Annotated in this window: 116 protein-coding genes and 4 tRNA genes (2 of these 120 cut by a window edge); 90 read left to right on the forward strand and 30 right to left on the reverse strand. The window is 61.6% G+C overall.

The window, feature by feature from the left end; all coding sequences use genetic code 11:
* The 5 genes from ACIOVF_RS03975 to ispD form a co-directional block, all read left to right on the forward strand.
* On the forward strand, positions 1 to 1500 hold the 3' portion of the coding sequence (locus ACIOVF_RS03975) for a CTP synthase (RefSeq protein ID WP_401287716.1). Its footprint begins 84 nt before the window's first position; the window shows 1500 of its 1584 coding nt (coding positions 85-1584); the start codon falls outside the window, past its left edge; the stop codon is at positions 1498 to 1500.
* Between the two features lie 3 nt (positions 1501 to 1503).
* Positions 1504 to 2349, forward strand: a complete 846-nt coding sequence (gene kdsA, locus ACIOVF_RS03980) for a 3-deoxy-8-phosphooctulonate synthase (RefSeq protein ID WP_045193613.1) — start codon at positions 1504 to 1506, stop codon at positions 2347 to 2349.
* Between the two features lie 153 nt (positions 2350 to 2502).
* Positions 2503 to 3792 (forward strand): phosphopyruvate hydratase, encoded by a 1290-nt coding sequence (gene eno, locus ACIOVF_RS03985; RefSeq protein WP_045193612.1) that lies wholly within the window; start codon positions 2503 to 2505, stop codon positions 3790 to 3792.
* A gap of 161 nt (positions 3793 to 3953) precedes the next feature.
* Positions 3954 to 4232 carry a cell division protein FtsB gene (gene ftsB / locus ACIOVF_RS03990; protein ID WP_038996723.1) on the forward strand — a complete coding sequence of 93 codons (279 nt, stop codon included), beginning with the start codon at positions 3954 to 3956 and terminating at the stop codon, positions 4230 to 4232.
* Complete coding sequence (ispD, locus tag ACIOVF_RS03995) at positions 4229 to 4936, forward strand: 2-C-methyl-D-erythritol 4-phosphate cytidylyltransferase (protein ID WP_045193610.1); 708 nt, start codon at positions 4229 to 4231, stop codon at positions 4934 to 4936. The genes ftsB and ispD overlap by 4 nt, the downstream gene beginning before the upstream one ends.
* 60 nt (positions 4937 to 4996) lie before the next feature.
* Here the strand turns inward: ispD and ACIOVF_RS04000 are convergent, their stop codons facing one another.
* Entirely contained in the window at positions 4997 to 5893 is an 897-nt protein-coding gene (locus ACIOVF_RS04000; RefSeq protein WP_045193609.1) for a LysR substrate-binding domain-containing protein, read from the reverse strand.
* Between the two features lie 106 nt (positions 5894 to 5999).
* Here ACIOVF_RS04000 and ACIOVF_RS04005 point away from each other — a divergent pair, with 106 nt between their 5' ends.
* From ACIOVF_RS04005 to rpoS, 8 genes are all read left to right on the forward strand, one after another.
* On the forward strand, positions 6000 to 7112 hold the full coding sequence (locus ACIOVF_RS04005) for an S-(hydroxymethyl)glutathione dehydrogenase/class III alcohol dehydrogenase (RefSeq protein WP_401287722.1): 1113 nt from the start codon (positions 6000 to 6002) through the stop codon (positions 7110 to 7112).
* A gap of 8 nt (positions 7113 to 7120) precedes the next feature.
* Entirely contained in the window at positions 7121 to 7975 is an 855-nt protein-coding gene (gene fghA / locus ACIOVF_RS04010; protein WP_401287725.1) for an S-formylglutathione hydrolase, read from the forward strand.
* 71 nt (positions 7976 to 8046) lie between these two features.
* Positions 8047 to 8520, forward strand: a complete 474-nt coding sequence (gene ispF, locus ACIOVF_RS04015) for a 2-C-methyl-D-erythritol 2,4-cyclodiphosphate synthase (protein ID WP_045193605.1) — start codon at positions 8047 to 8049, stop codon at positions 8518 to 8520.
* Complete coding sequence (gene truD / locus ACIOVF_RS04020; RefSeq protein ID WP_401287728.1) at positions 8520 to 9578, forward strand: tRNA pseudouridine(13) synthase TruD; 1059 nt, start codon at positions 8520 to 8522, stop codon at positions 9576 to 9578. Before ispF ends, truD begins: the two co-directional genes overlap by 1 nt.
* Positions 9566 to 10315, forward strand: a complete 750-nt coding sequence (surE, locus tag ACIOVF_RS04025) for a 5'/3'-nucleotidase SurE (RefSeq protein WP_093386651.1) — start codon at positions 9566 to 9568, stop codon at positions 10313 to 10315. Before truD ends, surE begins: the two co-directional genes overlap by 13 nt.
* Positions 10315 to 10992 carry a protein-L-isoaspartate(D-aspartate) O-methyltransferase gene (locus ACIOVF_RS04030; RefSeq protein WP_045193603.1) on the forward strand — a complete coding sequence of 226 codons (678 nt, stop codon included), beginning with the start codon at positions 10315 to 10317 and terminating at the stop codon, positions 10990 to 10992. The genes surE and ACIOVF_RS04030 overlap by 1 nt, the downstream gene beginning before the upstream one ends.
* A gap of 179 nt (positions 10993 to 11171) precedes the next feature.
* Positions 11172 to 12071 (forward strand): peptidoglycan DD-metalloendopeptidase family protein, encoded by a 900-nt coding sequence (locus ACIOVF_RS04035; protein ID WP_045193602.1) that lies wholly within the window; start codon positions 11172 to 11174, stop codon positions 12069 to 12071.
* 106 nt (positions 12072 to 12177) lie between these two features.
* Positions 12178 to 13185 (forward strand): RNA polymerase sigma factor RpoS, encoded by a 1008-nt coding sequence (gene rpoS, locus ACIOVF_RS04040; RefSeq protein WP_045193601.1) that lies wholly within the window; start codon positions 12178 to 12180, stop codon positions 13183 to 13185.
* Between the two features lie 533 nt (positions 13186 to 13718).
* Here rpoS and fdxA read toward each other — a convergent pair.
* Positions 13719 to 14042, reverse strand: coding sequence for a ferredoxin FdxA (gene fdxA, locus ACIOVF_RS04045; RefSeq protein ID WP_010224804.1), 324 nt, complete (start codon positions 14040 to 14042; stop codon positions 13719 to 13721).
* Between the two features lie 140 nt (positions 14043 to 14182).
* A complete protein-coding gene (mutS, locus tag ACIOVF_RS04050; protein ID WP_195885959.1) occupies positions 14183 to 16750 on the reverse strand; it encodes a DNA mismatch repair protein MutS in 2568 nt (855 codons plus the stop codon).
* 269 nt (positions 16751 to 17019) lie between these two features.
* On the opposite strand from mutS, the gene ACIOVF_RS04055 reads away from it, so the two are divergent.
* From ACIOVF_RS04055 to recX, 32 genes are all read left to right on the forward strand, one after another.
* The gene (locus ACIOVF_RS04055) at positions 17020 to 18444 is read left to right on the forward strand and encodes a hypothetical protein (protein WP_401287735.1); all 1425 of its coding nucleotides are present in this window, start codon (positions 17020 to 17022) and stop codon (positions 18442 to 18444) included.
* A 93-nt stretch (positions 18445 to 18537) separates the two neighbouring features.
* Complete coding sequence (locus ACIOVF_RS04060; protein ID WP_401287738.1) at positions 18538 to 19281, forward strand: helix-turn-helix transcriptional regulator; 744 nt, start codon at positions 18538 to 18540, stop codon at positions 19279 to 19281.
* Positions 19282 to 19749: 468 nt separating this feature from the next.
* On the forward strand, positions 19750 to 20097 hold the full coding sequence (locus tag ACIOVF_RS04065; protein WP_045193597.1) for a phage holin family protein: 348 nt from the start codon (positions 19750 to 19752) through the stop codon (positions 20095 to 20097).
* A 61-nt stretch (positions 20098 to 20158) separates the two neighbouring features.
* Positions 20159 to 20743, forward strand: coding sequence for a 2OG-Fe(II) oxygenase (locus ACIOVF_RS04070; protein WP_177329127.1), 585 nt, complete (start codon positions 20159 to 20161; stop codon positions 20741 to 20743).
* 7 nt (positions 20744 to 20750) lie between these two features.
* Entirely contained in the window at positions 20751 to 21575 is an 825-nt protein-coding gene (locus tag ACIOVF_RS04075) for a hypothetical protein (protein ID WP_156160152.1), read from the forward strand.
* Between the two features lie 73 nt (positions 21576 to 21648).
* Positions 21649 to 22197 (forward strand): hypothetical protein, encoded by a 549-nt coding sequence (locus ACIOVF_RS04080; RefSeq protein WP_156160151.1) that lies wholly within the window; start codon positions 21649 to 21651, stop codon positions 22195 to 22197.
* Positions 22198 to 22317: 120 nt separating this feature from the next.
* Positions 22318 to 22836, forward strand: a complete 519-nt coding sequence (locus tag ACIOVF_RS04085; protein WP_401287742.1) for a hypothetical protein — start codon at positions 22318 to 22320, stop codon at positions 22834 to 22836.
* Positions 22833 to 23393, forward strand: a complete 561-nt coding sequence (locus ACIOVF_RS04090) for a phage baseplate assembly protein V (RefSeq protein WP_045193594.1) — start codon at positions 22833 to 22835, stop codon at positions 23391 to 23393. Before ACIOVF_RS04085 ends, ACIOVF_RS04090 begins: the two co-directional genes overlap by 4 nt.
* A 47-nt stretch (positions 23394 to 23440) precedes the next feature.
* The gene (locus tag ACIOVF_RS04095; RefSeq protein WP_045193593.1) at positions 23441 to 23767 is read left to right on the forward strand and encodes a GPW/gp25 family protein; all 327 of its coding nucleotides are present in this window, start codon (positions 23441 to 23443) and stop codon (positions 23765 to 23767) included.
* Positions 23764 to 24744 (forward strand): baseplate J/gp47 family protein, encoded by a 981-nt coding sequence (locus ACIOVF_RS04100; protein ID WP_401287745.1) that lies wholly within the window; start codon positions 23764 to 23766, stop codon positions 24742 to 24744. Before ACIOVF_RS04095 ends, ACIOVF_RS04100 begins: the two co-directional genes overlap by 4 nt.
* On the forward strand, positions 24741 to 25373 hold the full coding sequence (locus ACIOVF_RS04105; protein WP_093386602.1) for a phage tail protein I: 633 nt from the start codon (positions 24741 to 24743) through the stop codon (positions 25371 to 25373). The genes ACIOVF_RS04100 and ACIOVF_RS04105 overlap by 4 nt, the downstream gene beginning before the upstream one ends.
* Positions 25370 to 26056 (forward strand): phage tail protein, encoded by a 687-nt coding sequence (locus ACIOVF_RS04110; RefSeq protein ID WP_045193590.1) that lies wholly within the window; start codon positions 25370 to 25372, stop codon positions 26054 to 26056. Before ACIOVF_RS04105 ends, ACIOVF_RS04110 begins: the two co-directional genes overlap by 4 nt.
* Before the next feature lie 5 nt (positions 26057 to 26061).
* On the forward strand, positions 26062 to 26796 hold the full coding sequence (locus ACIOVF_RS04115) for a hypothetical protein (protein WP_045193589.1): 735 nt from the start codon (positions 26062 to 26064) through the stop codon (positions 26794 to 26796).
* 7 nt (positions 26797 to 26803) lie between these two features.
* Positions 26804 to 27265 (forward strand): hypothetical protein, encoded by a 462-nt coding sequence (locus tag ACIOVF_RS04120; protein WP_045193588.1) that lies wholly within the window; start codon positions 26804 to 26806, stop codon positions 27263 to 27265.
* A 73-nt stretch (positions 27266 to 27338) separates the two neighbouring features.
* The gene (locus ACIOVF_RS04125) at positions 27339 to 28220 is read left to right on the forward strand and encodes a baseplate J/gp47 family protein (RefSeq protein ID WP_045193587.1); all 882 of its coding nucleotides are present in this window, start codon (positions 27339 to 27341) and stop codon (positions 28218 to 28220) included.
* 1 nt (position 28221) lies between these two features.
* On the forward strand, positions 28222 to 28827 hold the full coding sequence (locus ACIOVF_RS04130) for a phage tail protein I (protein WP_045193586.1): 606 nt from the start codon (positions 28222 to 28224) through the stop codon (positions 28825 to 28827).
* Positions 28824 to 30767 (forward strand): phage tail protein, encoded by a 1944-nt coding sequence (locus ACIOVF_RS04135; RefSeq protein WP_052676453.1) that lies wholly within the window; start codon positions 28824 to 28826, stop codon positions 30765 to 30767. The genes ACIOVF_RS04130 and ACIOVF_RS04135 overlap by 4 nt, the downstream gene beginning before the upstream one ends.
* 19 nt (positions 30768 to 30786) lie before the next feature.
* Positions 30787 to 31236 carry a phage tail assembly chaperone gene (locus ACIOVF_RS04140; protein ID WP_045193585.1) on the forward strand — a complete coding sequence of 150 codons (450 nt, stop codon included), beginning with the start codon at positions 30787 to 30789 and terminating at the stop codon, positions 31234 to 31236.
* 90 nt (positions 31237 to 31326) lie between these two features.
* Positions 31327 to 32493, forward strand: a complete 1167-nt coding sequence (locus ACIOVF_RS04145) for a phage tail sheath subtilisin-like domain-containing protein (RefSeq protein WP_401287753.1) — start codon at positions 31327 to 31329, stop codon at positions 32491 to 32493.
* A gap of 12 nt (positions 32494 to 32505) precedes the next feature.
* Positions 32506 to 33015, forward strand: a complete 510-nt coding sequence (locus ACIOVF_RS04150) for a phage major tail tube protein (RefSeq protein WP_401287756.1) — start codon at positions 32506 to 32508, stop codon at positions 33013 to 33015.
* Between the two features lie 9 nt (positions 33016 to 33024).
* Positions 33025 to 33327 carry a phage tail assembly protein gene (locus ACIOVF_RS04155; RefSeq protein WP_045193580.1) on the forward strand — a complete coding sequence of 101 codons (303 nt, stop codon included), beginning with the start codon at positions 33025 to 33027 and terminating at the stop codon, positions 33325 to 33327.
* Positions 33328 to 33467: 140 nt separating this feature from the next.
* Complete coding sequence (locus tag ACIOVF_RS04160) at positions 33468 to 36038, forward strand: phage tail tape measure protein (RefSeq protein WP_401287760.1); 2571 nt, start codon at positions 33468 to 33470, stop codon at positions 36036 to 36038.
* A gap of 9 nt (positions 36039 to 36047) precedes the next feature.
* The gene (locus ACIOVF_RS04165; protein ID WP_045193576.1) at positions 36048 to 36893 is read left to right on the forward strand and encodes a phage tail protein; all 846 of its coding nucleotides are present in this window, start codon (positions 36048 to 36050) and stop codon (positions 36891 to 36893) included.
* Positions 36868 to 37074: a tail protein X gene (locus ACIOVF_RS04170; RefSeq protein ID WP_093386571.1), complete on the forward strand. Its 207-nt coding sequence runs from the start codon at positions 36868 to 36870 to the stop codon at positions 37072 to 37074. Before ACIOVF_RS04165 ends, ACIOVF_RS04170 begins: the two co-directional genes overlap by 26 nt.
* 68 nt (positions 37075 to 37142) lie before the next feature.
* On the forward strand, positions 37143 to 38195 hold the full coding sequence (locus ACIOVF_RS04175; protein WP_045193574.1) for a phage late control D family protein: 1053 nt from the start codon (positions 37143 to 37145) through the stop codon (positions 38193 to 38195).
* A gap of 23 nt (positions 38196 to 38218) precedes the next feature.
* Positions 38219 to 38764 (forward strand): glycoside hydrolase family 19 protein, encoded by a 546-nt coding sequence (locus tag ACIOVF_RS04180; RefSeq protein ID WP_045193573.1) that lies wholly within the window; start codon positions 38219 to 38221, stop codon positions 38762 to 38764.
* The gene (locus ACIOVF_RS04185) at positions 38761 to 39261 is read left to right on the forward strand and encodes a lysis system i-spanin subunit Rz (RefSeq protein WP_045193572.1); all 501 of its coding nucleotides are present in this window, start codon (positions 38761 to 38763) and stop codon (positions 39259 to 39261) included. Before ACIOVF_RS04180 ends, ACIOVF_RS04185 begins: the two co-directional genes overlap by 4 nt.
* A 43-nt stretch (positions 39262 to 39304) precedes the next feature.
* Positions 39305 to 40606: a colicin-like pore-forming protein gene (locus ACIOVF_RS04190; RefSeq protein ID WP_045193571.1), complete on the forward strand. Its 1302-nt coding sequence runs from the start codon at positions 39305 to 39307 to the stop codon at positions 40604 to 40606.
* A 33-nt stretch (positions 40607 to 40639) separates the two neighbouring features.
* Positions 40640 to 41206, forward strand: a complete 567-nt coding sequence (locus ACIOVF_RS04195) for a hypothetical protein (protein WP_401287766.1) — start codon at positions 40640 to 40642, stop codon at positions 41204 to 41206.
* A gap of 14 nt (positions 41207 to 41220) precedes the next feature.
* Positions 41221 to 41703, forward strand: coding sequence for a CinA family protein (locus ACIOVF_RS04200; RefSeq protein WP_045193569.1), 483 nt, complete (start codon positions 41221 to 41223; stop codon positions 41701 to 41703).
* 103 nt (positions 41704 to 41806) lie between these two features.
* On the forward strand, positions 41807 to 42874 hold the full coding sequence (gene recA / locus ACIOVF_RS04205) for a recombinase RecA (RefSeq protein ID WP_093386547.1): 1068 nt from the start codon (positions 41807 to 41809) through the stop codon (positions 42872 to 42874).
* Between the two features lie 8 nt (positions 42875 to 42882).
* A complete protein-coding gene (recX, locus tag ACIOVF_RS04210) occupies positions 42883 to 43350 on the forward strand; it encodes a recombination regulator RecX (RefSeq protein ID WP_045193567.1) in 468 nt (155 codons plus the stop codon).
* Between the two features lie 4 nt (positions 43351 to 43354).
* On the opposite strand, the gene ACIOVF_RS04215 is transcribed toward recX, so the two are convergent.
* The gene (locus tag ACIOVF_RS04215) at positions 43355 to 44473 is read right to left on the reverse strand and encodes an LOG family protein (RefSeq protein WP_401287771.1); all 1119 of its coding nucleotides are present in this window, start codon (positions 44471 to 44473) and stop codon (positions 43355 to 43357) included.
* A 394-nt stretch (positions 44474 to 44867) separates the two neighbouring features.
* On the opposite strand from ACIOVF_RS04215, the gene ACIOVF_RS04220 reads away from it, so the two are divergent.
* On the forward strand, positions 44868 to 45068 hold the full coding sequence (locus tag ACIOVF_RS04220; protein ID WP_045193565.1) for a hypothetical protein: 201 nt from the start codon (positions 44868 to 44870) through the stop codon (positions 45066 to 45068).
* Positions 45069 to 45073: 5 nt separating this feature from the next.
* Here ACIOVF_RS04220 and ACIOVF_RS04225 read toward each other — a convergent pair whose 3' ends face one another.
* A complete protein-coding gene (locus tag ACIOVF_RS04225; RefSeq protein ID WP_045193564.1) occupies positions 45074 to 45490 on the reverse strand; it encodes a quorum-sensing-regulated virulence factor family protein in 417 nt (138 codons plus the stop codon).
* A gap of 235 nt (positions 45491 to 45725) precedes the next feature.
* On the opposite strand from ACIOVF_RS04225, the gene ACIOVF_RS04230 reads away from it, so the two are divergent.
* The 3 genes from ACIOVF_RS04230 to ACIOVF_RS04240 all read left to right on the forward strand — a co-directional run bounded on the left by ACIOVF_RS04230 (position 45726) and on the right by ACIOVF_RS04240 (position 47789).
* The gene (locus ACIOVF_RS04230) at positions 45726 to 46436 is read left to right on the forward strand and encodes a tRNA-uridine aminocarboxypropyltransferase (protein WP_195885849.1); all 711 of its coding nucleotides are present in this window, start codon (positions 45726 to 45728) and stop codon (positions 46434 to 46436) included.
* A gap of 261 nt (positions 46437 to 46697) precedes the next feature.
* Positions 46698 to 47348: a response regulator transcription factor ErdR gene (erdR, locus tag ACIOVF_RS04235; RefSeq protein ID WP_093386534.1), complete on the forward strand. Its 651-nt coding sequence runs from the start codon at positions 46698 to 46700 to the stop codon at positions 47346 to 47348.
* Positions 47349 to 47423: 75 nt separating this feature from the next.
* On the forward strand, positions 47424 to 47789 hold the full coding sequence (locus ACIOVF_RS04240; protein ID WP_038996675.1) for a diacylglycerol kinase: 366 nt from the start codon (positions 47424 to 47426) through the stop codon (positions 47787 to 47789).
* Here the strand turns inward: ACIOVF_RS04240 and ACIOVF_RS04245 are convergent.
* A complete protein-coding gene (locus ACIOVF_RS04245) occupies positions 47786 to 48712 on the reverse strand; it encodes a LysR family transcriptional regulator (protein WP_045193561.1) in 927 nt (308 codons plus the stop codon). The two genes, ACIOVF_RS04240 and ACIOVF_RS04245, sit on opposite strands and share 4 nt — an antisense overlap.
* Positions 48713 to 48831: 119 nt before the next feature.
* Here ACIOVF_RS04245 and fpr point away from each other — a divergent pair, with 119 nt between their 5' ends.
* Positions 48832 to 49611 (forward strand): ferredoxin-NADP reductase, encoded by a 780-nt coding sequence (gene fpr / locus ACIOVF_RS04250; RefSeq protein ID WP_003222277.1) that lies wholly within the window; start codon positions 48832 to 48834, stop codon positions 49609 to 49611.
* A gap of 222 nt (positions 49612 to 49833) precedes the next feature.
* Here the strand turns inward: fpr and tsaA are convergent, their stop codons facing one another.
* The 5 genes from tsaA to rimO all read right to left on the reverse strand — a co-directional run bounded on the left by tsaA (position 49834) and on the right by rimO (position 53788).
* Entirely contained in the window at positions 49834 to 50529 is a 696-nt protein-coding gene (tsaA, locus tag ACIOVF_RS04255) for a tRNA (N6-threonylcarbamoyladenosine(37)-N6)-methyltransferase TrmO (protein WP_401287779.1), read from the reverse strand.
* Between the two features lie 7 nt (positions 50530 to 50536).
* A complete protein-coding gene (locus ACIOVF_RS04260; RefSeq protein WP_045193558.1) occupies positions 50537 to 50998 on the reverse strand; it encodes a DUF1456 family protein in 462 nt (153 codons plus the stop codon).
* A gap of 49 nt (positions 50999 to 51047) precedes the next feature.
* Positions 51048 to 51758, reverse strand: coding sequence for an rRNA pseudouridine synthase (locus tag ACIOVF_RS04265; RefSeq protein WP_258716481.1), 711 nt, complete (start codon positions 51756 to 51758; stop codon positions 51048 to 51050).
* A gap of 130 nt (positions 51759 to 51888) precedes the next feature.
* Positions 51889 to 52359, reverse strand: coding sequence for a GNAT family N-acetyltransferase (locus tag ACIOVF_RS04270; RefSeq protein ID WP_093386521.1), 471 nt, complete (start codon positions 52357 to 52359; stop codon positions 51889 to 51891).
* Between the two features lie 91 nt (positions 52360 to 52450).
* Positions 52451 to 53788 carry a 30S ribosomal protein S12 methylthiotransferase RimO gene (rimO, locus tag ACIOVF_RS04275; RefSeq protein WP_045193555.1) on the reverse strand — a complete coding sequence of 446 codons (1338 nt, stop codon included), beginning with the start codon at positions 53786 to 53788 and terminating at the stop codon, positions 52451 to 52453.
* Positions 53789 to 53989: 201 nt separating this feature from the next.
* On the opposite strand from rimO, the gene ACIOVF_RS04280 reads away from it, so the two are divergent.
* On the forward strand, positions 53990 to 55888 hold the full coding sequence (locus ACIOVF_RS04280) for a potassium transporter Kup (RefSeq protein ID WP_045193554.1): 1899 nt from the start codon (positions 53990 to 53992) through the stop codon (positions 55886 to 55888).
* 120 nt (positions 55889 to 56008) lie between these two features.
* Here ACIOVF_RS04280 and ACIOVF_RS04285 read toward each other — a convergent pair whose 3' ends face one another.
* From ACIOVF_RS04285 to ACIOVF_RS04300, 4 genes are all read right to left on the reverse strand, one after another.
* A complete protein-coding gene (locus ACIOVF_RS04285; RefSeq protein WP_401287785.1) occupies positions 56009 to 57304 on the reverse strand; it encodes a virulence factor family protein in 1296 nt (431 codons plus the stop codon).
* A complete protein-coding gene (gene mprF, locus ACIOVF_RS04290; RefSeq protein ID WP_195885856.1) occupies positions 57304 to 59946 on the reverse strand; it encodes a bifunctional lysylphosphatidylglycerol flippase/synthetase MprF in 2643 nt (880 codons plus the stop codon). Before mprF ends, ACIOVF_RS04285 begins: the two co-directional genes overlap by 1 nt.
* Positions 59947 to 60170: 224 nt before the next feature.
* Positions 60171 to 60247 (reverse strand) — tRNA-Met (locus ACIOVF_RS04295).
* Between the two features lie 131 nt (positions 60248 to 60378).
* Positions 60379 to 60455: transfer RNA gene (locus tag ACIOVF_RS04300), tRNA-Met, on the reverse strand.
* Between the two features lie 218 nt (positions 60456 to 60673).
* Here ACIOVF_RS04300 and dinB point away from each other — a divergent pair.
* Positions 60674 to 61738 (forward strand): DNA polymerase IV, encoded by a 1065-nt coding sequence (gene dinB / locus ACIOVF_RS04305; protein ID WP_093386508.1) that lies wholly within the window; start codon positions 60674 to 60676, stop codon positions 61736 to 61738.
* A gap of 45 nt (positions 61739 to 61783) precedes the next feature.
* On the opposite strand, the gene ACIOVF_RS04310 is transcribed toward dinB, so the two are convergent.
* The 3 genes from ACIOVF_RS04310 to ACIOVF_RS04320 form a co-directional block, all read right to left on the reverse strand.
* Positions 61784 to 62737 (reverse strand): lipoprotein, encoded by a 954-nt coding sequence (locus ACIOVF_RS04310; protein ID WP_045193550.1) that lies wholly within the window; start codon positions 62735 to 62737, stop codon positions 61784 to 61786.
* An 18-nt stretch (positions 62738 to 62755) separates the two neighbouring features.
* Entirely contained in the window at positions 62756 to 64471 is a 1716-nt protein-coding gene (locus ACIOVF_RS04315) for a proline--tRNA ligase (protein ID WP_401287791.1), read from the reverse strand.
* A 170-nt stretch (positions 64472 to 64641) separates the two neighbouring features.
* Positions 64642 to 65946, reverse strand: coding sequence for an OprD family porin (locus ACIOVF_RS04320; protein WP_045193547.1), 1305 nt, complete (start codon positions 65944 to 65946; stop codon positions 64642 to 64644).
* Between the two features lie 295 nt (positions 65947 to 66241).
* Here ACIOVF_RS04320 and ACIOVF_RS04325 point away from each other — a divergent pair, with 295 nt between their 5' ends.
* The 3 genes from ACIOVF_RS04325 (at position 66242) to ACIOVF_RS04335 (ending at position 67390) form a co-directional block, all read left to right on the forward strand.
* Complete coding sequence (locus tag ACIOVF_RS04325) at positions 66242 to 66499, forward strand: hypothetical protein (RefSeq protein WP_213602202.1); 258 nt, start codon at positions 66242 to 66244, stop codon at positions 66497 to 66499.
* A 255-nt stretch (positions 66500 to 66754) separates the two neighbouring features.
* Complete coding sequence (locus ACIOVF_RS04330; RefSeq protein WP_045193546.1) at positions 66755 to 67180, forward strand: HIT domain-containing protein; 426 nt, start codon at positions 66755 to 66757, stop codon at positions 67178 to 67180.
* Positions 67181 to 67183: 3 nt separating this feature from the next.
* A complete protein-coding gene (locus tag ACIOVF_RS04335) occupies positions 67184 to 67390 on the forward strand; it encodes a SlyX family protein (protein WP_038996659.1) in 207 nt (68 codons plus the stop codon).
* Positions 67391 to 67453: 63 nt separating this feature from the next.
* Here the strand turns inward: ACIOVF_RS04335 and ACIOVF_RS04340 are convergent, their stop codons facing one another.
* The gene (locus tag ACIOVF_RS04340) at positions 67454 to 68041 is read right to left on the reverse strand and encodes a cold-shock protein (RefSeq protein WP_045193545.1); all 588 of its coding nucleotides are present in this window, start codon (positions 68039 to 68041) and stop codon (positions 67454 to 67456) included.
* Between the two features lie 297 nt (positions 68042 to 68338).
* Between ACIOVF_RS04340 and ACIOVF_RS04345 the strand changes: the two genes are divergently transcribed.
* The 18 genes from ACIOVF_RS04345 (at position 68339) to ACIOVF_RS04430 (ending at position 82039) form a co-directional block, all read left to right on the forward strand.
* Positions 68339 to 68812: a Dps family protein gene (locus ACIOVF_RS04345; protein WP_045193544.1), complete on the forward strand. Its 474-nt coding sequence runs from the start codon at positions 68339 to 68341 to the stop codon at positions 68810 to 68812.
* A gap of 242 nt (positions 68813 to 69054) precedes the next feature.
* Positions 69055 to 69384 (forward strand): ribbon-helix-helix domain-containing protein, encoded by a 330-nt coding sequence (locus tag ACIOVF_RS04350; RefSeq protein WP_045193543.1) that lies wholly within the window; start codon positions 69055 to 69057, stop codon positions 69382 to 69384.
* A 93-nt stretch (positions 69385 to 69477) separates the two neighbouring features.
* Positions 69478 to 69699, forward strand: coding sequence for an FmdB family zinc ribbon protein (locus ACIOVF_RS04355; protein WP_045193542.1), 222 nt, complete (start codon positions 69478 to 69480; stop codon positions 69697 to 69699).
* Positions 69700 to 69792: 93 nt separating this feature from the next.
* Positions 69793 to 71568 (forward strand): aspartate--tRNA ligase, encoded by a 1776-nt coding sequence (gene aspS, locus ACIOVF_RS04360; RefSeq protein WP_123565940.1) that lies wholly within the window; start codon positions 69793 to 69795, stop codon positions 71566 to 71568.
* 121 nt (positions 71569 to 71689) lie between these two features.
* Positions 71690 to 72436 carry a YebC/PmpR family DNA-binding transcriptional regulator gene (locus ACIOVF_RS04365; protein ID WP_045193541.1) on the forward strand — a complete coding sequence of 249 codons (747 nt, stop codon included), beginning with the start codon at positions 71690 to 71692 and terminating at the stop codon, positions 72434 to 72436.
* A gap of 170 nt (positions 72437 to 72606) precedes the next feature.
* Entirely contained in the window at positions 72607 to 73131 is a 525-nt protein-coding gene (gene ruvC, locus ACIOVF_RS04370) for a crossover junction endodeoxyribonuclease RuvC (protein WP_045193540.1), read from the forward strand.
* Between the two features lie 108 nt (positions 73132 to 73239).
* On the forward strand, positions 73240 to 73848 hold the full coding sequence (gene ruvA, locus ACIOVF_RS04375; RefSeq protein ID WP_010223195.1) for a Holliday junction branch migration protein RuvA: 609 nt from the start codon (positions 73240 to 73242) through the stop codon (positions 73846 to 73848).
* Positions 73849 to 74904 carry a Holliday junction branch migration DNA helicase RuvB gene (gene ruvB / locus ACIOVF_RS04380; RefSeq protein WP_045193539.1) on the forward strand — a complete coding sequence of 352 codons (1056 nt, stop codon included), beginning with the start codon at positions 73849 to 73851 and terminating at the stop codon, positions 74902 to 74904. It begins immediately after the preceding gene.
* A 125-nt stretch (positions 74905 to 75029) separates the two neighbouring features.
* The gene (ybgC, locus tag ACIOVF_RS04385) at positions 75030 to 75485 is read left to right on the forward strand and encodes a tol-pal system-associated acyl-CoA thioesterase (protein ID WP_045193538.1); all 456 of its coding nucleotides are present in this window, start codon (positions 75030 to 75032) and stop codon (positions 75483 to 75485) included.
* Positions 75486 to 75487: 2 nt separating this feature from the next.
* A complete protein-coding gene (gene tolQ, locus ACIOVF_RS04390) occupies positions 75488 to 76183 on the forward strand; it encodes a protein TolQ (RefSeq protein ID WP_010223192.1) in 696 nt (231 codons plus the stop codon).
* Between the two features lie 14 nt (positions 76184 to 76197).
* Complete coding sequence (gene tolR / locus ACIOVF_RS04395) at positions 76198 to 76650, forward strand: protein TolR (protein WP_401287804.1); 453 nt, start codon at positions 76198 to 76200, stop codon at positions 76648 to 76650.
* On the forward strand, positions 76650 to 77726 hold the full coding sequence (tolA, locus tag ACIOVF_RS04400; RefSeq protein ID WP_045193536.1) for a cell envelope integrity protein TolA: 1077 nt from the start codon (positions 76650 to 76652) through the stop codon (positions 77724 to 77726). Before tolR ends, tolA begins: the two co-directional genes overlap by 1 nt.
* Positions 77723 to 79024: a Tol-Pal system beta propeller repeat protein TolB gene (gene tolB, locus ACIOVF_RS04405; RefSeq protein ID WP_045193535.1), complete on the forward strand. Its 1302-nt coding sequence runs from the start codon at positions 77723 to 77725 to the stop codon at positions 79022 to 79024. Before tolA ends, tolB begins: the two co-directional genes overlap by 4 nt.
* A 52-nt stretch (positions 79025 to 79076) precedes the next feature.
* A complete protein-coding gene (gene pal, locus ACIOVF_RS04410) occupies positions 79077 to 79574 on the forward strand; it encodes a peptidoglycan-associated lipoprotein Pal (RefSeq protein ID WP_010223188.1) in 498 nt (165 codons plus the stop codon).
* Positions 79575 to 79580: 6 nt separating this feature from the next.
* Complete coding sequence (gene ybgF, locus ACIOVF_RS04415; RefSeq protein ID WP_045193533.1) at positions 79581 to 80408, forward strand: tol-pal system protein YbgF; 828 nt, start codon at positions 79581 to 79583, stop codon at positions 80406 to 80408.
* 158 nt (positions 80409 to 80566) lie between these two features.
* A complete protein-coding gene (queE, locus tag ACIOVF_RS04420) occupies positions 80567 to 81214 on the forward strand; it encodes a 7-carboxy-7-deazaguanine synthase QueE (RefSeq protein WP_093386470.1) in 648 nt (215 codons plus the stop codon).
* A gap of 13 nt (positions 81215 to 81227) precedes the next feature.
* The gene (queC, locus tag ACIOVF_RS04425) at positions 81228 to 81902 is read left to right on the forward strand and encodes a 7-cyano-7-deazaguanine synthase QueC (protein WP_045193531.1); all 675 of its coding nucleotides are present in this window, start codon (positions 81228 to 81230) and stop codon (positions 81900 to 81902) included.
* A gap of 61 nt (positions 81903 to 81963) precedes the next feature.
* A tRNA-Lys gene (locus tag ACIOVF_RS04430) sits at positions 81964 to 82039 on the forward strand.
* A gap of 60 nt (positions 82040 to 82099) precedes the next feature.
* Here ACIOVF_RS04430 and ACIOVF_RS04435 read toward each other — a convergent pair.
* A complete protein-coding gene (locus ACIOVF_RS04435) occupies positions 82100 to 84313 on the reverse strand; it encodes a TonB-dependent siderophore receptor (RefSeq protein ID WP_045193530.1) in 2214 nt (737 codons plus the stop codon).
* A gap of 227 nt (positions 84314 to 84540) precedes the next feature.
* Here ACIOVF_RS04435 and ACIOVF_RS04440 point away from each other — a divergent pair, with 227 nt between their 5' ends.
* Positions 84541 to 85425 (forward strand): glycosyltransferase family 2 protein, encoded by an 885-nt coding sequence (locus ACIOVF_RS04440; RefSeq protein WP_045193529.1) that lies wholly within the window; start codon positions 84541 to 84543, stop codon positions 85423 to 85425.
* Positions 85426 to 85442: 17 nt separating this feature from the next.
* Positions 85443 to 86063 (forward strand): CatB-related O-acetyltransferase, encoded by a 621-nt coding sequence (locus tag ACIOVF_RS04445; protein WP_401287812.1) that lies wholly within the window; start codon positions 85443 to 85445, stop codon positions 86061 to 86063.
* A gap of 3 nt (positions 86064 to 86066) precedes the next feature.
* Here the strand turns inward: ACIOVF_RS04445 and ACIOVF_RS04450 are convergent, their stop codons facing one another.
* Positions 86067 to 87320 carry an SMI1/KNR4 family protein gene (locus tag ACIOVF_RS04450; protein WP_045193527.1) on the reverse strand — a complete coding sequence of 418 codons (1254 nt, stop codon included), beginning with the start codon at positions 87318 to 87320 and terminating at the stop codon, positions 86067 to 86069.
* 148 nt (positions 87321 to 87468) lie between these two features.
* Between ACIOVF_RS04450 and ACIOVF_RS04455 the strand changes: the two genes are divergently transcribed.
* On the forward strand, positions 87469 to 87927 hold the full coding sequence (locus tag ACIOVF_RS04455; protein WP_401287815.1) for a carboxypeptidase regulatory-like domain-containing protein: 459 nt from the start codon (positions 87469 to 87471) through the stop codon (positions 87925 to 87927).
* On the opposite strand, the gene ACIOVF_RS04460 is transcribed toward ACIOVF_RS04455, so the two are convergent.
* Entirely contained in the window at positions 87869 to 88819 is a 951-nt protein-coding gene (locus tag ACIOVF_RS04460) for a DMT family transporter (RefSeq protein WP_401287818.1), read from the reverse strand. The genes ACIOVF_RS04455 and ACIOVF_RS04460 overlap by 59 nt on opposite strands.
* 91 nt (positions 88820 to 88910) lie before the next feature.
* Here ACIOVF_RS04460 and ACIOVF_RS04465 point away from each other — a divergent pair, with 91 nt between their 5' ends.
* On the forward strand, positions 88911 to 89792 hold the full coding sequence (locus tag ACIOVF_RS04465; RefSeq protein ID WP_401287821.1) for a LysR family transcriptional regulator: 882 nt from the start codon (positions 88911 to 88913) through the stop codon (positions 89790 to 89792).
* A gap of 48 nt (positions 89793 to 89840) precedes the next feature.
* A complete protein-coding gene (locus ACIOVF_RS04470) occupies positions 89841 to 90521 on the forward strand; it encodes a peptidoglycan DD-metalloendopeptidase family protein (RefSeq protein ID WP_401287824.1) in 681 nt (226 codons plus the stop codon).
* A 6-nt stretch (positions 90522 to 90527) separates the two neighbouring features.
* Here the strand turns inward: ACIOVF_RS04470 and ACIOVF_RS04475 are convergent, their stop codons facing one another.
* Positions 90528 to 91175 carry a TetR/AcrR family transcriptional regulator gene (locus tag ACIOVF_RS04475; protein ID WP_401287827.1) on the reverse strand — a complete coding sequence of 216 codons (648 nt, stop codon included), beginning with the start codon at positions 91173 to 91175 and terminating at the stop codon, positions 90528 to 90530.
* 101 nt (positions 91176 to 91276) lie between these two features.
* Here ACIOVF_RS04475 and ACIOVF_RS04480 point away from each other — a divergent pair, with 101 nt between their 5' ends.
* Positions 91277 to 91702 carry a hypothetical protein gene (locus ACIOVF_RS04480; protein WP_401287830.1) on the forward strand — a complete coding sequence of 142 codons (426 nt, stop codon included), beginning with the start codon at positions 91277 to 91279 and terminating at the stop codon, positions 91700 to 91702.
* Positions 91703 to 91756: 54 nt separating this feature from the next.
* On the opposite strand, the gene ACIOVF_RS04485 is transcribed toward ACIOVF_RS04480, so the two are convergent.
* The 3 genes from ACIOVF_RS04485 to ACIOVF_RS04495 are packed head-to-tail and all read right to left on the reverse strand — an operon-like array spanning position 91757 to position 95549.
* Complete coding sequence (locus ACIOVF_RS04485) at positions 91757 to 93055, reverse strand: NAD(P)/FAD-dependent oxidoreductase (RefSeq protein ID WP_401287833.1); 1299 nt, start codon at positions 93053 to 93055, stop codon at positions 91757 to 91759.
* The gene (locus ACIOVF_RS04490) at positions 93052 to 94140 is read right to left on the reverse strand and encodes a polyamine ABC transporter substrate-binding protein (RefSeq protein WP_195885867.1); all 1089 of its coding nucleotides are present in this window, start codon (positions 94138 to 94140) and stop codon (positions 93052 to 93054) included. Before ACIOVF_RS04490 ends, ACIOVF_RS04485 begins: the two co-directional genes overlap by 4 nt.
* A gap of 50 nt (positions 94141 to 94190) precedes the next feature.
* Complete coding sequence (locus tag ACIOVF_RS04495; RefSeq protein WP_045193707.1) at positions 94191 to 95549, reverse strand: glutamine synthetase family protein; 1359 nt, start codon at positions 95547 to 95549, stop codon at positions 94191 to 94193.
* Positions 95550 to 95723: 174 nt separating this feature from the next.
* Between ACIOVF_RS04495 and ACIOVF_RS04500 the strand changes: the two genes are divergently transcribed.
* The 4 genes from ACIOVF_RS04500 (at position 95724) to nadA (ending at position 100397) form a co-directional block, all read left to right on the forward strand.
* Positions 95724 to 96638, forward strand: a complete 915-nt coding sequence (locus tag ACIOVF_RS04500; RefSeq protein WP_045193518.1) for a helix-turn-helix domain-containing protein — start codon at positions 95724 to 95726, stop codon at positions 96636 to 96638.
* A gap of 53 nt (positions 96639 to 96691) precedes the next feature.
* Positions 96692 to 97561, forward strand: coding sequence for an oxaloacetate decarboxylase (locus ACIOVF_RS04505; RefSeq protein WP_045193517.1), 870 nt, complete (start codon positions 96692 to 96694; stop codon positions 97559 to 97561).
* Positions 97562 to 97615: 54 nt separating this feature from the next.
* Positions 97616 to 99112 carry a YdgA family protein gene (locus tag ACIOVF_RS04510; protein WP_176794291.1) on the forward strand — a complete coding sequence of 499 codons (1497 nt, stop codon included), beginning with the start codon at positions 97616 to 97618 and terminating at the stop codon, positions 99110 to 99112.
* 226 nt (positions 99113 to 99338) lie between these two features.
* Positions 99339 to 100397 (forward strand): quinolinate synthase NadA, encoded by a 1059-nt coding sequence (gene nadA / locus ACIOVF_RS04515; protein WP_258609928.1) that lies wholly within the window; start codon positions 99339 to 99341, stop codon positions 100395 to 100397.
* A 69-nt stretch (positions 100398 to 100466) separates the two neighbouring features.
* Here the strand turns inward: nadA and ACIOVF_RS04520 are convergent, their stop codons facing one another.
* Complete coding sequence (locus ACIOVF_RS04520; protein WP_045193514.1) at positions 100467 to 101900, reverse strand: M48 family metalloprotease; 1434 nt, start codon at positions 101898 to 101900, stop codon at positions 100467 to 100469.
* A gap of 124 nt (positions 101901 to 102024) precedes the next feature.
* Here ACIOVF_RS04520 and ACIOVF_RS04525 point away from each other — a divergent pair, with 124 nt between their 5' ends.
* Positions 102025 to 102264 (forward strand): sulfurtransferase TusA family protein, encoded by a 240-nt coding sequence (locus ACIOVF_RS04525; protein ID WP_045193512.1) that lies wholly within the window; start codon positions 102025 to 102027, stop codon positions 102262 to 102264.
* 24 nt (positions 102265 to 102288) lie between these two features.
* Entirely contained in the window at positions 102289 to 103359 is a 1071-nt protein-coding gene (locus ACIOVF_RS04530; RefSeq protein WP_401287841.1) for an AI-2E family transporter, read from the forward strand.
* 102 nt (positions 103360 to 103461) lie between these two features.
* On the opposite strand, the gene ACIOVF_RS04535 is transcribed toward ACIOVF_RS04530, so the two are convergent.
* Positions 103462 to 103935, reverse strand: coding sequence for a peroxiredoxin (locus ACIOVF_RS04535; protein WP_045193510.1), 474 nt, complete (start codon positions 103933 to 103935; stop codon positions 103462 to 103464).
* An 11-nt stretch (positions 103936 to 103946) separates the two neighbouring features.
* Positions 103947 to 104507: a glycine cleavage system protein R gene (locus ACIOVF_RS04540; protein WP_038996628.1), complete on the reverse strand. Its 561-nt coding sequence runs from the start codon at positions 104505 to 104507 to the stop codon at positions 103947 to 103949.
* Between the two features lie 260 nt (positions 104508 to 104767).
* Here ACIOVF_RS04540 and dapA point away from each other — a divergent pair, with 260 nt between their 5' ends.
* The 5 genes from dapA (at position 104768) to ACIOVF_RS04565 (ending at position 108456) form a co-directional block, all read left to right on the forward strand.
* Positions 104768 to 105646, forward strand: coding sequence for a 4-hydroxy-tetrahydrodipicolinate synthase (gene dapA / locus ACIOVF_RS04545; protein WP_093386329.1), 879 nt, complete (start codon positions 104768 to 104770; stop codon positions 105644 to 105646).
* Between the two features lie 17 nt (positions 105647 to 105663).
* Positions 105664 to 106776 carry an outer membrane protein assembly factor BamC gene (gene bamC / locus ACIOVF_RS04550; RefSeq protein WP_093386324.1) on the forward strand — a complete coding sequence of 371 codons (1113 nt, stop codon included), beginning with the start codon at positions 105664 to 105666 and terminating at the stop codon, positions 106774 to 106776.
* Entirely contained in the window at positions 106777 to 107535 is a 759-nt protein-coding gene (locus tag ACIOVF_RS04555) for an MBL fold metallo-hydrolase (RefSeq protein WP_401287847.1), read from the forward strand.
* Between the two features lie 27 nt (positions 107536 to 107562).
* Positions 107563 to 108273, forward strand: coding sequence for a phosphoribosylaminoimidazolesuccinocarboxamide synthase (gene purC / locus ACIOVF_RS04560; RefSeq protein WP_045193505.1), 711 nt, complete (start codon positions 107563 to 107565; stop codon positions 108271 to 108273).
* Positions 108274 to 108366: 93 nt separating this feature from the next.
* Positions 108367 to 108456: transfer RNA gene (locus ACIOVF_RS04565), tRNA-Ser, on the forward strand.
* A gap of 125 nt (positions 108457 to 108581) precedes the next feature.
* Here the strand turns inward: ACIOVF_RS04565 and ACIOVF_RS04570 are convergent.
* Positions 108582 to 110279 carry the 3' portion of a fimbria/pilus outer membrane usher protein gene (locus ACIOVF_RS04570; RefSeq protein ID WP_401287851.1) on the reverse strand. 867 nt of this gene lie beyond the right edge of the window, so 1698 of the gene's 2565 nt are visible here — the last part of the coding sequence; the start codon falls outside the window, past its right edge — the gene reads right to left on this strand; it ends in the stop codon at positions 108582 to 108584.

Raw genomic sequence — 110279 nt, forward strand, 5'->3', positions numbered from 1 at the left:
ATCAACGTCGACCCGGGCACCATGAGCCCGATCCAGCACGGTGAAGTGTTCGTCACCCATGACGGCGCCGAGACCGACCTGGACCTGGGCCACTACGAGCGGTTCATCCGCACGACCATGACCCAGAACAACAACTTCACCACCGGCCGTATCTACGAGCACGTGCTGCGCAAAGAGCGCCGTGGTGATTACCTGGGCGCGACCATCCAGGTCATTCCGCACATCACCGACGAGATCAAGCGCCGCATCATCAAGGGTGCCGGCGACGCCGACGTGGCCCTGGTGGAAATCGGCGGTACCGTGGGTGACATCGAGTCGCAACCGTTCCTCGAGGCTATCCGTCAGCTGCGCGTCGAAGTGGGCTCCAAGCGCGCCATGCTGATGCACCTGACCCTGGTGCCGTACATCGCCACCGCTGGCGAGACCAAGACCAAGCCAACCCAGCACTCGGTCAAGGAGCTGCGCTCCATCGGCCTGCAGCCAGACGTGCTGATCTGCCGCTCCGACCATCCGGTGGATGTCTCCTCGCGCCGCAAGATCGCCCTGTTCACCAACGTCGAAGAGCGTGCGGTGATTTCCCTGGAAGACGTCGACACCATCTACAAGATCCCGGCCGTACTGCACGCCCAGGGCCTGGATGACTTCGTCGTCGAGCGTTTCGGCCTGCAATGCAACGGTGCCGACCTGTCCGAGTGGGAAAAGGTCGTCGACGCCAAGCTCAATCCCGAGCACGAAGTCACCATCGCCATGGTCGGCAAGTACATGGAACTGCTGGACGCCTACAAGTCGCTGATCGAAGCGATGAGCCATGCCGGCATCCAGAACCGCACCAAGGTCAACCTGCGCTACATCGACTCCGAAGACATAGAGAACCAGGGCACCAGCCTGCTCGAAGGCGCCGATGCGATCCTGGTTCCAGGCGGTTTCGGCCTGCGTGGCGTCGAAGGCAAGATCACTGCCGTGCAATATGCTCGCGAGAACAAGGTCCCGTACCTGGGTATCTGCCTGGGCATGCAGGTGGCGGTCATCGAATTCGCCCGTAACGTCATGGGCTGGAAAGACGCCAACTCCACCGAGTTCGATCGCAACAGCGGTCACCCGGTCGTCGGCCTGATCACCGAGTGGGAAGATGCCACCGGCGCAGTCGAAACCCGTACCGAAGCCTCGGACCTGGGCGGCACCATGCGTCTGGGCGCCCAGGAATGCCAGCTGGCAAGCGGCTCCAAGGTTCACGACTGCTACGCCAAGGACGTGATCGTCGAGCGTCATCGTCATCGCTACGAAGTGAACAACAACCTGCTGCCACAACTGGTCGAAGCCGGCCTGAAAGTCTCCGGTCGTTCCGGTGACGGCGCGCTGGTCGAAGTGGTCGAGTCCCAGGATCATCCATGGTTCGTCGCTTGCCAGTTCCACCCGGAGTTCACCTCGACCCCGCGTGACGGCCATCCGCTGTTCAGCGGCTTCGTCAAGGCGGCACTGGCTCAAAAGAACAAGGCCTGATTCATGACCCAGAAGATCATTCGCGTCGGTAACATCGAGATCGCCAACGACAAGCCGTTCGTCCTGTTCGGCGGCATGAACGTGCTGGAATCCCGTGACCTGGCCATGAAGGTCTGTGAAGAGTACGTGCGGGTTACCGAGAAACTCGGTATCCCTTACGTGTTCAAGGCCAGCTTCGACAAGGCCAACCGTTCGTCGATCAACTCCTACCGTGGCCCTGGCCTGGAAGAGGGGATGAAGATCTTCGAAGAGATCAAGAAGACCTTCAACGTGCCGGTCATCACCGACGTGCACGAGCCAGAACAGGCTGCTGCGGTGGCCAAGGTCTGCGACATCATCCAGTTGCCGGCCTTCCTCTCGCGCCAGACCGACCTGGTGGTGGCCATGGCCAAGACCGGCGCGGTGATCAACATCAAGAAAGCCCAGTTCCTCGCACCCCAGGAAATGAAACACATCCTGACCAAGTGCGAAGAGGCCGGTAACGATCAGTTGATCCTCTGCGAGCGTGGTTCAAGCTTCGGTTACAACAACCTGGTGGTGGACATGCTCGGCTTCGGCATCATGAAGCAGTTCGAGTACCCGGTGTTCTTCGACGTCACCCACTCCCTGCAGATGCCGGGTGGTCGCGCCGATTCCGCCGGTGGTCGCCGCGCCCAGGTCACCGACCTGGCCAAGGCAGGCCTGAGCCAGGGCCTGGCTGGCCTGTTCCTCGAGGCGCATCCGGATCCGGACAACGCCAAGTGTGACGGTCCTTGCGCTCTGCGCCTGGACAAACTGGAGCCTTTCCTGGCCCAGCTCAAGCAACTTGATGACCTGGTGAAGAGTTTTCCGACGGTAGAAACCGCGTAATCCTCGATTCTCCGGTAAAGTACCCCCCGTTCAACCTCTGACCCTCGGGTCAGGGGTCTGCTTTCGCCGGGCCTGCCTGTTTCAAATTGCCCGGCGAGCGGCAAGATTTTTCTCAGCTGCGTTGTTTTCGTCAATTCTGGAGTGCTTACAACAATGGCAAAAATCGTCGACATCAAAGGTCGTGAAGTTCTCGATTCGCGTGGTAACCCTACCGTAGAAGCGGACGTGCTGCTCGACAACGGCATCATCGGCAGCGCCTGCGCGCCGTCCGGTGCTTCCACTGGCTCGCGCGAAGCGCTGGAGCTGCGTGATGGCGACAAGAGCCGTTACATGGGCAAGGGCGTACTCAAGGCAGTTGCCAACATCAACGGCCCGATCCGCGACCTGCTGCTGGGCAAGGACCCGGTTGACCAGAAAGCCCTCGACCGCGCCATGATCGAACTGGACGGTACCGAGAACAAGGCCAAGCTGGGCGCCAACGCCATCCTCGCCGTGTCCCTGGCTGCCGCCAAGGCCGCTGCCCAGGACCAGGACCTGCCGCTGTACGCGCACATCGCCAACCTCAACGGCACCCCAGGTCAGTACTCGATGCCGGTTCCGATGATGAACATCATCAACGGCGGCGAGCACGCCGACAACAACGTCGACATCCAGGAGTTCATGGTTCAGCCGGTTGGCGCCAAGACCTTCTCCGACGCGCTGCGCATGGGCACCGAGATTTTCCATCACCTCAAGGCTGTGCTGAAGGCCCGTGGCCTGAACACCGCTGTCGGTGACGAAGGTGGTTTCGCGCCTAACCTGGCATCCAACGAAGACGCGCTGTCGGCCATCGCCGAAGCCATCGCCAACGCCGGTTACAAGCTGGGCACCGACGTGACCCTGGCCCTGGACTGCGCGGCCAGCGAGTTCTACGAAGATGGCAAGTACAACCTGTCCGGCGAAGGCAAGTCGTTCGACGCCGAAGGTTTTGCCGACTACCTCAAAGGCTTGACCGAGCGCTTCCCGATCATCTCGATCGAAGACGGCCTGGACGAGTCCGACTGGGCTGGCTGGAAGATCCTCACCGACAAGATCGGCGCCAAGGTGCAACTGGTCGGTGACGACCTGTTCGTGACCAACACCAAGATCTTGAAAGAAGGCATCGACAAGAGCATCGCCAACTCGATCCTGATCAAGTTCAACCAGATCGGCTCGCTGACCGAAACCCTGGAAGCCATCCAGATGGCCAAGGCTGCCGGTTACACCGCGGTAATCTCGCACCGTTCGGGCGAAACCGAAGACTCGACCATTGCCGACCTGGCCGTGGGTACCGCTGCCGGCCAGATCAAGACCGGTTCGCTGTGCCGTTCCGACCGCGTCTCCAAGTACAACCAACTGCTGCGTATCGAAGAGCAACTGGGCAGCAAGGCTGTGTACCGTGGCCGTGCCGAGTTTCGCGGCTAAGCAAGAGATGGTAAAAAGACCGCAGCAAAGCGGCGCCGAACGGTCATACTGATCGTTCAGAAGCCCTTGCTGCAGGTGTCTGAACACAAAGCCTGGCTTCGGCCAGGCTTCGTGCCATCAGCGACCTGCAGATGTGGCGGTCTTTTCCACTGGATACCCTGATGCGCAGTCCTTATTGGTTGTTCCTCGTCTTGCTCCTGCTGCTCGGTGGCCTGCAGTATCGTCTGTGGGTGGGCAATGGCAGCCTGGCCCAGGTCACCGAACTCAAGCAACAGATCGCTGACCAGCACGCTGAAAACGAGCGTTTGCTGGAGCGTAACCGTGTGCTTGATGCCGAGGTACTGGAGTTGAAGAAAGGTATGGAAACCGTCGAAGAACGGGCTCGCCACGAACTGGGTATGGTCAAGGAGGGCGAAACCCTCTACCAGCTCGCCCAATGAACCCGACCTTGCCGGCCTTCTGGGCCGTGATTCCCGCCGCGGGTGTTGGTGCCCGCATGGCTGCCGACCGTCCCAAGCAGTACCTGCAGTTGGGCGGGCAGACCATTCTCGAGCATAGCCTCGACTGTTTTCTTGACCATCCCTGTGTCAAAGGGGTGGTGGTCAGCGTTGCCGCTGACGATCCCTACTGGCCCGGTTTACGCTGCGCCAGCGATCCCCGTATCCAGCGTGCCGAAGGCGGCCAGGAACGTGCCGATTCGGTGCTCAATGCCTTGTTGCTGCTGCACGCCCAGGGCGCGGCGGACAGCGACTGGGTGCTGGTGCACGACGCCGCGCGGCCGAACCTGGCCCGCAGCGACCTCGACCGCTTGCTCGCAGAGCTTGCCGATGACCCGGTGGGTGGACTGCTGGCGGTGCCGGCACGCGATACCCTCAAGCGCGCCGATGCCAACGGCCGGGTCAGCAGCACAATCGACCGCAGTACCGTGTGGCAGGCCTACACGCCACAGATGTTCCGCCTCGGTGCCTTGCACCGGGCCCTGGCCGACAGCCTGGTGGCCGACGTGGCGATTACCGACGAGTCATCGGCCATCGAATGGGCCGGGCAGGCGCCGCGCCTGATCGAAGGGCGCAGCGACAACATCAAGGTCACCCGCCCCGAAGACCTCGAGTGGCTGCGCCAGCGCTGGGCCAAGCGCGGTTGAGCACTCTTCGCGGGGCAAGCCCGCTCCTGCAGTAGGAGCGGGCTTGCCCCGCGATGCTTTTCAGGCACCTCGATACTCAGGCAACCCCGCCAACCCCTCACGCAAATAGTCCACCAGCTTGCGCACTTTCGGCGACAGATGCCGCTGCTGCGGATACAGCGCCCACACCGCGGTATTGGGCGGTTGATGCGCTTCCAGCAGTGACACCAGCGCGCCGGTTTTGAGGTGTTCAAGCACGTAGTAGTCCGGCAACTGGCACAAGCCCATCCCTTGCAGCGCCGCGTCCAGCACTGCCTGGCCGCTGTTGCAGCGCCAGTTGCCCTGAACCCGCTGGCCGATCTCCCGCCCGTCCAGTTGCAGCGCCCAGTTGTCGGAGCTGCCGATCAGGCAGTTGTGCCGCGCCAGCTCCGACAGGCTGTGCGGGCGGCCGTAGCGTTCCAGATACGCAGGTGACGCGCACAGGTACATGCGCCGCGGCGCCAGGCGCGTGGCCACCAGCCGCGAGTCCTGCAAACGGCCCAGGCGAATGGCCAGGTCCATGCCCTCATGCACCAGGTCCAGCGGGCGGTTGCTCAGTTCGATGTCCACGCGCAGTTGCGGATAGGCGGCCATGAAGCGCGTCACCAGCGGCACGATGAAGCGCTCACCGTAGGCCACGGCGCAAGTCATACGCAGCAGCCCTTTGGGCTCGCTGGTCAGGTCGCCCATGGCGCGCAGGGCTTCTTCGCGGCCGTCCTGCAGGCGTTGGCAATGCTGCAGGAAGGTCTGCCCGGCTTCGCTCAGGGTCACCCGCCGGGTGCTGCGGTACAGCAAGCGGGTTTGCAGGCGTTCTTCCAGGCGGGCGATCTGCCGGCTGACGTGGGACGACGACACCCCGAGGCGTTCGGCGGCGGCGGTGAACTGCCCGGCTTCGGCGACGGCCACGAATTCGTCGATACCCTCCCACAGATTGCTCATTGATTATCCCTGTACAGCAATAATGTTTTGTCTTTGCCTGGATTATTCATCAAATATCGATGAATTACACTGCAAGCCTGAACTGACCCCTTGCTGGAGAAGATTGATGATCAAGTCCCGTGCCGCCGTTGCCTTCGAGGCCAAGAAACCGCTGGAGATCGTCGAAGTCGACGTGGCCATGCCCAAGGCCGGCGAGGTGCTGCTGCGCGTGGTCGCCAGCGGCGTCTGCCATACCGATGCCTACACCCTGTCGGGCGCCGACCCGGAAGGCATCTTCCCGTCGATCCTCGGCCACGAGGGCGGCGCCATCGTCGAAGCCATCGGTGCGGGCGTGACCTCGGTTGCCGTTGGCGATCATGTGATCCCGCTGTACACCCCCGAGTGCGGCCAGTGCAAATTCTGCCGCTCCGGCAAGACCAACCTGTGCCAGGCCATCCGCGCCACCCAGGGCAAGGGCCTGATGCCCGACGGCAGCACGCGCTTCTCCTACAAGGGCCAGCAGTTGTTCCACTACATGGGCACCTCGACTTTTTCCGAGTACACCGTGCTGCCGGAAATCTCCGTGGCCAAGATCCAGAAAGAAGCCCCGCTGGAGAAGGTCTGCCTGCTCGGTTGCGGCGTAACCACCGGTATCGGCGCGGTGCTCAACACCGCCAAGGTCAAGCCGGGCGATACCGTGGCCATCTTCGGCCTGGGCGGCATTGGCCTGTCGGCGATCATCGGTGCGGTGAAGGCCAAGGCTTCGCGGATCATTGCCGTGGACATCAACCCGAGCAAGTTCGAGATCGCCAAACAGCTGGGTGCCACCGACTGCGTCAACCCGAAAGACTACGACCGTCCGATCCAGGAAGTGATCGTCGACCTCACCGATGGTGGTGTCGACTTCTCGTTCGAGTGCGTGGGTAACGTGCAACTGATGCGTGCGGCGCTGGAATGCTGTCACAAGGGCTGGGGCGAGTCGGTGATCATCGGCGTTGCCGGTGCCGGCCAGGAAATTTCCACCCGTCCGTTCCAGCTGGTGACTGGCCGGGTCTGGCGCGGTTCGGCCTTCGGTGGCGTGCGTGGCCGCAGCGAGCTGCCAAGCTACGTGGAAATGTCGGAAAAAGGCGAAATCCCGTTGGATACCTTCATCACCCACACCATGGGCCTGGAAGACATCAACAAGGCATTCGACCTGATGCACGAAGGCAAGAGCATTCGCAGCGTCATCCACTTCTGAGGTCTGCCATGAGCCTGGAAAACATCTCTTGCCAGAAGAGCTTCGGCGGCTGGCATAAACGCTACCGCCATCGCTCCCAGGTGCTCGGCTGCGACATGGTGTTTGCCGTGTACCTGCCGCCGCAGGCCGAGCAGGGCGGCAAGCTGCCGGTCCTGTACTGGCTGAGCGGCCTGACTTGCACCGACGAGAATTTCATGCAAAAGGCCGGTGCGCACAAGCTGGCTGCCGAGCTTGGCTTGATCATCGTCGCCCCTGACACCAGCCCGCGCGGGCTGCAGGTGCCGGCTGATCCTGATGGCGCCTGGGACTTCGGCCTTGGGGCCGGGTTCTACCTCAACGCCACCGAGCAGCCGTGGGCCCAGCACTACCGCATGCACGACTATGTGGTGGAGGAATTGCCGGCATTGGTCGAGGCGCATTTCCCGGCCTCAAGTCAGCGCGGTATCAGCGGTCATTCCATGGGCGGCCATGGTGCGCTGGTGTGCGCTTTGCGCAACCCGGGGCGTTACCGTTCGGTGTCGGCGTTCGCGCCGATCAGCAACCCGATGGATTGCCCGTGGGGGCAGAAGGCCTTCAGTCGCTACCTGGGTGAGGACCGGGCGCGCTGGCGCGAGTGGGATGCCAGCGTGTTGCTCGCCGAGGCTGGCGAGCGCTTGCCGCTGCTGGTCGACCAGGGCGATCGCGATGATTTTCTCGATAACCAGCTCAAGCCGCAGGTGCTCGAGCAGGCGGCCAGGGTGGCGGGCCATCCGCTGACCTTGCGCCTGCAACCGGGCTATGACCACAGCTACTACTTCATTGCCAGCTTCATTGATGACCACTTGCGGCATCATGCCGCAGCGCTGATAGGCCCGGGTAACTGATCCTACAAATCAAGCCCAAGCGCCGGCAAAGCAGGTAGAATCACGCCCTGACTCAATCAGGGCGTTTTTTTATGCGTATTGGCCACGGCTACGATGTGCACCGCTTCGCGGAAGGCGATTTCATCACCTTGGGTGGGGTGCGCATTGCGCACAAGTTCGGGCTGCTGGCCCATTCTGATGGCGACGTTGTGCTGCACGCCCTGAGCGATGCCCTGCTTGGCGCTGCGGCGCTGGGCGATATCGGCAAGCATTTCCCCGACACCGATCCGCAGTTCAAGGGCGCCGACAGTCGCGTGCTGCTGCGCCATGTGGTGCAGATCGTTCAGGCCAAGGGCTGGAAGGTCGGTAACATCGACGCCACCATCGTTGCCCAGGCACCGAAGATGGCCCCGCATATCGACACCATGCGCCAGTTGATCGCCCAGGACCTGCAGGTCGAGCTGGATCAGGTCAACGTCAAGGCCACCACCACCGAAAAGCTTGGTTTTACCGGGCGTGAGGAAGGCATCGCGGTTCACGCCGTTGCCCTGTTGCTGCCGGCATGATGAGCGAACTCGAACTGCTCGGCCCGCGTGCTGCGGGCCAAGCGCTGGGCAGCGCAATTCTCAAGGCCAGCGCCGAAGACTTCCAGGTCGATGAAGTACTCGACATTCCCCTCAGCGGCAGCGGTGAACACCTGTGGCTGTGGGTCGAAAAACGTGACCTCAACACCGAAGAGGCTGCCCGTCGCCTGGCCCGCGCCGCCGGCGTGCCGCTGCGCAGCATCAGCTACGCCGGCCTCAAGGACCGCCAGGCGCTGACCCGCCAGTGGTTCAGCCTGCACCTGCCGGGCAAGGCCGACCCGGACCTGAGCGCCGCCGAAAACCACACCCTGAGCATCCTCAAGCAGACCCGCCACTCACGCAAGCTGCAGCGCGGCGCGCATTCGGCCAACGGCTTCACCTTGCGCCTCACCGGCCTCAAGGCTGAGCGTGCGGCGCTGGATGCACGGCTTGAGCAAATCCGTAGCCAGGGCGTGCCTAACTACTTTGGCTCCCAGCGCTTTGGTCACGACGGCGGCAATGTCCACGACGCCCGTGAGTGGGCGAACCGCCAGGCCTTGCCTGAGCAGCGCAACGTTCGTTCGCGGCTGCTCTCCAGCGCCCGCAGCTACCTGTTCAACCAGGTGCTGGCCGCACGTGTCGCCGACGGCAGCTGGCAGCAGGCACAGGTCGGTGACCTGCTGGCGTTTACCGACAGCCGCAGCTTCTTTCCGGCAGGCGAGGCGGAATGCTCCGATCCGCGCCTGGCAATTCTCGACCTGCACCCCACCGGCCCGCTATGGGGCGAGGGGCAGTCCGGCGCCAGCGGCGCGGCTGGTGAACTCGAGCAACGTATCGGTGAACAGCATGGCGCCTTGTGCCAATGGCTGGCGCGGGCGGGCATGAGTCACGAACGACGCATTCTGCGACTGCCCATTAGCGGGCTGACGTGGCATTATCCCGAGCCTGATATCCTGCAACTGGAATTCGTCCTTCCGGCCGGATGCTTCGCCACCGTGGTGGTGCGCGAGCTTGTTGATCTGGTGCCGGCAGGGCAGACGGACAGCCCATGCGTATTCTGATTTCGAACGACGACGGGGTTACCGCACCCGGTCTCGCCGCGCTGCATGCTGCGCTGGCGGATTATGCCGAATGTGTGGTGATCGCCCCGGACCAGGACAAAAGCGGCGCCAGCAGCTCGCTGACGCTCGACCGGCCGCTGTGCCCGCAAACCCTGGCCAATGGTTTTATCAGCCTCAACGGCACGCCGACCGATTGCGTCCACCTGGGCCTCAACGGCCTGCTGCCGACCCCTCCGGACATGGTGGTGTCGGGGATCAACCTGGGCGCCAACCTTGGCGATGACGTGCTGTATTCGGGCACCGTGGCTGCTGCGCTTGAGGGCCGTTTTCTCGGCGGTACCTCGTTTGCCTTCTCGTTGCTCTCGCGCCTGCCCGACAACCTGCCGACAGCTGCCTACTTCGCCCGCAAGCTGGTCGAGGCTCATGCCAGCCTCGAGCTGCCACCTCGTACGGTGCTCAACGTCAATATCCCCAACCTGCCGCTGGAACACATCCGCGGCATTCAGTTGACCCGCCTGGGCCATCGCGCCCGCGCTGCGGCACCGACCAAGGTGGTCAATCCGCGGGGCAAGGAAGGCTACTGGATCGCCGTGGCCGGTGATGCCGAAGATGGCGGCCCGGGGACCGATTTCCACGCGGTGATGCAGGGCTACGTCTCGATCACTCCGCTGCAGCTCGACCGGACCTTCAACGATGCCTTCGAGCGCCTCGACGGCTGGCTGGAGGGCTTACTCTGATGCGCGAACAGGATGATCTGATGCGCCATGGTATCGGTTTTACCTCTGAGCGAACCCGCGAACGGCTGATCAAGCGCCTGATCGAGGAAGGGGTCTCGAACCCCAAGGTGATCGAGGTACTGCGCCGCACGCCTCGGCACCTGTTCGTCGATGAAGCCCTGGCCCACCGTGCCTACGAAGACACGGCGTTGCCAATCGGCAACAACCAGACCATCTCCCAGCCGTTCATGGTCGCGCACATGAGCGAGCTGCTGCTCGAAGCCGGTCCCCTGGACAAGGTGCTGGAGATCGGCACCGGTTCCGGCTACCAGACCGCAATTCTTGCGCAACTGGTCGAGCGGGTGTTTTCCGTCGAGCGTATCAAGGTCCTGCAGGACCGCGCCAAGGAGCGCCTGATCGAGCTGAACCTGCGCAACGTGGTGTTCCGTTGGGGCGATGGTTGCGAAGGCTGGCCGGCACTTGCGCCTTACAACGGCATCATCGTCACCGCGGTCGCGCCCGAGGTGCCCCAGGCCCTGCTCGACCAGCTCGCCCCGGGCGGGCGCATGGTCATACCGGTGGGGCCGGCCGGTGAAACCCAGCAGTTGATGCTGATCGTGCGCGAAGAACACGGCTTCTCGCGACGGGTGCTGGGCGCCGTGCGTTTTGTGCCGTTGCTCACCGGGCCACTGGCCTGACCGGGCTTTTTTTTCGCCCGGGCGAATTTCGGCGGCATTGCCCTGTCTATCTGGCGGGCTACCATAGTCTGTTACAGATCACGTTTAGCAATGGCCAGACGTCCGCATGGCGGCGCGCTCGGGTATAATTGCAACAATATTGCATTTTTTACATCGGTCACCATTAGAGGGAGCGGCGGGTGGGTCACACAAACATTCGGCAGCGCAAGGATCCATCGAGCTTCAAGCTTCTGCTGATTGCACTGGCCGTGGGTACGCTGGTGACGGGGTGCTCGAGCACGTCTTCCAACAGCGTCCGGGTGGTCGATCGCAACAACGCCGCGCCCAAACGCCCTGTGGTCACCACCGGTCAATACCTGGTGCGCCCCGGCGACACGCTGTTCTCCATCGCCTTTCGCTATGGCTGGGACTACAAGGCCCTGGCCGCGCGCAACGGTATCGCTGCGCCGTATACCATTCGTCCGGGCCAGGCGATCCGTTTCGATGGTCGCTCCAGTGGCCCGGCGCCAGTCGTCGGCACCACCGTGGTCACCAGCTCGCCATCTTCTTCAAGCAAGACCACCATCATCAAGCGTCCGCTGGACAGCTCCGGCAAACCAATAACGCCGCCGCCCACCACCGCGCCTGCAAGCACGCCAAACACCGTGCCGGTTGCCCCGGTGGCGACTACCACAGCACCCGTGCAAGTGCCCCCCGCAGGGCGCTCCACGGCCGGCTGGGCCTGGCCGGCCAACGGCGTGCTGATTGGAAAATTTGCTTCAAACGGTAGTTTGAATAAAGGCATTGATATCGCCGGTGATTTGGGACAGCCTGTTTTTGCTGCATCTGATGGTTCAGTTGTCTACGCCGGGAGTGGCTTGCGGGGCTACGGCGAGTTGGTAATCATCAAGCACAACGATACCTACGTCAGTGCCTACGGCCACAACCGCAGGCTTTTGGTTCGGGAGGGACAGCAGGTCAAGGTGGGGCAGACAATTGCCGAAATGGGGTCCACGGGCACAGACCGGGTGAAGCTTCATTTTGAAATTCGCCGCCAGGGCAAACCTGTCGATCCGCTGCAATTCCTGCCACGTCGTTGATTGCTAGGCCCGGCCTGTTCCTCGCGTAGAGGGGACAGGCTCCAGCGCTGCCAGGGATAAAGGCGCCGCTCGAGTCTGAGTTCGAACTCAGCAAAGGACTATAACAATGGCTCTCAGTAAAGAAGTGCCGGAGTTTGACATCGACGATGAGGTTCTCCTGATGGAGACCGGCATTGTTTTGGAAACGGATGTGATGTCAGACGAACCTGCTGTACCTACGGTTCGGACCAAGGCTAAACAGAGCGCTACGCTCAAACAGCACAAGTACATCGACTACACTCGGGCACTTGATGCGACCCAGCTTTACCTCAATGAAATCGGCTTCTCGCCATTGCTCTCTCCGGAAGAAGAAGTGCACTTTGCGCGCCTGTCGCAACGTGGTGATCCGGCCGGGCGCAAGCGCATGATCGAAAGCAACCTGCGCCTGGTGGTTAAAATCGCCCGGCGTTATGTCAACCGGGGGCTTTCGCTGCTCGACCTGATTGAAGAAGGCAACCTCGGCCTGATTCGGGCAGTCGAGAAGTTCGACCCGGAACGCGGCTTCCGTTTCTCTACCTACGCCACCTGGTGGATTCGGCAGACCATCGAACGGGCGATCATGAACCAGACCCGTACCATCCGCTTGCCCATTCACGTGGTCAAGGAACTCAACGTCTACCTGCGCGCCGCCCGCGAACTGACCCAGAAGCTCGATCACGAACCGTCCCCGGAAGAGATCGCCACGCTGCTGGAAAAACCGGTCGGCGAGGTCAAGCGCATGCTTGGGCTCAACGAGCGGGTATCGTCGGTGGACGTGTCCCTGGGGCCGGATTCGGATAAAACCCTGCTCGATACCCTGACCGACGACCGTCCTACTGATCCGTGCGAACTGCTTCAGGATGACGATCTGTCCCAGAGCATCGACCAGTGGCTCAGCGAGCTGACCGACAAGCAGCGCGAGGTAGTGATTCGCCGCTTCGGCCTGCGCGGTCATGAAAGCAGTACGCTGGAAGATGTCGGCCTGGAAATCGGCCTGACCCGGGAACGGGTGCGGCAGATCCAGGTAGAGGGCCTCAAGCGCCTGCGTGAGATCCTTGAAAAGAATGGCCTGTCCAGCGAGTCGCTGTTTCAGTAACGCCAGCGAAATCGTTGTGAAGAACGCCCCGACATGTCGGGGCGTTTTTGCATCTGCAGAACAGCGGTTTACCCGTGAACGGCTTCCCGATGGCGGTCTGGAAACATTCGGGTTTGGGCGCGATCCGACGGCGATGTTGGTACTGTTCTAGTTCATGTAAGCCATCGCTTACTCGTTGTGTAAGCCTTGGCTGTACGCTGTAGTAAATCGTTGTCGTTTTCAGTGTGCGCTTTTGTTTAAGTTATTGATATATAAAGATTTATTTGTTTGTGACAGTACGGTTACCGCAGCTTTTTGAGAGCTTTGTGCTGTTGTGGTAAATCTTGGAAGCGCTAATATTTGTCCTGTGTCTACGGACTGACACAGGCTCTCAAGGATGAAAGCCAAGGACATCGCAGGATGCGATTCATCAGGATGATGAAAGGGAACAAAGGGACTACGGAAAAAATGTGGGCGGGTCAAACCGCCCCTTTTTTTTGCCCGCAACAAACATTAAAAAAGGCCCTCGAAGGGCCTTTTTTGTTGATCCGCGCTTAGCGCTCGAGATCGGCGATCTTGCCTGGCTTGCCATCCCACTCGGCGGCATCTGGCAACGAATCTTTCTTTTCGGTGATGTTCGGCCAGATTTCCGCCAGCTCGGCATTGAGCTCGATGAAGTTCTCCATGCCGGCAGGCACTTCGTCTTCCGAGAAAATGGCGACGGCGGGGCATTCAGGCTCGCACAGTGCACAGTCGATGCACTCGTCCGGGTGAATGACCAGGAAGTTCGGGCCTTCGTAGAAGCAGTCCACCGGACAGACTTCTACGCAGTCGGTGTACTTGCACTTGATGCAGTTGTCGGTGACGACGAAGGTCATTTCTAATTCTCTCCTCAGGCGACGGCAGCGGTGCCCCTCCAGACAGGGCCGCTCGGTTTGGTTGTTCGGCTGCAGGCCAGGCTAGTAACCTGCAGCGCCGCCAAACCGCGCGGGATTCTATCAGCTTGTGCGGGCGCGCGTTATAACAGAGTCTTCAGTGTATAGAGCATTTCGATAGCTTGACGCGGCGTCATATTGTCCAGGTCCAGCTTTCCGAGCTTCTCGATGGCCGGATGCGGCAGGCTGGCAAACAGGTCGCTCTGGTGCGGTACCGCAGGTGCACCTTGCTGCAAGACAGGTGTTTCGTGGGGCAGGCTGGCGGTTTCCAGCCGGCCCAGGTGTTCGCGAGCACGCTGAATCACCGGCGACGGCACGCCGGCCAGCTGCGCCACTGCCAGGCCGTAGCTCTGGCTGGCGGGGCCGGGCAGCACGTGGTGCAGGAACACAATGCGTTCGTTGTGCTCGGTAGCGTTCAGGTGCACGTTGGCCACCAGCGGCTCGCTCTCCGGCAGCACCGTCAGCTCGAAGTAGTGGGTGGCGAACAGCGTGTAGGCGCGCAGCTGCGCCAGGCGCTCGGCGGCGGCCCAGGCCAGCGACAGGCCGTCGAAGGTACTGGTGCCGCGGCCGACTTCGTCCATCAGCACCAGGCTGCGCTCGGTGGCGTTGTGCAAGATGTTGGCGGTTTCGCTCATCTCGACCATGAAGGTCGAACGGCCACCGGCCAGGTCGTCGCTGGAGCCGATACGGGTGAAGATGCGATCCACCAGTGAAAGCTCGCAGGCCGCAGCCGGGACGAAGCTACCAATGTGCGCCATCAGCACGATCAATGCGGTCTGGCGCATGTAGGTGGATTTACCGCCCATGTTCGGACCGGTGATCACCAGCATCCGGGTGTTGTCATCCAGGGCCAGGTCGTTGGCCACGAACGGCGTGGTCAGCACTTGCTCGACCACCGGGTGGCGACCCTGGGTGATGCGCATGCACGGCTCGTCGACGAACTGCGGGCAGTTCAGGTCCAGGTTCAGCGCGCGCTCGGCCAGGTTGCTCAGCACATCCAGCTCGGCCAGGGCCGCAGCGGTGTCCTGCAACGGCGCCAAGTGGCCGATCAGGTTCTCCAGCAGGGCATCGTAGAGCATCTTCTCGCGCGCCAGGGCGCGGCTCTTGGCCGACAGCGCCTTGTCTTCGAAGGTTTTCAGCTCCGGGGTGATGAAGCGCTCAGCGCCCTTGAGGGTCTGGCGGCGGATGTAGTCAGCCGGTGCCTGCTCGGCCTGCTTGCTTGGCAGCTCGATGAAGTAGCCATGCACACGGTTGTAGCCGACCTTGAGGTTGGCCAGGCCCGTGCGGGCTTTCTCGCGGGCTTCCAGATCAATAAGGAACTGCCCGGCGTTCTCGCTCATCGCCAGCAGCTCGTCCAGCTCGCTGTCGTAGCCGGTCTTGAGCACGCCACCGTCGCGGATCACCGCTGGCGGGTTGTCGATGATGGCTTTTGCCAGCAGGTCGGCAAGCTCCGGGTAGGTCCCGGCAATGGCAGCCAGGCGCGCCAGGTGCGGCGCCTCAAGCTCGGCCATGGCGTTCTGCAGTTCCGGCAGGGCACCGAGGGCATCGCGCAGGCGTGCGAGGTCGCGTGGACGGGCGTTGCGCAGGCCGATACGGGCGAGGATACGCTCGATGTCGCCGATTTCCTTCAACTGCGGTTGCAGCTTCTCGAAGCGGTAACCGTCGAGCAGGCAGCGAATCGAGCCCTGACGTGCCTGCAGTACTTTCAGGTCGCGCAGCGGGCGGTTCAGCCAGCGGGTCAGCAGGCGGCTGCCCATCGCGGTCTGGCAGCGGTCGATCACCGATTGCAGGGTGTTGTCGCGGCCACCAGCCAGGTTCACATCCAGCTCAAGATTGCGCCGGCTGGCGCCGTCGAGCACCACGGTGTCGTCCAGGCGTTCATGCTTGAGGCTGCGCAGGTGCGGCAGGGCGGTGCGCTGGGTTTCCTTGGCGTAGCCGAGCAGGCAGCCGGCGGCGCCGATGGCCAGGGTCAGCTTCTCGCAGCCAAAGCCCTTGAGGTCCTGGGTCGCGAACTGCTGGCAAAGGCTTTTGCGTGCCGAATCGCGGTCAAAATCCCACGGCGCACGGCGACGTGCGCCACGGCGTTTTTCCGCCGGCAGGCCCTGGGGCCAGTCGTCGGGGATCAATAGTTCGACCGGGTTGATGCGCTCGAGCTCGGCCAGCAGGTTTTCCCAGCCCTTGATCTCGAGCACGCTGAAATTGCCGCTGGTGATGTCCAGCACAGCCAGGCCGAACAGGCGCTCGTCGCCCAGCACGGCGGCGATCAGGTTGTCGCGGCGCTCATCGAGCAGCGCTTCGTCACTGACCGTGCCCGGGGTAATGATGCGCACCACCTGGCGCTCGACCGGGCCCTTGCTGGTGGCCGGATCGCCGATCTGTTCGCAGATCACCACCGACTCGCCCAGCTTGACCAGCTTGGCCAGGTAGCCCTCGGCCGCATGGAAGGGGATACCGCACATGGGGATCGACTGGCCCGCCGACTGCCCGCGGGCGGTCAGGGTGATGTCCAGGAGTTTGGCAGCCTTCTTCGCGTCTTCGTAGAAGATCTCGTAAAAGTCGCCCATGCGGTAGAACATCAGCTGGTCCGGGTGCTGGTTTTTCAGCTTCCAGTACTGCTGCATCATCGGGGTGTGTGCGGACAAATCAGAAATTGCTTTATTCATCAATTAGTTAGGGCTTTTTTAAGCTGGCGCTGGGGCAAAATTCGGGCATAGCTTCCAGTGCAATGCTTGGGGTGATCTCGATGACGGGTAGGGTACCACAGTCCTAGTGACCTCTAGGGGGGCGGCTCTGTTGTGAAGCCTGAAGGAGGGGCAGTCAGTGCAGCATCTGCTCGTTGCGCTACCAATCGGCCTTGCGCTGACGTTACGCTCTGAAGTTGATGGTATATTCCAGACCTTTTTCCAGGGGAGGGAATGTTTTGAAGCGTCGTCAGTTGTTGAGATTTTCGGCTTTTGGAGCTGCTGCCGCAGCAATTTCTGGACCTCTGATGACGTCAGCCGCAATCGCATCAGCCAAAGACCAGCACATGGTCTCGGTGGCGGAGTTTGGTATAGTTCCAGATGGGAAAACAAACTGGGAGAATACAAAAAACTGGTTACCCATGCTCCTCGCCTCTGTCGAGACAGGTGTCTACTGGCCTCCGGGGTACTATGCCACAGGTATAAACTTCAACCGTTCATTGAGCGGAGCAAGAATGCACTTCCAGCCTGGGGCTGTTCTGGGAGGCGTTGTTCACATGATAAGTGGACCTCAGCCTAGATCTTTTGAAATTACCAAGATACAACGCTCCGCTGGCGTAGTGACGGTAAATGTCAAGTCGGCACATAGCTTTCAGGTTGGCGATTCTATTCAGGTTCGGAACGTGTCGGGTGAGCGATCTGAGTTCAATGGCGATAGGTATCGAGTAACAGCGGCTGATGGTGTCGCTTTGCAGTATATCGAGTCTAAGCCAGATGATGTTGGAGCATTGCTGAGAGCCTCTGCAATCAATGAAACTCCACTGATGAATGTTCGTATTACCGGTGTATTAACGACCACCGATCGGCTGGGCACTATCAATTGCAAAAATTGCTATATCGAAAGTTGCTGGATCTTGAATGATCCAGAGCGACACAGTGCTGTCCCAGGGGGGGGGAGCCGGGGCGCGCATATCTACGCAGGTACAGACGGCTTGAGGATTGATCGGCTTGTAATCGACTATGCCGGCGGACCCAATACTGCAGCGGCTTTTGCGATCGATGGTCATGGGTGGAATCCATCAAACTGCACGTTTGGATTTGTGCATATAAAGAATAGCGCTTTTCATGGGGCTTATATCACCGGTTTTGGCCACAGGATAGACAATTTGGTCATCGATGCTTTTGCGGCAGAAAACACGGTATGCCCGACGCTTCAAGACTCCAATGGGATTGAGCAGTCAAACGAAATCAAGGGGCTCTGGGTAAACAGGTGCTGGGACACCCACATCAGGCGCTTATCCATGAATCAGAAAAATGACGGAAAAACTCAGGCTCAGTGGCTGCATGCTTTAATCGAGGATACCGGAAACACGCTGTACGGGGTATCTGCTGGAGAAGTTGAGATCACCGAGTGGGTCGCTGATTCGGTCGGCAGTGGCGGAGTCCGGTTTGGTGATGCTGAGAAGTTTAAGTCGCTGTGGTGCAACTTTAAATCGAAGGTCATGCGGGTCAATACATCAAGTGCTTTCTCGGGAGGCGCGCCTGTCTTGGTAAATGCCACCTTGCAAGTGTCTCGTGTGGATGTTGAACAATTTGTTCTTAATGGTCGCGTTGTGCCGTCGACCAGTGGTGGGTTCACGACGGGGCCCCGGAAAACGTCGTAGCGCAACCGTCCGCGTAAGAAGCTTTCGTGGCTCAGGACGTTTATGCCCTCTCATGCATCAAGGCAATTGCATTCTTTGTTTAGCCCCGGCATTATGCATTTTATGCAAAAACGCAACGTAGCATCCGTCCTCAGAGCACTGCTCGATCGTCACGGTATCTCCCCCACGGAGCTGCACCGTCGTACCGGCGTGCCGCAATCCACCCTGTCGCGCATTCTCAGCGAGAAGATCGTCGATCCCTCTGACAAGCACGTGTCGAAGATCGCCGAGTATTTCGGTGTCAGCACCGACCAGTTGCGCGGTCGCCTCGAGCTCGGTGACAGCCGCGAAGCCGCGCCCGCGCGTAGCCACGCTGAGTTGAACGACATCAGCCTGTGGGATGACGACACCCCCGTCGAGGACGACGAGGTGTCCATTCCGTTTCTTCGCGAGGTCGAGTTGGCAGCAGGATCAGGAAGATTCGTCATCGAAGAAAGCGAGAAGGCCAGCCTGCGCTTTGGCAAGCGCAGCCTGCGCCACAACGGTGTGCAGTTTGACCAGGCCAAGTGCGTGACGGTACGCGGCAACAGCATGTTGCCGGTACTGCGTGACGGCGCCACGGTGGGCGTCAACGCCGGTAAAAGCGGCATCGGTGACATCGTCGACGGCGACCTGTATGCCATCAATCACAACGGCCAGCTGCGGGTCAAGCAGCTCTACCGCCTGCCTACCGGTATTCGCCTGCGCAGCTTCAACCGCGACGAACACCCGGATGAAGACTACAGCTTCCAGCAGATGCAGGAAGAGCAGATCAGCATCCTTGGGCATGTGTTCTGGTGGGGCATGTACGCCCGCTGAGTAGTCCGCGTCCTCAGAAAACCCGCTTCGGCGGGTTTTTTTTCGCCTGCAGAAAAGTGGTCCAGCCCAGGTAGGGGAAGGCCTACATGCGCAGGTGCATTTTCTCATGCATAAATATTTCCACAAATGCATTGACTGCATATGCATCAATGCATAATCTTTGTCTCAAGCCGGTCGACACCGGTAGTGACAAAGGCAGCGATGAACAGGCCTGAACTGTTCAGAGGGTTGGCAACTGGCCCGGGTGTGCAGCGTAAAGCACCACAAGCAGTTATCCGGCGGGCAGGTGGCCGCGGCCGGAGGAACAATTTGAAGCGGAGTCGCCCAGCGCACCAGTCGTGGCGGGCGGTTCGACAACGCATTACTGAAAAGCCTGGGGAGGCCGGGCTTTTTGGAATGCCGAGCGATCGGTTCTACAACAAACGCCGCCGGCAAGCTGCCGAGCGGAACTACCAAGGAGACAGGACAGTGACAAGCGAGCAACAGACGTTACTGGAAATGCCGATCTGGCTGGTGATCGTCCTGGCCTTGCTGGGCGGCCTTTCCGGAGAGATGTGGCGCGCGGACAAGGCCGGCGCCCGGGGCTGGGCGCTTTTTCGGCGCCTTTTATTGCGCTCGGGGGCCTGCATGGTCTGCGGTGTGTCCACCGTAATGCTGCTGTACGCCAGCGGCATGTCGATCTGGAGCGCCAGCGCTTTTGGTTGCCTTACCGCCATGGCCGGCGCCGATGTCGCCATCGGGCTTTATGAACGCTGGGCGGCGAAGCGCTTGGGGGTTGAACCTGCAAGTGGTGCAAAGGGGGAGAGTGAACACTGAGTTCAACACCCGGACAAGGTGCCGCTCGAAGGCGTTACAGAAGGAAGAAGAGGTGAGGAGTATGGATACTTGTTTTGGTGAGAAGGATGTTCAGGTCGTTGATGACTTTGTCACAGTTGATGAGCAGTGCAAGGTCGTCCAGCAATTGAAGGGGGCAATCTGGCGCTACGGCTGGCCAGTCAATACGGCCACTCATTCCAGGCCGTGTTGGCATACCTTCATTGCAGGGGCTGGTCGACAAAAGTTTCTATGCGCGGAGGACGAGTTGAAGTCCTCTGATGCCTGGTCATTTCTCTTTCCGTTTTGGGCCCGGGTCAAGCAGCAATACATGCAGGATGCAACGCTGATCGGGGTGTATGCCAACGGTCAGACCTTTGCTCAGGAGTCACCGATCCACCGGGATAATCAGCCCGGAGAAGAAGGGCAGACGGTTCTGATGTTTTGCAACGAGTTTTGGCCAACTTCATGGGGCGGTGAACTGGTCTTTTACGACCACCCGAAGAACGACATCATCAAGGCTGTCTTACCCAAACCCGGAAGAATCGTTGTGTTCAACGGCAGCGTACCGCACAACGCCCGGTCGCCTGCACTCAGCTGCGACCAGTTGCGGATGACGCTTGCCTTCAAAACCATTATCAAAGGATGAGATAATCGTGTCAGGTAAAATGGATATTTTCATTGGCGTGGTTGATAAACCAGCAGCCACAGGGGGCGCTGCAACTTCACTGGTCGACCAGTTCAATTCGAACAAAAACGGTTTCCAGCTGATTAATCAAAATGCTCAAACGGCCGCAACGGTGACCGGTGTCATCTCGGTGACTGCGATGACAAACGGCTTTGTACCGTTTCTGAACGTCACCACCAATACCTTTGCGGCGACGACGACTTTTCTGAAGGTCACTGCTGACTTTAAAGAAGGTAAGCCTATCCAGCCTGGTGACGTTTTAAGCTTGGTAGGTAATGTCGTGGGGATTGCCGCGAGTATCACCATCATGGCGACAGCCGTCGGCACCGCCGGTCTGTTGTTAACCGGCATCGCTGTGACGGTGAATGTACTTGGCATGATTAACTCGGATGCGGTGAAAAACCTCTATAAGGCTACCGTTCAACCGCTTTGGAACCGCTACTTCAAAGATAACCCAGCGGCCAGTTATCCGGATTATTGGGTTGCGCCGGACTTGAAGTTGGCAACCCTGGCCGAGATCCAGAGTGTCTATGCAAATAAAATTGCCGCCAATCACTGGGATCCGCGAACGAACCAGGTCGGGCTTGGCAGTACCCTTGTCGAGCCGCAGGGGCCAGGCGCATCAGGGCCGGGGAATATCGGTGGCTGGGGCGGCAGTGGCGGCGGCCCACCGCTGATCAACCCCTCTGCGGTTTACCCCTTCGGGCGGGTCGTTATTCCCAACATCTTTGTCGTCGACCCCAACCAGGATGGCTACGGCTGCTGCCGAGGCAATCAGGACGCCTACTACTGATACTGTTCTATGTTAGGGTGACGGATGCCCATGGATGTTGGGCATCCTTTTTTGCAGCAAAAGCGAATGGTGTATGTCTGACTCTTGGCTGTCGTTGTTTCGTGGAAAAACAGTCTACGAGCAAATCAGGGTTCTGCTAGGGATGGCAGGCGTTTTTTTGTTGATGGGGCTTACCTTCCTGCTTTTTGTTCAATCATTTGACGAGCTCGGGGATGAAGCACCGACTCTGTTCAAAGGGCAGATTGTCAGTGCCCCCACCGAGATGCGCCAAGACAGTTCGATCGTGTACTTTCAGGTTCGGCTGACTGAAGCGAACCCGCGCCCCTCGTCCAAACAGATAGTCTATGTCTCGAAAGAACTCTACGAAGCCGCGGGTCTGGCGCCTGGGGTGATGGTTGATGTTCTTGCGAGTGGTGGGGAGGACGAACTGAAGATTCGCAAAGTTCTGAATAGTGACGGGCGCGTTGTCTTCGATGGGCGCTTTGATCGTCGGATCACTTCAATCAAGAACCACGAGCTGATTCGTTATTTTTCCTACTTTATGATGATGACGCTTATCTGCTGCAGCTTCGCCGGTGGGCTCTGGTTTCGCCAGACACGTTTGTTACGGGCTAGCCGATAACTAACGGCTGCTCATGGGTGCCTTTACAACAGCTTCGATGAACCCGCCTTATGGCGGGTTTATTTTTGCCTGTTTTTAGCCGCGAATAGCCTTTGCGAGCTCCACGACACAGGACTGATCATGAGCGAACTGAACCGTTTGCATGAGGCGATCAGCGCGACTATCAAGGCCGCCTTGCCTCAGTTTGAAACCGTCGACGCCTATGGGCAGGCGGACCAGCACACAGCGCTGCCAGCGTTGTTTCATTCCATTTCCAGCCTTAAACCGGCAAAAGATCCAGGCGACGGTCGTTCGTGCGTTATCGCTACCGTTGAAGCGCGCATCGTGATTGACTCCGCTCGCCAACACGCGGCATTGGAAGCTGTCACTTTGGCTACCCAGCTGATCGTACTGTTGCGCAAACAATTCTGGGAGCTGGAGTTTGTTGAAGCGGCGATGAGTGTGCTGGCCGAGCCTGTTCAATCGGCTCCGGGGGCAACCCCTGTCGTTGGCTGGTTGGTGCAATGGCAGCAGATCCTACACTTGGGAACCGTGCAATGGCCATGGCCTGATCAACCGGGCCCGCTGGCGTTTGCCTTCAGCCCCGACACCGGGCCGGGCTTCGAGGGCGGCTACCAGTCGCCGGAGGACCTGCAATGAGCTATGCCAGCGCCATGCATGACCGCATGCTCGCCGGCCTGGTGATTCCTTGCCGGGTGGTCGCCGTTGACCTTGCCGCTGCCCGGGTTCGGGTGTCCGACGGCGCTGGCTGGACCAGCGCCTGGTTGCGCTGGCACAGCCAGGCCGCCGGCAAGGCCCGCCACTGGCGTGCGCCAAGCCTTAACGAGCAAGGGGTGCTGATCAGCCCGAGCGGTGAGCCGGCGCAAGGTACTTTTGTGCCTGGCCTGTATGGCAACGCCGGGGCACCAGCGGACAACCGCGAGCATGTCGAGGTCTGGCGTTTCGAAGATGGTGGCTCACTGGTCTATGACTGGCAGGCCCGCAGCTACAGCATCGAACTGCCCAGCGGTACCGTCAGCATCAAGGTCGGCGGCAGCTCGGCTGTGGTCACCGACCAGGCCATCACCGCCAATGCCGCGAGCATCACCCTGACCGGCGAGGTGCAGATCAACGGACCCCTGCGGGTAACCGGCGACATCCTCGGCGGTGGCAAGATCATCGACACCGGCGGCAACACCGCCAATCACAAACACTAAAAAACCAGCCCGCCCACTGCGGGCTTTTTTACGCCTGGAGAACATCAATGATCGGCATGGATCGCCGGAGCGGCCAACCGTTGTCCGGCATTGCACATTTACGCCAGTCCATCGAAGACATCCTCACCACGCCACTGGGCAGCCGGCGCATGCGCCCGGAGTACGGCAGCAAGCTACGCCGCTTCGTCGATTTGCCGGTCAACGAAGGCTGGAAGAGCGCGGTGCAGGCGGAGGTGGCACGCGCACTGGGCCGTTGGGAGCCGCGTCTGAAGCTTGAACGGGTCAGGGTCACGGCGGTGGTGGGCGGGCAGGTCACGCTGCAGTTGACCGGGGTCTACCTGGCGCAACCGACCAGCCTGGAGGTGGTCGCATGATCGACCTTTCCTTGCTGCCGGCACCGGATGTACTGGAAACCCTAGAATTCGAAACGCTGTATCAGCAGGTGCTGGAGGATTTTCGCCTGCAGATGGGCGATCAATGGAGTGCGCTGCTGGAGTCCGATCCGGTGGTCAAGCTGCTGGAAGTGGCGGCTTATCACAAGCTGCTCGGCCGGGCCCGGATCAATGATGCGGCCAAGGCCAGCCTGCTGGCCTATGCCAAGGGCGCGGACCTGGACCATCGCGCGGCCGACTATGGCGTGCAGCGCCTGGTGATTACCCCTGCCGATCCCGATGCCGTGCCCCCCGTGGTGGCGGTGCTGGAGGGCGATAGCGAGTTGCGCTACCGCACCCGCTTGTCGCTTGAGGCTTTGTCGGTAGCCGGTAGTCGCGGCGCCTATGAATTTCACGGGCTTAGCGCCTCGGCCAATGTCGCCAGCGTGTCGGTGGATTCGCCAACCTTCACGGGGCTGTCGATCAGTGCCGCGTTGCAAGCGCAACTGCCGGCCGGCGCCATTGTCCTGGTGTGTGACTACAACGCCGGGCTGGACAAGCCCTTGCCGGGCGATGTTTCGCTGGCTGTGCTGCCTCGCATTGACAGCCCGGTGCCGGGTAACGAACTGGTTGGCGCCGTGGAGGCTGCGCTTTCAGCTGAGGACGTGCGCCCGCTAACCGACCGGCCGCGCGTGCAGCTTGGCCAGCCGACCGAGTTCAGCGTGGTCGCGGCTCTGGAGCTGGAAGCCGGGCCGGATCCGATGGTGGTCCAAGCCCAGGTTCGGGCCGCGCTGGAAGGCACCATCGCCCAGGCCCGGCAACTGCAAGGGCTGTTGCCGATTTCAGCCATCTACGCCGCACTGCATACCGCAGGCGTTCGGCGGGTGCGAATTACCCAGCCGACTGCGGATGTCATCAGCGACAAACGTCACTATCCAAGTTGTCGCAGCATCACCTTGAGCACCGAGGTGGTCGCATGAGCCTGCTGCCACAGAACTCCACAGCGCTTGAGCAAGCCTTATCGGTAGCCTGCGACCTGAACATCGATGCGCAGATCATCCACGGTGTGGCCGACTCGGCCCGCTGCCCGCCGAACTTTCTACCCTGGCTTGCCTGGGCGCTGAAGGTCGACGGTTGGGAGGCGGCAGAATCCGAAACGCAGCAACGTGAGCTGATTCACGAGGCGATTCCGGTGCACAAGACCAAGGGCACGGTGGGCGCGGTGCGTCGGGTGCTCAAGGCGGTGCGGGTCAATTCGCAATTCAGGGAGTGGCAGCAGATTCCCGGCGCCGCGCCTTACACCTTCGAGCTGACCGCCTGGGCCAACGACAACCGCCCGGGCGAGGGCTCGATTCTTTCGCCACAGCTCTACGCCCGGCTGCGTGCCCTGGTCGATGCGGCGAAAAACGAGCGCAGCCATTACCAGTTTCGCCTGGGCGCCGGCTTTGACGGCGGCCTGCGCCTGGCCAACGCCGCCAACCTCTATGCCCTGGTTCGGCGATCAGCCGAGGCCACGGGCGTTCCGATCAATGCGCAACAGGGCCTGCAGGTCGCCAACGCGGCGCGGGCCCGCATCGTCGTGCGCGGCACGATGGAGGCAGTGCTATGAGTACACCCTTGCAACCTGTCATTACCAAGGCCGGCCTGGCCGCGATCTGGCGGGCCGACAACAGCGGCCTGGCGGCCGAAATCAGCCATGTGGTGCTGGGCACGTCGGGCTACACACCGAATGCCGAGCAAAAAAGCCTGAAAGCGCAAACCGCCAAGTATCCAATTTCCGGTGGCGAGCGCCTGGGCAATAGCCAGCTGCACCTCACCGCGGTGGCGGATGGAGATCGCGCTTTCTGGGTGCGTGAAGTCGGCTTTCTGCTCAGCGACGGCACCTTGCTGGCGGTGTGGTCACACCCGACTGAAGCCCTGGCCTACAAGCCTGCAGGAACTGACCTGCTGCTCGCCTACGACCTGTCACTGGCGGCCTTGCCGGCCAACAGCGTGACCATCGTCAGCGGTGCGACCGGGCTCAACCTGACCTTGGCGGCGCCGCTGGCGGCCCAGGCCTCGGCGTTGATTGCTGAGCAACTGCGCGGCTTGCAACAGCAGGACCGGCTGGATGATCAGGCCACGCGCCAGCGGATCGCAGGTGAGCAGATTGCCAACCTGATTGAACGTATGAAAGCGGCGGAGCAACGCCAGAGCACAGACCGCGATGGCCTGTTGAGCGCCACAGTGAGCAATGCAGCGGCGGTCATCGCACTGCAAAAACTCGTTATTGAAAACATGCACGGAGCATAAGACCGATGAGTCTTGAGACTGATGTTGCCAATCTGGTGACGAAAACCACTGATTTGATCAGTTACTTTAATGGCAAGAAGGCGGGGATTGATGCGGCGGTGGCGGCGGCTGTTGCGGCGGTGCCGGCTATTGCAAGAACGTTCTATGTTGACGGCACAGCAGGCGATGACCTGGCCTTGGGTACTCAAGCTGCACCGATGAAGACTATCTCAGCAGCTCTTTCAGCAACGCCGGAAGGCGGTGGCTGCGTAATCATTCTACTTAAGGATTACGTACTGTCCTCTCCGTTGGTAGTTCGCAATCGTAGGGTCACTATTCGTGGAGATGTTGATAGTGAATTAAGCCGTAAGCTTATTCTAAATGAATACATAACCTCTAATGGCCAACGCTCAATGGGCGGGTTTCAGCAAGTGGGCTCGGTATCGCTTGAGTTGGCCTACCTCACAGTAAGCTTGCCTGCGGGCGAGTCCTCCAGTACTCCGATCAATGCGTACTACTCGCTTACCTATGCTGGGAGCTTGGGGCCGGCGACGCTGGCAATTCGTTTGTTCAACATTGCTTTTGAGCTGCGTGGCACATTCGTGGGGAAAATAGTGGGGCCAAATGCCAGTACGGTAGTGTTTTCGGTAGCCAACACAGTGATCCCTACGGCGCTTGAGGGCTCTATTCTCCCGGGCGTACCAGCGGGTACCCCGCCTGGAAACCTGAGTTACTTGCTTACCAATTTACTCAAACTCTGAGGCTGACATGCAAGATCAAAATCTTAACATCACATTCAATAACAGTAACTATGTGGGATATTCATTTGCGAGTTTGCCTATTGGGGCTGCCCGTCTTGTCGCTGCGCAGCAGATCGATGAAGCTGCTGACAACGCACGTACAGCCGCAGTTGGCAGTTCGTTGCGTGTAATTGAATATCAACTGGCTGAGGTTGAGGCAAAAGTCTTTTCTACTGCGTCTTTTAAAGGTGATGTGCCGCCTGCCGTTCTGGCTTGGAGCGACGCTGCCAATCTGACTCCACAAGCTGCGGCCGAAAGCATCCTCGCCGAAGCCCATGCCTGGAAAACCGCCCTCTACGCCATCCGCGCCGCCCGCCTGAAGGGCAAACAGTCCGCGCTCAAGGCCGGCAGCCATGAAGAAGCCGAAGCCATTGCCGATCAGGCCATTGCTGCCATTCGCGCAAGTGTGGTCGACGTCGGTAACGTCTGACACTTTGCCGCATGCTTTGAGCGCCCCGAACTTCGGGGCGTTTTCGTTTCTGCAGCACGCCGGAGGTGACGGCATGAGTAGTGTGGATCTTTCGGCGCTGCCCGCGCCGCAGGTTCTGGAAGACCTCGATTTCGAGGCGCTGTTCCAGGCTGACCTGGCGACCTTCCGGTTGCACATGGGCGACAACTGGGACGCTACAGTCGAAAGCGACCCGGTGAACAAACTGCTGGAAGTCGGCGCCTATCGCAAGCTGCTCAACCGCGCACGGGTCAACGATGCCGCCAAGGCGCTGATGCTGGCCTATGCGCAGGGCGCCGACCTTGATCAACTGGCGGCCAATGTACAGCTGCAGCGCCTGGTGGTGCAGGCACCCGACGCCAGCAGCGTGCCGCCAACGCCGCAAGTGCTTGAAGAAGACGACGCCCTGCGCGAGCGGGTGCAGCTGGTCTATGAGGGGCTGACCACTGCGGGCCCGCGCAACAGTTACATCCTGCATGCCCGCAACGCTTCCGGGCTGGTGGTCGATGCCACTGCCCAAAGCCCGTTGCCGGCCCAGGTGGTGGTGACGGTGCTGGCGCTCGAAGGCGATGGCAGTGCCCCGGCTGCGCTGTTGGACACCGTGCGGCTCAAGCTCAATGACGATGACGTGCGCCCGGTGGGTGACCGCCTGACGGTTCAGGGCGCACAAATTCTGCGTTACCGCATCGATGCCGTGGTGCACATGAGCGGCAACGGCCCGGAGATCGAAGCAACGCTTGCCGAGTGCAAACGCCGCCTGCAAGCCTGGATCAACCCGCGCCGGCGCCTGGGTGTCGAAGTGGCCCGCTCGGGCGTGGACGCCCAGTTGCACATCAACGGCGTCAGCCGGGTCGACCTGAACGACTGGACCGACATCCGCCCGACCCAGGCGCAAGCGGCCTGGTGCGAAGGGATCACCGTGACGCGGGGGAGCTGACATGGACAGTCTGCTGCCGCTCAACAGCACCGATCTCGAACAGGCCATCGAGGCTGCCGGGTTTGAAACCACCGACGTCCCCCTGCGCACGCTGTACAACCCCGACACCTGCCCGGCGCACCTGCTGCATCAGCTGGCTTGGGCCTGGTCGGTGGACCGCTGGGATGAAACCTGGCCGGAGGCAATCAAGCGCTCGGTGATCCGCTCGGCGTTCTACGTGCATGCCCATAAAGGCACCATTGGTGCGCTGCGCCGGGTAGTGGAGCCGCTGGGTTACCTGATCGAAGTGCAGGAGTGGTGGCAGACGGTACCGCAAGGCGCACCGGGCACTTTTGCGCTGCAGGTCGGGGTATTGGAGAACGGAATCTCCGAAGCAATGTACCTGGAACTGACCCGCCTGATCGATGACGCCAAGCCGGTCAGTCGCCACCTGACGGGGCTGGCAATCACGCTCGCCAGCAGTGGCTATCTGCGCTTGGGAATAAGCCTTTCTGAAGGCGATGAAATCGACATTTATCCGCCGACCTCTCACGACATTGAAGTGCGCGGCAGCTATGGCCTTGTGGGCCGTGAACAGCAAATTGAAACCCTGGACGTGTACTCATGACTGACCAGACAAGCCAGTTCTTCGCCATCCTCACGGCGGTGGGCGAGGCCAAACAGGCCAATGCCAACGCCTTGGGCGTGCCGTGGAGCTTTGCACAAATGGGGGTTGGCGATGCCAACCTGACCGACCCGATCCCGTCGAGGGATCAGAAAAAACTCATCAACGAACGCCGAAGGGCGCCGCTCAACCAGGTCAAGGTTGACCCGGACAACGCCAGTATCATCATCGCCGAGCAAGTGATACCGCCGGATGTGGGTGGCTGGTGGATTCGCGAGATTGGCCTGTATGACGCCGCCGGTGATCTGGTTGCAGTAGCCAACTGTGCGCCCAGTTTCAAGCCCCTGCTCAGTCAGGGAACCGGTAAAACGCAGATTGTGCGGCTCAACATTGTCGTGACCAGTACTGCCAGTGTGCAGTTGAAGATTGATCCGTCTGTTGTTCTTGCGACCCGTGAGTATGTCGACTCATCGATCTTGAGCGTTTTACCGAAGAACAAGGTGGCAGGTACTTTTACCAAGGTTAGAACCAACGATCGCGGCATTGTGGTTGAGGGAAACAACCCGACGACTTTGGCCGGTTACAGCATCGGTGATGCGTTCACGAAGGCCGCTACGAGTGCTGCAATCCAGGTGGCGATTGACGGTGTTGTCAACGGCGCTCCAGGGTTACTGAATCAACTGAACAAGCTTGCTGCAGCCATAGATAACGATCCTAACTTTGCTGGCACAATGGTCAATGGCCTCGCAAGCAAGGCGCCGTTGGCCAGCCCCACATTTTCGGGTGTGGTCAATGTACCTACCGCCGCAGCTTCCGCAAATGGCACACAAGCAGCAAGTACTGCATTTGTAAAAGCTGCTATTGCCGCTTTAGTAGGGGCCTCTCCGGATACGTTGGACACGCTGAAAGAACTTGCTGACGCGCTGGGTAACGATCCGAACTTTGCCGTAACCATGACCAATGCGCTTGCTGCAAAGGCCGCCAAAGCAACCACGCTGGCGGGGTATGGCATCACCGATGCGTATAGCCAGACGCAAGTAAACAACTTGTTGGTCGCCAAAGCACCATTGGTGAGTCCTACGTTTACCGGCACCGTGGTTGTGCCTTCACCTGTCCCCGGGACCAGTAACAGTCAGGCGGCAACCACCAAGTTTGTAACCGACGCTATCAATAGCCTGGTCGCGGCCGCACCGGCTGCCCTTGATACACTTAACGAGCTTGCTCTGGCTCTGGGCAATGATCCGAACTTCGCCTCAACGATAACCAATGCCTTGGCGGGCAAGGCAGCAAAAGCCACGACGCTTACGGGATATGGGATAACGGATGGCGTACGTGTTTCGAGTGATCAGTTTCCGGAGTTCTATTCCAAAACACCTGGGAATGACTGGCGCAACGGGGCTATCCAGATTCGTGAAACAGCACGGGTGGGCACCACTCAAAGTGCAATTACGTACGCACCCGCCATCACATTTCACTGGGGTGACAGGGTGTTTCGCCAGTTGCTGATGTCAGCGGCGGGAGACTTGCATTGGGGGCCCAATGCAAAGATTTACACAACGGAGCACACAGGCGCCGTTGGGCAGTCACTGATGTCCGCGGGCGACGTCCCTTCGGCCCGAAATATTTTGGGCATCGCGAACACTTCCGCTTTCGGCGGCGCATCAGGATTCTGGCGGGATGCTCAGACCGGCATGATCATCCAGTACGGTTCAGTATTCACGCCGGCTGAAGCAAACTATTCCTCAGTTTTCCATATGGCATTTCCTAATTATTGCCTCATGTGCATACCCACAACTGTCAACGGCGCGACCGGTGATGATGATTCATTTGCTCGTGTGATTGGGTGGACCAGGCAAAACGTCACATTCCGATCTGAAGGCGTTCCGAATGCGGGGTTATCGCCCAATGCGCGCAGCATCAGTTACATCGCAATCGGTTATTGATAAAGAGGAACCGTACACCATGAGCGAATATGTTTTCTCCGCGAGTGAGTTGGCGTTTTACCCGGCGCAATTACGTAATTCTTATGAGGCCAGCAATACATGGCCCGCTGACAGTGTTTCGATAACGGCAGAACACCACGCACGTATACTCGAAGAACAATCGCAAGGTCGAGTGATTTACGCGGATCAAGATGGTCGTCCAATGACCAAAGAGCGCCCACCTTTGCCGCCTGAGGTGATTGCCGGCATAGAGAAGAAGTGGCGGGACGCCCAACTCAGGGAGACCGACGATGTAGTTGCCCGTCATCGTGACGAACTGGAATCCGGGAAAACCACACTAAGTTCGGAGCAGTATCAAGAGCTTCAACTCTATCGAGCAGAGCTGCGGGAATGGCCGCAAGCAGAGCTTTTCCCCGAGCTGCGACAGCGCCCAACTGCACCCACCTGGCTCATCACCCAAACCCAATAAAGCCCCGCACCGCCGGGGCTTTTTCTTACCCGCGACAAACCCTCTGAAGGCCCCGCACCGCGGGGCCTTCGCATTTCTGGAGACTTACCCATGAGTGGATTCTTCCACGGCGTTACCGTAACCAACGTCGACACCGGCGCACGTTCCATCGCGCTGCCTTCTTCCTCGATCATCGGCCTGGTCGATACCTTCACCGAAGGCCCGACTGCAGCCGCCAAGGCCAACGACCTGGTACTGATCACCAGCGAGCGTGAAGCCGTCGCCGCCTTCGGCGCCGACTCGGCAATAACCCGCGCCTGCCAGGCGATCTACAGCCGCGCCAAGGCGGTGATCGTCGCCTGCGGCGTGGCCAAGCTCGAAGAAGAGGCTGCGCAGACTTCGGCGATCATCGGCGGCGTGCTGGCTGACGGCAAACGCACCGGCCTGCAAGCACTGCTGGACGGCAAGAGCCGGTTCAACGCCCAGCCCCGCCTGCTGGTGACGCCAAAGCACAGCTCGACCCTGGCGGTCGGTACCGCGCTGGTGGCCCTGGCCGACAAGCTGCGCGGCCTGGCCATTATCGATGGCCCGAACACCACCGATGAAGCAGCCATCGCCTACGCCGAGAACTTCGGCGCCAAGCGTGCCTACCTGGTCGACCCGGGCGTGCAGTACTGGGACACCGGCAAAAGCGCCACCCTCGATGCGCCGGCGTCGGCCTGGGTTGCTGGCCTGTTTGCCTGGACCGACAGCGAGTATGGCTTCTGGGCCTCGCCATCGAACAAGGAGTTCGTTGGCATCACCGGCACCAGCCGCTCGATCGAGTACCTGGATGGCGACGCCACCTGCCGCGCCAACCTGCTCAACAACGCCAACATCACCACCGTGATCCGCGATGACGGCTTCCGCCTGTGGGGCAACCGTACCTTGAGCAGCGACCCGAAGTGGGCCTTTGTCACCCGCGTGCGGACCATGGACATCGTCATGGACGCGATCCTCTATGGCCACAAGTGGGCGGTCGATCGCTCGATCACCGCGACCTACGTCAAGGACGTGACCGAAGGCCTGCAGGCGTTCATGCGTGATCTGAAAGCCCAGGGCGCAATCATCAATTTCGAAGTGTTCGCCGATCCCGAGCTGAACACTGCCAGCCAGCTGGAGCAGGGCAAGGTCTACTGGAACATCCGTTTCACCGATGTGCCGCCCGCCGAGAACCCGAATTTCCGTGTCGAGGTCACCAACCAGTGGTTGACCGAAGTCCTCGACCAAGCCGTTTAAGGAGCAATAACCATGGCAATGATTCCCGAAACCCTGGCAAACCTGAACCTGTTCGTCGATGGCGTCGGCTTTCAAGGCGACGTCCCCAGCCTGACCCTGCCCAAGCTCACCCTGAAGATGGAGGAGCACCGTGCCGGCGGCATGGACATGGCGATCGAAATCGACCAGGGCATGGAAAAACAGGAGGCCGGCTTCGTCACCACCGGCGTGCGCCGTGAGTCGCTGAAGTTCTTCGGCCTGGCCGACGGCTCGGCCTTCAACGGCACTTTCCGTGGTGCCTTCAAGGGCCTCAAGGGCAAGGTCACTCCGGTCATCGTCACCCTGCGCGGCGCCCTGAAGGAAGTCGACATGGGCGACTGGAAGCCGGGCGACAAGGCCGAGATCAAGCACAACGTGGCCGTGACCTACTACAAGCTCGAAGTCGACGGCCGCCTGGTCTACGAAATCGATCCGCTGGGCATGAAGCGCGTCATCAACGGCGTCGACCAGCTCGCCGCCCAACGTTCGGCCCTGGGCCTGTAAGGAGGCGACATGACTCAAACCGCGAAAATGCCGAGCTGGCTGAATGTCAGTGCCGAACGCGTCGTCGTTCAACTGAGCAAAGCCAGTGAGGCCAATGGCATGCAGGTCGACAGCCTGTCACTGCGTGCACCGACCGTGCGCGACATCCGCACCGCCCAGTCGGCGGCCAGTGGCGATGACGAGCAGCGCGAGCTGAACCTCTTTGCCTCGCTGGCCGAGGTCGGGGTCAAGGACCTCGAGGGCCTGTCGCTCAAGGACTATGGCCGCCTGCAGGCGGGCTATTTTCGTCTGGTGCAAGACGACGAGCTTTGATCCCGGGCTGCAGAAAGCGGCGGCAAAACGGCTCGCCAAAGAGCTGAATTTTAGCGCCGGCGAAATCATGACCATGTCGTTCAACGACATGGTCTGGTGGCTCACGGATTGAGCAGATAGCCCATGCAAAGGGGGATCAGATGGCGAGCAAACTGGCGTTTGAGCTGGTAATCGGTGCCGCCGTCAACCCGACGGTAGGTACCGTTTTAAACGCGGTCGAAGACCGTATCAAAGACCTTGAGCAACGCGGCCGCAACGCTTCGCTGCTCAAGGACTCTGTTGGCGAGGCCATAAAGCTGCGTCAGCAATGGAAGCAGGCCCACGACAGCGGTTCGGCGTCAGCTGCAGGATTGCTGCGCAAGCTGGAGCGAAACCTCGACAGCTTGCGCGCCCAGGGCGTACAAGTCGGCAAACTGGGCAAGGAGTACCAGCGGCTGGGGCGCACGGCCAAGAGCGCCGAGTTGCAAGCCAGGGGGCACCAACAATTGGTCGAGGGCAAGGAAAGCCTGAAGTCAAATGTTGACCGCGCCACCACTGTCGTTCGCGCGGTGGCGATACCGACCAAGATCAGCGCGGATTTTCAATCGATCGTGCGCGATATCGCGATCAAGGCCGGGGTGGCTGGCAAACCGCAGGAAGCGCAGTTGGCCCGCACCTTCATCCAGACTTCGCAAACCACCGGCATGGCCCGCAACGACGTTGCCAACCTGGTCAAAAGCCTGGTGGACAATGGCATGCAAGCGGACAAGGCGCAGGCCTATGCACCACTGGCGGCCAAGTTCGCTGTCGGTCAGGGCGTGAGTGGCGCGGATACGGCAGCGATTATCACTGCATTGCAAAACAACGCTCGGATCACCGACCCCAAGATTATGGAGCAGGCGCTGCAGGTCCTTGCGGTGCAAAGCAAGGCCGGCGGCTTTGAAGCCGCCGACATGGCCAAGTCCTTTGCACCTTTGCTGGGGCAAATGGGCACCTTGGGGAGTACCGGTCTGGCTGCCGTCAGCCAGGTGGGGGCGATGTTGCAGGTTCAACGCAGCGCGACCGGTAATTCGGATGACGCTGCAGGAAATCTCAATAGCTGGATGTCAGGCATCTACTCCCAGGACACGGTATCGGCCTACGCCGACGCCGGCATTGATTATCAGGGATCGATGAACACCAGGCTGCAGAAGGGTATGTCGGCGCTGGAGTCGAGCTTTGACCTGGCCCGGCGGTACCTCGAAAGGACCAACCCGGAAAAGGCCAGAAAGATGGCTGCGGCCACTGAACAGATCAGCAAGGAGGCTGATCCGCAGGCTGCCAGGACCCTGCTCAACGCCCTGGAGCAAAGTTTGCGTACCGGCGATTCCTTTGCCGATGCACAAACCAGTGCTGCGTTGATGGCCTTTACCCAGAACCAGGCATTGTACAAGCAGATACGTGATGCCAAGCCCAAGGAAGGCGAAGGGCTTGACCATGATCTGCAAATGCGTCGGCAAACCTCGACGGTGATCTGGAACGAAGCATTCGGCGCACTCGATGATTCGCTGCGCAGCATCGGCGATGCCATCCGGCCGCTCACCGATACGACGGCCAAGGTCATCACTTCCGTTGCCCAGGCCTTCACCACGCTGACAGACAAGTCGCAATCGCTGGTGCTGGGTATCGCCCTTGTCGGTGGTGCCGTGTCGGTGCTGCTCACGGCGTTGAGCGCGGTCAAGATTGGCCGGGGCGCGCTGAACATCGGTCGTGGTGTACTCAACGCAGGTGGGGCAGGAGGCCGTCCGCTCGAGGGTGGCCAAGGCAAGGCATCGGGATTGATGAAGATCGGTCTCAAGGTGCTGGGCGTAGAGACGCCGAACAATGCCCAAGGCGTTTTGATTGTCAACGAGCCGCTGAACGTGTTCGTGGTCAATGCCGGTGACTTTCTCGGTGGTTCAGGAGGGCAGGGAGGCCGTCGCGGTCGCCGTGCGCCGCGTGACCAGAAACGATCTGGGAGGAGGACCGGAAACAGGGTCAGCCTTGCAGGGTATTCGGGGCCACCCGCGCCGATACCCCTCAAGGGTTTCACTTCTCGGGGCGGTACTGCGAGCATGTTCGGGGCGGTGAGCAAGGCCGCTCCCCTGGCCAGGCGCTTGCCGGGCGGGTCTGTTATCGACGCTGGCTTGAGGATTGTTGACACGTATCGCAATGCGCGCACGACCGCAGAGAAGGCCAGGGGTTATGGCAGCGCTGCCGGCGGCTTTGGCGGTGCACTGGCCGGCGCCGCTGCGGGTGCAGCCCTGGGCTCGGTGGTACCTGTACTGGGGACTGCCGTGGGTGGGGCAATTGGCGCAATGCTCGGAGGTATGGGCGGCGAAGACCTCGGTGGCTGGTTGGGCAAGCGCCTGTTCGGCGCCGGCGATAAGCCTGTTCAGGTAGCCGGGAGCGATACCAAAGAGGCATCGGCTGTTGCTGTACCGGGTGAGGTCGTGCGCTCGCTGGCTGAGCCGTCACCTGCAGCACAAACACTGCCCAGCCTCGCCAGTTCTACTGTGCAGATTCCGGCGCCGGCACCGCAGATCAATCAGCAGTTCACCTTCTCGCCGAACATGCCGATCACCGTCCAGGGCGGATTGAGCGATCCCGCGCAGCTCGCCATGAACGTCGAGGCCATTGTCCGGCGGCAGTTTGATGAACTGATCCGTCAATCCACCAGTCGTCAGCTATACGACGTTCCTCATGTTGCTTAAGGAGGTGCCATGACCTACATGGACCAGTTGCAATCCGGGCTCGGCGCCCTGGTGGCAGCGGGCGAAGCAGGGCGGCGCAGCGCGGACGGAATGCTGGCGCCGGTCAAGGAGGCCGCCGCCGAGTTCGTCGGTGCCGCCGCCGAGCTCGAGGCGCTGCCCTTTGTCGGGCCCGCCATTGGTGCCAAGCTGCAGCGCAGCTTGCGCGCGATCAACAAGGCCCAGGCCACTGTCGACCAGGCGCTGGCAAAATACGACCGGGCCGTGGCGGTGGTGGCGCAGGTGCGTGACGGCGTCGCCACGGTGAAGACCCAGATTGGCCGGGTCAGCGCCGCGATCAACCGGGTGGCGGGCAAGATCAGCCCGTCCCTGGCCAATATCCTGCCGACCAGCAGCTTCGCCCCCGAAGCGACGCCGGCGGCAGAGGCAGTCAAGCCGTTCCCGCATTTGCTGATTGTGCAACCACTCAAGCCCGAATCACCCGCTTACTACTTCAACCTCGACACCGCCGCGTTCGATGAACTGCGCAGGCAGACGAGCTTCCGTTGGGCCGGGCAGGAGCGTCTGACGCGCAGCACCGCCCAGCAGGCAGTGGGCCTGGGTGACGAGAAAATCAGCATCAAAGGGGCGATCTTCCCAGGCTTCAAGGGCGGGCTTGGCCAGTTGCAGGCGCTGCGCAGTATCGGCCGGCAATTGCAGCCGCTAACCCTCACCAGCGGTTACGGCGAGGTCCTGGGCACCTGGTGCCTGACCGGCGTCGATGAAGACCAGAGCAATCTGCTGGCTGGCGGCATTCCGCGAAAACAAGGTTTCTCACTGGAGTTTGTGAGCTATGGCGACGACCTGCAGAACCGCTGAAGGCGATGTGCTCGACACCTTGTGCCAGCACTACTACGGCCACCTGAACGGCACAGTCGAGGCCGTGCTGGGCGCCAACCAGGGCCTGGCCGAGCAGCCCCAGCCATTTCGTGCCGGGGTACAGATCCTGCTGCCGGCGTTACCCGCGGCGAGCGACGCTACGGTGCAGCTGTGGGATTGACGCTCGTCGACAACCATTCTCACCAGACCCCGCCGCGTGCGGGGTCATTCATTTCTGGAGCCTGAACCATGCAGCCAGTGTTTCGTCTTGTTGCCGATGGCAAGGACATCACCGAACTGATCAACGACCGCTTGCTGTCCTTGCGGACCTCGGACAAGCCCGGAATGGAATCCGACGAGTTCGAGCTGCGCATCGACGACCGCGATGGTGCGGTGACGTTGCCGGCACGGGGGGCGATGATCGAGGTGCACCTGGGCTATGCCGGCCAGGTATTGACGCGCCTGGGGCGCTACACCGTGGATGAAATCGAGCTGTCCGGCCCCCCAGACAGCATCGTCATCCGCGGCAAGGCCAGCGACATGCGCGGTACCGGCAAAAGCATTCGCAGCGGTAGCTGGGAGGACGTGCCGCTGCAGCAAATCGTGCGTGACATTGCCGCGCGCAATGGCTGGCAGCCGGTTTGCCCGGTGAGCACGCGGCTGCCCAGGGTTGACCAGCTCAACGAGTCGGATTTCAACTTCATCACCCGCCTGGCCAGGCAATACGACTGCACGGCCAAGATCGGCGACGGCAAGTTGCTGGTGCTGTCGCGTCAGGCCGGGCACAGCGCCAGCGGGCAGGCCCTGGGCGTGGTGACCATCAACCGTCGCGATGTCAGTCGCTGGCAGATTCGCCTGGCGGACAAGGGCACGCACAAGGCTGTGCAAACCCGTCACCAGGATCCCAAAAGCGGCGAGCTGAAGACTGTCGAGCTGGCTAACGATGCCTCGCCCGCTGGGCTGCAGCCGGTGCACAGCGACCGTCATGTTTACCCCAACAAGGCTGCTGCCGAGCAGGCTGCCAAGGCACGCCTGGCAGCGTTCAACCGCAGCACTGCCAGTGTGCGCCTGGAAATGGCCGGGCGCACCGACCTGTTTGCCGAGCGCCTGATCCTCACCCAGGGTTTCAAGGACGGGCTGGATGGTGAGTACCTGATCGAGTCGGTCGAACACACCTTCAGCTCCAGTGGCTGGGCGACGTCGGTCGACTGCAACGGCGGCAATAAAGGCAAAGCCAAGGCCAGGGGCAAGCAGGCCAAAAGCCGGCCAGGGCTGCGCACGGTCCAGTTGCAGCCCCTTTGAACCCCAAGGATGAGGAACCCCCTATGACCCTGGAGCAACTTGCTGCCGTGTTCCCCAACGCCCGCCTGAATGCGGGCGTTTTTCTACCTGCACTGAACCTGGCCATGGCCCGCTGGGACATCGACACCCCACGGCGCCAGGCGGCTTTTCTCGCCCAGGTCGGCCATGAGTCCGGCCAGTTGCGCTACGTCAAAGAGCTGGGCAACGACCGTTACCTGGCGCGCTACGACACCGGCACCCTGGCCCTGCGCCTGGGCAATAGTCCCGAGGCCGATGGCGACGGCCAGCTGTACTGCGGCCGTGGCCTGATCCAGGTCACCGGGCGCAACAATTACCGGGCCTGCAGCATGGCCCTGTTTGGCGATGAGCGTTTGCTCAAGCAACCGCAACTGCTCGAACAACCACAATGGGCAGCCGAGTCGGCGGCCTGGTTCTGGCACTCGCGCGGCCTCAACCAGCTGGCTGACCGCGGCGAGTTCAACCGCATCACCCGGCATATCAATGGCGGGCTCAACGGCCTGGAAGATCGCCTGCGGCTCTGGGCGCGGGCCCGAGAGGTGCTGTGTTGAGCCGCCTGCAGCTTGGGGCGTGGCTGCTATTGACGCTGCTGGCCTGTGCGCTGAGCTGGCAAGTCCAGAGTTGGCGCATGGGCCGGCAGTTGGCGGAGCAAGCGGCGCAGCACGAGCGCGAGTGGCAAGCCCAGGCTGAATCCGCTGCCGCGCAACTGGTCGCCGAGCGCCTGCAACGCCAGGGGCTGGCGCAGCGCCTGGCGGTCAGCGAGCAACACCATTATCAGGAGCTACTCGATGCTCAACAGACTCAGGCACGCCTGCGTGATCGCCTGGCTACTGCTGATGTGCGGCTGTCGGTCCTGGTCGAGCGCGATGCCGCCGGTTGCGCCGGCCTGCCTGCCGCCCCCGGCACCGGCAGCGTGGATCATGACCCCGTACGCGCCCGACTTGAGCCGGCGCATGCGCAACGAATTATCGCCATCACCGACGACGGTGACCGCGGACTGATCGCCTTGCGCGCGTGCCAGGCGTACGTGCGCGGGCTGGTGCGCTGAGCGCACATTTATTTAATTACGTTTTAACGAAAAGGACTTTGTAATGGGTGAAAAAAATATTGTTGTCGATCGTGGGATCCCACCCGGCAACAGCGATAGCGGTGCCGGTAGTGGTGGGATGCTCGGCGGCTTCTGGGGCAGTGGCAACATCAGCTCGGTGGTCGGTTCGGTGTCGGTATCGATCGATGGCGTCACCAGAACCGGAGGCCCGGCGTTCAGTGGCGCGATGGTGTTCAACTCCACCGTCGTCGAATCGGTGTTGTCCGGGAATGGCTGGCCCAGTATCGATGCCTACTACGATGTTGGCGTCGGGGTCTGGGGCATTCTTCCCTATCAGATCCTCGAGGTGCGCGACGAGATTCGCGGCAGCTTCGTGGTCAAGGAGAGGAACCTGCCGGCTACGCTCGACGCCGAGCAAAAAGCCGCTGAAGCCGCTGCTGGCAGTGACGCTGCCCTGAGCCAGGCGCAAAAACTCGAACGCTCCATCGGGGTGGTGAAGGCGATGATGGCCAAGCGCGATGAGCTGATCAAGTTCAACCGCCTGCGCCTGTCCACCTCGCCGGGCAGCGAGCTGCTCGAGCGCAACATCGACAGGATGGTCGCCGAGCTGAAAACCCTCGACGACGACCACATTCCGCCGGCCATCGACCAGGTAATGGACGTGCTCAGCGCAGGTCTGAGCCTGCATGTCGACCTCAGTGCCAATGCCATGCTGCAGGAAAAGCTCGACAAGCTGCAGGCGCAAGCGCGCGAGGCGGCGGAGCAGGAGGCTTACAAAAGTGCGTTGGCCTTTGCCAGTGATGTCGGCAAGGAGGTCTCCAGCCGCTTCGGCACACAGATGGGCAAGGCTGCGGAACAACTGAAGGAAGGCATTTCTGGCAAGACGGTGAAAAGTTATGACCAAGCCATGCAGGCGTTTGAAAAGCTCACGCGCAACCCGGGCTTCAAAATGAACCAGAAGGACACCGCTGCCATTGCCCAGGCCCTCAACGCCCTGGATGTGGCAACCTACGCCGACAACTTCCAGCGCCTGGGCAAAGCCTTTGGGGTTACCGGCAAGATGGTCCAGGCGACGACCCTGGCGCAGAAGGCGGCGAGCGGCTTCAGCAGCGGTGAATGGAAGCCGTTTTTGCTCGAGCTTGAAAGCATCGCCGTGGGCACGCTGGTGGGCGCTGGCGCCGGTGCCCTGCTGGGGGCAGGCCTGGCACTGGTGCTGGCACCCGGTTTGGCCGCCGGTGCAGGTATCATTGCCACCGGGGTGATTCTGGCTGCGGTTTCGTCTTACATCGATGCGCAGGCCATGGAGTCGTTCAACCAGCTGGTGCTCGATACCGTAGCACCCTGACGAGCAAAGCAGAGGGCGGGTGAAAGGATGAACGTGGCGAAAGGAAGCGAGCAGCAGGGGGCTTACCTGCATATTCCCTACGTGCTCATTGCTGTCAGCCTGCTGCCGATCGTCCTGCTCGCCTGGCAGGTTCCTGCCCAGGCCCAGGAGGGCGGCTACTTTGAGCTCGAACGCTTTCTCGACGGTTGCCTGCTGGGCCGGGTGGGGGGCTGGTCGTCGCTGTTCCCGCTAACGGCCAAGGCCATCGGCAACTACATTGCCGTGGCTGCGCCGGTTTTCTCCGTGTGGATCACGGTCTGCATCATGAGACGATCGCGGCTGCAGCCCGAGGCCCCGCCCCGGGTTTCAATCGCAAAATATGCCTTGATCGCTTTGGGCTGTGTGCTGCTGGATGCTTTTCTGGTCTACCAGAACTATTTTACCTACACCGATTTCGCCACCCACTCGCGCAAATTTCGCTTTTTCGGGCAGAGCGTGGTGTTGTTTCCGTTTGTCGCGATGTTGTCACTGCTGGCGTTCTACGTGATGACATTTTTCAGTTACAACCTGCTGTTTCGCTTCCCCCGTGAAGTATTGGCGCGGCGCAAGCAACTGCACTGAACAAGGAGCTTGGCATGGACCCGATCACAGCACTGTCCGCCCGCCTGGGCGAGCACTTGCGCCGTTTCAACGCCCAGGTGAGCACTGCCGAGTCTTGCACCGGCGGCGGCATCGCCGAGGCCATAACGCGCATTCCCGGCAGCTCGGCCTGGTTCGAGGCCGGGTACGTGACCTACTCCAACAGCCAGAAGAGCCGCCAGCTGGCGGTGCCCGAGGGGTTGTTCGCGCAAGTTGGGGCGGTCAGCCAGGAAGTGGTCGAGGCCATGGTCCGTGGCGCCCAGGCGGCCAGCGGCGCGCGGTTTGCCGTGGCGGTCAGCGGCGTGGCCGGGCCCGACGGTGGCTCGCCGGCAAAACCGGTGGGTACCGTATGGCTGGCCTGGGCCGATGGCAGCCATGTCAGCAGCGAGCGCCGGCACTTCGATGGCGACCGCGATGCGGTGCGCCGACAAACGGTAATCGCCGCGCTAGAGGGCTTGTTACACCTTGGTGCAGAGTAAATCGCACATCGGGGGTAGGCGGGAACAAAACCCTGTGGAATAATACTGGCTACTTATACAGGTGTTCTGGCCGTCAGGCCCTATCGATTACGTGAGGACTTCAATGGACGACAACAAGAAGCGCGCCTTGGCTGCGGCCCTGGGGCAAATCGAGCGTCAATTCGGTAAAGGCGCGGTCATGCGCATGGGCGACCACGAGCGCCAGGCGATTCCGGCCATTTCCACCGGCTCCCTGGGCCTGGACATTGCCCTGGGCATTGGCGGTCTGCCAAAAGGTCGTATCGTCGAAATCTACGGCCCTGAGTCGTCGGGTAAAACCACCCTGACCCTGTCGGTCATCGCCCAGGCGCAGAAAGCCGGCGCTACCTGTGCCTTCGTCGACGCCGAGCACGCCCTGGACCCGGAATACGCCGGCAAGCTGGGCGTCAACGTCGACGACCTGCTGGTCTCGCAGCCGGATACCGGTGAACAGGCCCTGGAAATCACCGACATGCTGGTGCGCTCCAACGCCGTTGACGTGATCATCGTCGACTCCGTGGCGGCGCTGGTACCCAAGGCCGAGATCGAAGGCGAAATGGGTGACATGCACGTGGGCCTGCAGGCTCGCCTGATGTCCCAGGCGCTGCGTAAAATCACCGGTAACATCAAGAACGCCAACTGCCTGGTGATCTTCATCAACCAGATCCGCATGAAGATCGGCGTGATGTTCGGCAGCCCGGAAACCACCACCGGTGGTAACGCGCTGAAGTTCTACGCTTCGGTCCGTCTCGACATCCGCCGTACCGGCGCGGTGAAGGAAGGCGACGAAGTCGTTGGTAGCGAAACCCGGGTCAAAATCGTCAAGAACAAGGTGGCGCCGCCATTCCGTCAGGCTGAATTCCAGATCCTCTACGGCAAGGGCATCTACCGCAACGGCGAGATCATAGACCTCGGCGTGCTGCACGGCTTCCTGGAAAAATCCGGTGCCTGGTACAGCTACCAGGGCAGCAAGATCGGTCAGGGCAAGGCCAACTCGGCCAAGTTTCTCCAGGAGAACCCGGAAATCGCCGCGACGCTCGAGAAGCAGATCCGCGACAAGCTGCTCAATGCCGGCGCCGTTGAAGCGGCTGGCAAGGCTGCAGCGGTTAACGCCGAGCCTGAAGACGAAACCGAAGCTGAAGCCGGCTACTGATCGCACCCATGTCCGCCGTACTCGATACCCCCGTCGCCGTAAGGCGGACAGCCATGGACCTGCTCGCACGTCGCGAGCACGGTCGAGTCGAGCTGACGCGCAAGTTGCGTCAGCGCGGCGCCCCCGCCGAATTGATTGACCAGGAACTCGACCGTTTGACGGAAGAAGGCCTGCTCAGCGAAGCCCGTTACCTGGAAAGTTTCATTAGCTACCGTTCACGCTCGGGCTACGGCCCTGCGCGTATTCGTGAGGAGCTGGGCCAGCGCGGGCTGCACCGCGGTGACATTGACCAGGCCCTGCGTGAATGCGGGGTGGACTGGTCGGCGCTGTTGCAGGATGTCTGGCAGCGCAAGTTTGCCGGTCAGTTGCCTGTCGATCCGCGCAGCCGCGCCCAGCAAACCCGTTTTCTGGTTTACCGTGGTTTTTCCATGGAATCGGTCGGCCGCCTGTTGAGCGGCCGAGGGCTGGACGACTGACGGCTCAGGTGACTTTCAATGCTTCCCGTGCCCGCTGGGTAGTGTGCATGGGCTCTGGCTTGGCCCAGTTCTCCGACAGATTGATGAAGTCGACCAATTCGCGCAGGCGCCCCTGATCGCGCCCGTTGAAGGCGAAGGCCAGGCGGGTCAAATGACTGAAGCGCGCCTCGTCATGCTGCTCGCCGCCATAGGCGTGCTGATGGAAATTGCCGCTCAGGCGCAAGTCCGCAAATCCCTCCTGCAAGTCAAACAGCGCGGCTTCACTAAGCGGATGCTGCATGCGAATCACAAACTGGTTCTTCAGCCAGCGGCTGGAGTGGTAGTTGCTATAGAACTGGTTGATTTCTTCCACTGCCTCGTCGGCGCTGTACACCAGGCGCAGCAGTTTCATGTCGCTGGGCAGGATGTAGCGGTTCTCTTCCAGTTGGCGAGTAATAAAGTTCAGCGCCTCCTGCCAGAAGCTGCCGCCGGGCGAGTCCAGTAGCACCACTGGCACCAGCGGGCTTTTGCCGGTCTGGATCAGGGTCAGTACTTCCAGTGCTTCATCCAGGGTGCCGAAGCCGCCCGGGCACAGCACCAAGGCGTCGGCTTCCTTGACGAAGAACAGCTTGCGAATGAAGAAGAAGTGGAACGGCAGCAACTTGTCGGTGCCGTCCACCGTGGGGTTGGCGTGTTGCTCGAACGGCAGAGTGATGTTGAAGCCCAGGCTGTGCTCCACCCCGGCGCCTTCATGGGCGGCGGCCATGATCCCGCCACCGGCGCCGGTGATGACCATCAGGTCGGAGCGGGCCAGGGTTGATCCCAGTTCCCGGGCCAGGGCATACATCGGGTGTTCGATCGGCGTGCGGGCCGAGCCGAACACCGTAACCTTGCGTCGGCCTTTGTACTGTTCGAGGGTACGAAAGGCGTGATCGAGTTCGCGCAGGGCCTGCAGGGTAATCTTGGCGTTCCAGCGGTTGCGGTCGTCATGGGCCATACGCAGGACGGTCAGCATCATGTCGCGGTACAGCGGCAGGTTGGGGCTGTTGGGCGCAACCAGGTTCAGTTGTTCTTCGATCTTGCTCAGGTCGATTCCATTGTTGCTGAAGTGACTCGATAGCAGTTCATTCGGTTGGTAAGGCATTCAAGCGTCTCCTTCTGCAGCAAAACCTCTGACCGGGCGGCAATGGGCTGCCCGGCCGCGACACTGCATGTGTCGCTGGCTGCCGTGGCTCGAGTGTGACCCCCGAGCATTGCAGTAGACCTGCAAGGTCTCAGTGCAGTGGTAATGGGTCCATACAACTTATTGTTCTTCATGGCTTCGGGTGCAGCGCAAGGCATCCATGGGCAACCCCCTTTGCTTGCCCAAAAATCACAGGGTGGTTGCTATCAATCTAGACCCTGGCGCGTGTTTATGCCGAATGATCCGCGCAGTATCGCGCCGCAGTGGAACCGCTCGTCAGCTGGGATCCAATCATTGTGAGGGTCTGGTTAACTGAAGCTCAGAGCGAGTCAGCGCGATGCAGGGAGGCTGCAGCATGCAACGGCTTAACCTTGAGCTCGACGAGCAGCTATTCCAGATGCTTCAGAGCGCGGCGCAGGCCAACAACCTGAGCCTTGAACAGGAGTGCCTGCGACGGCTGGGGGGAGGGGAGCGGCACTCGCGGTACATCCAGGCCCTGGTGGCCGAACTGCGCGCCGATGAAAAACAGCGGCGCGACAGGGAGCGGGTTGCCTAAGGCCGTTACTTCTTGAGCTTCAGGCCGCAGCTGGCGGCGTTGAAGGCCTGTTCGCTGACCGGGCGGTTGGTCTTGTACTCGGTGAAGCGATAGGTCAGCACCGCGCCTTTTTCCATCAGCAGGCGATAACCGGTGTTCTTGCACACGCTGTCACCCAGTTGGCTGCGTACCCGGTTGGGGTCGGCCTGCATCTTTTGCGCATGGCTTGGCAGCACGCTCAGGTGGTTGATCAGTTGCTTGCCTTCGACGGTGTAGCCCTGGTCGAGGATGTCTTCGTTGATCGCCCGCGGCGTGCCGACGCTGCTTTGCGTGGCAACTTTTTGCAGCATCCGGCTCAGCTCGTACTCCTGCTTGGACGCGGCATTGGCCGCCAGGGGCAGGGCGAGCAACAGGCTCAGGGACGGGACGATGAAACGCAGCATGAATCTCTCCTGGTTCGGTAACTGGCAATTGGACCAACAACGGCGCACGGTGTTCCGTCACGGCGCAACGGCAAGGCCAGCGGGTAGCGACAGGTGGAAGATTATAAGGAGTCGCTGCTTTAGCTGCACGGCAAATCCAGTCTACCCGTAGGCAGGCTCTGATAAACTGCCCGGGATTTCCGTCTTGCCGAGTCCGTGCAGTGCCATCCCTTTATTGCCCACGTTGTGCCCAGTCATGAGCCATGCCGTATCGCGCCTGCGCGCCGAGCGCCTGGCGCGCAGTGTCAAACCCTTCGTTGCCCGTGGTTCGCGGGCGCCGCGCTGCCCGCAGTGCCGGGTGATCCCCAGTTATTGCCTGTGCGCCTGGCGCCCGCAAGTACCGGCTGATTCGGGCATCTGCCTGCTGATGCATGACACCGAGCCACTCAAGCCGACCAACACCGGCTGGCTGATCGCCGACCTGATCGCCGACACCTCCGCCTTTGGCTGGCAGCGTACGGTGGTCGACGAGACTTTGCTGGCCTTGCTCGAGCAGCCGCACTGGCAGCCGTACATTGTTTTCCCTGGCGAGTTCGTCGAGCCAGGGCGGGTGGTCAACGAGGTGCAGCGGGTACCGGGCAAGCGCCCGCTGTTCATCCTGCTGGACGCCACCTGGACCGAAGCGCGCAAGATGTTTCGCAAAAGCCCGTACTTGAACCGCTTCCCGGTCCTGAGCCTGCAGCCCGAGCAGATTTCGCGCTACCGCCTGCGTCGCTCCAAGCGCGACGATCACTTCTGCACCGCCGAAGTGGCCGCCATGTGCCTGGAGCTGGCCGGTGATCAACGTGCGGCCGAGGCGCTGGATGCCTACCTGGACGTGTTCACCACCCATTACCTGAGTGCCAAGCATCAACTGCCACTGGATGAGCAGGACACCGTGCACCAGCGTTTGCATACCTTCCTATAGTACAAGGGGCAGGCGCGGCACTTTGCGGCATAATGGGCAGATTGGTGGCCAGGGTGGGCGAGCAGGGCGGGTATTGAGCTTGACCACCCGGTCCTGGCTCGGCATCCTTGGCGCCGATTCGAGCACGACGATGGCTTGAAACGCTGTTTTTCCTGGCCTCGATGTGCCGTTTGGGCAGACGGCGTTGCCGTCGCCTCGAGTTGCCCGCCAGGCGCCTATTCTTCCTTTCCTGCGCCTGCACAGAACAGGATCATTAGATCGATGGCCACATACGAAATCCTGATTGCCGATGACCACCCGCTGTTTCGAAGCGCACTGCGCCAGGCCGTTACCCTGGGCCTGGGCCCGGATGTACGCCTGGTCGAGGTGGCAAGCATCGCCGAACTGGAAACCCGCCTGACCGAAAAAGCCGACTGGGACCTGGTGCTGCTGGACCTGAACATGCCGGGCGCCTACGGCTTCTCCGGGCTGGTGTTGCTGCGCGGGCAGTACCCGCAGATTCCGGTGGTGATGGTCTCGGCTCAGGAAGAAGCCGCGGTCGTGGTCAAGTCCCGCGAATTCGGCGCCAGTGGCTTCATTCCCAAATCAAGCCCGCTGGAAGTGATTCAGGACGCAGTGCAGAAGGTTCTCGATGGCGAGGTCTGGTGGCCGCCGCAGGCGTTCGAAAAAGTCGATGTGTCCGCTGAGGCCAAGGCCGCCAGTGAAGGGCTTGCCAGCCTGACGCCGCAACAGTTCCGGGTTTTGACCATGGTCTGCGAAGGGCTGCTGAACAAGCAGATTGCCTACGAACTGAGCGTGTCGGAAGCGACCATCAAGGCCCATGTGACGGCGATTTTCCGTAAGCTGGGCGTGCGGACCCGGACCCAGGCCGCTTTGTTGCTGCAACAACTGGAATCGGTTTCGGCCACTTAAGGCCATTGGCCTTCACGCTTTTTTGACTGTACCTACACTAGGCTGCAGCGTTTTCAGTGGATGAAGTGACCTTCTATGTCGTCGCCTTTCAAGGGCCAGACCGGCCTTAAACGTATTTTCAACGCCGCCGGCTATTCGTTCGATGGCTTGCGTGCTGCGTTCACCGGTGAGGCAGCGTTCCGTCAGCTGGTGCTGCTCAACGTTGTGTTGATTCCGGTGGCCTTCTGGCTGGATGTCAGCCGTGCCGAGCGGGCGATCCTGATCGCTGTGTGCTTGCTGGGGCTGATCGTCGAATTGCTCAATTCGGCGGTGGAGGCGGCGATCGACCGCATTTCCCTCGATCGCCACCCGTTGTCGAAGAACGCCAAGGACATGGGCAGTGCCGCCCAGTTCGTGGCCTTGAGCATGGTTGGCCTGACCTGGGCGGTGATCCTGCTTTAAGCGATGGTCGGCAGAACGATCTCGTCGCTGCGGCTGACGCCTGCGGTAAAGCTGCGGCACAGTTCGAGAAACTCGCGCATGGCGGAGGTCTGGTACTTCTGCTTGTGCCAGATGAAGAAGAACTGCCGGGCCAGGTCCAGTTCGGGGGTTTCCACCGGCACCAGGCTGCCGCGGCGAAATGCGTCGCGCAGGGCCAGGCGCGAGATGCAACCAATGCCCAGGCCCGACTCGACCGCGCGCTTGATCGCCTCGGTATGTTCCAGCTCCAGGCGTATGTTGAGGCTGGAGCGGTGGTGACGCATGGCCTGATCGAAGGTCAGGCGGGTGCCCGAGCCCTGTTCACGCAGGATCCAGGCCTCATGGGTGAGTTCTTCCATGCTCGCCTGGCCGCGTTTGGCCAAGGGGTGCTGCGGCGCGCAGAACACCACCAGCTCGTCCTCGACCCACGGCTGCACTTCCAGGTCCGGGTGGTTGCAGTCGCCTTCAATTAGACCCAGATCAATTTCGTAATGGGCAACCTGTTGCACGATATGCGCAGTGTTCTGTACATGCAGCTTCACCTGGCTCTCCGGGTGGATCTGCATGAAGCTGCCGATCAGCAGGGTGGCCAGGTAGTTGCCGATGGTCAGGGTCGCGCCCACCGCCAGCGAGCCGAAACCGGACTTGCCGTTGAGCAGGTCCTCGATTTCCTTGGCCTGGTCGAGCAGGGCCACCGCCTGGGGCAGCAGTTGATGGCCCAGGGCGTTGAGGCTCAGGCGTTTACCGGCGCGGTCGAACAGCTGGCAGCTGGACTGGCGCTCAAGTTCGGTGATCGATGTACTGGCGGCCGATTGCGATAACGCCAGTATTCCGGCGGCCCGCGAGACGCTTTGGTACTGGGCCACGGCAACGAACACCTGGAGCTGACGAAGGGTAAATCGCATATCTATATAACCGATAAGACATATCTTGATAATTCATTTAACAGATATTGTCGCTGGCACTAAACTATTGCGCAATCGCGCTCTCGCTTAGCGCCGCGTTTTTCTTCAGGAGCCCGTACATGAGCAACATGAACCACGAACGTGTCCTCAGTGTTCACCACTGGAACGACACCCTGTTCAGCTTCAAGTGCACCCGCGATCCGGGCCTGCGCTTCGAGAACGGTCAGTTCGTGATGATCGGCCTGCAACAGCCAAACGGCCGCCCGCTCATGCGCGCCTACTCGATCGCCAGCCCGAACTGGGAAGAGCATCTGGAGTTCTTCAGCATCAAGGTGCCGGACGGCCCGCTGACCTCCCAGTTGCAGCACCTGAAGGAAGGCGATGAAATCATCATCAGCAAGAAGCCTACCGGCACCCTGGTACTCGACGACCTGAACCCGGGCAAGCACCTGTACCTGCTCAGCACCGGCACTGGCCTGGCGCCGTTCATGAGCGTCATCCAGGACCCGGAAACCTACGAGCGCTTCGAAAAAGTCATCCTGGTCCACGGCGTGCGCTACGTCAACGAAGTCGCCTACCGCGAATTCATCACCGAGCACCTGCCGCAGAACGAGTTCTTCGGTGAAGCGCTGCGTGACAAGCTGATCTACTACCCGACCGTGACCCGCGAGCCATTCGAGAACCAGGGCCGCCTGACCGACCTGATGCGCAGCGGCAAGCTGTTCAGCGACATCGGCCTGCCGCCGATCAACCCGCAGGACGACCGCGCGATGATCTGCGGTAGCCCGAGCATGCTCGACGAAACCAGCGAAGTGCTCGACAGCTTCGGCCTGAAGATCTCGGCACGTATGCGTGAGCCGGGTGATTACCTGATCGAGCGTGCATTCGTCGAGAAGTAAGACATTGAATACAAAAAAAGCAGGCTTCGGCCTGCTTTTTTTGTGTCTGAAGTAGCGGCTCTGCATGCCGCGGACTTGTGGGAGCGGGCCTTGCCCCGCGATCGAGCGCGAAGCGGTCGCAATCCAGGCGATACCTGATGTGCTGGCTGTACTGGCCTCATCGCGGGTCAAGCCCGCTCCCACTGGCTCGCCAGCCAGGCCCAATGAAGCGCAGGACGTTACCTACAGGTCCAGCACCACTTCCAGCACCCGGATCTGATCCGGGTGCGGGTAGTGCCAGCGCACCTGCACATCCCAGAACCTGACCCCGTACACGCGCTCGGGCGGCGGCACCTGGTAGGCCGGGCGTGGGTCCTGGGCCAGGCATTGTTCGATCAGTTCCACCAGCGGCTCGGCCAGGCGCAGGGCGTGCTCGCGGGCCTGGGGCAGGGCAGTATCGCTCCAGCTCACGGCAATCGGCGCAGGTGGCGCGTCAGCCATCTGGTTGGTCGCGTCGGCCACGGCATCGGCGTAGGGCACATAAGGCTTGATATCCAATACCGGAGTGCCATCAAGCAGGTCGATGCCCGATAGCCACAAGCGGCCGGCTTCGACCTTCTCCAGCCTGACCACCGACTGACCGATGCCATTGGGCCGGTGGGTGGCACGGGTGGCAAACACCCCCATGGACTTGTTGCCCCCCAGCCGAGGCGGGCGCACCTTCAACCGCGGTTTGTCTTCCAGCGCCTGGTGGAACAGGAACAGCAGCCAGACATGGCTGACCTGCTCAAGGCCGGCAACGGCCTCGCCGTTGTCGTAGGGTGGCAGCAGCTCCAGCACGCCACGGGCGGCCGGCGCCAGTTGCGGCTGACGCGGAATGGCGAACTTTTCCTTGAAGCAGGAGCGCACGTGGCCGATGGGAGCAACGCTGTAGTTCATCGTCGGCTCAGCCACGAACCCGCAGGGTCAGGCCCTTGAGGAAGTTGCGCAGCAACTGGTCGCCGCACGGGCGGTAGTTGTTGTGCCCGACCTTGCGGAACAGGGCGCTGAGCTCTGGCTTGGACACCGGGAAGTCGGCGGCCTTGAGAATCGCGTGCAGGTCGTCCTCTTTAAGCTCGAAGGCCACGCGCAGCTTCTTCATGACGATGTTGTTGGTCACCGGCAGTTCGACCGGCAGCGGCGCACGGCTATCGTCCTTGCCGCGCTTGAAGATCACCAGGCCATCGAGGAAATGGGCGATGACTTCATCGGGGCAGCGCACAAAGCCTTCCTCTTCTTCCTTCTTGAGGTAGGTAGCGATATCGGCGGTGGATACTTCGAAGCCGCTTAGCTTGATGATATCGGTGAGCTTGGCGTCGTTGACGTCCAGCAGGTAGCGCAGGCTGCGCAGTACATCGTTGTGAATCATGGGGACAATCCTGTTCAGGGGCGCCGCCTGGGTGGCGGCGCCGTGTTGCTTAGAATTTTTCGCTGGCTGCCAGGTAGCGCCACTGGCCCAGCGGCAGCTTGCTCATGGCGACGCCACCGAGGCGGATGCGGCGCATGCTCACCGGGGTGACGCCGACGCTGCGGCAGAGCAGGTCGATGAGCCCGGCAGGCGGGTTTTTCAGGACCATGCGCAGGCGCGTCTCGTTCTGCCAGCTGGCCTTGATCTTCGGCAGCTCGTTGCCTTTCCAGGTGAAGCCGCGGTTCAGCCGCTCCAGGCCGTGGGCGATCATTTCGCCAGTGACTTCGACGATGTATTCCTGCTCGAGCTTGCTCAGGTCGGCATCGAGCTTGCGGGTCACGCGCCAGTCCTGGGTGAACACTTGCAGGCCGCTGGCGCCTTCTTGCAGCGGCGCGGCGCAGCTCAGGCGGGCGAAGTGGCCCTTGAGCGGGCGACGGCTGTAGCTGTGCTCCGGCGAGAGGCTGTCGGCGCTGATGCTGGCGCAGGCGGCATCGACGTCGAGCCCGGCGGGCTGGTTGAGCAGCAGGGTGACCGGCTCCAGGGCTTCGGCCTTGGCGCCCTGGCGCAGTTCGACCTTGTGATCGGTGACCTTGAATTGCGGCTCGTCGATCACGGTGCCGTTCACCGTGACCCAGCCGCCCTCGATGTACAGCTCGGCCTCGCGCCGGGAGCAACCGACCAGTTCGATAAGGCGTTTGGAAAGGCGAATGGGTTCAGACATGACGACAGCCGTAGACACAGGGAAAGGTGCCTATTGTAACTGCCTGGACGGGCTTGGGGCCGGTAACATTCGTCGATCCGGCCATTAATCTGCGCTTTCGCGGCATTTCAGAGGGGGATTACACAAGCCTTCAGTCGGTGCGGACAGACTGCGTACGAATTAGCCTCATGTGAAGTAGGGGGTAGGGCTGGCCCATGCCGTCCGTTTCTGAGCGGCCGACCACTTCAAAGCCCTGGCGCAGGTAGAAGCCCAGGGCCTGGGCATTCTGTTCGTTGACGTCCAGTTGCTCGGCGTGCAGCTCGTCGATGGCCACCCGCAGCAGCCTTGCGCCCAGGCCCTGGCCGCGCGCCTCGGGGTCGATGAAGAGCATCTCCACCCGTCCGCCAGCGACCCCGGCAAAGCCGCGGATGCGCTGGCTGGCGTCCTTGCAGCAAATCAGCATTACCGCGTCCAGGTACTGGCTCAGTAGCAGCTCACGCAGCAGGCAGATGTAGCTGTCGGGGAGAAAGTCGTGGGTGGCGCGCACGGACGTTTCCCACACCCGCGCCAGCTCTGGGTAGTCGCGCAGGCTGGGTGTCTGCACGGTCATGTGCCTGCGCATTACGATGGTCTCCTCGTGGCGATTGAGGAAACGATAGTTGCAAAAAAAAGCCCCGCCATCGCTGGCAGGGCATTTTTTTATTAGCGCCGGATCAGATCGGTTCGGCCCACATATCGTACTCGTCGGCGTCGGTCACCCGGCAGCGAACGGTGTCGCCCGGCTTGAAGCCGTGGTTGCCATCGATGAACACGTTGCCGTCGATTTCCGGAGCATCGAAGAAGCTGCGGCCGACCGAGCCTTCGTCTTCGACTTCATCGATCAGCACGTCGATTTCCTTGCCGATGCGCAGTTGCAGGCGGGCGGTGCTGATCGCCTGCTGGTGGGCCATGAAGCGATCCCAGCGCTCCTGCTTGATGTCGTCGGGCACTTCGTCCAGGCCCAGGTCGTTGGCCGGGGCGCCTTCGACCGGCGAATACTGGAAGCAGCCGACGCGATCGAGCTGGGCTTCGGTCAGCCAGTCGAGCAGGTACTGGAAGTCTTCTTCGGTTTCACCCGGGAAGCCGACGATGAAGGTCGAACGGATCACCAGTTGCGGGCACTGCTCGCGCCAGTTCTTGATGCGCGCCAGGGTGCGGTCTTCGAACGCCGGGCGTTTCATCGACTTGAGCACTTTCGGGCTGGCGTGCTGGAACGGGATGTCCAGGTACGGCAGGATCTTGCCGGCCGCCATCAGCGGGATCACGTCGTCGACGTTCGGGTACGGGTACACATAGTGCAGGCGCACCCAGGCGCCGAGGCTGCTCAGCGCTTCGCACAGCTCGAGCATGCGCGTCTTGACCGGGCGGCCGTTCCAGAAGTCGGTCTTGTACTTGACGTCGACGCCGTAGGCGCTGGTGTCCTGGGAGATCACCAGGATTTCCTTGACCCCGGCCTTGACCAGGCGCTCGGCCTCGCTCAGCACTTCGCCGACCGGACGGCTGACCAGCTTGCCGCGCATCGACGGGATGATGCAGAAGCTGCAACTGTGGTTGCAGCCCTCGGAAATCTTCAGGTAGGCGTAGTGGCGCGGGGTCAGCTTGACGCCCTGTGGCGGCACCAGGTCGATCAGCGGGTTATGGTCCTGGCGCGGCGGCACGACTTCGTGCACGGCATTGACCACCTGCTCGTACTGCTGCGGGCCGGTTACCGAGAGCACGCTGGGGTGCACGTCACGGATGCTGCCTTCCTCGACACCCATGCAGCCGGTGACAATGACCTTGCCGTTTTCCTTGATGGCTTCGCCAATCACTTCCAGGGACTCGGCCTTGGCGCTGTCGATGAAGCCGCAGGTGTTGACCACCACTACGTCGGCGTCCTCGTAGGTGGGCACGACTTCATAACCTTCCATGCGCAGCTGGGTCAGGATGCGCTCGGAATCGACCAGGGCCTTGGGGCAACCCAGGGAAACGAAGCCGACCTTGGGCGTGGTGGGCGTAGGAGTGGTGGACATGGCTAACCTCGGTATTGAAGGGCTTGCCTGGCCGGGCCGGCGGGCAAACCTGATGGGCGCTTTGGGCGCCTCTGATCAAAAAGTGCGCAATTCTAGCGAGCGCAAAGTCACTTGACCAGCAGAAATACGACGAACGCTCAGCTATGCTTCGCGGCAGTGTGCCTGTGTCTGGTGCAAGGGGCCTGGTGGCGGGAGTGATGGATGGTTCAGGCAAGTAGTCAGGCCGATTCCGGGCATTCGGTGGCAAAGCCGTTGAGCCTGCTGGTGGCAGCCGTCGGAGTGGTTTACGGCGATATTGGCACCAGCCCGTTGTATACCCTCAAGGAGGTGTTTTCGGGCGGTTACGGCGTACCGGTCAATCATGATGGGGTGCTGGGCATCCTCGGCCTGATTTTCTGGTCGCTGATCTGGGTGGTGACGATCAAGTACGTGGTGTTCATCCTGCGCGCCGACAACCAGGGTGAGGGCGGCATCATGGCTTTGACGGCGTTGGCCCGGCGCGCCTCGGCGCCGTACCCCAAGCTCAAGGCGCTGATGGTCGGCTGCGGCCTGATCGGCGCGGCGCTGTTCTACGGCGACAGCATGATCACCCCGGCGATTTCGGTATTGTCGGCGGTAGAGGGCCTGGAGCTGGCCTTCGACGGCATCGACCACTGGGTGATACCGGTGGCGTTGATCGTGCTGGTGGCGCTGTTCCTGATCCAGAAGCATGGCACGGCGCGCATTGGCATCCTCTTTGGTCCGGTGATGGTCACCTGGTTCGTGGTGCTCGGCGCTCTGGGCGTGCATGGCATCGCCCAGAGCCCGGAGGTGCTCAAGGCTTTCAACCCGGTGTGGGCGGTGCGCTTCTTTATTGTTCACCCGGGCATGGGCGTGGCGATTCTTGGCGCCGTGGTGCTGGCCCTGACCGGCGCTGAAGCACTGTATGCCGACATGGGCCACTTTGGCCGCAAACCCATTGCCCGCGCCTGGTTTGCCCTGGTGCTGCCGGCGCTGGTGCTCAACTATTTCGGCCAGGGCGCGCTGTTGCTGCAAAACCCGGAGGCAGCGCGCAACCCGTTCTATCTGCTGGCGCCGAACTGGGCGTTGATACCGTTGGTCGGTTTGTCCACCCTGGCCACGGTGATTGCCTCCCAGGCGGTGATTTCCGGGGCCTTCTCCCTGACCCGCCAGGCCATTCAGCTTGGCTATGTGCCGCGCATGCAAATCCAGCACACCTCCAGTGACGAACAGGGGCAGATCTATATAGGTGCGGTGAACTGGTCGCTGATGGTCGGGGTGATCCTGCTGGTGCTGGGCTTCGAGTCTTCCGGGGCGCTGGCCTCGGCCTATGGCGTGGCAGTGACTGGCACCATGTTGATGACCACGCTGCTGGTGTCGACGGTGATGTTGCTGCTGTGGAAGTGGCCGCCGCTGCTGGCGGTGCCGATTTTGCTGGGCTTTCTCTTTGTCGATGGCCTGTTCTTTGCCGCCAACGTGCCGAAAATCGTTCAGGGCGGGGCTTTTCCGGTGCTGGCGGGGATTGTCCTGTTTGTCTTGATGACCACCTGGAAGCGCGGCAAGCAGATTCTGGTCGAACGCCTGGACGAAGGCAGCCTGCCGTTGCCGCTGTTCATCAGCAGCATTCGCGTGCAGCCGCCGCATCGGGTCGAAGGCACGGCGGTGTTTCTCACCGCACGGGCGGATGCCGTGCCTCACGCGTTGTTGCATAACATGCTGCACAACCAGGTGCTGCACTCGCAGGTGGTGCTGTTGACCGTGGTCAGCGAGGACACCCCGCGGGTGCCGGCGCAGCAGCGCTTCGAGGTCGAGGCGTATGGCGAGGGTTTCTACCGGGTGCTGTTGCACTTTGGCTTCATGGATGAGCCGGATGTGCCGGCGGCATTGAAGCTCTGTCACCTGGAAGGGCTGGATTTCAGCCCGATGCGCACGACCTATTTCCTCAGCCGCGAAACGGTGATCCCGTCGCGGCTGGTGGGCATGTCGCGCTGGCGGGGGCTGCTGTTTGCCTTTTTGCTGAAGAATGCCAACGGCAACCTGAGGTTTTTCAACTTGCCGTTGAACCGGGTGATCGAACTCGGCACTCAGGTAGAGATATAGGGAGCTGCAAGCTACAAGCCTCAAGCTGCAAGCTAGAGCAGTGCGCGCTTGGCTCTAGCTTGCAGCTTGCAGCTTGCAGCTTGCAGCTTGAGGCTTGCAGCTGCGCGCCGGAGGCGCGCTTCAATCCTGCTCGGCGACGCTGGTCTTGCCCTGGCGGTTCTCGATATCGCCGATCAGGCGCTTGGCCAGCGCCGGGTAGTTCTCGTCGAAGTGATGCCCGCCAGGCAGCTTCAGGCGCTCGCCGACTGCAGTATGGTCGGTACAGCCGCTCTCGTCGGCCTCTTCCTCGCCATACACGCAGACCACTTTGGACGCTGGCAGCCTGGCCATTTCCGGCCCGGTCGGTGCCTCTTTGCCAGCATTGCCCAACCAGCCCTCGACTTCGATCTCGAAGCTGCCACTGCGGGCAAAGGCCAGCAGGATCACCGCATCGATGCGCTTCTGGTCTTCGGCCGGCAAGCGGTTGTAGATTGCCGGCAAGACGTCGGCGCCGAACGAGTAGCCGGTCAGTACGAAACGCTTGGTGCCCCATTTCTGCCGGTAATGCTGCATCAGCTCGGAGAGGTCGATGGCGCTTTGTTCCGGGGTCTTGTGCTGCCAGTAGTAGCGCAGGGTGTCGATGCCCACCACCGGATAGCCGAGCTTGGCCATCTCGCCGGCGACGTCGCGGTCCAGGTCGCGCCAACCGCCATCGCCCGAGAGAAACAGGGTGACGGTGTCGGTGGTTTGCCCGGCAGGTACTTCGACCACCGGGATGCTCATGGCGTTGCCGTCCTCACCCACCAGTGCCTGGGTCAGTTGCGCCTTGAGTACCTGCGGCAGGTGGATGTCGTAGTCGCTGATGCTGGTCTCGGCATTGGCCTGGTCGCGCACGAAGGCGGCGCTGGCGTCATCCGGGTTGTCGTTCCAGGCCACGCTCCAGTGGCCGTGGGCGGCGGACTTGGGCAGCGGCGTGGTGCAGCCGGGTTGTTCGAGGTTGAAGTCCACCGAGATGGCCAGGGCCTTGTCATCGCTCTGGCTGGCCAGCCAGCTCCAGGCCTGGGCTGCGCCCGAGCCGATACCGGCTACCAGGGTCGGCGCGCCCTTGAGTTGCTGCATGGCTTGCTGCAGCGCCTGTTGCTGCTTGCTGCAATTGGCTGGCGGCAGGATTACCTGGACCATCTGCGCCTCGCCGCTCTGGCTCAGGTCGAGCAGCTGCTTGTCGCTCAGGGCCTGGTCCTGGGGCACGGCGATGGCCACGCGGGCCTTGGCCCGGGTGCCGGGGTTGACCCGGACCAGGCTGCTGCCATCGGCCAGGCTCAGGTGCTCAAGGGAGGCTTCGGGGGCCGGCCGGGTCCACAGCCAGAAGCCAAGGGCGGCAGCCAGCAAGGCCAGCAGCAGGGGAACCAGCAGGTACAGCCAGTAGCGTCGAATCATCAGCGTTTCACCAATCCAGTCAGGCCGCCCGCGATCAGGGCGGCGGTGTCGGCCAGTGCCACCAGCGGATCGAGTCCGGCCGGCACGGCCATGTAGCGAGGTTCCCAGTCCGGTTGGAACTTGTCCTTGAAGCGGCGCAGGCCCTGGAAGTTATAGAGCTGCTCGCCGCGCTGGAACACCATCGAGCCCAGGCGCTGGGTCAGCGGTGCGCCGCGCCGTGGTTGCAGCCCGGAGAGTGGCACCATGCCCAGGCTGAAGCGCCCATAGCCGTGCTGCTTATAGTGTTGGATCAGGCCGATCATCATGAATTCCATGGTCAGCTTGGGCGCCTGCGGGTGGGCGCGCATCAGGTCGAGGCTGGCCAGCTCCAGGCTGCGGGTTTCCAGGAGGTTGGCAAAGGCCACCGGGCGCCCTTCGAAACGGATCAGGGCAATCCGGAAGTGCTGCAGGTACTCCGGGCTGAAACGGCCGAGGGAGAAGCCTTTCTCGCGCACGTTCTTGCCAGTGAGCCAGGCGTCGGAGATGGTCTTGAGTTCTTCCAGCGGAGCCTGCCCCGGCTCGTGCACTTCCAGGCTCAGGCCGTCGCGGCCGCCGCGGTTCCAGGTGTAGCGCAGGTCTTTCATCTCCTTGCCCTTGGCTTCTAGGTCAAAGCGCTTGAGGTCGACCCGGGCTTCTTCGCCCAGTTTGATTGCGGTCAGGCCGATGTCCATATAGAAGGGCAGGTTCTCGGCCCGAACCTGGTAGAACACCGGGCGGGCATGGTGTACATCGCACAGGTCGCGGAACTGCCAGATCATTTCGGCGCGCTCGTGGGCCGGGCCGATCGGGTCGTACAGCGCCACCAGGCTGCGGCCGCGACGTGCATACATAAGGAAGGCATCGTCGTTGGGGTGGAACAGCAAGGCTTTGTCGCCAGTCAGGGCCAGGCCGCCGTCGGGTTGGTCGGAGGCTTGCAGGATGGCGTTGGCGCGTTGCAGCTCGTCGGCGCTGGGCAGGTGAATAACCGGGCGCGCGGTGCGCAGCAGCCAGGTCAGGGCGACGATCACCAGCAGTACCGCGCTGCCCAGGGCCGAGCGCAAGCCGCGTGGGGCATCGGCGTCGAGGGTGAATTGCCACCACAGCTGATGGCTGTAGGGCACATCCTGATAGGCAAACAGCAGCAGCCACACCGAAGCGCCCAGTACACAGGCGCTGGCCGCCAGGTAAACCGGCGAGAACGGCAGTTCGAGCAAGCGGCTGGGGCGATAGAAGGAACGGCGGAACACCGCCAGCAGGCAGGCGGTGAAGGTCAGGATGCTGGCTTCTTCCCAGTCGAAACCTTTGAGCAGCGAGAGCAGGGCGCCGACCAGCAGCAGGACGGTGGTCAGGATCCAGGCGGCCGACAGGCGCCGGCGCAGGCCCTGGGCCAGCAGCAGGCAGAGGACGCCAATCAGGCTGGCGCCGAAGTGCGACGCGTCGATCAACCGGTGCGGTACGAGGAAGCCCAGATGCTCCAGACGCTCGTCTATTTCCGGGGTGGCGCCGGAAAACAGCAGCACCACGCCGGAGAGAAACACCAGCACCGCCAGCACCGGGGCTGCGAGCCCGGAAGCGGCCCTGATCGCTTGCTGGGCAAACAGCAGGCGCTTGGCTTCGCTGGCCAGCAGCAGGACGCAGGCCAGCAGCAGTGGCAGCACCACATAGATCAGGCGATAAAGCAGCAATGCGGCGGCCAGTGGCGCGGCGCCGAGCTTGTCGGCAAAGGCCGCCAGCAGGATCGCCTCGAACACCCCAACGCCACCGGGCACATGGCTGAGCACCCCGGCCGCCAGCGCCAGCAGGTAGACCAGCAAGAAGGCACCAAACGGCGGCGCCTCGGGCAGCAGCAGGTACAGCACGGTGGCGGCAGCGGCTACGTCCAGGGCAGTAATGAGCAGTTGCAGCAGGGTCAGGCGTGCGCCCGGCAAGCGCAGAGTACGCCGGCCTACTTGTACCAGCAGGTTGTCAGCCTGGGGTTGTTCGGGCAGGCGACGACGATAAAGGCCATAGACCAGTGCGCCGCTCAAGCCCAGTACCGCCAGGGCGATCGCTGCCAGCAACGCAGGCGCCAGGTGCAAGGCTGAAGCTGCAGCCGGCAAGTTGCTCAAGGTCGCCAAGGCGGCGAGCGGCGGCAACGCGCAGCCGAGGGAAAGGCTGGCAAACAGGGTCATGCGCGCCACTTCGGCGGCGCCGATGCCATGGCGCGCATACAGGCGATAGCGTACCGAGCCACCGGACAGCAGCGACAGGCCAATGGCATTGCCGATGGCAAAGGCGCTGAAGCCGCCCATTACCAGGGTGCGAGCCGGTAGCTGGACGCCGGCATAGCGGCTGGCCGACCACTCGTACCCCAGCAGGATGACGAAGCCGGCCACCGTCGCCAGCAGTGCGCCGGCCAATGCTGGCGGCGGCACGCTGAGCAGCGAATCATGCAGGGCATAGATGTCCAGCTCGCTGAGCAGGTGACGGCAGGCGATCAGGGCGACAGCGAACAGCAGCAAGGTCACGCCCAGGCCGATGGGCTGGCGGTACTTGCTCAGGCGTTCGAGCCAGCGCAGGCGTTGCTCGGCATTGGGTAATGCGGCGGTCACAGGGGCTTGTGTTTCAGGCGTCTGGGTGCGCATCAGCCACCTCGTGGCTTGCGCAGGGGAAGCAGGGTGTATCCGGTCAAAGTACCAATCCCTTTGGAAGCGTAATGTCCGATATGATCGGGCCGCTGAGCACCTTGAGGATAGTTAAAGAAGTTTCATATTGCCTGAGCGGCGAAGGGCGTTCAGGGGGCGGGCTGATTAGCTGGAAGGCAGACGCAAAAAAGGCCACTTTTTTCAAAGTGGCCTTTTCTGTTGTTTGGTTGCGGGAGCCGGATTTGAACCGACGACCTTCGGGTTATGAGCCCGACGAGCTACCAGACTGCTCCATCCCGCGTCTGTGGGGCGGATTCTACAGCGTTGAGCTTGGCTGTCAACGCTTAATTGTTGATTTACAATAAAAAATTACCTGGGGCTTTATTCCGGGCAAAGAAAAAGGCCACTCGTGAGAGTGGCCTTTCCTGAATCTGGTTGCGGGAGCCGGATTTGAACCGACGACCTTCGGGTTATGAGCCCGACGAGCTACCAGGCTGCTCCATCCCGCGCCTGTGAGATGAGATTCTACAGTTTTGCCCGGGGCTGTCAATAGCCTGTTTGCAGAAATCCTTTCTCCTTCAATCGCTTAGCGCCGCTGAAAAGGGCTGCAAGGCAGCAAGGGCGGGCCTTGCAGAGGTTCCGGGGGGGAATGAATTAGTTGTGATGCATGGGCCGCTAGCGGGTGAGATACTGCTTACATCACTTTAAACCTGTTCTTACGCTCCCTATGTCTCAACGCAAGATCATCCATATCGACTGCGATTGCTTCTACGCCGCCATCGAAATGCGCGACGACCCGCGTCTGGTCGGGCGGCCGCTGGCGGTGGGCGGTTCGGCGGAGCGGCGCGGGGTGATCGCCACCTGCAACTATGAGGCGCGGGCGTTCGGCGTGCGTTCGGCGATGTCCTCGCACCATGCCCTCAAGCTGTGCCCGGACCTGCTGATCGTCAAGCCGCGCATGGATGCCTATAAAGAAGCCTCGCGGGAAATTCACGGCATCTTTCGCGAATACACTGACCTGATCGAGCCCTTGTCGCTGGACGAGGCTTACCTGGATGTGTCGGACAGTTCCTGGTTTGCGGGCAGCGCTACACGGATTGCCGCCGATATTCGCCGCCGGGTTGCCCAACAGTTGCATATCACTGTGTCGGCTGGCGTGGCGCCGAACAAATTCCTGGCCAAGATCGCCAGCGACTGGCGCAAGCCCAATGGCCTGTTTGTGGTCACTCCGAATGAAGTCGAAGACTTCGTGGCTGCCTTGCCGGTGAGCAAGCTGCATGGCGTAGGCAAGGTCACCGCCGACAAGATGGGCCGCCTGGGCATCATCACCTGCCTGGAGTTGCGCGACTGGAGTCGCCTGGCCCTGGCCCGTGAATTCGGCAGTTTTGGTGAGCGGTTGTGGGGGCTGGCGCGGGGTATCGATGACCGTCCGGTGCAAAATGACAGCCGGCGTCAGTCGGTCAGTGTCGAAAACACCTACGACACCGATCTGCCTGACCTCGCCAGTTGCCTGGAAAAACTCCCGGAGCTGATGGAAACCCTGGCCGGGCGCATGGCCCGCATCGACGACAGTTATCGCCCGGGCAAGCCGTTCGTCAAAGTGAAGTTCCATGATTTCAGCCAGACCACCCTTGAGCAGTCAGGGGCGGGGCGTGACCTGGGCAGCTATCAACACTTGCTCAGCCAGGCCTTTGCCCGTGGCGGCAAGCCGGTGAGGCTGTTGGGGATTGGTGTGCGCTTGCAGGATTTGCGCGGTGCGCATGAACAGCTGGAGCTGTTCTCTCGGGAGTGAGGAGGGCAGCGCCAGCAGGCTGGCGCTCTCCGGGTACAGCGAAGGTCAGTGCGCGCCAGGGTCGGCAACCAGGCGGCCGGCGTCCTTGGTCAGTGACTTGAGGAATTCCTGTTGCAGCTCCGGATCGTTGCGGGTCAGCTCGATCAGGCTTTGCTCCAGTTCACTGGCTTCTTCTTCCAGGCCCAGCTCCGACAGGCGCTTGACCCGATGTACCCACTGGCTGACTTCGTCGTCTTCCAGATCATCGAAAATTAGTTCGTGGGCTTCCACCAGTTTGCCGCGCAGGCCGGCGCTGATCAGCAGGCTGGCATCGCCACGCACGTTGTTGTCTTCATCGACCACCTGCAGGTGCAGGGTGCCGATGTGGGTCAGGTTCTGTTCGCTGAACGGGCTGTCGAGCAGGTTCAGGTGCAGCACGCCATTGCGGTCGGTGGTCAGCTCATGGTCGATCTTGCCGGCCTTGACCGACACCGGCCGCTCGCTCCAGGGTACGCTGGTGTATTCCTGGCGCTTGTCCTTTTGCACTTCGGTGATGCCCGCCAGGTTCTGCTGGGCACGACCGTTGGACTGGGCGTTCATGAACGGGTTGAGGCCGTCGAAGCCATAGCTCAACCAGTCATGGGTCACGCTGTCGGGCAGGTTGCCCAGGGCAAAGACATTGACCACGTTGGCGCCGACACCGGCCACCACCGCCACCGCGCCCAGCGGAATCTCATAGACTTCGCGCCAGGGTTGGTAAGGCGTGTAGCGATCGTAGCGACGGGTAACCTCGAACTCGGTGACTTCGAAGTTCTTCTGTTCGTGGATGCGCACACGCCGTTGCGGCAGCTCGAGTACCTTGGGGTCCCCAACATCGATCTGCAGGCTGTGTTCGAGCAGCTTGCGCTCGATGCGCTCCTCGTGCTCGCTGCGCTGGGACATCTGGTTGGCGCAACCGCTGAGGAGCAGGGCGCCGCACAGTGCGGCGCCCCCCAGGTTGATGGTACTTCGCTTGAACATGATTACTCTTGCGTTGGCTTAGCGACGAATGCGGGCTTGCAGGAACGACAGCACCTCGGCCACTGGCAGCGGCTGTGCGTCACGCTCGGTGCGGTGCTTGTATTCCAGGTTGCCGTCGGCCAGGCCGCGGTCGCTGATGACAATGCGGTGCGGGATGCCGATCAGTTCCATGTCGGCGAACTTGATCCCCGGGCTGGTCTTCTTGTCGCGGTCGTCCAGCAGCACTTCGAAACCGGCAGCGGTCAGCTCGGCATACAGCTTGTCGGTGGCTTCGCGAACCTGTTCGGTCTCGTAGCGCAGCGGCACCAGGGCGATCTGGAAGGGTGCCAGGGTATCGCTCCAGATGATGCCGTTTTCGTCGTAGTTCTGCTCGATGGCCGCAGCCACCACACGCGATACGCCGATACCGTAGCAACCCATGCTCAGGGTTACCGGCTTGCCGTTCTCGCCCAGTACCTGGCACTTGAGTGCCTCGCTGTACTTGGTGCCGAGCTGGAAGATGTGCCCGACTTCGATGCCGCGCTTGATCACCAGGGTGCCCTTGCCATCCGGGCTTGGGTCGCCCTCGACGACGTTGCGCAGGTCGGCCACTTGCGGAACTGGCAGGTCGCGCTCCCAGTTGACGCCGAAGTAGTGTTTGTCGTCGATGTTGGCACCGATGCCGAAGTCGCTCATCAGCGCAACCGAGCGGTCGATGATGCATGGCAGCGGCAGGTTCAGCGGGCCGAGGGAACCGGCGCCGGCGCCAATGGCGTCACGCAGCGCTTCGTCGCTGGCCATGACCAGCGGGCTGGCAACTTCTGCCAGGTTGGCAGCTTTGATTTCATTGAGCTCGTGGTCGCCACGGACGATCAGGGCAATCAGCTTGCCTTCTTCAGCGGCGTGGACGATCAGGGTCTTGACGGTCTTTTCGATCGCCAGGCCATAGTTGTCCACCAGCTGGGTGATGGTCTTGGCGTCCGGGGTGTCGACCAGGCGCAGCTCTTCGGTCGGCGCCGGGCGCACGGTTTCCCGTGGGATGGCTTCGGCCTTCTCGATGTTGGCGGCGTAGTCGGAGCTGTCGCTGAAGATCACATCGTCTTCACCGGACTCGGCCAGCACGTGGAATTCGTGGGAGTAGCTGCCACCGATCGAGCCGGTGTCAGCCTGCACTGGGCGGAAATCCAGGCCCAGGCGGGTAAAGATGTTGCTGTACGCCAGGTGCATGCGATCGTAGGTTTGCTGCAGGGAAGCCGGATCGGCATGGAAGGAGTAGGCGTCCTTCATGATGAACTCGCGACCACGCATCAGGCCGAAGCGCGGACGGATCTCGTCACGGAACTTGGTCTGGATCTGGTACATGTTCAGCGGCAGCTGTTTATAGCTGTTGAGCTCGTTGCGGGCGAGGTCGGTGATGACCTCTTCGTGGGTCGGGCCCACGCAGAACTCGCGACCGTGACGGTCTTTGAGGCGCAGTAGCTCCGGGCCGTACTGTTCCCAGCGGCCGGATTCCTGCCACAGCTCGGCAGGCTGGATGGCCGGCATCAGCACTTCAAGGGCGCCAGCGGCGTTCATTTCCTCGCGGACCACGGCTTCGACCTTGCGCATTACCCGCAGGCCCATCGGCAGCCAGGTATAAAGGCCGGATGCGAGCTTGCGGATCATGCCGGCACGCAGCATCAGCTGGTGGCTGATGACGACCGCGTCGGAAGGGGTTTCTTTTTGAGTAGCGAGCAAATATTGACTGGTGCGCATGGTAGGCCGTTGTCGGTTGCTTAAGACTTTAAATGACCCCGCATTGTACGGGGGCGATTCGGTGGCGTACAGGATGCCGGAGCACGAAGGCGTTGTCAGCCCGAATTCAGACAAGAAAAAGCCCGGCAGTGCCGGGCTCTTTCGTACTGGGGATACTGAAAGCCCGGGGCTTACAGGATGCTCAGCGGGTACTCGACGATCAGGCGCAGTTCGTCGATCGATGGCGAACCGTAGTAAACGCCGTCACCCGAACGGTAGGTGGCTTGACGTACACGCAGGCTCAGGTCTTTGGCCGGACCTTCCTGCAGAACGTACTTGGCCTCGATGTCGCGTTCCCATTCCTTGCCGTTGTCGGTGCCAGTGACGTTGGCGCCGGTACCCTTGACATAACGGGTCATGAAGCTCAGGCCTGGAACGCCGTATTCGGCGAAGTTCAGGTCGTAACGTGCCTGGTAGGATTTCTCGTCTTCGGCGTTGAAGTCGGAACGAGCGATGGAGTTGGCCAGGAAAATGGTGCCGCCGCCGTCGATGCCGTAGGCATAGTCGCCGTCACCGGTAACCTTCTGGTAGGCCAGGGTGAAGGTGTGCGCGCCAATGTTGTAGGCGCCCGACAGGCTGAACGCACGGTTATCAAGTTTGTCACCATCGAAGGCGGTAACGTTGGCCTTGCCGTCGCTCTTGGTGTCATAGATGTTGAAGTCGAACACCAGGCCTTGGTTGTCGTTGATCGGCAGTGCCCAGTTGACGTTGGCGTAGTATTTACGCCAGTAGTCTTCGACCTTGGAGTAGTAGAGGCTGGTGCTCAGGGTGTCGGTGAAGGCATAGGTGCCGCCGAACACGTCAGCCTGGGTCAGGCCAGGGTTCTTGATCCCGGTAGTGCGGTTCTTGCCACCGATGCTGTCGTGGTAGGACTGCGATTGAGCATTCAGGGCGGTGAAGTGACCGGCATTCAGCTCAAGGCCTTTGATTTCCTTGCTGGTCACCAGGAAACCTTCGACGGTTTCAGGCAGCAGGCGGCTGTCGTCGGTTGCCAGAACCGGCAGGGCGGTGAACTGGGTGCCGTACTTCAGCACGGTGTCGGAGATGCGGAACTTGACCGCCGCGCCACCTTCGGAGAACGAGTCCTGCGAACGGCCATCTGCGCCCAGCGGGAACTGGCCGGTGCCGGCGCGACCTTTGCCGCTGTCCAGTTTCAGGCCGAGCATGCCGATGGCGTCGACACCGAAACCTACGGTGCCTTGGGTAAAGCCCGACTGGTAGGTGCCGAGGAAGCCCAGGCCGGTTTCTTCAACGCGGCTTTGGTCGCCGTTAGGCACGTTACGGAAGTCACGGCTAAAGTACAGCATGCGGGTTTTGACATTGAGTTTGCTGTCTTCAACAAAACCCTTGGACTCATCCTGAGAAGAGGCCACTGCCAATTGCGAGGTGCCGGCTGCAACAGCCAGGGCGATTATGCTCCACTTCATCACGCGCATCGTGATTTGCTCCTTTGGTTTTTAGGAAGAGTACTGCCGTCGCTGTTTGGTTTTTTTATACAGCGCGGCTCTTTCTTTTTGTGTCGGCGGAAATGTATATCACGCTGACCGGCGTTGGCGATATGCCTGTCGAGAACCTTTCGGTAACTTTACGGTCATGTCGCTAACAGTTATGTCCTTGTCGCAAACCACGCCCCGGGTTTCGCGGGCCGTACAACTCCAGCGCTGTTTCAAGCGGATTAAGGATAGGTAAAAACAATCTAGCCCCTGCCCCCCGAAACTCCCTGGTTAACCCATGCAGCTGTTGTTATTTGTCGCCGCTCGCTGCATCAGTGCAGAGGGCGTGCCGACCGTGGCGGATGACAATGCAACAAGCGTGCACAAAATCGAACGGCTTCACGAAATTTTCACGCTTTCGCCCTCCGAAGGCCCTCAGGTGCCGGTAAACCGGGGGTCAAAGAACCTTTGGTTCGCGGCTGTCGATCGCAATGGAATAAGGGAAAAAGTTGCCCGTAAAGTCAAAGCGTTACCGTTGAAGGCTAAAGCTGAGTAGTTTGTGGATGTTCACTGGGCGAAACGCCGACGGACGGCTTCATTTTGGTGCGAAAAGTAGCGTTTCCTTGCCCGGGCAGCGTAACACCGACGTACGCATAGGCCTTTTGGGTGAGGGGAGGGGGCTAAATCGGTGCATTGCTTCATTAATAAGGCAGCAGGCAATGCCCCGACGAGCGATCAGGAGTATCCTGCTGGCAGTGGCTCACGGAGGGTTGTGTGAGCAAGGTATTAAGCTGTTGTAGGAGATTTCGTAGTGTTTGTTCTGGATCAACGTCTTCAACAAGACACCTTTTGCCTGGGGGACTTTCCTCTTTGTCGTCTGTTGCTGAGTAGGGATGGCAACTATCCCTGGTTTATCCTGGTGCCGCGTCGGGCCGAAATCAGCGAATTGTTTCAACTTGATGACAGCGATCAGCAGCAACTCTGGAAAGAAACTAACGCCCTGGCCCAGATCCTCAAGGACGTCTTTGCCGCCGACAAAATGAACGTGGCAACCCTCGGCAATGTAGTTAGCCAGCTACATATGCATGTGATTGTTCGTCATCGTTCTGATCCGGCCTGGCCGGCACCTGTGTGGGGCAATAAACCTGCAATTGAATATGCGCCACAACAGGTGGCTGAGATCCGTTTGCGCCTGGCCGAGGTATTGGTTGACGATTTTCAGTTCGCGGAGGCTTGAATCATGACCCTTGAAGCGCGCGTGACCGAGTTGGAAAGCCGGCTGGCCTTTCAGGACGATACCCTGCTGGCCTTGAATGATGTGCTGGTCGAACAGCAGCGCGTCGTTGAGCGCCTGCAGTTGCAGATGGCAGCACTGCTCAAGCGCTATGAAGAGATGGTCGGCCAGTACGAGGCCAGTGAAGAAGAGGCACCGCCGCCGCATTACTGATTCGGGGGCGAAAAAAAACCGCGATGGGCAGTGATGCCGTCGCGGTTTTTTTGTTGCTGCTGATCAGCGCCGTGGGGCGGCGATCACGTCTTCGGCCTGCAGGCCCTTGTCGCGGTTCATCACCGAGAACTCCACGCGCTGGCCTTCGACCAGCACCCGGTGGCCTTCGCCGCGAATGGCGCGGAAGTGGACGAAGATGTCATCGCCCGAATCGCGGGAGATAAAGCCGAAACCCTTGGACGTGTTGAACCACTTCACCGTGCCGGTATCGCGATTGGACATGTCGTACTGGGTGTTCTGGCTACGGGCCACAGCGCTTTTGGCAAAACCGGCAATCAAGTGCAGGATGGTGGCCAGCAGGGCGCAAGCCAGGGCCGGCAGGTTGCCAAGCTCCGGACGGGCCAGCAAGGTCACGGTCTGCAGGATCACGGTAAGCACCAGCAAAGCACTGGCAGCGCGCTGCAGTTGCTGGCGCACGCCCCGGTAGTGCTGTGCGAGCACGGGAGCGATGAGTAGGTTAAGCAGGCCGAAAAGCGCCAGGTAAACCGCCTCCGGTTGCTGCAGGAAGGGTATGGCTTCGGTTCTGAGGCTGGGTATGAAGGACAGCAGCAAAGCTGCAACGCCCGTCAACAGGTGGACGATCTTGAACATGTTGGTTGGCTCACATTGATAAGGCGGATCACAGGAAGAGCTGGCTTCACGGCGCGCACGGGTAAAAAAGCGCAAAAACGTGAGAAGGCCAGCCTATGCGCCCGGGCAATGACAATCGGCGCGGGCGGCACGCTGCCTATTTAACAGCAAAGCCCCGGGCTTCTCAAATCAGCGGCCAACCGTGTGTCGCGCGGCCTGCAGCCTTGTGTCGCAGGCATGAGGCTGCAGGGGTGGAAAACTCTTGGTACAGTGGTTTGTACCCGCTTGATCAGCAAGCACTAAGGAAAGGGGAACTACATGGCAATCGATATCGGTATCAGCGAAGAAGATCGCAAGTCTATCGTCGATGGTTTGTCGCGCCTGTTGTCGGATACCTACGTACTTTATCTGAAGACCCACAACTTTCACTGGAACGTCACCGGGCCTGCGTTTCGTACCTTGCACCTGATGTTCGAAGAGCAGTACAACGAGCTGGCCCTGGCGGTCGACTCGATCGCCGAGCGTATTCGCGCGCTGGGCTTCCCGGCACCCGGTGCGTACTCGATCTACGCGCGGCTTTCTTCTATTAAGGAAGAAGAGGGCGTGCCGCCTGCTGACGAAATGATCAAACAACTGGTCGAAGGCCAGGAGGCGGTAACCCGCACGGCGCGCAGCATTTTCCCGCTGCTCGACAAGGTCAGCGACGAGCCGACGGCCGACCTGCTGACCCAGCGCATGCAGGTGCATGAAAAAACCGCCTGGATGCTGCGCTCGCTACTTGAAGGCAAGTAACCGGCAGATTTAACCCTGTTATTCGAATGCCCGAACTTTTGTGCGAAGTTCGGGCATTTCAGTTAGTACGGAAGCACTTTCCGGTGTTTTAAAGTACCGGCTCCAGTGCCGAGTATTCCTACATTCAGAGTTAGGGTGTCTGCTGGCACCGCCACGTTACACAGCGCTTTATTAAGGGCATGTTCCCGCGTGCATAACGCACGCGGGTTTGTTTCCCGGTTAAACAGTGGCGTGGTACGACTATGTCGGCATGGATGAATCGCACGGGGCGCGTAGCCTGCGTGCCGCACAAGGATGGCGTCGACCCTTTCGAGGCCAATTTCAACATGGGCCTGGCCCAGCCGCTGTCGCGGTCGGTGCGCCTCAACGGCTTTGCCACCTGTCTGCGCCTGGAAGAGATCTACTGGACTATTCTTGAACGCATCGCCAAGGCCAATCAGTGCTCGGTCAATGCCGTGTTGTCGTATATCGACCGTGAGGTACACCTGCGTCACGGCGGGGTAAAAAATTTCAGCGGGCTGATCCGCGTGGTCTGCGTGGTCTATTTGCTCGGCTTGCCAGTGGCACGCTAGTCGGTTGCCGGGCTGCACAGCACTCCTTAACCATATATAATCCCGCGCTTTACTGCCCGAACCAGCCTGCGCTGTGGTTAACGAGACACGCCTATGCCCATGTACGACTATCAATGTGCTTCCTGCAACCACCAGTTGGAAGTCCTCCAGAAGCTCAGCGCCGCGCCGCTGACCGATTGCCCGGCGTGTGAGCAGCCAGCGCTGAAGAAGCTGATTTCGGCCCCGGGCTTCCGCCTGGGTGGTACCGGCTGGTACGAAACCGACTTCAAGACCGGTGCGAAAAAGAACCTGGCAGGCGGCGACAAGGCCGACTGAGTTGATTGCACCGGCAGGGTCTTGCACTATTAGCCCTTTGGGGCTGCAAGGCCTCCACTGAACATACGAATGACGAGAAGCGAAACCACCATCATGATGCGCAGCCATTATTGCGGCCAACTGAACGAGAGCCTGGAAGGTCAGGAAATTACCCTTTGCGGATGGGTCCATCGTCGCCGCGACCACGGCGGGGTGATTTTCCTCGATATCCGTGATCGCGAAGGCATGGCCCAGGTCGTTTTCGACCCGGATCGCGCAGACAGCTTCGCCGCCGCCGACCGCGTGCGCAGCGAATACGTGGTGCAGATTACCGGCAAGGTGCGTCCGCGTCCGGCTGGCGCAGTCAACGCCAACATGGCCTCGGGTGCCATCGAAGTGTTGGGTTATGAGCTGACCGTGCTGAACGAAGCGGAAACCCCGCCGTTCCCGCTCAACGAATACTCCGACGTTGGCGAAGAAACCCGCCTGCGCTATCGCTTCATCGACCTGCGTCGTCCGGAGATGGCCGAGAAGCTGCGTCTGCGTTCGCGCATCACCACCAGCATCCGTCGCTTCCTCGACGAAAACGGCTTCCTCGACGTCGAAACGCCGATCCTTACCCGTGCCACCCCTGAGGGCGCGCGTGACTACCTGGTGCCGAGCCGTACCCACGCCGGCAGCTTCTTCGCCCTGCCGCAATCGCCCCAGCTGTTCAAGCAGCTGCTGATGGTTGCCGGTTTCGACCGCTACTACCAGATCGCCAAGTGCTTCCGTGACGAAGACCTGCGCGCCGACCGTCAGCCGGAATTCACCCAGATCGACATCGAGACCAGCTTCCTCGATGAGTCCGAGATCATGGGCCTGACCGAAAGCATGATCCGCAAGCTGTTCAAGGAAGTCCTGGACCTGGAATTCGGTGAATTCCCGCACATGACCTTCGAAGAAGCCATGCGCCGCTACGGTTCCGACAAGCCTGACCTGCGTAACCCGCTGGAACTGGTCGACGTTGCCGACCAGCTCAAGGACGTCGAATTCAAGGTGTTCAGCGGCCCGGCCAACGATCCGAAGAGCCGTGTTGCCGCCCTGCGCGTGCCAGGTGGCGCGAGCATGCCGCGCAGCCGCATCGACGAGTACACCAAGTTCGTCGGCATCTACGGTGCCAAGGGCCTGGCCTACATCAAGGTCAACGAGCGCGCCAAGGGCGTTGAAGGCCTGCAGTCTCCGATCGTCAAGAACATCCCTGAGGCCAACCTCAACGTGATCCTCGATCGCGTTGGTGCGGTCGATGGCGACATCGTGTTCTTCGGCGCCGACAAGGCCAAGATTGTCAGCGAGGCGCTGGGCGCCCTGCGTATCAAGGTCGGTAACGATTTCAACCTGCTCACCTGCGAGTGGGCCCCGATGTGGGTGGTTGACTTCCCGATGTTCGAAGAGAACGACGACGGCAGCTTCACCGCGCTGCACCACCCGTTCACCGCGCCAAAATGCAGCCCCGAAGAGCTCGAGGCCAACCCGGCCACTGCGCTGTCGCGTGCTTACGACATGGTCCTCAACGGTACCGAGCTGGGTGGCGGTTCGATCCGTATCCACCGCAAAGAGATGCAACAGGCGGTCTTCCGTCTGCTGGGTATCGAAGCGGCTGAACAGGAAGAGAAGTTCGGCTTCCTGCTCGACGCCCTGAAGTTCGGCGCACCGCCGCACGGCGGCCTGGCCTTCGGCCTTGACCGTCTGGTGATGCTGATGACCGGCGCCCAGTCGATTCGCGAAGTCATTGCCTTCCCGAAAACCCAGAGCGCCGCGTGCGTCATGACCCAGGCCCCTGGCTTGGTCGATGCCAAGGCCCTGCGTGAGTTGCATATCCGTCTGCGCGAACAGCCCAAGGCTGAGTAAGCAGGCCCCGGGCGCATCCAGATGGATGCGCCTTTGCGTTAAGGCGCATGAATTTAAAGGTCTCGGCCGGGCGTGAGCGCGGCCGCGGCGTGGCATTGTTACAAAGGATTCGGAGTGCGTTATGGCAGGTCATTCCAAGTGGGCAAACATCAAGCACCGCAAAGAGCGCCAGGATGCCAAGCGAGGCAAGATCTTCACCAAGTGGATTCGTGAGCTGACCGTTGCCGCCAAGCAGGGCGGCGGCGATCCTGCCTCCAACCCGCGCTTGCGCCTGGCCCTGGACAAGGCGCTGGGGGCGAACATGAGCCGCGACATCATCGACCGGGCGGTTGCCCGCGGTGCTGGTACGGCCGAAGCCGACAACGTCGAAGAGCTCAGCTACGAAGGTTACGGCCCGGGCGGCGTGGCGATCATGGTCGAGGCCATGACCGACAACCGCAACCGTACCGCCGCCGCTGTGCGTCATGCCTTCAGCAAATGCGGCGGCAACCTCGGCACCGACGGTTCGGTGGCTTACCTGTTCGAGCGCAAGGGGCAGATCAGCTTCGCCGCCGGCGTCGATGAAGACGCGCTGATGGAAGCGGCGATGGAAGCCGATGCCGACGACGTGGTCAGCAACGAGGACGGTTCGTTCGACGTGTTTACCTCGTTCAACAGCTTCTATGCCGTGCGCAACGCCCTGGAAGAGGCCGGTTTCAAGGCCGCTGACGCGGAAATCGTCATGCAGCCGACCACCAGCGCCGAACTCGACCTGGACGGCGCACAGAAGGTGCTCAAGCTGATCGACATGCTTGAAGACCTGGACGACGTACAGAACGTCTACTCCAATGCCGAAATTCCTGACGAAGTCATGGAACAGCTCGGCTAGTCTCAAGTTGTTCATTTAGGTGGGAGCGAGCTTGCCTCGCGATGCGATTGGGTGGTAGTGCGCAATCGCGGGGCAAGCCCGCTCCTACCGGCCCGAGGCCGGATCTGCCTGCAGTTGCATTGCACCTGCGAGCCGGTCCGGCTTCTGTTTTTACTATGGCGCAAAGACGTATGACTCTGATTCTTGGCATCGACCCCGGCTCGCGCATTACCGGCTATGGCGTGGTGCGCCATAGTGGGCGGGGTTGCGAGTACGTGGCTTCGGGCTGCATCCGTACCGGCGCCGGCGAGCTGCCGGAGCGTCTGCAGATCGTCTTTCGCGGCGTGCGCGAAATCATCCGCCAGCACGGCCCGGTGACCATGGGCATCGAGCGGGTGTTCATGGCGCGCAACGCCGACTCGGCGCTCAAGCTCGGCCAGGCCCGCGGCGCGGCGATCGTCGCGGCTATCGAAGAAGGCCTGGAAATCGCCGAGTACAGCGCCACCCAGGTCAAGCAGGCGGTGGCCGGCACCGGTGGGGCCAATAAGGAGCAGGTGCAGATGATGGTCATGCACCTGCTGAAACTGACGCAAAAGCCGCAGATCGATGCCTCCGACGCCCTGGCCATCGCCTTGTGCCATGCCCATACCCGCTCAAGCCTGGTGCCACACGGCCTGGGCACGGCGCGCAGTCGCAGCGGGCGCTTGCGGCTCTGATAGCATCATCTGCTGAAACAAATTTTGCCTGGGCAATGCCATCGGCCATTGCATTTGCTGTTAGGGTTGACCGGTCGCTTGCCGGTACCCATGAGGAAGGATCGGAACGTGATTGGACGTTTGCGCGGCACCCTGGCTGAAAAACAGCCGCCGCACCTGATTGTCGACGTCAACGGCCTGGGCTATGAGCTCGAAGTGCCGATGACCACCCTGTACCGCCTGCCCAAGGTTGGCGAAGTGGTGACCTTGCACACCCACCTGGTGGTGCGCGAAGACGCCCACCTGCTGTATGGCTTCCATGAAAAGCGCGAGCGCGAGCTGTTTCGCGAGCTGATCCGCCTCAATGGCGTGGGGCCCAAGCTGGCCCTGGCATTGATGTCGGGCCTGGAGGTCGACGAACTGGTACGCTGTGTCCAGGCCCAGGATGCTTCGGCCCTGGTCAAGGTGCCGGGGGTTGGTAAAAAGACCGCCGAACGCCTGCTGGTCGAACTCAAGGACCGCTTCAAGGCCTGGGAAACCTCCCCGGCCATGTTTGCCCTTGTGCCCAATGGTCCACTGCCGATTGCCAGCGTTTCCAGCGCCGAGGCCGACGCCGTCAGCGCGCTGATTTCCCTGGGCTACAAGCCCCAGGAAGCGAGCAAGGCGGTCGCCGCCGTGGATGCCAAGGGCCTGAGCAGCGAAGAGCTGATCCGTCGCAGCCTGAAGGGAATGATCTAAGTGATTGAAGCCGATCGACTGATAGCCGCCACCGGGCGCGACCGTGAAGAGGTCCAGGACCGGGCGATCCGCCCGTTGCGCCTGGCCGAGTACATCGGCCAGCCGGTGGTGCGTGAACAGATGGCGCTGTTCATCCAGGCCGCCCGCGGGCGCAACGAATCCCTCGACCACACGCTGATCTTCGGCCCGCCGGGCCTGGGCAAGACCACCCTGGCCAACATCATTGCCCAGGAGATGGGCGTATCGATCAAGAGCACTTCCGGGCCGATCCTCGAGCGCCCGGGTGACCTGGCCGCGTTGCTGACCAACCTCGAACCTCACGATGTGCTGTTCATCGACGAAATCCATCGCTTGTCGCCCATCGTCGAAGAAGTGCTGTACCCGGCCATGGAAGACTTCCAACTCGACATCATGATCGGCGAGGGGCCGGCGGCGCGTTCGATCAAGCTCGACTTGCCGCCGTTCACCCTGGTCGGCGCCACCACCCGTGCCGGCATGCTGACCAACCCGCTGCGTGACCGCTTCGGCATCGTCCAGCGCCTTGAGTTCTACAACACCGAGGACCTGGCGACCATCGTCAGCCGTTCCGGTGGCATTCTTGGCTTGCCCATTGAAGACGAGGGTGCCTTCGAGATCGCCCGCCGCGCCCGTGGCACGCCACGGATTGCCAACCGCCTGCTGCGGCGGGTGCGCGACTACGCCGAGGTGCGTGGCAAGGGCCACATCACCAAGCCGGTGGCCGACATGGCGCTGAACCTGCTGGACGTCGACGAGCGCGGTTTCGATCATCAGGACCGGCGCTTGCTGCTGACCATGATCGAGAAGTTCGACGGCGGCCCGGTGGGGGTCGACAGCCTGGCCGCGGCCATCAGCGAAGAGCGTCACACCATCGAGGACGTGCTCGAGCCCTACCTGATCCAGCAGGGCTACATCATGCGCACGCCACGGGGCAGGGTGGTGACCCGGCATGCCTACCTGCATTTCGGCCTGAACATTCCCAACCGCCTGGGCGAATCGATCAGCGGCGAGGGTTTTTCCGCCCAGACCGATGAATGACAGATTTATCCAGCGTTTCTGTGGTCCTATCCGCGGGCATGCCTCAGTCGCGCTGGCAATACGACATAATCGATGAAAAACAGTTGCCGGGGCGGATTGGCAAGCTGAGGAGTTAGCACTAGAGTATGCGCGCGCAAAACGAGCTAGAGCCGTTCGCACATCGTTGTCGTGTCTATTACGAAGATACCGATGCCGGCGGCGTGGTGTATTACGTCAATTACCTGAAATTCATGGAACGTGCCCGCACCGAGCGGTTGCGTGACCTGGGCTTTGCCCAGTCGGCACTGGCGCAGGACAACCTGCTGTTCGTGGTCCATTCCAGCGAGGCGCGCTATCACGCGCCAGCGCGGCTGGACGACGAGTTGCGGGTTACCGCGCAAGTGCTTGAATTGAACCGCGCCAGCCTGCGCTTCGTGCAGCAGGTGTGGCGCGAAAAAGATGCAACGCTGCTCTGTGAGGGGCAGTTCCTGGTGGCCTGTGTGCGCGCCGATACTTTCAAACCCCGGGCCATCCCCCAAGCGCTGCGCGCGGCCTTTGCCGAGGCGGGCGATCCGGGTACTCATTCAAATGCAGGAGATTAAGCGTGGAAGCTAACGTCGTCGACCATACCTCCATGTGGAGCCTGGTCAGCAATGCCAGCATCGTGGTGCAGCTGGTCATGCTGATTCTGGTGGCCGCATCGGTAACGTCATGGATCATGATTTTCCAGCGCAGCACCATGCTGCGCGCCGGTCGTCGTGCGCTGGACAGCTTTGAAGAGCGCTTCTGGTCGGGTATCGACCTGTCCAAGCTGTATCGTCAGGCTGGCAGCAACCCGGACCCGGATTCGGGTGTAGAGCAGGTGTTCCGCGCCGGCTTCAAAGAGTTCTCGCGTCTGCGCCAACAGCCAGGCGTCGACCCGGACGCGGTCATGGAAGGCGTTGGCCGGGCCATGCGCGTAGCCATCTCCCGCGAGGAAGAGAAGCTCGAGCAGAGCCTGCCGTTCCTCGCCACCGTCGGTTCCACCAGCCCGTACATCGGCCTGTTCGGTACCGTCTGGGGCATCATGAACTCCTTCCGTGGCCTGGCCTCGGCGCAGCAAGCGACCCTGGCCACCGTGGCCCCGGGTATCGCCGAAGCCCTGATCGCCACCGCGATCGGCCTGTTCGCCGCGATCCCTGCGGTTATTGCCTACAACCGTTTCGCTGCCCGCAGTGAAGTCTTGATCGGCCGTTACTACACGTTCGCCGACGAGTTCCAGGCCATCCTGCACCGTAAAGTGCACACCAGCGAAGAGTGATCAGGTAAAAGCCCATGGCCCGAGTTCGCCACAAACGCAAGCCGGTCGCCGAAATGAACGTGGTGCCATACATCGACGTGATGCTGGTACTGCTGGTGATTTTCATGGTGACCGCACCGATGCTCAACCAGGGCGTGAAGGTCGACCTGCCCAAGGTTTCCAGTGAAGCCTTGCCGCAGGACAACAACACCCAGGTCCTGACCATTTCGATCAAGGCTGACAAGACCTACTACTGGAACCTTGGCAGTGAAGTCGACACCGACAAGCAGATGGACAAGGCCATGACCTTGCCGCAAATGACCGACGCCGTGACCAAGATCATCAGCGCCGGCCGTGAACAGGGCAAGCAGACCCAGGTCTTCATCCGTGGCGACAAGTCCGTCGACTACGGCGCGGTCATGGGTGCCATGGGCGGGTTGCAGAAGGCAGGTGTCGGTAACGTTGGCCTGATTACCGAGGCGCCCTGATGCAACAGCGAGAGCCATCCGCCTCGGAAAGCTATTTCTGGCCCAGTGTCTGGGCCATTGCGCTGCACGTTCTGGTGTTCGGCATGCTGTTCGTCAGCTTTGCCATGACCCCGGAGCTGCCGCCGGCCAAGCCTATTGTCCAGGCAACCCTGTACCAGCTCAAATCCAAGAGCCAGGCCACCACCCAGACCAATCAGAAGATTGCCGGTGAGGCCAAGAAGACTGCTTCGCGTCAAACCGAAGAAGAACAGATGGAACAGAAGAAGGTCGAGCAGCAGGCAGTGAAGGCTGCGGAACAAAAGAAAGAAGAAGCGGCTCAAAAGGCCGAAGAGGCGCGAGCCGAGGCCGAGGCGAAGAAAGCCGAACAGGCCGAGAAGGCCGAGCAAGCGAAGAAAACCGCCGAAGCCAAGAAAGCCGAAGAGGCGAAGAAGGCTGCCGAGAAGCAACAGGCTGACATCGCCAAGAAGAAGGCCGAAGAGGAAGCCAAGAAAAAGGCTGACGAAGAGGCCAAGAAGCAGGCGGCTGAAGAAGCCAAGAAAAAAGCAGCCGAGGACGCCAAGAAGAAGGCGGCCGAGGACGCCAAGAAAAAAGCAACGGCTGAAGAGGCGAAGAAGAAAGCCGCCGAAGACGCCAAGAAGAAAGCCGCAGCTGATGCGGCCAAGAAGAAGGCACAGGATGCAGCCCGCAAGGCGGCGGAAGACAAGAAAGCCCAGGCCCTGGCCGAGCTTCTGTCCGATACCACCGAACGGCAGCAGGCCCTGGCTGACGAGCAGGGTGACCAGGTAGCCGGCGATTTCGACGACCTGATCCGTGCACGTGCGGCCGAGGGCTGGGCACGTCCGCCTTCTGCGCGCAAGAACATGACGGTGGTCCTGCAGATCGGCATGTTGCCGGACGGCACCATTACCTCGGTGAGCGTAGCCCGCTCCAGTGGTGACGGTCCGTTTGACAGCTCGGCTGTGGCAGCGGTCAAGAACATTGGTCGTTTAACCGAAATGCAGGGCTTGAAACCGAGCGAATTCAATCCCTATCGTTCATTCAAGATGACATTCACACCTGAGGATCTAGCCTTGTGATTAACCTTCTTCGAGGACTGCTGGTCGTTCTCTGCTGTGCAGCAGGGTTGGCCGTAGCAGATGAAAAGAACATTCTGGTCACCAGCGGCAGCGATCGCGCCACGCCGATCGCGGTCGTGCCGTTCGGGCTGCAGGGCGGCAGCGTGCTGCCTGAAGACATGGCTGACATCATCGGCAATGACCTGCGCAACTCCGGTTATTACTCGCCGATCCCGCGCCAGAACATGATCAGCCAGCCGAGCCAGGCCAGCGAAGTGATCTTCCGTGACTGGAAAGCCCTGGGCGCCCAGTACGTGATGGTCGGCAGTATCGTCCCGTCCGGCGGCCGCCTGCAGGTGCAGTACGCGCTGTTCAACGTCGCCACCGAGCAGCAAGTGCTGACCGGCAGCGTCTCGGGCAGCGTCGATCAACTGCGCGACATGTCGCACTACATCGCCGACCAGTCGTTCGAAAAGCTCACCGGCATCAAGGGTGCATTCTCTACCCGCATGCTTTACGTGACCGCCGAGCGCTTCTCGACCAACAACACCCGTTACACCCTGCAGCGTTCGGACTACGACGGTGCGCGGGCGGTAACCCTGCTGCAGTCGCGTGAGCCGATCCTGTCGCCGCGCTTTGCACCAGACGGCAAGCGCATTGCCTACGTGTCGTTCGAGCAGAAGCGTCCGCGCATCTTCGTCCAGCATATCGATACCGGTCGCCGTGAGCAGATCACCAACTTCGAAGGCCTCAACGGTGCGCCAGCCTGGTCGCCGGATGGTTCGCGCCTGGCGTTCGTGCTGTCCAAGGACGGCAACCCGGACATCTACGTGATGAACATGGGTTCGCGCCAGCTGTCGCGCGTGACCGCAGGCCCGGGTATCAACACCGAACCGTTCTGGGGTAAAGATGGCTCGACCATCTACTTCACCTCGGACCGCGGTGGTAAACCACAGATCTACAAAACCAATGTTTCCGGTGGTGGTGCAGAGCGGGTAACTTTCGTGGGTAACTACAACGCCAACCCTAAACTGTCGGCGGATGAAAAGACCCTGGTGATGATTCATCGCCAACAAGGTTTCACCAACTTCAAAGTGGCTGCACAGGATTTGCAACGCGGCAGTGTAAAGATTCTCTCGGAAACAAGTCTTGATGAGTCACCCACTGTTGCGCCCAACGGCACCATGCTAATCTACGCCACCCGCCAGCAGGGCCGGGGAGTCTTGATGCTCGTCTCTCTCAACGGACGCGTGAGGCTCCCGCTTCCTACCGCTCAAGGCGAAGTCAGAGAACCGTCCTGGTCCCCTTACCTGAACTGACGCGGCGCTTTACGTTTTACTTAACACACTGGGGTTCATTAGGAGTTTCACGATGGAAATGCTGAAGTTTGGTAAGTTTGCTGCGCTGGCTCTGGCCATGGCCGTAGCTGTAGGTTGCTCCTCGAAAGGCGGCGACGATGCTGGTCAAGGCCAGGTTGATCCTAACGCTGGCTACGGTGCCAACACTGGCGCTGTTGACGGCAGCCTGAGCGAAGAAGCTGCTCTGCGCGCAATCACCACCTTCTACTTCGAATACGACAGCTCGGACCTGAAGCCAGAAGCCATGCGCGCTCTGGACGTTCATGCCAAGGACCTGAAAGGCAACGGCGCTCGCGTCGTTCTGGAAGGTAACACCGACGAGCGTGGTACTCGCGAATACAACATGGCTCTGGGCGAGCGTCGTGCGAAAGCCGTTCAACGCTACCTGGTACTGCAAGGCGTTTCTCCTGCCCAGCTGGAACTGGTTTCCTACGGCGAAGAGCGTCCAGTTGCTACCGGTAACGACGAGCAGTCCTGGGCTCAGAACCGTCGCGTCGAACTGCGTAAGTAATTCGATATGCGAACGTGCCGTCGTGCTGTAACCGTCCTGGCTCTCACCCTGCCTCTCATGGCCTGGGCTGAGGTTCCTGTTGTTGATGACAACGCAGGCTATAGCGGCGCAAGCAGCTATCCGCCTGCGGGTTATGGTACGAACGGCGCCTATGCCGGGGGAGGGGTTACGGCCCCTGCCTCGGCACAGGGCCAGCTGTTCATGCAACTGCAGCAAATGCAGGAGCAGATAGCGCGTCAACAAGGCGTCATTGAAGAGCTGCAAAATGACGTGTCACGCATGAAACAGGAGAGCCTGGAGCGTTACCAGGACCTGGATCGGCGTATCGGAAGCGGTGTTGCACCTGCCGCCACTCCGCCCAATTCCCCAGCCGGTGGCGAAGCCGCCGGTGCTGCTGCAGGCGCTGCCACCGGTGCTGCCACCGGCCAGCAGCCTGCCGCCAGCAGCGAACCTGGCGATCCGGCGAAAGAGAAGCTCTATTACGACGCTGCTTTCGACCTGATCAAAGCCAAGGATTTCGACAAGGCCAGCCAGGCGTTCAACGCCTTCCTGCGCAAGTACCCGAACAGCCAGTATGCCGGCAACGCCCAGTACTGGCTCGGTGAAGTAAACCTGGCCAAAGGTGACCTGCAAGCGGCAGGGCAAGCCTTTGCCAAAGTGAGCCAGCTGTATCCCAAGCACAACAAGGTGCCGGATTCGCTGTACAAGCTCGCCGACGTGGAACGCCGCCTGGGTCACACCGACCGGGTCAAGGGCATTCTCCAGCAGGTGGTTACCCAGTACCCGGGTACCTCGGCTGCACAACTGGCCCAGCGCGATTTGCAAAAGCTCTGAGCCAGCCGTTTTAAAAGAAACCCGCGCTAGTCGCGGGTTTTTTCGTTAGAATCACTGCCCTTTTATGAAACACGCTGCTGCGAACTACGCGATGACGGGTTCTCAACAGTGCCTGACGGAGGCGGACAGCCTGTTTAGCTGTTACGCCCGTGGCGACTATGCAAGACACATTACGCATTACCGAAGTTTTTTACTCTTTGCAGGGTGAAACGCGTACCGCTGGGCTGCCCACGGTATTCGTCCGCCTCACCGGCTGCCCGCTGCGTTGCCAGTATTGCGACAGCGAGTACGCATTCAGTGGCGGCAGCATCCGCACCCTCGACTCGATCCTCGACCAGGTCGCCGGCTTCAAGCCGCGCTATGTCTGCGTCACCGGCGGCGAGCCGCTGGCCCAGCCCAATGCCATCCCTTTGCTCAAGCAACTGTGCGACGCCGGTTACGAGGTTTCGCTGGAGACCAGTGGCGCCCTGGATATTTCCAGGGTCGACACTCGGGTCAGTCGCGTGGTCGACCTGAAAACCCCAGGCTCCGAGGAAGTTCACCGCAACCGTTACGAGAATATCGAGCTGCTGACCCCGAATGACCAGGTCAAGTTCGTTATCTGTTCCCGTGAAGACTACGATTGGGCGGTGTCCAAGCTCATTCAATATGGCCTGGAAAAACGCGCTGGCGACGTACTCTTCTCGCCCAGCCACCACCAGGTGAGCGCCACCGACCTGGCCGACTGGATCGTGGCCGATAATTTGCCGGTTCGTTTCCAGATGCAGCTGCACAAACTGCTGTGGAACGACGAACCGGGACGCTGACAGGAGTGATGCAATGACTGAGAAACGTGCGGTAATTCTGCTTTCCGGCGGCCTCGACTCGGCCACTGTTGTTGCCATGGCCAAGGCCGAGGGCTACAGCTGCTACACCATGAGCTTCGACTACGGCCAGCGCCACCGCGCCGAGCTCAACGCCGCAGCGCGGGTTGCCCGCGACCTGGGCGTGGTCGAACACAAGGTCATCGGCCTGAGCCTGGACGGTATTGGCGGCTCGGCCCTGACCGACAGCAGCATCGATGTACCTGAAGCGCCGAGCGAAGGCATCCCGGTCACTTACGTGCCAGCACGTAATACGGTGTTCCTGTCCCTGGCCCTGGGCTGGGCAGAAGTACTGGAAGCCCGCGACATCTTCATCGGCGTCAATGCCGTGGACTATTCCGGTTACCCGGATTGCCGCCCGGAGTTCGTCGAGGCGTTCGAGCGCATGGCCAACCTGGCTACCAAAGCCGGTGTCGAAGGCAACGGCTTTCGCATACAGGCACCGCTGCAGAACCTCAGCAAGGCGCAGATCGTCCAGGCCGGCATGGCCCGCGGGGTGGATTACAGCCTGACCGTTTCCTGCTATCAGGCCGACGATCAAGGCCGTGCGTGCGGCAAATGTGACAGCTGCCGCCTGCGCGCCGACGGCTTTAAAGCCGCCGGTGTAGAGGACCCGACCAGATATTTTTAAATTATTTTGCGATGGGGTGTTGATTTCCTGTTAGAAATCAGTATTATACGCGCCATCCAACGGGTCGTTAGCTCAGTTGGTAGAGCAGTTGGCTTTTAACCAATTGGTCGTAGGTTCGAATCCTACACGACCCACCATACGCTGTAAGAGAAAGCCCGCGTCCTGCAAAGGTCGCGGGCTTTTTCGTTTCCTACCTATCAGAACGCGTAGGTCGCCGACAGAATCGCCGAACGCGCATCGCCGTACTCTATGGCCGAAGAACGCGCATCGGTGCCGTTCTGCTGGCGCACACGCTCAACGTAATCCTTGTCGAACAGGTTGTTGACGTTCAGCTGCAGGTCGAGGTCTTCGTTGACCCGGTACGCCACCATGGCGTTGTGCAGCCAGTAGGCGTCAAGCTTGGCGCTGGTGCTGGAGGTGACGTTGCGTTCGCTGACATAACGCGCGCCATAGCCCAGGGTCCAGCCGGCCGGCAGCTGGTAAGTGGTCCACAGGTTCAGCGAGCGCGGCGGGGTGTTGCCCAGGGCCTGGCCTTCACGGGCGATACCGGCTGCAGTGTTGGCGGCCTTGAGGGTTTCACTGTCGAGGAAGGTGTAGTTGGCGAACACATCCCACTGCTCGGTGATATGCCCGGTGACCCCGACTTCGACGCCCTGTACACGCTGCTTGCCGGCCAGTTGGGTGGAGCCGTCGGCCATGGTTTCGCGGGCGTTGGTCTTTTCTACCCGAAACAGCGCCGCGTCCAGTTCCAGGCGCTTGTCGAGCAGCTCCCATTTGGTCCCCAGTTCCCAGGTTTCGTTCTTTTCCGGGGCGAGGTTTTCGGTGGCCGCGCTCAGGCCGCCGCCGGTGGAGGCCAGGCTCTCTGCCGAAGGGTTGAAGGAGTTGCCCCAGGCCAGGTAGATACGCCCGTTCTCAGTCGGTTTGTAGACCAGCCCGGCACGGCCACTGAGTTTCTCGTCGGTGGAGTCGAAGTCGGAGGTGCGTACATGCCCGGCGTCGTAGCCTTGGGCCTGACCTTTGAACTTGTCGTAGCGCAGGCCCAGGTTCAGGTCCCATTGCTCATGCAGGGCGATGGTATCGAAGATGTACAGCGCCTGGTTGGTCAGTTCGGTGTCGGTATAGCCGCTGGTGGCCTTGTTGGCCGGCCCCGACCAATGCCCCGGCGGGTTGCTCAAGTCATAGCCATTGGCCGGATACAGGGCGTTGCTCAAGCCGTAGCCGTAGGTCTTCAGGTCCATGGTTTCGCGTGACACTTCCATGCCGGTGACCAGGTCATGGCGCATGCCCAGCAGCTTGAAGTTGCTGATCAGGTTGGTCTGGTTGATCCACATTTCGGTGGTCGCGTCGCGCCCGTAGCCCTGGGGGCCGGCGGGGCGATAGCGGCCAGGCGGCAGGCCGGTGGTGTTGACGTGCGAAGCCGAAACCGTGGTATCGCGGGCAATGTGGCTGTAGCGCGTAAGGTTTTGCAGGCGCAGGTTGTCGTTGAAGTCGTGTTCGAAGTTGGCGGTGAACGAGCTTTGCTCGATCTCTTCCTTGTCGAGGTTCTTCCAGCCGAAGTAGTCTTCGCGGCTGACGCCGGCCAGGCGTTTGCCGTCCAGGGCCGGTACGCCGTAGTCGGGCAGGTTGTCATCGACCTGGTGGAAGGCGCTCAGGGTCAGGCGCGTGGATTCGCTCAGGCCCAGGCGCAGCGATGGGGCGAGCCCCCAGCGTTCACGGTCGATCTGTTCGCGGCCGGCCACATCATTCTGGTGGCCCATGAGGTTGATGCGAAACGCGCTGTCATGCCCTACGCCCTCCAGCGGCTGGTTGCTGTCCAGGGTCATGCGGTAGTAGCTGTCGGTGCCGACACTGCCGCCCAGGCGGGTGAAGGCCTGGTCCTGTGGCTGCTTGCTGATGATGTTGATGCTGCCGCCGGTGGTGCCGGCACCGCCGAACACCGAGTTGGGGCCTTTGATGACTTCGACTTGCTCGACATTGAAGGTGTCGGTGCGGTTGGTCTGGGCGCTGTCGCGCAAGCCGTCGATCTGGATATTGCTGTTGGCCGAGAAGCCGCGGATGTTGATGCTGTCGCCCGAGCCGCCACCGCCTTCGCCGGCGTTGAAGGTGATGCCGGAGACGTTGGACAGTACCTGGCGCAGGCTCAGGGCCTGCTGCTCCTTGATTACCTGGGAGGGCACCACGGTGATGGTCTGCGGGGTGTCGAGCAGGGTGGTGGTGTACTTGCCCGACGCCGAGCGTTCAGTCTTGTAGTCGCTGCTGGCCTTGGCATCGATGTTGATATTGCCCAGCTCCATAGGCGGGCTGGACGCCTTCTCGGCGAGCGAATAGCTTGATGTCGAAGCGACGGCAAGGCCCAGTGCTGAAGCCATGAAGGAATGTGATGAACGACCACGAGCAAGTTCGCAAGACATGTAAAGTTTCACCCCAGTGAAAATTAAATGTAAGTGTTTATGAGAATTATTAGCAGTTACGCTGCTGATGATAATCTCGCCGCTTACCTTTCTTGCAGCTGTAGGTGTTTCGACATGTTTCTGGAGCGAACCATGACAACCAGGCAGAGTTCCAGCATCATGGTGCCACTTCGAACTCAAAGATGACCCGCCTCCGTCGTGAGGCCGGCATAAGGCTTTTACCCGTAATGACCCAAGAACACGCCCAGCAGCCTTCCCAGTCGCCGCCACTGATCTCGGTCGTCGCTCCTTGCTACAACGCCGAGAAGTACCTTGAGGCCGCGCTGCAGAGCATCTTTGCCCAGGATTACCCCAACTTCGAGGTGATCATTGTCGACGATGGCTCGACGGACAACAGCCTGGCCATGCTCCGGGCGCTGCAGGATACCTACGCTTTCACCTTGCTGACCCAGCACAATCAGGGCGTCAGTGCCACGCTGAACAATGGCCTCAAGCATGCCCGGGGCGTGTATGTGTCCACTCCGGACCTGGACGACATCATGCTCCCGCATTCGCTCAGCGTCAGGGCCAGGTACCTGGACGAGCACCCCGAGGTCGGCTGCGTCGGCGCCCTGATCGCCTACATGGACAGCGATGGCGCCGAAACCAAGACCCAGCAGCGCACCGAGGTAAAGACCTTTAGCTTCGACCAGATCGTCCGCGAGGCAGTGGTCATCGGTGCGCCGGGCGCGTTGTACCGCATGCAGGCGATGCGCGCGGCGCAATTCTACGACCCGGCGATCAAGGTCCAGGATTTTCAGATCACCCTCAGGATCGCCAGCAAGGGCTACCAGATTCACGAGTTGCCGGTGTGCGTGACGCGCTATCGCCGCCACCCCAACAACCTGTCGAGAAAGTTCAAGGTCCTGCTGGATGCCGATATGCTGGCGATGGCGCCCTTCAAGGCGCACCCTGGCTATCAGAAGGGCAGGACGGTGCTGATCAACAAGGCATTGAAGTATGCGGTGGTCGCCGACAAGAAATTTGCCTGGCAGCTGTTGCGCTCGATCCCGCTACGCCATTACAACCGCACCACATTCAAACGCCTGAAGCGCCTCGTACTGCACCGTTGATCAGCAAGGACCCCTTTGTGAAGTTATTCGACCTCTTGAAACAGCGGCGTGAGCGCAAACGACTGCGCTCGATGGACAAGCTTGAGCGTGCGGCAGAAAAGATCAGGCTGCGTTACCCACGTTATAGCGTCGGGGTGGGCACCTACGGGATTCCGGAAGTTGTCGAGTTCGGTGACGATACAGTGCTGAAGATCGGTTCCTACACCTCGATCGCAGCGGGCGTACAGATACTGCTCGGCGGTGAGCACCGTACCGACTGGCTGACCACTTACCCGTTCCCGGCCATGGTCGATGCCGTCAAGGACATCAAGGACTATGCGCCGAGCAAGGGCGATGTGGTGATCGGCAGCGACTGCTGGATCTGCACCAACGCGGTGATCCTCTCGGGCGTGACCATCGGCCATGGCGCGATTGTCGCCGCCGGTGCGCTGGTGACCCGCGATGTGCCGCCGTTTGCGGTGGTCGGCGGCAACCCGTGCAAGCAGATCAGGTGGCGGTTTGACGAAGAGGTGCGCAACACCTTGCTCGAAGCGGCCTGGTGGGACTGGCCCATGGATGAAGTCACAGCTGTCTCGCGGATGCTCAGCAGCTCGGACCTTGATAGCTTTCTTGCCTACATCAAGGCCCGTAACGGCTGACAGTCAGTTGAACAGGCGCTGGCGCAGCGCGTCGATGCGTTCGGCTTCGGCCAGGTAGTCGGCGGCACTGAGGTTGCTGTACAACGTGCCGGCCTTGATCCGCTTGGCATCGCGCCGCTGCTGCTCGGCGCGTTCGAGCAACGCCTTTTGCAAGGCACTGGCACTGTCCGGCGAGGCTTCAAGCAGTGGCCGGGCCATGATCTCGGCGCTGTCCAGGTGGTCCTGGGCGATGGCGCTGAGCACCGCACTGGGTTCACTAATCGCCCCCAGGCCCAGCAAGCGCTTGGCCAGCGCCGGCGTTACCTGCGCAGCGCCTACCAGCAGCGTGTCGGCTTGCACCGGCATGCCCTGGTCGAGCAACCAACTGGCAGCTTCCAGGTGTCCATGCTGCAGGCAGCATTCCAGGCTGGCGCCGTGTCCACGCAACGTTTCGCTCAGGTCGCAGCCGGCCCTGCGCAGGGCTGCCAGGCGCTCGATATCGCCATGGCTGGCCGCATCGAGCAGCGCCAGTTGGCGCAGGCGTGGTTGTCCGGCGAGGCTGCCGTCAGCCAGTGCCGGGCGCCAGTCCAGTACTCGTTCGCGTAGCAAGGTCTCAAGCCGCGCCTTGAGCGTCACGCCCGACTCACCGGCTGCTTGCAGTTCATCCAGCGCTTCGAGCAGTTCGCTGGCGCTGCTGTACTCGGCCTGCGGGTCGAACGGGTCTTGTTCATAGGCCAGCAGGTGGAACAGCCCGGCGATGTCGTCGGCGATGCGTGCCAGGCTGTCCTGGTGCAGGCTGCCGGCCCAGGCTGGCGGCAGCCCGCGGCTCCAGGCGATCACCGCGCCATGGTTGGGGCCCGGGGTGACGCACACGTACAAGCGCTCCAGATATTCGAATCCGCCGAACGGCAGGTAGTCGAGCTTGCCGTTCCAGGGGCGGCCGTGTTCCCGGGCGGCTTCTTCGGCTTGCTCCTGTTCGTGCTCGATCCAGCCCCAGAGGTCGCGGTAGCCGTCACTATCCGGGTAGAACAGCTCGCTGAAGGAGAACGGGTGGCGATGGCCGTCGTAAACCACCTCCAGGTCGTAACCGACGCGACCGCCCAGGCAGGTCTGCCACAGCTGCAACAGCCCTGCGGGTAGCGGGCCGCTCAGTTGGGCTTCGATCCGCGCCAGGGTGGCGGCGTCGATTGCAGGTTGAGTATCGAAGATCACGCAGCCTTCGAACAGGGCCAGGTGGTGGTCCTGCAACAGCTGATGTTCGGCGGGGGAGAGTTCCATTCGTGGTCCACCTTCGGATTGGGCCGCAGACTCTAGCACGCGGCGAAACCCTCATTGTATCGCCCGCGCGCCCTGCGCCGAATCGATCTAAGCCGTGGGAACGAGGGGGGTAAAATGGTCTGGACGCTGTCGCGCAGGAGTCATGGCAATGAAATCCTTCAGCACACTCGCGTTATTCACGGCATTGGCCGCTGTACTGCTGGCCTGGCCAGCGCAGCACTTGCAGGCTTCGGAGTACCAGGAGCCTGTCGATGCGTCCGGGGTCAAGCTGCAGCCCCAGGAGCAGAATGGCATTAGTTATGTCACTGGCGGTATCGGTATCGATGAGTCGCGGGCCATTCAGCAAGTCCAGGGCTATAACTTGCATCTGACCTTCTCGACCGGCCCCGAGAACAAGTATGTGCCGGATGTCGACCTGGCGATCCAGGGCGGGCAGGGGCAAACCTTGCTGCAACTGAGCCAGGTCGGGCCGATGGTCTACGTCAAGCTGCCGCCGGGTCATTACAACCTGGTGGCCTCGCGTAATGGCGTGCAGCAACTGGGCGCCGTCAACCTGGTTCCCGGCCAGACCGGCACGGTGAACCTGCACTGGCCGCAGGACAACTGAGCCGTGCCGGCACGCGGTTGACCAGCAGTATGCCGCTGATCAGCAGCGTGCCACCGGCCAGCATGGCACCGCTCAGTTGCTCGCCCAGCAAAAGGGCGCCAGCGACCACGGCGGTCAGCGGGTTGAGGGCAATGAAACTGCCGGCCCGGGTGGCGCCGATCCTGGCGATGGCGTCGTAATACAGCACGTACGCCAGCGCCGAACCCAGTGCCCCCAGGTACCCCAGGCTGAGCAACTCGGGCGCCGACAGTGCGTGCAATGCGCTGATGCTCAGGCTGCCATTGAGCAGGGCGTGCACGCTGAGCATCGCCGCCCCGGCGAACACCGCATAGGTCACCGTGTGCAGCGCGCCGAGCTGTTTCACCAGGCCGCTGCAGCAGACACTGAAGATCACCCAGCTCAGCACGCAGCCGAAGATCAAGCCATCGCCGAGCCAGCTGCCCTGGCCAATCGCTGCGGGCGCCCGGGCCAGCACCACCCAGCCCGCGCCCAGCAGGCACAGGGCGACGCCGAGCAACTGTGTGCGGCCCAGGCGCTGCCTGAAACACAGGTAGGCCATGATCGCCATGACCGCAGGGTTGCTCGCCACGATCAGCGAAGCCCGGGAGGCATCGGTGTACTGCAGGCCATGGAAGAAGAACAGCGTATAGGCATAGATGCCGGCAAACCCCAGGCCGGCGACTTGCACGGCCTGGGTCTTGCTCAGCCGGACAAAACCCTTTTTCGACACCCGCAGGATGATCGCCAGCACCAGGCTGGCCAGGGCAAAGCGCAGGCTGCCGAGCATCAACGGATCGACAGCGCTGGCCACGGCGCGACCGGCAACGAAGGTGCCGCCCCAGATCATCGCGACCAGCGCAAGTTTCAGGTAGGTGCAAAACTGAGACGGCATGGCGGGCCCCGGCTGACGGCGTACAGGTGATGCGCCATACTTGTCCGAATGCCGACTCATAGGGAAATGAGCAATTGCTCATGGGCTTTCGATGACTTTGACCCAGCTGGAAATCTTCGCCGTGGTCGCTGCGCGCAAGGGCTTCACCCTTGCCGCGGCGCAACTGAAAATCTCCCAATCAGGGGTGTCTCACGCCATCCGCGCCCTGGAGCAGGAGCTTGGCGTGGCCCTGTTCGAGCGCCAGCAGGGGCAGATCGAGCTGAGCGATATTGGCAGCCGCCTGCTGCCGCGGGCCCAGGCCATGCTCGGCCTGGCCGAAACCCTGCGCCAGGAAGCCCACGATGCCCGTGGCATGAAGCAGGGTACGCTGCGCATCGGCTCATTCGGTCCGACAGCGTCGGTGCGCTTGCTGCCGGCGATTCTTGCCGCCTACCGTCAGGCGTACCCCGGTATCGAGGTGCATGTCGATGAAGGTCCGGACCGCCAGGTGCTGCACTGGCTGCAGGAGCGGCGCATCGATGTCGGTTTCGTGGTGCTGCCTGAAGAGCAGTTCGACAGCTACCCGCTGCTGGAGGACCAGATGGTTGCGCTGCTGCCCGCCGACCATGCGCTGGCGCAGCTGCCTTCAGTGACGCTCAAGCAACTGTGCCTGGACCCGTTCGTGCTCACCGAGGCCGGTTCAGCCGAGATCGTCTCGCGGCTGTTTCTTGCCGCCAGGCTGCAACCCCGGATTCGCTACCGCACCTCGCAACTGCTCAGCACCCTGGAGATGGTTGCCCGTGGTGACGGCGTGAGCATCGTTGCGCAATCGTCCTTGCCGTTGCCCACGAGCCTGGCTTATGTGCAGCGCCCGCTCGATCCGCCGGTCAAGCGGAGGGTGGGGGTGGCGGTGGTCGATGAGCGCATCATCTCGCCCGCGACCCGGGCCTTCATTGAACTTGCACGGAGTTTGCCGCGTAACGCTGCGGACTGATTTATAGTAGCGCCCTCGTCAACGGCGTCTCCGGGAAAAGGAAGTGGTGTGTTTTTCAGGTTTGTTCTGATCGCCGTAATGCTGGCGATGTCTGCATGCAGTTCGCATTCCCCAAGCCCCGGTAGCTCCGCCAACAAAGTCGTGGCCGGCACCTACAAGGTCAAGCGCGGCGATACCCTGTACTCGATTGCCTCGCGCTATGGCTGGAACTTCAAGGAACTGGCGCGCTACAACGGCATCAGTGCGCCCTATGCGGTGAATGTCGGCCAGACCATCCGCTTCGGCGGCTCGAAAACCACCACGCGCACCACCAGCAGTGCCAGCAAGGCCCGGCCCGTGGCGCCGGCCACCAAGGTCACCCTGCGCGGCTGGGCGTGGCCGCTGCAGGGCACGCTGATCCGCCGCTATTCCTCTGCCGACAAGCTCAACAAGGGCATTCGCATCGCCGCCACCCCGGGCCAGCCGGTGTACGCCAGCCTGGGTGGCAAGGTCGCGTTCGCGACCAACATCCGCGGCTATGGCAACCTGATCATCCTCCAGCATGGCACTGCCCATGCCAGCGTCTACGGCCACAACAGCAAGTTGCTGGTCAAGGAAGGCCAGACCGTCAGCAAGGGCCAGAAGATCGCCGAAGCCGGCGACCTGGATACCGACCGCGTGCAGCTGTACTTCGAAATCCGCCAGAACGGCAAGCCGATCGATCCGCTGAGCGTGTTGCCGGCCAGCTGAGGACGCTCAAGGCGTCGCTTGCAGGTAGTGGGCGATGATCTTCACGCTCAGTTGCAGACGTTGCTCGATGTCCTCGCTGGCCGGGGTATAGGCCGGCATGCTGACCGCCTTGAGAAACAGGTCGGCCTTGAGCATCTCCAGAAACTGGCAAGCAACCAGGTTGAGGGTTTGCCGGTCGGCCTGGATACCGTGCAGTTGCCCCAGGCGCTCGGCCAGCAACTGGTAGCTGCGCTCGGGGCCCAGGGTGTAGAAGTGCTCGCCGATCTGCGGAAAACGCGGCGCTTCGGCCACGATCAAGCGATACAGGCCGATGCTTCTGGGCGCCAGCAGGCCGTGCAGAAAGCGGCGCCCGTAGTGTTCGAGTACGCGTTCAAGCGAGTCGTGTGCAGCGCTGCCGGGGTCTGGGGCAACGAAGATCTCTTCGATCATTCGTTCAATCACTGCGGCAAACAAACCTTCCTTGCCGCCGAAGCTGCTGTACAGCGTCCCGCGTGAGCCGCCGGCCAGGTCGATGATCATGTCCAGGGTGGCGCCTTCAAAACCGTGCTCGATAAACGTCCGGGTGGCCGCCTCGATCAATGCGTGGCGGCGCTGAAGCCCGCGAGCGGTGAGGCGCGGGCTGGCCTTCCTGGGGTTTTCGCAGTCAGTACTCATGGTTGCTTGTCCGTCACTTAACGAGAACAAATCTCGTTTGGGTTGATCTTTGTTCAAAGAAGTGTATCGTACAGTACAGTATTAAATCGAGGTGTACGATGATGCTAAACCAATGGGTTCTGTTCGATGCCGGTGAGTTTCCGCTGGTTCACGTCAAGTCCATGCCTGCCAATCTTGACGAGGTAGAGTGCTGGATTGTCGAGGTCGAAGCGCTGCTGACGCGCAACCGTGAGTTTGTTCTGGTCTATCCGCCCATGCCGCCAGCGGCCGAGGACGACCTGCAGGCGCGCAAGCGTCTGGTGCTGTGGCTCAAGGGCCAGCGCCAGTGGCTGGCGTCGTGGTGCCGGGGCATGGTCCTGACGGCAACCGGGCAGCCGGGCAACCTTGCCGAACTGACCGGCCTGGCACCGGTACTGGCAGCAGTTTATGGCGTGCCGGTGCACGCCGTCCCCGGGGCGGCGCTGGCCCATAACCTGGCCTTGAGCTTGTTGACCACAGGGCGGGCAACGCAGCAGCCGCCCAATTGAGTCGGCCGCAAGCGCACAGGAGGAAAAAAGGTGATTGCCAGGGGTGGGCGCTGACTAGCCCAGCACCTCGCGCAGCCGGTACCAGAACATCCCCAACGCCAGCAACGGCGAGCGCAGGGCCTTGCCGCCGGGGAAGGTCAGGTGCGGCACCGCGCTGAACACATCCAGGCCCTGGCTGTGCCCGGCGTGAATGGCCTCGGCCAGCAGCCGCGCGGTCCAGTGGGTGACGTTCAGGCCATGGCCGCTGTAGCCCTGGGCATAGAACACGTTCGGGTGCTGTTGCAGGCGGCCGACCTGGGGGAAGCGATTGGCGGTGATGCCGATCTTGCCGCCCCACTGAAAGTCGATGCGGGTGCTGGCCAGTTGCGGGAACACCTTGAGCATCTTCGGCTTCATGTAGGCGGCGATATCTGCAGGGTCGCGCCCGGAGTAGTGGCAGGCACCACCGAACAGCAGGCGGCGGTCGGCCGACAGCCGATAGTAGTCCAGGCCAACCTTCTGGTCGCACAGCGACAGGTTCTGCGGAATCAGTTGCTCGGCCTGCGCCTGGGACAGCGGTTCGGTGGCGATGATGTAGCTGCCGGCGGGCAATACTTTGCCGCTCAGGCGCGGTTCCAGTTCATCCAGGTGGGCGTTGCAGGCCAGCACCAGGCTGCCGGCGCGTACCGTGCCGTGGCGGGTGCGTACCTGCGCAGTGGCGCCATGGCTGATTTCCAGCACCGGGCTCTGTTCGAAGATGCGCACGCCGAGAGTCTCGGCCACGCGTGCCTCGCCCAGCACCAGGTTGAGCGGATGCAGGTGGCCCGAGCCGCGGTCGATCAGGCCGCCGGCATACAGGTCGGAGGCGACCACCTGATGCATCTGCTCGGGCCCGATCAATTGGGTTTCATGCCGGTAGCCTTGCTCGGCCAGGCTTTGCTGCTCGGCCCGCAAGGCGGCGAACTGCGCCGGGGTGTTGGCCAGTTCGCAAAAGCCCCAGCGCAGGTCGCAATCGATGCCGTGGGTGCGGACGCGCTCGGCCACCACCTCGACCGATTCGATGCCGGCGCGTTGCAGGTACTTCACCCCCTCCTGGCCGACGTAGCGGGCGAAGCCCTCGACCTCATGGCCGATACCGCGGATCAGCTGGCCGCCGTTGCGCCCGCTGGCGCCCCAGCCGATGCGCCGGGCTTCGAGGAGGATCACCGAGAGCCCGCGCTGGGCCAGTTCGATGGCGCAGTTGACCCCGGTAAAACCGCCGCCGATCACGCAGACATCGGCCTGCAGATCGGCGCCCAGGGCAGGGTAGGGCGCCAGGTCATGGGCCGTGGCGCTGTAGTAGGAGCGGGCGTGTTCAGGGCTGTACTGGTTCATTTGTTCGACTTCACTTTGCTCCAGGAGCGGGTCATCAGGCGCATGATCGCCGGCGTCGGGGTGCTGGACACATACAGCTTGTCGAGCACTGCTTGCGGCGGGTACACCTCGGGGTTGTTGACCAGCTCCGCGTCCATGTACTGCTTGGCCGGCGGGTTGGCGTTGGCGTAGCCGACCACGCCGCTGACCTTGGCGATCACTTTCGGGTCGAGCAGGTAGTTGATGAAGGCGTAGGCCGCTTTCGGGTTGCTGGCGTCGGAGGGAATCGCCAGCAAATCGAACCACAGGTTGCTGCCTTCCTTGGGAATGGCGTAGGCGATGTTCACGCCGTTGTTGGCTTCCTTGGCGCGGTTGGCGGCCTGGAACACGTCGCCCGAATAGCCGAAGGCCACGCAGATATCGCCGTTGGCCAGGTCCGAGACATATTTGGACGAGTGGAAATAGGTGATGTAGGGGCGCAGGGTCAGCAGTTTGGCCTCGGCCGCCTTGTAGTCTTCAGGCTTTTCGCTGCGCGGATCCTTGCCCATGTAGTTGAGGATGGCCGGGAACAGTTCGTCGGCCGAGTCCATGAACGACACGCCGCACTGGCTGAGCTTTTTCAGGTTCTCGGGCTCGAACATTACTGCCCAGGAATCGATGTGATCGACGCCCAGCACCTGCTTGACCTTGTCGACGTTGTAGCCGATGCCGTTGGTGCCCCACAGGTAGGGCACCGAGTGCAGGTTGTCGGCGTCGTTCTCCTGGAGGAACTTGAGCAGCACCGGGTCGAGGTTCTTCCAGTTCGGCAACTGCTCGCGGTCCAGTTTCAGAAAGGCCCCGGCTTTGACCTGACGGGCCAGAAAGTGGTTGGAAGGCACGACCACGTCGTAGCCGGTGCGACCGGCGAGCAACTTGCCTTCCAGGGTTTCGTTGGAGTCGAACACGTCGTAGATGACCTTGATACCGGTGCTGCCCTGAAAATCCGCCAGGGTGGTTTCACCGATGTAGTCGGTCCAGTTGTACACGCTGACACTGGGCTGGGCCTGGGCCACGGCGCTGACCAGCAGCGCCAGGGTTGCAGTTACGACTGTTTTCATGGGACGCATATCGACACCTTTTTGAATTGTTGTTTTCGATACTTGTTACAAGCTCGGGCTCAGACGCTGAGCAGCAGGAATTCGCGCTCCCAGGAACTGATCACCCGTTTGAAGTTCTCGTGCTCGGCACGCTTGACCGCCACGTAGCCGCGGACGAACTTGCTGCCCAGGTACTGCTCGATGGTCGGGCAGTCTTCCATGTGCGCCAGGGCGTCTTCGATGGTGATCGGCAGGCGCAGGTTGCGCCGCTCGTAGGCGCGGCCCTGGACCGGAGCGCTGGGGTTGATCTTCTCGACCATGCCCAGGTAGCCGCACAGCAGGCTGGCGGCAATCGCCAGGTAAGGGTTGGCATCGGCGCCGGGCAGGCGGTTTTCCACGCGCATCGCCTCGGGGCTCGAGGTCGGTACGCGCAGGCCCACGGTGCGGTTCTCTTCGCCCCATTCGACGTTCACCGGCGCCGAGGTGTCGGGCAGGAAACGGCGGAACGAGTTGACGTTGGGGGCGAACATCGGCAGCACTTTGGGGATGTACTTTTGCAAGCCGCCGATGTGATGCAGAAACAGCTCGCTCATTTGCCCGTTGTCGTCGACGAAGATCGGCTTGCCGGTGGCGATGTCGACCACACTCTGGTGCAGGTGCATGGCGCTGCCCGGCTCGTCGCCCACCGGCTTGGCCATGAAGGTGGCGGTGACGTTGTGCTTGAGCGCCGCCTCGCGCATGGTGCGCTTGAACACGGTGATCTGGTCGGCAAGGTCGAGGGCGTCGCCGTGACGGAAGTTGATTTCCATCTGCGCCGGGCCGTCTTCGTGGATCAGCGTGTCGAGGTCCAGGCCCTGGGCTTCGCACCAGTCATAGACGTCTTCGAACAGCGGGTCGAATTCGTTGGCGGCATCGATCGAGAACGACTGGCGGCCGCTTTCGGCCCGGCCCGAACGGCCCAGTGGCGCCTGCAGCGGCAAGTCCGGGTCTTCGCAGCGCTGGGTCAGGTAGAACTCCATCTCCGGGGCGACGATGGGCTGCCAGCCCTTGTCGGTGTAGAGCTTGAGGACTTTCTTGAGCACGTTGCGCGGCGACAGCTCGATCGGGTTACCTTGCTTGTCGAAGGTGTCGTGGATCACCACGGCGGTCGGCTCGATGGCCCATGGCACCACGTACACCGCCGCCGAATCCGGGCGGCAGACCATGTCGATGTCGGCCGGATCGAGCAGGTCGTAGTAGATGTCGTCGTCGACAAAGTCCCCGGTTACCGTTTGCAGAAGCACACTTTCCGGCAGGCGCATGCCTCGTTCATGCAGGAACTTGTTGGTCGGTGCGATCTTGCCGCGGGCGATACCGGTCAGATCACTGACCACGCACTCGACTTCGGTAATCTTGTGTTCTTTCAGCCACGCAGACAGCTGATCGAAAGGGGCATTCATAAAGACCTCGTTGTTGGTTTTATCCACGCCAGGACCGGCAGTTGCGACCGGCTTGCCACCCAAGCGGCTTCCCCTGTAGCGCGTTGAGGTCTATCTTGGGTGACGCTTGCGCATTCGATCTATCCACTTTCAGCAAGACTAAAATGCACCAAAAGAGTGCATAAAGAGCAGCTCATGACAGCGTCAACGCCTTTGCGGGTTCAAGCTTTCAATACCGCCGATGTCACCGAACAGGTCCGTGCCACCCCGGGCTGGACCCAGCATTACCAACAGATGTCTCCCGGGCATTTCGCCGGCCAGCTGCGCTGCCTCGACCTGCAGGGCGTGGAGATCTACGAGGAGTGCATGAACACCCGGGTCGAGCAGAATTTCAGTGCGCCGGCCGGCTCCCTGGCGTTCTGTTTCGACCGCAACGATCACAGCCTTTACGTGCTCAATGGCGAAAGCCGCAACATCTGGATCACCCCGGAGAACTACCAGGAAGTGGCCGTGGTGTTCGGCCCGGAATTCGTCCAGCGCCACAGCCTGGACATCGCCCGCCTCGACGGGCTGTTCATGGCGCCGTTGAACTCGATGCAGAACGAGCTGTTCAGCCGGTGGCTGAGCGGCACCCTCACGCGCATCTCGCAGACCATCGACCCGCCAAGCCAGGACGCATTGGCCGCGCAGTTGCTGGAAGACTGCCTGTTCATCCTCGATAACGCGTGCATCTGCCTCGATCGCGGGGCGTTGTGGCGGCGTACCGAAGAGCGCGCAATCATGCGCAAGGTTGGCGAATGGGCGGCAGATTGCCCGGAAGAAACCCTCAATCTGCTTGAGCTTTCGCAGGTTGCCGGGGTGTCCCTGCGCCAGCTGCAGCACGCCTTCAAGACCTTCACCGGCATGGCCCCGGCGCAGTGGCTGCGCTTGCGCCGGCTCAACAGTGCACGGCGTGAATTGCTCAGTTGCACGCCCAGCGATACCACCGTCGCCGAAGTGGCCATGCATTGGTCGTTCTGGCACCTGGGACGGTTTTCCGACAGCTACCGCAAGCTGTTCAAGGAGCTGCCCAGCGAGACCCTGAAGCGCGTGGCGCTGTCAGTCAGATAGCCAGCAGTGGTAATGTTCGACCTACTAAATGAAGTCGATAGCCTGGAAAGACCATGCCAAGAGCCTCCCACCAAGACCTGCGTCGCGCGTTCCGCCAACTGCTTGCCTCACCTGCCTGCTACCACACCGCCTCTGTTTTCGACCCGATGTCGGCGCGCATTGCCGCTGACCTGGGCTTCGAGGTGGGGATCCTCGGCGGTTCGGTGGCCTCCCTGCAGGTGCTGGCCGCCCCTGACTTTGCCCTGATCAGCCTGAGCGAATTCGCCGAGCAGGCGACGCGGATCGGCCGGGTGGCGCAACTGCCGGTAATTGCTGACGCCGACCACGGCTATGGCAACGCGCTCAACGTGATGCGGACGGTGACCGAGCTTGAGCGTGCCGGGATTGCCGCGCTGACCATCGAGGACACCCTGCTGCCGGCCCAGTTCGGGCGCAAGTCCACCGACCTGATCAGCATCGCCGAAGGGGTCGGCAAGATCCGCGCGGCGCTGGAGGCGCGAGTTGACCCGGAGCTGTCGATCATTGCCCGCACCAACGCGGCGCTGATTGCCACCGAAGAAGTCATCGCCCGCACCGTGGCCTACCAGAACGCCGGCGCAGACGCCTTGTGCATTGTCGGTATCCGCGACTTCGAACACCTGGAACAGATTGCCGCACACCTGAGCGTGCCGCTGATGCTGGTCACCTACGGCAACCCGCAACTGCATGATGATGCGCGCCTGGCCGAGCTGGGCGTGCGCATTGCCGTCGATGGTCATGGCGCCTACTTTGCCGCGATCAAGGCCACCTACGACTGCCTGCGCGAGCAGCGCGGCATCACCAGCAGCACCTCGGACCTGAGCGCCACCGAACTCACCCATACCTACACGCAACCGGACGACTACATCGTCTGGGCCCGCGAGTACATGGACGTCAACGAATAGGCCGCAAGGCTTAGTCAACGCAACAACTCTCTACAAATGGAAGCGAAACAATTCATGAAGAAATCTACAGGCGTACTCGGCCTCGCAGTGGCAGTGGCAGCGGTGTGCACCGCGGGTGCCTGGTACACCGGCAAGCAACTGCCAGGCGTGCTGGCAACCACCATCGCCGAATCCAACGCCCAGACCAAGCAGGCGCTGGTGGGTATGGACACCCTCGTGGAGCTTGAGCTGGTATCGCTGGACAGCCATCTGTTCAGCAGTACCGCCAAATACCGCCTCAAGGTAAAAAACCTGCAGGTTGGCGAAGACAGCAAAAGCTTCGAGCTGAATTTTGTCGACCAGATCGAACACGGGCCGTTGCCGCTGTCGCGGGTCAAGGCGCTGAAGCTGATGCCGGTCATGGCAGCCAGTCATTACAGCCTGGAAAAAGACGCGGCCACCGCCGACTGGTTCGCCCTGACCAAAGACGTTTCGCCGCTGCAAGGCCAGGTTGCCTACGGCTACGATCGCTCGATGGACAGCGCTTTCCAGGTGGCGCCGATCGAGTGGAGCAAGGACGGCTCGTCGCTGAAGTTCTCCGGGTTTGAAGTCACCGGCCACGGCAACGAAGGCGCCGAACACGTGCAGCTCACCGGCCAGTCGGGCGGCCTGAGCCTGAACCTGGTCGACCCTGACAGCAAAGTGCTGAAAGTCGAGATCAAGGGCCTGAGCCTGACCGGCGACATGACCAAGACGCCGTTCGGCTTCTATGTCGGCAAGATGGACATGGCCGTGGCTGATACGGTCGCCACCTTCGGCGACGAGCAAAAGGTCCTGAAGCTCAAGGGCCTGGCGCAGAACAACGAGTACAAGAACGACGGCGACAAGCTCTCGGCACGCATGGAATACAAGGTTGGCGACATCAACTTTGACGGCAAGGCCATCGGTGCCGGCGAGATGGTCTGGAGCCTCAAGCGTCTCGACATCCCGGCCATGCAGGCACTGATCGGCTGGTACCAGAGCCGCCTGCCTGAGTTCCAGCAGGCCGCTGCCGAAGGTGCAGGCATGCCGGACCTGGCGATGACCGAGGCTGAAACGGCCCAGGTGCGCAGCGATGTGCAGCGCCTGCTGGCAGCCAAGCCGCAGATCGCCCTGGAGAATCTGTCGTTCAAGACTGCCAATGGCGAAAGCCGCTTCAGCTTCAGCGTCGACCTGGCCAACCCGACCTCCCTGGAGCTGCCGCCCGAGGAGCTGTCCAAGCAGCTGATCACCCAGCTGCAGAGCAAGCTGTCGCTGTCCAAGCCGATGATCGGTGACCTGGCGACCCTGCAGGCGCAGTTCGAAGGCCAGACCGATGCTGCCATCGTTTCCCAGCAAGCGGCCCAGGCCGGGGAAATGGTCAGCATGATGGCGGTGCAGAGCCAGATGGCCAAGGTCGAGGGCAATGACATTGTTACCTCGCTGCACTATGCCGATGGCATGGTCGACTTCAACGGCCAGAAGATGACCGTTGAGCAGTTCGCCAGCGTGATCATGGCCAACGCCAGCGCAATGCAGGCGACCGGCGGTTGATGTTCAGGCCCGGGGCGCCCGCCCCGGGCTTGTTTCACTAAAAAAACCTTTTGAATTCATTCGATTATCTGTAGCCTTCGGCATCCTATAAAAACCCGAGGCCGCAGCTGGTCCGTGGTTCTGTGCGCAAGGCTGTTTTGCCCTGCCTGTGGAGCCTGTAGCCGATTTGCCAGGGCTCGGTGATACACTCGACTTACGCGCTCAAGCGCCTGCAGGTCCAGCGATCATGACCCAGATTTCCGAACGCCTTCTCGTCCAGGCTCACCTCGATGCCAAGCAGCCCACGCCGCTGACGCCCGAGCAAGAGGCCGACTACCGCGCCGCCATTGCCGCCGAACTCAAGGCGCAAAATGCGGTGCTGGTTGCCCACTACTATTGCGACCCGGTGATCCAGGCCCTGGCCGAGGAAACCGGTGGCTGCGTGTCCGACTCGCTGGAAATGGCCCGCTTCGGCAAGAACCACGCGGCCTCGACCGTGGTGGTCGCCGGGGTGCGCTTCATGGGCGAGACGGCCAAGATCCTCACCCCGGAAAAGCGCGTGCTGATGCCGACCCTCGAGGCGACCTGCTCGCTCGATCTCGGCTGCCCGGTGGAGGAGTTCTCGGCGTTCTGCGACAAGCACCCCGAGCGCACCGTGGTGGTGTATGCCAACACCTCGGCGGCGGTCAAGGCCCGCGCCGACTGGGTAGTGACCTCAAGCTGCGCGCTGGAAATCGTCGAAAGCCTGATGGACAACGGCGAGACCATCATCTGGGGCCCGGACCAGCACCTGGGTCGCTATATCCAGAAACAGACCGGCGCCGACATGCTGCTGTGGGACGGTGCCTGCATCGTCCACGAAGAGTTCAAGTCGCGCCAACTGGCCGACATGAAGGCGCTGTACCCGGATGCGGCAATCCTGGTGCATCCGGAGTCGCCCGAGGCGGTGATCGACCTGGCCGACGCAGTGGGCTCCACCAGCCAGCTGATTGCGGCGGCGCAGACCCTGCCGAACAAGACCTTCATCGTCGCCACCGACCGCGGCATCTTCTACAAGATGCAGCAGCTGTGCCCCGACAAGATCTTCATCGAAGCGCCTACCGCCGGTAACGGCGCGGCCTGCCGCAGCTGCGCGCATTGCCCGTGGATGGCGATGAATACCCTGGAGCGCACCTTGCAGTGCCTGCGCGAAGGCACTAACGAGATTTTCGTTGAGCCGGCGTTGATCCCCCAGGCGATCAAGCCGCTCAAGCGTATGCTCGACTTCACCCAGGCGGCGCGGATGAAGTTGTCCGGTAACGCCTGACGACGCCTTCGCGGGGCAAGCCCGCTCCTACGGTAGGAGCGGGCTTGCCCCGCGATGCTTTTTGCGGTGTTAGCGCATCATGTCCTTGACCATCCGCTGTTGCTCCATCAGCTCGCGCTGACGCGCATCGATCTTCGACGCCAGGACGAAGTTGTTGCCGGCGCGCTGCTTGGCGTAGTCGAGCTGCTGCAGGGCCTGGTCGAAGTCGCCCACCAGGGCAAAGTATTCGGCGCGGGCCTGGTGCAGGCCGATGGTGTTGCCCGACAAGCCCCGCACTTCCGCCACGTCATACCAGACGTCCGGGTCTTCAGGACGGTTCTTGAGTAGCGCATCCAGCGCCTTCTCTGCCTCGGCAGGGCGGTTCTGCTTGAGCAGCAGGTCGATGCGCGCCTGTTGCAGCGGGTAGTTGGCCGGGTACAGGCTGCGCATCCGCTCGACCCGTTGCTGGGCATCGGGCAGGCGGTTGTTGGTGATGTCCAGGTCGATCTGCGCCAGGTTGTAGGTGATGTCGTTGGGCGCCTTGGCCAGCAGCGGCTTGAGGTTCTCGCGCGCCTCGTTCAGGCGCCCGCCCTTGATCTGCGCCAGCGCCAGGCCGTAGCGGGCGGCGTCCATCTGCGGGTTTTCGTCGAGCTGGGCCTGGAAGCGCTTGGCGGCAAGGCCGGGGGTGCCTTCGTAGATCAGCGCCACCCGGGCACGAATCAGCTGGTAGCGCATGCTGTCTTCGGTGCCACCCTTGGGCGCCTGTTCGGCGCGGTTGCGGGTGTCGGCGATGCGCGATTCGGTAACCGGGTGAGTCAGGAGGAATTCCGGCGGCTTGGCGTCGTAGCGGTACTGGCGCATCAGGCGCTCGAACATGGTCGGCATGTTGCGCGGATCATAGCCGGCCTTCTCGAGGTTGAGGATACCGATGCGGTCGGCTTCCTGTTCGTTCTGCCGGGAGAAGCGCCGCTGCTCCTGGATGGCGGCCGCCTGGGTGCCGGCAATTGCGGCAATACCGGCATCACCGGCACCTGCCGCGGCGGCGACGATACCGATCAGCAGCGCGCCCATCATCGGCAACTGCATGCGCTGCTGGGCCTCGACGCCGCGGGCGAAGTGGCGTTGCGACAAGTGCGCCAGTTCGTGAGCCAGTACCGAGGCGTATTCGCCTTCGGTCTGGGCATTGAGGAACAGCCCGCCGTTGACCCCGACGATCCCGCCGGGGGCGGCAAAGGCGTTGAGTTCGCGGCTGTCGATGAGGATGAACTCCAGGCGCCGGTCCTGCAACTGGCTGGTTTCGGCCAGGCGGTAGACGCTGGTTTCGACGTAATCCTTGAGCTGGGGATCGTTCAGTTGGTTGACATTGCCCCGCAGCAGACTGAGCCAGGCGCGGCCCAGCTGGTGTTCCTGTTGCGGGGAGACAATGGCAGAACTGGCGTCGCCGAGTGACGGCAGGTCGTCGGCATGGCTGGGGAGCGCCATCAAACAGGCCAGCGTCAGCAGGGTAGGGCGCAGAAAATTCATGCACGAAGCTCTGGTCGACAAAGAACCTTACTGTAGCCCGCTCGCACGTTGGCGACCAGTGGCGGTATCCTACCGGGCTTGTTCAAAATGCTACCTGTGCCCGCATTCCTGCCTGGAGACCCCCATGAGCGAGACCCCGACCCATGACGCCGAACTCGACGCCAGCGGGCTGAACTGCCCGCTGCCGCTGCTCAAGGCGAAGATGGAGCTCAATCGCCTGGCCACTGGCGCGGTGCTCAAGGTGATTGCCACCGACGCCGGTTCCCAGCGCGACTTTCGCACTTTTGCCCGATTGGCCGGTCATACGCTGCTGCTCGAAGAGGCCGAGGCCGGTGTTTACACCTACTGGCTGAAGAAGGCCTGAGTTTTTTCTGTTAAAGGATCGTCAATGTTCAAGGTGCTTCGCGACTGGATGCAGCGCTACTTCTCCGATGAAGAAGCGGTGGTGCTGGCGGTCTTGCTGTTTCTGGCGTTCACCGCCGTCCTGACCCTCGGTGGCATGCTCGCGCCGGTGCTGGCGGGGATGGTTCTGGCGTTCCTGATGCAAGGCCTGGTCAACGCCCTGGAGCGCCTGCGGGTGCCCACGCGCTATGCGGTCGGGCTGGTGTTCATGCTGTTCATGGGCGCCCTGGCGGTGTTCCTGCTGGTGCTGGTGCCGCTGCTCTGGCACCAGCTGATCACCCTGTTCAACGAACTGTCGGGCATGCTCGGCAAGTGGCAGTCGCTGTTGTTGCTGTTGCCCGAGCGCTACCCGCACCTGGTCTCCGACGAGCAGGTGCTGCAGGCCATCGAGGTGATGCGCGGCGAGATCGGCAAGTTCGGCCAGTGGGCGCTGACCTTCTCGCTGTCGAGCCTGCCGCTGCTGGTCAACATCATGATCTACCTGGTGCTGGTGCCGATCCTGGTGTTCTTCTTTCTCAAGGACCGCCAGCAGATCGCCGATTGGGTCAGTGGCTACCTGCCCAAGGAGCGGGCGCTGATGACCCGGGTGGCCGAAGAAATGAACCGGCAGATCGCCAACTACATTCGCGGCAAGGGCATCGAGATTCTGATCTGTGGCGTGGCCACCTACATCGCCTTCATCAGCCTGGGGCTCAACTATGCGGCGTTGCTGGCCCTGCTGGTCGGCCTGTCGGTGGTAGTGCCCTATGTCGGCGCGGTGGTGGTGACCGTACCGGTAACCCTGATTGCGCTGTTCCAGTGGGGCTGGGGTGATCAGTTCATTTACCTGATGGCGGTGTACGCGATCATCCAGGCCCTGGACGGCAACGTGCTGGTGCCGCTGCTGTTCTCCGAGGCGGTGAGCCTGCACCCGGTGGCGATCATCTGCGCGGTGCTGCTGTTTGGCGGGCTGTGGGGGTTCTGGGGGATCTTCTTTGCCATCCCCCTGGCGACCCTGTTCAAGGCCGTGCTGGATGCCTGGCCGCGGCGAGAGCCGGTGGTGGCGCCGCTGCTTTGAGCATTGTGGGAGCTGGCTTGCCAGCGATACAGGCGCATTGGCCCTTGCGGCCAGCGCGGTGATGCAATCGCTGGCAAGCCAGCTCCCACAGGTAAAGCGCTATCAGGCCTTGTTCAGCGCCTGCGCTTGCGCCAGTACGGCATCGACATGCCCTGGCACTTTCACCCCGCGCCATTCCTTGCGCAGCACGCCGTCCTTGTCGATCAGGAAGGTGCTGCGGTCCACGCCCAGGTATTCCTTGCCGTAGAGTTTCTTCAGCTTGATCACGTCGAACAGCTGGCACAGGGCTTCGTCCTTGTCGCTGATCAGCTCGAAGGGGAAGGCCTGCTTGGCCTTGAAGTTCTCGTGGGACTTGATGCCATCACGCGATACGCCGAACACCTGGGTGTTGGCCGCTGCAAAGGCTGCATGCTGGTCACGGAAACCCTGGCCTTCGGTCGTGCACCCCGGGGTGCTGTCCTTGGGATAGAAGTACAGCACCACCTGCTGGCCTTTAAGCCCGGCCAGGCTGACGGTCTGGCCGCTGGTGGCCTGGGCCTCAAAATCGGCGACGGGTTGGTCGAGTTCAACGGCCATGAAAAGCTTCCTTACATCGGGTTCTGTGGGCGCCACGGTTCGATCAGCGCATCCAGGTTCAGCGCATCGGAGAAGTCCAGGAACTGGTCACGCAGCCAGCTGATCTGGGTACCTGCCGGCAGGGTCACGGTAAAGGTGGCGTTGAGCATGGTGCCGCCGGTCTGCGGGGCCTGGTAGGTGTCGCAGGTGAGGTTCTCCAGCTCCACATGGTGGTCGATGAAGAACTGGCACAGCTCGTTGATGATGTCCGGGCGGTAGGCGGCGCTGACATAGGCCACGTACGGCAGCGACAGCGGGCGAACTTCGAGCTCGGCGCTGCGCACCACGTTGACGGTGAAGGTGTGCTTCTTGGCCAGGCCCGGCAGGGCGCCTTCGAAGCGCGCCAGGGCGTCCCAGCTGCCGGCGACCTGCAGGACCAGGGCACTGCACTCGCCGTGGCGGGTCAGGCGCGAGGTGACGACCGAGCAACGATTGTCGTTGCTGGCCCGGCACAGGATGTTGGTCAGTTCCATGGGATTGGCACCCAGGGCGCTGATGACAAGGAATTGTTCGCGAACGGTGGGGGTGGACATGCAGCATTCCTAAAGCGATGAGCGGTCGGTACCTGACGTGGCAAAAAGGCCGGTAGGCAGGCGCCCGGGGCTCAGGATCGAGCCTTGCGGCGCTGGCTACGCGCATTGTCGGCAGCCCGGCGGGCCACTATGTACCGATCAAAGACAGAAGGGTAGCGAAAATGGCCGCCGAGGGGAATGCTCCGCCCGCCTGCTTCGCTTGTGCAAGGCCGATGGCGCCAGTACCATTACCGCTCTCTTTTTCCGGCAGGAGCAGTTTCATGATTGCGGGCAGTATGGTGGCATTGGTCACACCCATGGATGCACAAGGGCGTCTTGATTGGGACAGCCTCAGCAAACTCGTGGACTTCCACCTGGAAAACGGCACCCACGCCATCGTTGCCGTCGGTACTACCGGCGAGTCGGCGACCCTGGATGTCAATGAGCACATTGAAGTCATCAAGGCGGTGGTCAAGCAGGTCAATGGCCGTATCCCGGTGATCGCCGGCACCGGCGCCAACTCCACCAGCGAAGCCGTGCACCTGACCCGCAACGCCAAGGAAGCCGGCGCCGATGCCTGCCTGCTGGTGGTGCCGTACTACAACAAGCCGACCCAGGAAGGCCTGTACCAGCACTTCAAGCACATTGCCGAAGCCGTCGACATCCCGCAGATCCTCTATAACGTCCCTGGCCGCACCTCCTGCGACATGCAGGCCGAGACCGTGATCCGTTTGTCGACTGTGCCGAACATCATCGGCATCAAAGAGGCCACCGGCGACCTCAAGCGCGCCAAGGCCATCCTTGACGGCGTCAGCAAGGACTTCATCGTCCTGTCCGGCGATGACCCGACCGCTGTCGAGCTGATCCTGCTGGGCGGCAAGGGCAACATCTCGGTTACCGCCAACGTCGCCCCGCGAGAAATGGCCGATCTGTGCGAAGCCGCCCTTGAGGGCAATGCCCAGAAGGCTCGCGCAATCAACGAACAACTGATGCCGCTGCACAAGGACCTGTTCATCGAAGCCAACCCGATTCCGGTGAAGTGGGCTCTGGTTGAAATGGGCCTGATGCACAAGGGCATCCGCCTGCCACTGACCTGGCTGAGCGAATCCTGTCACGATACGGTACGCCAGGCGATGCGCCAGTGCGGCCTGAAGTTTTAATTGAGGACGTACACCGCATGAAGCGATTGGCTGGTCTTTCCGCCCTTGCCTTGATCATCTCCAGTACCAGCGGTTGCGGCTGGCTCTGGGGCGAAGAGGGTTACTTCCGTGACCGTGGCAGCGATTATCTGGAGGCTACCCAGAAGCCGCCAATGCAGCTGCCACCGGACGTCAGCAGCGCCAAGCGGCTCGACCCGCTGCTGCCGATCCCGCGCAACGTCGCCGACGACAACGTCAAGGGCGAATTCGAAGTGCCGCGTCCGCTGCCGTTGAACGCCGCGGCCGACATCAGCGATTTCAGCCTGCAGAAGAGCGGCAGCTCGCGTTGGGTGCTGGCCCAGCGCTCGCCGGCCGAAGTCTGGCCGGTGGCCCGTCAGTTCTTTGAAGACAACGGCTTCCGGATTGCCGAAGAGCGTCCGCAAACCGGCGAATTCAACACCACCTGGCAGCGGTTCGACGAACTCTCGGCATCCATGGCCAAGCGCCTGGGCAGTGCCTCGAGCAGCAGCGACAACGAAGTCCGTGCGCGCATCCGCATCGAGCCGGGCGTGCAGCGCAACACCAGTGAAGTCTACGTCGTGACCGTCGAACGCCCGGCCGGCAGCACTGCCGAGCAGGAATTCCCGGCACGTTCGGCCAACACCGGTGTTGACGCCATCCTGGTCGACGAAATGCTCGCCAGCATGACCCGCAGCGCCGAGAAAGGCGGTTCGGTGTCGTTGCTTGCCGCCCGCGACTTCGATACCCCGAGCCGCGTCAGCCTCAGCGAAGACGGCAGCGGCAACCCGGTACTGAACCTGGGCGCCGACCTCGATCGCGCCTGGTCCAGCGTTGGCCGTGCCCTGGAGCAGGGCGAATGGCGCGTTGAAGACATCAACCGCAGCCTGGGCCTGTACTACATCAACCTTGCCGAGAAAGCCGAGACCAAAGAGCAGCCAGGCTTCTTCAGCCGCCTGTTCGGCAGTGCGCCGAGCAAGGAAGAGCGTGAAGCCCGTGCCGAGCGCTACCAGGTTCGCCTGAGCAAGGTGGGCGAAAGCGTCCAGGTCACCGTCGAGAAGAACATCAACACCGTGGCCCCGGCAGACGTTGCCCGCCGCGTGCTGAGCGTGATTCAGGACAACCTGGGTTAAGTGCGCTTCGCCGTACTTGGAAGTGGAAGCCAGGGAAATGGCACGCTGATCGCCAGTGGCAATACCTTGCTGCTGGTCGATTGCGGCTTTTCCCTGCGTGAAACCGAGCGGCGCCTGGCGCTGCTCGGCGTTTCTGCGGCGCAATTGAGCGCGGTGCTGGTCACCCACGAACATGCCGACCACGTGCATGGGGTCGGGTTGCTGTCGCGGCGCTACAATGTACCGGTCTACCTCAGCCGCGGCACCTTGCGCGGCATGCGCAAGCCGGTCGAGGCCGCAGGCTTCCTGGCCGCCAACGACACCTTGCAGCTGGGCGACCTGAGCGTTACCGCCGTCGGTGTCACTCACGACGCGCTGGAGCCGCTGCAGTACGTGTTTGGCGATGGCAGCCGGCGCTTTGGCGTGCTGACCGACCTGGGCTCGTATGATGCGGCCCTGCTCAGCCGCTACCAGGGCCTGGACGCCCTGCTGATCGAGGCCAACCACTGTCGCGACCTGCTCGGACGCGGGCCGTACCCGATGTTTTTGAAGCAGCGGGTGGGTGGCGACTACGGACATTTGAACAACCATCAGGCCGCGCGCCTGGTGTCGGAGCTGGACTGGCAGAACCTGCAACACCTGGTGCTGGCCCATCTCAGCAGCAAGAACAACCAGCCACAGCTGGCCCGGCAATGCTTCGTCGATACCCTCGGCTGCGACCCGGACTGGCTGCAAGTGGCCAATCAGGATTCCGGGCTCGACTGGCGTGAAATCGCCTAGCCCATCATTTAGCAAGCGGAGCCCATCATGGAAAAACGTGAAGAACTCTACCGCGGCAAAGCCAAGTCGGTTTACAAGACCGACGACGCTGACCGCTTGATCCTGCTGTTTCGCAACGACACCTCGGCGTTCGACGGCAAGCGCATCGAACAGCTCGACCGCAAGGGCATGGTGAACAACAAGTTCAACGCCTTCATCATGCAAAAGCTTGAAGAAGCCGGCATCCCGACCCAGTTCGACAAGCTGCTGGGCGACAACGAATGCCTGGTCAAGAAGCTCGACATGATCCCGGTCGAATGCGTCGTGCGTAACTACGCCGCCGGCAGCCTGGTCAAGCGCCTGGGCGTCGAAGAAGGCATGAAGCTCACCCCGCACACCTTCGAGCTGTTCCTCAAGGACGACGCCAAGGGCGACCCGTTCATCAACGAATCCCACGTCGTGGCCTTCGGTTGGGGCACCGCCGAGCAACTGGCGAAGATGAAAGAGCTGTCGCTCAAGGTCAACGACGTGCTGAACAAACTGTTCGACGACGCTGGCCTGCTGCTGGTCGACTTCAAGCTCGAGTTCGGCGTATTCCACGGCGAGATCGTCCTCGGTGACGAGTTCAGCCCAGACGGCTGCCGCCTGTGGGACAAAGAAACCCGCAAGAAAATGGACAAGGACCGCTTCCGCCAGGGTCTGGGCGACGTTATCGAAGCCTACGAAGAAGTTGCCAAACGCCTGGGCGTGCCGCTGTAACTGGCAAGTTCACGCAAGCGCCTGATACCACGCGAATTTTTTTCGCAAACAGGCTTTGCCTTTCGGCAAACTGCTGGTATCATGCGCGCCACTGGAGAGATGCCGGAGTGGCCGAACGGGACGGATTCGAAATCCGTTGTACTGGCAACAGTACCTAGGGTTCAAATCCCTATCTCTCCGCCATACAAGAGAAAGCCCCTGAATCGCAAGGTTCAGGGGTTTTTTCGTTTCTGCCTATTAATAAGTTCCAGATCACACAGATAACAAAAAGCCCCGCATTGCGGGGCTTTTGGTCACATGAGGCCGCATCAGGGTCGGCACACCAAGCGCTGACGCTCATAGTTCAACGCCTTGTCCCGCTCCGGCAGGCTATACGGCGCATTGCACTGGCGCTCGCCCCACTTGATGGTCAGGCTGCCCTGGTCTTCTTCCAGCAACACCAGCGCCTTGCCGTTGGGGTCGGAAATTGCCAGTTGCTTGCCGCTGGCGTCTTCCAGCGAGGCGCCGAACGGGATCATCGCGCCCTGTTCGTCGAACAGCTCGAACTGCACCCGCCGCCCGCTCTTGCCGGTGTAGCGGGCCACCACCACAGCGCCGCGGCGCGGTACCAGTTGCTGGGTAGCGTTGTCGATTTCGATGTCGCCGCCCAGTTCGCGGGTGTCCAGGCTGATCCAGTTGACCCGGTATGGTTGCGCGTTGGGGATCACTGCGTAGCCGTTGCGCCCGGTTTCGACGCCGCTGTAGCTGCTGATCTTGGCGCCTTTGACGCCCGGCACCTGGGCCAGGGCGAAGGTTTCGCCGACGGTCTGGCCGAGGTTGATGCCACCTTGGTGGGCAACCACCGAGCCCGATACGTTGAGGTTCTGCGAGTCGTAGCCGCGGCCCTGGCTGTAGCCCAGGGTGATGTCGGCCACCGAGGTGCGGGTGTTGAGGTTGGCCGAGGCGGAGTTGCCGCCGGAGCTGCTGTTGCCGCCCTGGACTGAGTAGAAGGTGTCGCTGGTCTCGGACAGGTAGCCGTTGACGCCAACCTGGGTGCTGTCGCCGCCTTTTTGAGTGCTGGTGGTGATGAACGCACGCGGCGCCCGCGCGCGGCTGCCCAGCGGGAAAGACACCGAGAGGTTGAACTGGGTATCGCTGCTTGAGCCGCCGTAGCCGTCGCCCAAATCCTTGGTGCGGGTAACGCCGAGGTTGTAGCTGGCTTCGCCCCAGTTGTTGCTGTAGCCGGCCGAAAAGCTCTGCGAGCCGCCGCGGTTCCAGTAGCGCTGGTCGCTGGCGTTGACGTACAGGCTGCCCAGTTCGCGGTTGCGGCCCATGCTCTGGTTGATGGTCAGGTCGGTGCGGGTCTTGGAGTTGCCCGGGCGCCGCTCCAGGTCGCTGCTCAAATCCTGGACGTGGTCGGTCAGGGTGCGGAAACCTTCGGTGGAGTAGCGGTACGCGGCCAGGGTGAAGTTGGTGTCGGTGCCGGTGAAGGTCTTGGCGTAGAGTGCACGCACACTGTTGCCCTGGGTGGTTTGCCCCAGTGCGCGGCTGCTCGAATGGGTGACGTCGAACGACACCGCACCCAGCGAAGTGTTCTTGCCGGCGCCCAGCGACAGCGCCTTGTAGTTGTCGCTGGCCTGTACGCCGATGATCCCGGTGAGGCTGCTGCTGATACCGTAGGCCAGGGTACTGCTGAGGATGTTCGGGGTGGCCATGCCGTCGGTGTTGCTGTTGAACTGGCCGGCCGAGACGCTGTATTTGACCTGGCCTTCACGCACCATGATCGGCAGGCTGGAGAACGCCTGGGTGGTCACCCGGCGGCGGCCGTCCGCCTCGACGATAGTGATTTGCAGGTCGCCGTTGGAGCCGGACGGGTAGATGTCGCTGATCTCGAACGGCCCTGGCGGCACGCTGGCGGTGTACAGGATGTAGTTGTTCTGGCGGATCTCGACGGTGGCGTTGGTCTGCGCCACGCCACGGATTATCGGCGCGTAGCCGCGTTCGCTGTCGGCGCGCATGCCTTCGTC

Origin of the sequence: Pseudomonas sp. NPDC087612 (assembly GCF_044743505.1) — a bacterium.
Classification (GTDB): Bacteria; Pseudomonadota; Gammaproteobacteria; order Pseudomonadales; family Pseudomonadaceae; genus Aquipseudomonas.

Bases quoted from the DNA above. Each gene is read 5' to 3' on its own strand.
- kdsA (WP_045193613.1), top strand. From the start codon at position 1,504: ATGACCCAGAAGATCATTCGCGTCGGTAACATCGAGATCGCCAACGAC.
- eno (WP_045193612.1), top strand. From the start codon at position 2,503: ATGGCAAAAATCGTCGACATCAAAGGTCGTGAAGTTCTCGATTCGCGT.
- ftsB (WP_038996723.1), top strand. From the start codon at position 3,954: ATGCGCAGTCCTTATTGGTTGTTCCTCGTCTTGCTCCTGCTGCTCGGT.
- ispD (WP_045193610.1), top strand. From the start codon at position 4,229: ATGAACCCGACCTTGCCGGCCTTCTGGGCCGTGATTCCCGCCGCGGGT.
- ACIOVF_RS04000 (WP_045193609.1), bottom strand. From the start codon at position 5,893: ATGAGCAATCTGTGGGAGGGTATCGACGAATTCGTGGCCGTCGCCGAA.
- ACIOVF_RS04005 (WP_401287722.1), top strand. From the start codon at position 6,000: ATGATCAAGTCCCGTGCCGCCGTTGCCTTCGAGGCCAAGAAACCGCTG.
- fghA (WP_401287725.1), top strand. From the start codon at position 7,121: ATGAGCCTGGAAAACATCTCTTGCCAGAAGAGCTTCGGCGGCTGGCAT.
- ispF (WP_045193605.1), top strand. From the start codon at position 8,047: ATGCGTATTGGCCACGGCTACGATGTGCACCGCTTCGCGGAAGGCGAT.
- truD (WP_401287728.1), top strand. From the start codon at position 8,520: ATGAGCGAACTCGAACTGCTCGGCCCGCGTGCTGCGGGCCAAGCGCTG.
- surE (WP_093386651.1), top strand. From the start codon at position 9,566: ATGCGTATTCTGATTTCGAACGACGACGGGGTTACCGCACCCGGTCTC.
- ACIOVF_RS04030 (WP_045193603.1), top strand. From the start codon at position 10,315: ATGCGCGAACAGGATGATCTGATGCGCCATGGTATCGGTTTTACCTCT.
- rpoS (WP_045193601.1), top strand. From the start codon at position 12,178: ATGGCTCTCAGTAAAGAAGTGCCGGAGTTTGACATCGACGATGAGGTT.
- fdxA (WP_010224804.1), bottom strand. From the start codon at position 14,042: ATGACCTTCGTCGTCACCGACAACTGCATCAAGTGCAAGTACACCGAC.
- ACIOVF_RS04060 (WP_401287738.1), top strand. From the start codon at position 18,538: ATGCATTTTATGCAAAAACGCAACGTAGCATCCGTCCTCAGAGCACTG.
- ACIOVF_RS04070 (WP_177329127.1), top strand. From the start codon at position 20,159: ATGGATACTTGTTTTGGTGAGAAGGATGTTCAGGTCGTTGATGACTTT.
- ACIOVF_RS04080 (WP_156160151.1), top strand. From the start codon at position 21,649: ATGTCTGACTCTTGGCTGTCGTTGTTTCGTGGAAAAACAGTCTACGAG.
- ACIOVF_RS04085 (WP_401287742.1), top strand. From the start codon at position 22,318: ATGAGCGAACTGAACCGTTTGCATGAGGCGATCAGCGCGACTATCAAG.
- ACIOVF_RS04090 (WP_045193594.1), top strand. From the start codon at position 22,833: ATGAGCTATGCCAGCGCCATGCATGACCGCATGCTCGCCGGCCTGGTG.
- ACIOVF_RS04095 (WP_045193593.1), top strand. From the start codon at position 23,441: ATGATCGGCATGGATCGCCGGAGCGGCCAACCGTTGTCCGGCATTGCA.
- ACIOVF_RS04100 (WP_401287745.1), top strand. From the start codon at position 23,764: ATGATCGACCTTTCCTTGCTGCCGGCACCGGATGTACTGGAAACCCTA.
- ACIOVF_RS04105 (WP_093386602.1), top strand. From the start codon at position 24,741: ATGAGCCTGCTGCCACAGAACTCCACAGCGCTTGAGCAAGCCTTATCG.
- ACIOVF_RS04110 (WP_045193590.1), top strand. From the start codon at position 25,370: ATGAGTACACCCTTGCAACCTGTCATTACCAAGGCCGGCCTGGCCGCG.
- ACIOVF_RS04115 (WP_045193589.1), top strand. From the start codon at position 26,062: ATGAGTCTTGAGACTGATGTTGCCAATCTGGTGACGAAAACCACTGAT.
- ACIOVF_RS04120 (WP_045193588.1), top strand. From the start codon at position 26,804: ATGCAAGATCAAAATCTTAACATCACATTCAATAACAGTAACTATGTG.
- ACIOVF_RS04125 (WP_045193587.1), top strand. From the start codon at position 27,339: ATGAGTAGTGTGGATCTTTCGGCGCTGCCCGCGCCGCAGGTTCTGGAA.
- ACIOVF_RS04130 (WP_045193586.1), top strand. From the start codon at position 28,222: ATGGACAGTCTGCTGCCGCTCAACAGCACCGATCTCGAACAGGCCATC.
- ACIOVF_RS04135 (WP_052676453.1), top strand. From the start codon at position 28,824: ATGACTGACCAGACAAGCCAGTTCTTCGCCATCCTCACGGCGGTGGGC.
- ACIOVF_RS04140 (WP_045193585.1), top strand. From the start codon at position 30,787: ATGAGCGAATATGTTTTCTCCGCGAGTGAGTTGGCGTTTTACCCGGCG.
- ACIOVF_RS04145 (WP_401287753.1), top strand. From the start codon at position 31,327: ATGAGTGGATTCTTCCACGGCGTTACCGTAACCAACGTCGACACCGGC.
- ACIOVF_RS04150 (WP_401287756.1), top strand. From the start codon at position 32,506: ATGGCAATGATTCCCGAAACCCTGGCAAACCTGAACCTGTTCGTCGAT.
- ACIOVF_RS04155 (WP_045193580.1), top strand. From the start codon at position 33,025: ATGACTCAAACCGCGAAAATGCCGAGCTGGCTGAATGTCAGTGCCGAA.
- ACIOVF_RS04160 (WP_401287760.1), top strand. From the start codon at position 33,468: ATGGCGAGCAAACTGGCGTTTGAGCTGGTAATCGGTGCCGCCGTCAAC.
- ACIOVF_RS04165 (WP_045193576.1), top strand. From the start codon at position 36,048: ATGACCTACATGGACCAGTTGCAATCCGGGCTCGGCGCCCTGGTGGCA.
- ACIOVF_RS04170 (WP_093386571.1), top strand. From the start codon at position 36,868: ATGGCGACGACCTGCAGAACCGCTGAAGGCGATGTGCTCGACACCTTG.
- ACIOVF_RS04175 (WP_045193574.1), top strand. From the start codon at position 37,143: ATGCAGCCAGTGTTTCGTCTTGTTGCCGATGGCAAGGACATCACCGAA.
- ACIOVF_RS04180 (WP_045193573.1), top strand. From the start codon at position 38,219: ATGACCCTGGAGCAACTTGCTGCCGTGTTCCCCAACGCCCGCCTGAAT.
- ACIOVF_RS04190 (WP_045193571.1), top strand. From the start codon at position 39,305: ATGGGTGAAAAAAATATTGTTGTCGATCGTGGGATCCCACCCGGCAAC.
- ACIOVF_RS04200 (WP_045193569.1), top strand. From the start codon at position 41,221: ATGGACCCGATCACAGCACTGTCCGCCCGCCTGGGCGAGCACTTGCGC.
- recA (WP_093386547.1), top strand. From the start codon at position 41,807: ATGGACGACAACAAGAAGCGCGCCTTGGCTGCGGCCCTGGGGCAAATC.
- recX (WP_045193567.1), top strand. From the start codon at position 42,883: ATGTCCGCCGTACTCGATACCCCCGTCGCCGTAAGGCGGACAGCCATG.
- ACIOVF_RS04215 (WP_401287771.1), bottom strand. From the start codon at position 44,473: ATGCCTTACCAACCGAATGAACTGCTATCGAGTCACTTCAGCAACAAT.
- ACIOVF_RS04220 (WP_045193565.1), top strand. From the start codon at position 44,868: ATGCAACGGCTTAACCTTGAGCTCGACGAGCAGCTATTCCAGATGCTT.
- ACIOVF_RS04225 (WP_045193564.1), bottom strand. From the start codon at position 45,490: ATGCTGCGTTTCATCGTCCCGTCCCTGAGCCTGTTGCTCGCCCTGCCC.
- ACIOVF_RS04230 (WP_195885849.1), top strand. From the start codon at position 45,726: ATGAGCCATGCCGTATCGCGCCTGCGCGCCGAGCGCCTGGCGCGCAGT.
- erdR (WP_093386534.1), top strand. From the start codon at position 46,698: ATGGCCACATACGAAATCCTGATTGCCGATGACCACCCGCTGTTTCGA.
- ACIOVF_RS04240 (WP_038996675.1), top strand. From the start codon at position 47,424: ATGTCGTCGCCTTTCAAGGGCCAGACCGGCCTTAAACGTATTTTCAAC.
- ACIOVF_RS04245 (WP_045193561.1), bottom strand. From the start codon at position 48,712: ATGCGATTTACCCTTCGTCAGCTCCAGGTGTTCGTTGCCGTGGCCCAG.
- fpr (WP_003222277.1), top strand. From the start codon at position 48,832: ATGAGCAACATGAACCACGAACGTGTCCTCAGTGTTCACCACTGGAAC.
- tsaA (WP_401287779.1), bottom strand. From the start codon at position 50,529: ATGAACTACAGCGTTGCTCCCATCGGCCACGTGCGCTCCTGCTTCAAG.
- ACIOVF_RS04260 (WP_045193558.1), bottom strand. From the start codon at position 50,998: ATGATTCACAACGATGTACTGCGCAGCCTGCGCTACCTGCTGGACGTC.
- ACIOVF_RS04265 (WP_258716481.1), bottom strand. From the start codon at position 51,758: ATGTCTGAACCCATTCGCCTTTCCAAACGCCTTATCGAACTGGTCGGT.
- ACIOVF_RS04270 (WP_093386521.1), bottom strand. From the start codon at position 52,359: ATGCGCAGGCACATGACCGTGCAGACACCCAGCCTGCGCGACTACCCA.
- rimO (WP_045193555.1), bottom strand. From the start codon at position 53,788: ATGTCCACCACTCCTACGCCCACCACGCCCAAGGTCGGCTTCGTTTCC.
- ACIOVF_RS04280 (WP_045193554.1), top strand. From the start codon at position 53,990: ATGGTTCAGGCAAGTAGTCAGGCCGATTCCGGGCATTCGGTGGCAAAG.
- ACIOVF_RS04285 (WP_401287785.1), bottom strand. From the start codon at position 57,304: ATGATTCGACGCTACTGGCTGTACCTGCTGGTTCCCCTGCTGCTGGCC.
- mprF (WP_195885856.1), bottom strand. From the start codon at position 59,946: ATGCGCACCCAGACGCCTGAAACACAAGCCCCTGTGACCGCCGCATTA.
- dinB (WP_093386508.1), top strand. From the start codon at position 60,674: ATGTCTCAACGCAAGATCATCCATATCGACTGCGATTGCTTCTACGCC.
- ACIOVF_RS04310 (WP_045193550.1), bottom strand. From the start codon at position 62,737: ATGTTCAAGCGAAGTACCATCAACCTGGGGGGCGCCGCACTGTGCGGC.
- ACIOVF_RS04315 (WP_401287791.1), bottom strand. From the start codon at position 64,471: ATGCGCACCAGTCAATATTTGCTCGCTACTCAAAAAGAAACCCCTTCC.
- ACIOVF_RS04320 (WP_045193547.1), bottom strand. From the start codon at position 65,946: ATGCGCGTGATGAAGTGGAGCATAATCGCCCTGGCTGTTGCAGCCGGC.
- ACIOVF_RS04325 (WP_213602202.1), top strand. From the start codon at position 66,242: ATGCAGCTGTTGTTATTTGTCGCCGCTCGCTGCATCAGTGCAGAGGGC.
- ACIOVF_RS04335 (WP_038996659.1), top strand. From the start codon at position 67,184: ATGACCCTTGAAGCGCGCGTGACCGAGTTGGAAAGCCGGCTGGCCTTT.
- ACIOVF_RS04340 (WP_045193545.1), bottom strand. From the start codon at position 68,041: ATGTTCAAGATCGTCCACCTGTTGACGGGCGTTGCAGCTTTGCTGCTG.
- ACIOVF_RS04345 (WP_045193544.1), top strand. From the start codon at position 68,339: ATGGCAATCGATATCGGTATCAGCGAAGAAGATCGCAAGTCTATCGTC.
- ACIOVF_RS04350 (WP_045193543.1), top strand. From the start codon at position 69,055: ATGTCGGCATGGATGAATCGCACGGGGCGCGTAGCCTGCGTGCCGCAC.
- ACIOVF_RS04355 (WP_045193542.1), top strand. From the start codon at position 69,478: ATGCCCATGTACGACTATCAATGTGCTTCCTGCAACCACCAGTTGGAA.
- aspS (WP_123565940.1), top strand. From the start codon at position 69,793: ATGATGCGCAGCCATTATTGCGGCCAACTGAACGAGAGCCTGGAAGGT.
- ACIOVF_RS04365 (WP_045193541.1), top strand. From the start codon at position 71,690: ATGGCAGGTCATTCCAAGTGGGCAAACATCAAGCACCGCAAAGAGCGC.
- ruvC (WP_045193540.1), top strand. From the start codon at position 72,607: ATGACTCTGATTCTTGGCATCGACCCCGGCTCGCGCATTACCGGCTAT.
- ybgC (WP_045193538.1), top strand. From the start codon at position 75,030: ATGCGCGCGCAAAACGAGCTAGAGCCGTTCGCACATCGTTGTCGTGTC.
- tolR (WP_401287804.1), top strand. From the start codon at position 76,198: ATGGCCCGAGTTCGCCACAAACGCAAGCCGGTCGCCGAAATGAACGTG.
- tolA (WP_045193536.1), top strand. From the start codon at position 76,650: ATGCAACAGCGAGAGCCATCCGCCTCGGAAAGCTATTTCTGGCCCAGT.
- pal (WP_010223188.1), top strand. From the start codon at position 79,077: ATGGAAATGCTGAAGTTTGGTAAGTTTGCTGCGCTGGCTCTGGCCATG.
- ybgF (WP_045193533.1), top strand. From the start codon at position 79,581: ATGCGAACGTGCCGTCGTGCTGTAACCGTCCTGGCTCTCACCCTGCCT.
- queE (WP_093386470.1), top strand. From the start codon at position 80,567: ATGCAAGACACATTACGCATTACCGAAGTTTTTTACTCTTTGCAGGGT.
- queC (WP_045193531.1), top strand. From the start codon at position 81,228: ATGACTGAGAAACGTGCGGTAATTCTGCTTTCCGGCGGCCTCGACTCG.
- ACIOVF_RS04435 (WP_045193530.1), bottom strand. From the start codon at position 84,313: ATGTCTTGCGAACTTGCTCGTGGTCGTTCATCACATTCCTTCATGGCT.
- ACIOVF_RS04440 (WP_045193529.1), top strand. From the start codon at position 84,541: ATGACCCAAGAACACGCCCAGCAGCCTTCCCAGTCGCCGCCACTGATC.
- ACIOVF_RS04450 (WP_045193527.1), bottom strand. From the start codon at position 87,320: ATGGAACTCTCCCCCGCCGAACATCAGCTGTTGCAGGACCACCACCTG.
- ACIOVF_RS04455 (WP_401287815.1), top strand. From the start codon at position 87,469: ATGAAATCCTTCAGCACACTCGCGTTATTCACGGCATTGGCCGCTGTA.
- ACIOVF_RS04460 (WP_401287818.1), bottom strand. From the start codon at position 88,819: ATGCCGTCTCAGTTTTGCACCTACCTGAAACTTGCGCTGGTCGCGATG.
- ACIOVF_RS04465 (WP_401287821.1), top strand. From the start codon at position 88,911: ATGACTTTGACCCAGCTGGAAATCTTCGCCGTGGTCGCTGCGCGCAAG.
- ACIOVF_RS04475 (WP_401287827.1), bottom strand. From the start codon at position 91,175: ATGAGTACTGACTGCGAAAACCCCAGGAAGGCCAGCCCGCGCCTCACC.
- ACIOVF_RS04480 (WP_401287830.1), top strand. From the start codon at position 91,277: ATGCTAAACCAATGGGTTCTGTTCGATGCCGGTGAGTTTCCGCTGGTT.
- ACIOVF_RS04485 (WP_401287833.1), bottom strand. From the start codon at position 93,055: ATGAACCAGTACAGCCCTGAACACGCCCGCTCCTACTACAGCGCCACG.
- ACIOVF_RS04490 (WP_195885867.1), bottom strand. From the start codon at position 94,140: ATGCGTCCCATGAAAACAGTCGTAACTGCAACCCTGGCGCTGCTGGTC.
- ACIOVF_RS04495 (WP_045193707.1), bottom strand. From the start codon at position 95,549: ATGAATGCCCCTTTCGATCAGCTGTCTGCGTGGCTGAAAGAACACAAG.
- ACIOVF_RS04500 (WP_045193518.1), top strand. From the start codon at position 95,724: ATGACAGCGTCAACGCCTTTGCGGGTTCAAGCTTTCAATACCGCCGAT.
- ACIOVF_RS04505 (WP_045193517.1), top strand. From the start codon at position 96,692: ATGCCAAGAGCCTCCCACCAAGACCTGCGTCGCGCGTTCCGCCAACTG.
- ACIOVF_RS04510 (WP_176794291.1), top strand. From the start codon at position 97,616: ATGAAGAAATCTACAGGCGTACTCGGCCTCGCAGTGGCAGTGGCAGCG.
- nadA (WP_258609928.1), top strand. From the start codon at position 99,339: ATGACCCAGATTTCCGAACGCCTTCTCGTCCAGGCTCACCTCGATGCC.
- ACIOVF_RS04520 (WP_045193514.1), bottom strand. From the start codon at position 101,900: ATGAATTTTCTGCGCCCTACCCTGCTGACGCTGGCCTGTTTGATGGCG.
- ACIOVF_RS04525 (WP_045193512.1), top strand. From the start codon at position 102,025: ATGAGCGAGACCCCGACCCATGACGCCGAACTCGACGCCAGCGGGCTG.
- ACIOVF_RS04530 (WP_401287841.1), top strand. From the start codon at position 102,289: ATGTTCAAGGTGCTTCGCGACTGGATGCAGCGCTACTTCTCCGATGAA.
- ACIOVF_RS04535 (WP_045193510.1), bottom strand. From the start codon at position 103,935: ATGGCCGTTGAACTCGACCAACCCGTCGCCGATTTTGAGGCCCAGGCC.
- ACIOVF_RS04540 (WP_038996628.1), bottom strand. From the start codon at position 104,507: ATGTCCACCCCCACCGTTCGCGAACAATTCCTTGTCATCAGCGCCCTG.
- dapA (WP_093386329.1), top strand. From the start codon at position 104,768: ATGATTGCGGGCAGTATGGTGGCATTGGTCACACCCATGGATGCACAA.
- bamC (WP_093386324.1), top strand. From the start codon at position 105,664: ATGAAGCGATTGGCTGGTCTTTCCGCCCTTGCCTTGATCATCTCCAGT.
- purC (WP_045193505.1), top strand. From the start codon at position 107,563: ATGGAAAAACGTGAAGAACTCTACCGCGGCAAAGCCAAGTCGGTTTAC.